The sequence below is a fragment of the Actinacidiphila sp. bgisy160 genome (assembly GCF_057707815.1).
In genome coordinates this window covers 113,161-225,187 of sequence record NZ_JBYIQW010000001.1, presented here as the reverse complement: position 1 = coordinate 225,187, position 112,027 = coordinate 113,161, and the positions used below count along the sequence as shown (strand labels likewise).

Genomic DNA, 112,027 nt, shown 5'->3' with positions numbered 1-112,027 from the left:
CGGGCTCTACGCCCTGCGGGCCGGGGAGCTCGACCCGCAGAAACCGCACGCGCAGGACGAGATCTACCTGGTCGTGAGCGGCCGGGCACTGGTCACCGTGGGGGAGGAGACGACGCACGTCGCGCGCGGCAGCGTGGTCTACGTCCCGGCCGGGGCGCCGCACCGCTTCCACCACGTCACCGAGGACCTGAAGGTCCTGGTGGTCTTCTCGCCCCCCGAGGCGTGAGGGCCTCCGCCCCAGGGTTCCCGTAGGGGGAGGGTCAGGGACGGATGGGGACCGCGAGGCCTCCGCAGGGGGCCGTCGCGGCCCTAGCCTGGGAGCGGAAGGACGACAAGGAGGAGGAAACGGTGAAGCTCTTCGAGGGCCTGCCCTGGTGGGTCAAGTGGGTCGCGGTGCCCGTGATCGCGATCGTGGTCTTCGGCGGCATGATCGCCAGCGCGATCGGGTTCCTGTTCTGGCTGCTGTTCAAGGTGCTGGTCTTCGTGGCGCTGGTCGGCGGCCTGGTGTACGTGGTCAAGAAGTTCACCTCGTCCTCGTCCGACTCCCGCGACAAGTGGTGACCCCGTGGGGCAGGTCCGGGCCCCACGGGAGGTGCGCCGCTCAGTCCCGCAGCCGGACGCGCCCGGGGCTGCGCGGCGCCGCACCGCCCGCCGGGGCGTCGCCGTCGGCGCCGGTCGCGCCGTTCATCCGGGCGACCAGCTGACGGGCCAGGCCCAGGACAGTGGCGCCCACGGTGAGCGCCTCGGCGAGCATCTCCGACAGCCCGTCGGCGCCGTTCAGCAGCATCATGTGACCGACGTCGCCGAAGGCCTCGGCGCCCGTCCGGACGATCTCCGGCCCGACCTCGGCCATCTGCCGGGCGGCGAGCGCCTCCTGGTTCTCCGTCAGGGCCGCGCCACGCGCCTTGATCGTCTCTGCCCGTCCGGGTCACTTGGCGCGACGCCGGTGCCCTCGACCGGTGCCCGCGGGAACCGTGTCGCCGTTGCCGCGGTCCGCCGACACCACGAGTGCGGCCAGCGCCGTCGTCAACGGCACCGCCACCACCAGGCCGATGCTGCCCACCAGGGTCCGCACGATCTCCTCGGCGACCAGCTCGCTGCCCGCCACGGCCAGCACTCCGCGCTCCGCGACGGAGAAGAGCAGCAGCAACGGCAGCGCCGCGCCCGCGTAGGCCAGCACCAGGGTGTTGACGACCGAGGCGATGTGGTCGCGACCGATCCGCATCGCCGCCGAGTACAGCCGGCGCCAGCTCGCCCCCGGGTCCGCCTCCCGCAGCTCCCACACCGCCGAGGTCTGGGTGACCGTCACGTCGTCCAGGACGCCCAGCGAACCGATGATGATGCCGGCCAGCAGCAGACCGCGGATCTCGATGCCCGGGTACAGGGAGTGGATCAGCCCGGTCTCGTCGGAGGTGTTGCCGCTGAGCAGCGCCCAGTCGGTGAAGACCGAGCCCAGGAAGCCGATCAGCAGCAGCGAGCACAGGGTGCCCAGGACCGCCACCGAGGTACGGGCGCTCAGGCCGTGGCACATGTAGAGCGCGATCAGCATGATGGCGCTGCCGCCGATCACCGCGACCAGCAGCGGATTGCCGCCGTGCAGAATCGCCGGGAGGATGAACAGCGTCAGCACCGCGAAGCTGATGATCAGCGCGACCAGCGCCAGGATTCCGCGCAGCCGCCCGACCACGACGACCACCGCGGCGAAGATCCCGGCCAGCAGCCACAGCGGGAAGGCCCGGTCGACGTCGGTCACCGAGTACTGCAGTTCGCGCGGCGCCTGGGGCGCGTACGCCAGCAGCACCTTCTGGCCCTTGGTGTAGTGCCGGGTCTGGGTGGGCTGCACGATCTCGGTGAAGGTGCGGCCCGCGTCCTTGCCCGAGGTGACCTCGATCGTCGCGCGCTCGCAGATGGCCGGACCCGACGGCACCGACGTCGGGCCGGGGGAGGGCGCGGCTCCGGTGCCCGGTTCGGCGTTGACGTCCGAGCACTTGACCTCCTCGACCCTCACCACCCGCCCGGACTGCGTCTGCTGGTCGAAGCCGACGCCGCTGCGCTCGTGCTTCGGCACGCCGCCCGGCCAGAGCACCACCAGGCCGGCCACCACGGCCGCGACGAAGGGGATCAGGACGGCGGCGATGACCTTGCGCAGGTGCCGGGAGGCCGGTGGCACCGGGCCGTGACCGTGGCTGTGACCGGGGGCGTGTGCGTGAGGTTGAGTGGAGTCCACGGCCCGATCATCGCAACACCCTCTGGTGTGCGCCGGCGAGGACCCGCTAGCGTTGAGGCACCTTTGCAAACGCGGGAGCTCGGAGCACCGGGCTGAGAGGGCGCTGACCGGCCGAGGGCCACCAGCTGCGCCGACCGCTGAACCTGTTACCGGGTAATGCCGGCGTAGGGAGTGGGTCTCATGACCATGCAGGATGCACGCGCGCGCGAAATCGGCTGGCACAAGGGCTACGTGACCGGGTCCCGCCCGGACATCCGGGTCCCTGTCCGCCGAGTGCACCTGACCGACGGCCGGGACGTGACGCTGTACGACACGTCCGGCCCGTACACCGACCCCAACATCACCACCGACGTCCGCCGCGGCCTCGCGCCGCTGCGGGAGAACTGGATCGTCGCCCGCGGCGACACCGAGGAGTACCCCGGCCGCCCCGTCCGCCCGGAGGACGACGGCGTCAGACACACCTCACCGCGCGGCGGCCTGCGCAACCTGGACGCCGTCATCCCCGGCCGTCCCCGCCTTCCCCGGCGCGGCGCTCCCGGGCAGCCGGTGACCCAACTGGCGTACGCGCGGCGGGGCGAGATCACCCCGGAGATGGAGTACGTCGCCATCCGCGAGAACGTCTCCCCCGAGGTCGTCCGCGAGGAGATCGCGGCGGGACGCGCCGTCCTGCCGGCGAACGTCAACCACCCGGAGAGCGAGCCGATGATCATCGGCAAGCGGTTCCTGGTGAAGGTCAACGCCAACATCGGCAACTCGGCCGTCACCTCCTCCATCGAGGAGGAGGTCGACAAGATGACCTGGGCCACCCGCTGGGGCGCCGACACGGTCATGGACCTCTCCACCGGCCGCAACATCCACACCACGCGCGAGTGGGTGCTGCGCAACTCCCCCGTCCCCATCGGCACCGTCCCCCTCTACCAGGCCCTGGAGAAGGTCGACGGCAAGGCCGAGGAACTGACCTGGGAGATCTACAAGGACACCGTCATCGAACAGGCCGAGCAGGGCGTCGACTACATGACGGTCCACGCCGGCGTGCTGCTGCGCTACGTCCCGCTGACCGCCCGCCGCAAGACGGGCATCGTCTCCCGCGGCGGGTCGATCATGGCGGCCTGGTGCCTCGCGCACCACAAGGAGAGCTTCCTCTACGAGAACTTCGAGGAGCTCTGCGAGATCCTCTCCGCCTACGACGTCACCTACTCCCTCGGTGACGGCCTGCGTCCCGGCTCCATCGCGGACGCCAACGACGAGGCCCAGTTCGCGGAGCTGCGCACGCTCGGCGAACTCAACACCGTCGCGAAGCGGCACGGCGTACAGACCATGATCGAGGGACCCGGGCACGTCCCCATGCACAAGATCAAGGAGAACATCGACCTCCAGCAGGAGATCTGCGAGGAGGCGCCGTTCTACACCCTCGGCCCGCTCACCACCGACATCGCGCCCGCCTACGACCACATCACCTCCGGCATCGGCGCGGCGATGATCGCCTGGTGGGGCACGGCCATGCTCTGCTACGTCACCCCCAAGGAGCACCTGGGGCTGCCCGACCGCGACGACGTCAAGACCGGCGTCATCACCTACAAGATCGCCGCCCACGCCGCCGACCTCGCCAAGGGCCACCCCGGCGCCCAGGAGTGGGACGACGCCCTGTCCGACGCCCGCTTCGAGTTCCGCTGGGAGGACCAGTTCAACCTGGCCCTCGACCCGGACACGGCAAGGGCGTTCCACGACGAGACGCTCCCGGCGGAGCCGGCCAAGACCGCGCACTTCTGCTCCATGTGCGGGCCGAAGTTCTGCTCGATGAAGATCAGTAGAAGCATCACGGAGCGGTTCGGCGGCGACGCGGAAGCCACCGCGGAGGAGATCGAGGCCGGGATGCTGGCGAAGTCCAAGGAGTTCGCGGCCTCGGGCAACCGGGTCTACCTCCCGCTGGCCGACTGACCCTTTCCCGCCCCGGCGGGCCCGCGACCCCCGAGGGCACCGCGGGCCCGCCAGGACCTCGTGGAACCGCCCCGGGCGCGGGGCGTCAGTCCGGGGTGTGGTCAGGGCCGCCGAAGTCGGGGCTGGAGAAGTCGGGGCTGGAGAAGTCCGGGCTGGTGAAGCGGTCCCCGGGTTCGGGGGAGGACTCGGGGCCGGGGCTGGAGAAGTCGGGACGGGAGTACCCGAGGCGCGGCATCCGGGAGTTGCCGCCCGTGGTCGCGGTGGGGGCGGTGGGCGCGGCGCCGGCGGCCTTGGCGAGGGCCTCGTCGAGGAAGGGCTGCAGCCCCCGTTCCACCAGGGCCCGGCGCCACAGCTCGCGGGCGAGCGCGACGTCCCGGGGCTCGTTGTCGGGAGGGTCGTGGAGGGCGGTCGAGCCGTTGCGCAGCGCGGTGAGCAGCAGCCCGGCCATGCCGATGACGACGCCGCAGGCGGCGACGGCCGCGAAGAGCCAGCCGGCCTGCCGCAATGGCGGGGCGATCGCCGGTTCGGGGTGCCCGAAGCGCAGGGCGTACCCGAGCACGAGGAAGATGAAGGCGGCCGTACCCGCCAGGATCGGGGTGAGCACGGCGACGACGGCGAACAGCCCGGCCCCCGAGCCGTCCGCGGTGACCGGGGCCGCCGCGGCCGCGTAGCCCAGGCCGGGCACGGTGGCGGTGCGTGCCTCTCTGCGCCGCTCCGCGAAGGTCTCGCGGACCTTGACGAACTGCTCGTACTCGGGCGCGGCGCAGGCGGAGATGGACTCGGCCGCGCCCAGCGCCATGGTGCGCAACTGCTCGGCGTTGAGACGGTTCCGCGCGTCGGCGAGGGCGGCCCGCGTGCCCTCCGAGCGCAAAGCCGTGTCGAGGGCACGCTCGAACTCCGGGCGGTCCTCGGTCAGCAGGTGTGGAGCGCTGTTCATGTGCATCCCCCGATGCTCCGTCTCCGGTGCCGCCCGGAGTTCACGAAGGACGAAGGTCCGGACCGGCTGGGCGGAAGCGGAGGAGAAGCTGCCTACGGATATCCCGATGGTAGAGCGCGGAGGTGACGCGGTGACAGAGTGTTTCCGGAAAATGGAGTTTTCCGGGGACTACAACGGCAGCTGCGCGACCAGGAGTTTGCCGTCCATGGTCACGCCGCCGTCCATGGCCACCGCCAGGTCCTCCGCGTACACGTGCGGTCCCTCGACGACAGCGGACCGGTCCGGCTGCTCGGCACCGAGTTCCCCGCCGGGCTCGCCGAGCAGGTACGGGATGGGGCTGTGGCCGTGCACGACGCGGTGGCCGCCGTAGGTGTCCAGCAGTTCCCGGGCGGCCTGTGGCCCCGACTCGCCGCGGAAGGCGAAGCGCCGGGTGAACTTGCGGAACAGCTCCCAGCACTCGTCGGCGTCGCCGCGCTGCAGGATGCCGGTGACGGCGTCGTTCATCGCGTCGATGGTGGTGCCGTACTCCAGGTACGCGGTGGTGTCGGAGTGCAGCAGCAGGTGGCCGTCGGTGAGGGCTGCCGCGTCCAGCCGGGACATCCAGGCGACGTGGTGGTCCTGCAGCCGCTCCATGTCGCTGGTCTGGCCGCCGTTGAGGCGCCAGGCGGCGAGGAAGGAGGCGGTGCCGGCGGCGGAGTTCACCGGGGTGTCGCCGAAGCGGTGGGCGCCGAGCAGCAGCAGCTCGTGGTTGCCCATGAGGGCGCGGGCGTAGCCGCCGGCCGCGGCGGCCTCCGCGGACAGCTGCATGACGAGCTCGATCACGCCGATGCCGTCGGGGCCGCGGTCGGTGAAGTCGCCGAGGAACCACAAGCGGGCGTTGCCGGCCGCCCAGTGGCCCTCGGAGTCGATCAGCCCGGTCGCGTACAGGGCCTCGCACAGCCGGTCCAGGTAGCCGTGGACGTCGCCGACGACGTAGAGCGGGCCCAGTGCCTGGGCGTCGGTCGCGGTGACCACCGGGAGGTCGCGCTGGGTGGGCGTGTACTCCGGGGGCATCATCTGTTCGTCGATCATGGTCGGTTCGTGTCCGGCCGGGTATCCGGGCGGGGCCCCGACGGCATCGGCGGGGTGCGCCGACGGCGTCATGGGCGCAGCGTGCGCCACCGCCTCCGCGGGGTCCTGAGACCAGCCGTACGAGGTACCGGGCATGGGTCCCTGACCTGCCCCCTGAGTCATCGACCCCTCCACCGTCGCGCCACCATCCGCCCATCATAGGAATGACGATGTCGTGGCGTGACACACCTGCTGATAGCGATTTCATCCCGTGCGGACAAATCCGCCCGGGGCGGGCTGTTCTCAACCGGAGGCGACCGTTCCCATTACCCCGCGGGCCCGCGGGGCGGGCTGATGGTGGTGCGTGGCGAGCGCCGCTGGGAGGACGTGCGGACGATCAGGTCGGTCGGCATGACCTGCTGTACCGGGCGGCCCGCGTCCACCCCCTCGATGGCGTCGATGAGCAGCTGGACGACCGCGGTGCCGATCCGCCCCGGTTTGAGGGAGAGCGTGGTGATCGGGGGTTCGGTCGTCGCGTAGACCACGCTCTCGCTGCAGCAGACCAGCAGGAGGTCGTCGGGCACGCGCAGCCCGTAGCGGCGGGCGGCGGCGAGCAGGTCGGTGCCGTTGGGGTCGAAGAGGCCGTAGACCGCGTCGGGGCGGTCGGGCCGGGCGAGCAGGCGGTCGGCGGCGACGGCGCCGGCGCACGGGTCGTGGGCCGGGTAGGCCTCGACGACGGGTTCCTGGCCGATCCGCTCGCACCAGCCGAGGTAGGCGGTGGTGGACAGCCGGGTGTACGTGTCGGTGCTGGTGCCGGTGAGCAGTCCGATCCGGCGGGCCCCCGCCTCGGCGAGGTGCTCCAGGATGCCGAGCACGGCGGCCTCGTGGTCGTTGTCCACCCACGCCCGGACGGGCAGGCTGCCGGCCGGGCGGCCGTCGCTGACCACGGGGATGCCTTGGCGCACCAGCTCCGTGACCATCGGGTCGTGGTCCGAGGGGTCGATCACGACCGTGCCGTCCAGCGCCACGTTGCTCCACACGTCGTGCCGGGAGGAGGCGGGCAGGATGACCAGGGCGTAGCCGCGGGCCAGGGCGGCGGAGGTGGCGGCCCTGGCCATCTCGGCGAAGTACGCGAACTCGGTGAAGGTGAAAGGTTCTTCCCCGTACGTCGTCACCGTCAGCCCGATCAGCCCCGACCTGCCGGTGCGCAGCGTGCGGGCGGCGGCGGAGGGGCGGTAGCCCAGCCGGTCGGCGACCTCACGGACGTGGCGGCGGGTGGCGTCGGGCAGTCTGCCCTTGCCGTTGAGCGCGTCGGAGACAGTGGTGATCGAGACACCGGCCGCGGCGGCGACGTCCCTGATGCCGGCCCGCTCCAGCCGGCGTCCGACGGGCCGGCTCGCCTGGTGGTTCCCTGCTGCTGTCATGGCGTGGTGATAGTAGGGGCCGGGTGGTCCGTTCGCGGGGTGCCGGAGAAGGCGTTGACAGATACGTTTCCCCGCCCGCGGTGCCGGGCGTGGCGGGAAAATCGCAGGTGACGGCGGGTGTCTACCGAGGATCACGGGTCCGTCACGGGGCGCCGCCCGCCCGGCGTCCCGCGGTGTGCGTGACCGTCAACTCACCCCTACGAGGGATGCGCGCCACCGCGCGCGCCACGGGCGCTCAGTGCGTCGCACCGCCTGCCCCGTCCGCCGCGAGCCCCCGTCGCGCGCCCGTGGGCCGCAAGGCCTCCCCCGGCCGGGCGGGCGCTCGTATGGTGTGGGGCATGAGCCCCAAACTGCGCCGCGAACTGGACGGCATCCCCACGTACAAGCCGGGAAGACCCCCGGCCGTGGAAGAGGGAGTGACCGCTTACAAGCTGTCCTCCAACGAGAATCCCTACGCGCCGCTGCCGGGTGTCCTGGAGGCGGCCACCGCCGCCGCGGAGAACTTCAACCGCTACCCGGACATGGCGTGCACGGCCCTCCACGCCGAGCTGGCACACCGCTTCGGCGTGCCGGTGGAGCACATCGCGACGGGCACCGGCTCGGTCGGTGTCGCGCAGCAACTGCTGCAGTCGACCGCGGGACCGGGTGACGAGGTCGTCTACGCCTGGCGGTCCTTCGAGGCCTATCCGATCATCACGCAGATCAGCGGAGCGGCCTCGGTGCCGGTGCCGCTGGACGCGGACGAGACCCACGACCTCGACGCGATGGCCGCGGCGATCACCGACCGGACGCGGCTGGTCTTCGTCTGCAACCCCAACAACCCCACCGGCACGGTGGTCCGCCGGGCCGCGCTGGAGCGCTTCCTGGACCGCGTCCCCTCGGACGTGCTGGTCGTGCTGGACGAGGCGTACAAGGAGTTCATCCGCGACCCCGAGGTCCCGGACGGCGTCGAGGTCTACCGCGACCGCCCCAACGTCGCGGTGCTGCGCACCTTCTCCAAGGCGTACGGGCTCGCCGGGCTGCGCGTGGGGTTCGCGATCGCGCACGAGCCGGTCGCCGCGGCGCTGCGCAAGACGGCCGTCCCTTTCGGCGTGAGCCAGCTCGCCCAGGATGCGGCGGTGGCCTCGCTGCGCGCGGAGGCGGCGCTGCTGGAGCGGGTCGACGCGCTGGTCACCGAGCGGACCCGGGTGTTCGACGGGCTGACCGCGCAGGGCTGGACGGTGCCGGAGACACAGGCCAACTTCGTGTGGCTGCGCCTGGGGGAGCGCACGACCGACTTCGCCGCGGCCTGCGAGCGGGCCGGCGTCACCGTCCGTCCGTTCGCGGGGGAGGGTGTGCGGATCACGGTCGGCGAGGTGGCCGCCAACGACGTCCTGCTCCGTACGGCAGAGGCTTTCCGGAAGGAGTTGTAGCCGTTCCCACGCGGCGTCCCGGGTGCCACGGGGCGTCATAGCATGCCCCCTTTCGCCCCTTCCCACCCCCCGGTGTGAGGGGGCGAAAGCGTGTGCGGCATACTGAGTTTGTGAATGCGTTCACTTTCACAAACGCGGCAAGTTAGGAGGCGTGACGTGGACCTGGCACTGGACTCCGTCGTCGTCGCGCGATGGCAATTCGGCATCACGACCGTCTACCACTACCTCTTCGTCCCCCTCACGATCTCCCTCGCCGCCCTGACCGCCGGCCTGCAAACGGCCTGGGTGCGCACGGGCAAGGAGAAGTACCTCCGGGCGACCAAGTTCTGGGGCAAGCTCTTCCTGATCAACATCGCCATGGGCGTGGCCACCGGCCTGGTCCAGGAGTTCCAGTTCGGCATGAACTGGTCGGACTACTCGCGCTTCGTCGGCGACGTGTTCGGCGCCCCGCTCGCCTTCGAGTCGCTCATCGCCTTCTTCTTCGAGTCCACCTTCATCGGCCTGTGGATCTTCGGCTGGGACAAGCTCCCGCAGAAGCTCCACCTGGCCTGCATCTGGCTGGTCTCGCTGGGCACGATCCTGTCCGCGTACTTCATCCTCGCGGCCAACTCCTGGATGCAGCACCCGGTCGGCTACCGCTACAACAAGGTCACCGGCCGCGCCGAGCTCACCGACTTCTGGGCCGTGATCACCCAGAACACCACCCTCGTCGTGGTCTTCCACACACTGACCGCGGCCTTCCTGACCGGCGCCGCCTTCATGATCGGCATCTCGGCCTACCACCTGGCCCGGCGCAAGCACGTCGCCGTCATGAGGACCTCGCTGCGCCTCGCCCTGGTCACCGCCGTCGTCGCCGGCCTGCTCACCGCGATCAGCGGCGACCGGCTGGGCAAGGTCATGTACGAGCAGCAGCCGATGAAGATGGCCGCCGCCGAGGCCCTGTGGGACGGCGAGTCCCCGGCCCCGTTCTCGATCTTCGCCTACGGCGACGTCGAGAAGGGCCACAACACCGTGGCCGTCGAGGTCCCCGGCCTGCTGTCCTTCCTCGCCCACGACGACTTCAGCTCGTACGTCCCCGGCATCAACGACGTCAACAAGGCCGAGCAGGAGAAGTACGGCCCCGGCGACTACCGGCCCAACATCCCGGTCGCCTACTGGGGCTTCCGCTGGATGATCGGGTTCGGCATGACCTCCTTCGCGGTCGGCCTGGCGGGACTCTGGCTCACCCGCCGCAGGTTCTGGCTCGCCGAGGACCGGCGCACCGCCGACGACGAGCCCCCGCATCTGATGCTCACCAGGAACACCGCCCTCTCCCCGGCCCTGTCCCGCTGGTACTGGCGGATCGGGCTGCTCACCATGGGCTTCCCGCTGATCGCCAACTCCTGGGGCTGGATCTTCACCGAGAACGGCCGCCAGCCGTGGGTGGTGTACGGGCTGCTGCGCACCGAGGACGCGGTCTCCCCCGGCGTCTCCACCGCCGAGATGCTGACCTCGCTGATCGTCCTCACCACGCTCTACGCCGTCCTCGCCGTCGTCGAGGTCAAGCTCCTGGTCAAGTACGCCAAGGCCGGGCCGCCCGAGCTCACCGAGGCCGACCTCGATCCCCCCACGAAGATCGGCGGCGACGCCGACCGCCCGATGGCCTTCTCGTACTAGGGAGAGACGGCATGCAACTCCACGACGTCTGGTTCGTCCTCATCGCGGTCCTGTGGACCGGCTACTTCTTCCTCGAGGGCTTCGACTTCGGTATCGGCGTCCTCACCCGGCTGCTCGCCCGCGACCGCCCCGAGCGGCGGGTGTTGATCAACACCATCGGCCCGGTCTGGGACGGCAACGAGGTCTGGCTGATCACCGCCGGCGGCGCCACCTTCGCCGCCTTCCCCGAGTGGTACGCGACCCTCTTCTCCGGCTTCTACCTGCCGCTCCTGGTGATCCTGCTCTGCCTGATCGTCCGGGTCGTCGCCTTCGAGTACCGGGCCAAGCGCGCCAGTGAACGCTGGCAGACCGCCTGGGAGCAGGCGATCTTCTGGACCTCCCTGGTCCCCGCGTTCCTGTGGGGCGTGGCGTTCGCCAACATCGTGCACGGGGTGGAGATCGACGCCTCCGGTGAGTACACCGGCGGGATTCGCGATCTGCTCGGCCCCTACGCCCTGCTCGGCGGACTCGTCACGCTCAGCCTCTTCACCTTCCACGGCGCGGTCTTCGCGGCGCTGAAGACCCTCGGCGACATCCGCGCCCGCGCCCGCCGGTTCGCCACCCGGGCCGGAGCGGTCACCGCCGTGCTGGCTCTGGCCTTCCTGGCCTGGACGCAGGGCCACGGCGGCGACGCCTGGAGCCTGGCGGCCGCGGTCGTCGCCGTGCTCGCGCTGCTCGCCGCGCTCGGCGCCAACCTGAAGGGCCGCGAGGGCTGGGCGTTCGCCTACTCCGGGGTCACCGTCGTCGCCGCGGTGGCGATGCTCTTCCTGGTGCTCTTCCCGGACGTCATGCCCTCCACGCTGGACCCCGCGTGGAGCCTGACGGTGAAGAACGCCTCCTCGACCCCCTACACGCTGAAGATCATGACCTGGTGCGCCGGGATCGCGGCCCCGCTGGTCGTGCTCTACCAGGCCTGGACGTACTGGGTGTTCCGCAAGCGGATCGGCACTCAGCACATCGCCGAAGCGCACTGAGGAGCTGTTTCACGTGAAACCCGTCGACCCCCGGCTCCTGAGGTACGCCCGCTCGGCCCGTGTGTTCCTCGCCGTCTCCGTCCTGCTCGGTCTCGTCGGCGCGGGCCTGGTCATCGCGCAGGCGATGGTCGTCGCGGAGATCGTCGTCGGGGGTTTCGAGGACGGTCTCGACGCCGGGGCGCTGCGCACCCCGCTGCTGCTGCTCGCCGGTGTCGCGGCCGGCCGGGCGGCCGTCTCCTGGCTCACCGAGCTGTGCGCCCACCGTGCCTCCGCCGCCGTCAAGTCCCAGCTGCGGACACGGCTGCTGGAGCACGTCACCGCGCTGGGCCCGGCGGGGCTGACCGAGCGCCGGACCGGTGAGCTCACCACGCTCGCCACCCGGGGCATCGACGCGCTCGACGGCTACTTCGCCCGCTACCTGCCCCAACTGGGCCTGGCCGTCGTGGTGCCCGCCGCCGTCCTCGCCCGCATCGTCACCGAGGACTGGATCTCGGCGCTCACCATCGCCCTGACCCTCCCTCTCATCCCGGTTTTCATGGTCCTCATCGGCTGGGCCACCCAGGCCCGCATGGACCGTCAGTGGCAGCTGCTCTCCCGGCTGTCCGGCCACTTCCTCGACGTCGTCGCGGGCCTGCCCACCCTCAAGGTCTTCGGCCGGGCCAAGGCGCAGGCCGAGTCCATCCGCGCCATCACCGCAGACCACCGGCGCGCCACCATGCGGACGCTGCGCATCACCTTCCTCTCCTCCTTCGCCCTGGAACTGCTCTCCACCATCTCGGTCGCCCTGGTCGCCGTCGGGGTCGGCATGCGGCTGGTCCACGGCGAACTCGACCTCTACACCGGGCTGGTCATCCTCGTCCTGGCACCCGAGGCGTACCTGCCGCTGCGCCAGGTGGGCGCGCACTACCACGCGGCCGCCGAGGGGCTCTCCGCCGCCGACGAGGTCTTCGCCGTCCTGGAGACCGCACCGCCCCGGCGCGGTACGGCCCCGGCCCCCGACCTGCGGACCGCGGTCGTCGAACTGGACGGGGTCGCCGTGCAGGGCCGCCTCGGGCCCGTCTCCCTGCGGGTCTCCCCCGGTGAGACGATCGCCCTCACCGGCCCCAGCGGGATCGGCAAGAGCACGCTGCTCGGTGTGCTGCTCGGCTTCACCGAGCCGACCTCGGGACGGGTCCTGGCCGACGGCACCGACCTCGCCGACCACGACCCGGCCGGCTGGCACCGGCAGATCGCCTGGGTGCCCCAGCGGCCGCACCTGTTCGCCGGGACCGTCGCCGACAACGTACGGCTGGCCCGGCCGGACGCGAGCCCGGCCGAGGTCCGTGCCGCACTCCGGGACGCCGGCGCCCCGGACCTCGACCCCGCGACGGCCCTCGGGGAGGGCGGCGGGGGGCTCTCCGCCGGACAGCGGCAACGCGTCGCCCTGGCCCGGGCCTTCCTCGCCGACCGGCCGCTGCTGCTGCTCGACGAGCCCACGGCGGCGCTGGACGGGGAGACCGAGGCGGCCGTGGTCGACGCCGTCCGGCGGCTCGCGGCCGGCCGCACGGTGCTGCTCGTGGTGCACCGCCCGGCGCTGCTCGCCGTGGCGGACCGGACGGTGCGGCTCGACGCCCGCCCGCAGGACGCCGTGCCACCCGCGGTGGCGCACCCCGCCCGGGCCGAGGCGGCGGCGACCGCCCCCGAACCCCTCGGCACGGCCCACGCCGTCGCTGCGCCCGCGTCCTCCAGGACCTCCGCGCCGCTGACCCGGGTGCGCCGGATCGCGGCACCGCTACGGCCCCGCTTCGCCCTCGCGCTGCTGCTCGGCGCCCTCGCGTTGCTGAGCGCCGTCGGCCTGATGGCGACCTCGGCCTGGCTGATCTCCCGGGCCTCCCAGCAGCCGCCGGTCCTCTACCTGATGGTCGCGGTCACCGCGACCCGGGCCTTCGGCATCGGCCGGGCGGTGTTCCGCTACGCCGAGCGCCTGGTCTCGCACGACGCCGTCTTCCGCGCCCTGGCCGACCTCAGGGTCACGGTGTACCGCCGGCTGGAGCGGCTCGCGCCGGCCGCGCTGCGTGACACCCGGCGGGGCGACCTGCTCTCCCGCCTCGTCGCCGACGTCGACGGCCTGCAGGACTACTTCCTGCGCTGGCTCCTCCCGGCCGGCGCCGCCGTGCTCACCGGCACCGCCGCGGCCGCGTTCACCGCGTGGCTGCTGCCCGGTGCCGGCGCCGCCCTGGCGGTGGGACTGCTCGCCGCGGGCGTGGCCGTGCCGACCGCCTCCGCGGCGCTCGCCCGGCGCGCCGAACGTGCCCTCGCCCCCGCCCGCGGCGAACTCGCGGCCCAGGTGGTCGAGGTGCTCACCGGCACCGCGGAACTGACCGTCGCCGGGGCCCTGCCCGGGCGCCGCGCAAAGGCGGCCGAGGCGGACCGCGTGCTCACCCGGATCGCCGCGCGTTCCGCGGCCGGCGCGGCGCTCGGGGCCGGGCTCGGCGCCCTGGTCAGCGGACTCACTGTCACCGTCTGCGCCTGGGCGGGCCTGCGGGCGGTGGCCGGCGGCGGACTGTCCGGGGTGGCGCTCGCGGTCGTCGTGCTCACCCCGCTCGCCGCCTTCGAGGCGGTGGCCGCCATGCCGCTCGCGGCACAGTACCGGCAGCGCAGCCGCCAGGCGGCGCAGCGCGTGTACGACGTGCTCGACACCCCCGAGCCCGTACGGGAGCCGGCACACCCCGCGGCCGCGCCCACCGGGCCGCACCCCCTGGTGCTGCGCGGTCTCACCGCCCGCCACCCGGGGCAGCCCCGTCCCGCGCTGGACGGTGTCGGCCTCGAACTGACGCCCGGCCGCCGGATCGCCGTCGTCGGCCCCTCCGGTTCGGGCAAGACGACCCTGGCCCATGTGCTGCTGCGCTTCCTGGACGTCGAGGCGGGCACGTACACCCTCGCCGGCACCGACGCGACGGCCCTCGACGGCGACGCCGTGCGCCGCATGGTCGGTCTGTGCGCCCAGGACGCGCACGCCTTCGACAGCACGGTCCGGGAGAACCTGCGCCTGGCCCGCCCCAACGCGGACGACGCGGAACTGCGGAAGGCGCTCGCCGCGGCCCGGCTCGACCTGGACCTCGACCTCCCGGTCGGCGAGCACGGCACCCGCCTGTCGGGCGGCCAGCGCCAGCGGCTGGCGCTGGCCCGGGCGCTGCTCGCGGACTTCCCCGTCCTGGTGCTCGACGAGCCCGCGGAACACCTCGACCTGGCCACCGCCGACGCCCTGACCGCCGATCTGCTGGCCGCGACCACCGGCCGTACGACCGTGCTGATCACCCACCGCCTCACCGGTCTGGAGGAGGTCGACGAGATCCTCGTCCTCGACGGCGGCCGGGTCGTCCAGCGCGGTACGCACCGTGAGCTCGCCGCCGCCGACAGCCCGTTCCGCCGGGGCCTGGAGCGCGAGCGGGCGGCCGAGGCACTGGGCGCGCCCGAGCCGGAGTCGATCACGGCATAGAACGCGGCACCGTCCTAGGCTCGCCGTATGGCAGAACCACTGGCCAAACTGCTGGACGCCGTCGGCTCGGTCACGTCCGCGCTGCTGGCGGACGAACAACCGGACGAGCAACCGGGCGAGGACGCGCTCGACGTCGTCGCCGAGCAGGCCCGCGCGCTCGTGGGGGCCGACGCCGGCCTGGTTCTGCTGCCGACCGTCGAGGGCGGTCTGGAGGTGGTCGCGGTCTCGGCCCGACAGCCCGCGGGACTGGTCGGCACGGTCCTGGAGGCCGACAGCCCGCCCGTCGCGCCGCTGATGGCGGGCGAGCCGGTGTTCGCGGACGACGCCGCGACCGACGACCGGATGACCATGGCGATCGCCCCGCGCTTCGGCGCCTGCATGATGCTGCCGCTGCAGAGCAGCGGTCATGTGATGGGCGCGCTCGCACTGCCGCGGGCGCACGGCGCGCCGGGCTTCACCGAGGACGAGCGCTTCGTCGCCACCCAGTTCGCGGCACAGGCGGCACTCGCCCTGCTGCTCGCCGACGCCCAGCGCGACCGCAACCGGCTGGCCGTCTACGAGGAGCGCGACCGGATCGCCCGCGACCTGCACGACTTGGTCATCCAGCGGCTCTTCGCGACGGGCCTGATGCTCCAGGGAGCCCGGCGCAAGGCGCTGTCGCCCGAGGCCGAGGAGGGCATCGCGCACGCGGTCGAGGAACTGGACGCCACCATCCAGGAGGTGCGGACGGCGATCTTCGCGCTGCAGCAGGAGCCGCGGGACGACGCGCCGTCGGGACTGCGCGCCCAGGTGCTGCGGGAGACCGGATCCGCCGCGCGGGGCCTGGGCTTCCCGCCCTCCGTACGCTTCGTCGGGCCCGTGGACCACCGGGTCGGCGCGCTCAGCGCCCGCAACCTCGTGGCGGCGCTGCGCGAGGCGCTGTCCAACGTCCAGCGGCACGCGGGCGCCACCTGGGTCGAGGTCGTGCTCGACGCCACCGCCGTGCTCGCCGACGGCCGCGAGGGGGTGCGGCTCATCGTCTCCGACGACGGCATCGGCATCCCCGAGACCGGACGGCGCAGCGGGCTGCGCAACCTCGCCCGCCGCGCTGAGTCGCTGGGCGGCGAGTCGACCTTCGGGCCGGGGCCGGACGGCAAGGGCACCACGCTCGCCTGGGAGGCGCCCCTCTGAGACCGGGTGGCGTCAGCGGGCGGCGAGGATCCGCTCGATGACGCGAGCGACGCCGTCCTCCTCGTTGGCCACCGTGCGGTGCGTCGTGGCGGCCAGCACGTCGGGGTGGGCGTTGGCGACGGCGTACGAGGTGCCCGCCCACGACAGCATGGCGAGGTCGTTGGGCATGTCGCCGAAGGCCACCACCTCCTGTGCGGAGATGCCGAGGTCCGCGCAGCAGCGCGCGAGGGTCGTCGCCTTGCTGACCCCCGTGCCGCTGATCTCCAGCAGCGCCGACGCGCTGGACCGGGTGATCTCGGCGTGCTCCCCGGCCACCGCGCGCGCGGTGTGCAGGAAGGTGTCCGGGTCGATGGACGGGTGCTTGGCGAGCAGCTTCAGCACGGGCTGGCCCTGACGCCCGCCGTCGAGCAGTTCCCCCACCGGGGCGACGACCGCGTCGGGCGCGGGGGCGTACGGCGGGTAGCCCGGCTCGTACGCGAAGCCGCCGGTCAGCTCGACGGCGAAGGCCGTGCCGGGGACGGCGGTGCGCAGGGCCGCGATGACCGCGAGCGCGTCCCGCGGGTCGAGCGGGTAGGCCGCCAGCAGCCGCCTGCCGCGGTGCAGGTCGTAGACGGCGGCGCCGTTGGCGCAGATCGCCATGCCGTGGCCGGCGGTGTGCGCGGCGACGACGTCCATCCACCGGGCGGGCCTGCCCGTGACGAAGAAGACCTCGATGCCCGCGGCCTCCGCGTCCGCCAGCGCGGCGATCGTACGGTCCGAAACGGTCTTGTCGTCGCGCAGGAGTGTGCCGTCCAGGTCGGTGGCGATCAGCCGCGGCGCGGGGGCCGCGAGGGTGGCGTCCGGGGTCCGGGGATGCTGGGTGGCTGAGGTCACCGACCCATGGTCCCCCATGCCGGTGCATATGACAGCAGGCGGGTGCGCAGTGCGAGCACCGCCACACTCTCCGTCGCCGTTGTCAGTCCCGGGTGCCACCATCTCGCCATGGCCCTTCTGCGTTGTGAAGAGCAGCCCGACCGGGAACCGGTGCTCCTGGCCGACGCTCTGCCGACCGTCGTGGACGGCATCCGCCTGGCCGCGCGCACCGCGATACCCGTCACCGATCCGGCGACCGGCGCCGCCACGACCTGCGGCCGGTGCGCCTGCGCGGGGTACCGCCACCGCACCGCCGGCGGTCACTGGATCCTGATCGAGCCCGGCGAGTGGCCCCTGGCCGCCGTACCGGCCGGTCGCCGCTGGCGCGTCGCGGGCGACGGCACGGCGGTCAACCTGCGCGCCGCCGCGCCCTCCGACACCTGCCGGATCAGTCATTTCGACGTCTGCCCCGCGGGCCCGCCGCCCGCGGCGTCGCCCGTGCTGCTCGGCCAGTGGCGGCGCAACGCCCGCCGCCGGCTCAACTGAGCTGGGCCGGTGCCTCGGTCGCGATGCGCTCGAAGACCTTCTCGTCCGCCGCGTAGACGGAGTCGGGCACCGGCCAGTGGAGCACGATCTCCGTGATGCCGGCCTCCGCGTAGCGGCCCGCGAAGTCGACGAAGGCGTCGAGTGACTCCAGGGGGCGCTCGGCCGTCGACCCGGTCAGCAGGACGCGGTCGAGCTCGCCCGGATCGCGCTCGATCTCGGCGCAGGCGATCTCCAGTCGGTCGTACTGGTGCGCGACGACCTCGAGGCACTTGTCCACCGGCACGTCCGCCGGGCCCTTCGGGTCGCCGTAGGTCACCCAGGCCTGGCCGTAGCGCGCCGCCAGCCGCAGGCCGCGCGGGCCCGTCGCCGCCACCGCGAAGGGCACCCGCGGCCGCTGCCGGCAGCCGGGGATGTTCCGCACCTCGTCCGCGGAGTAGAACTCGCCCTCGTGACTGACCACCGGCTCCGTCAGCAGCCGGTCCAGCACGGCGACGAACTCGCCGAAACGGTCGGCCCGTTCCCGCGGTGTCCAGGGCGCCTGGCCCAGCGCGGTCGCGTCGTAGCCCACCCCGCCGGCGCCGATGCCGAGCGTCAGCCGCCCGTCGCTGACGTCGTCGAGGGTGATCAGCTCCTTGGCGAGCGTCACCGGGTGCCGGAAGTTCGGCGAGGTCACGAGCGTGCCCAAACGCATACGCCGCGTTACCGTCGCTGCCGCCGTCAGCGTCGGGATCGCGCCGAACCACGGCCCGTCGCGAAAGCTCCGCCAGGAGAGATGGTCGTAGGTGTACGCGGCGTGGAACCCGAGGCCTTCGGCCCGTCGCCAGATCTTCTGTCCCTCGGACCACCGGTGGATGGGAAGGATCACCGTGCTCAGACGCATGACCCCGACCATACGCGGGCTTCCCGCCGCCACCGGTGTGCCGACCGGCGACACAGATCCCGACAGATAGCGCGCATACCGCAGTATGCCGGTCCCATGGCTGGCACGACCCGCATCACGGTGACTTTGCCCACGGAGCAGGTGGCGGAGCTGAAGAGGCTCACGGACAACGTCTCCGGCTACGTCGCGGAGGCGGTCGCCCGCCAGATCAGGCACCAGCTGCTCGGTGCGGAGCTGCGCCGTTACGAGGAGGAGCACGGCGCGTTCACCGACGGCGCCGCCCGGCCCGAAACAGCCGGGCGATCCGGGCGGTGGCCGCCGTCCGGTGGAATCCGTCGTCGAGCCGGGCCCGCGCGGCCGCTCCCGCCGCACGTCACGGGCGCCTGGTGGCCGCCTCACAGGGCGCGCCGGCCGGAACCCCGCCCGCTACCCCCAGGAGCGGGGAGCCGCAACTCGGGGCGCACCGCGGTGAGAGGTCGTCACCGGAGCGGCCGGCCGGGGCACGGCTGGGCCACCCGGGTGGTGTTGATCGGAATATCGGCACCCTCGGGGTGCGGCACCGAGGATTTCGTGCTCGCTTCCGCATCATCGGATTAGTCGCTCCCGACTCACCGAAGGAAGTGAGAGGTCATGGCTGCCAACACCCATGTCAGGACGTTCTGGGACGTCTTCGTGACGTTCCTGTTCAAGATGGTCGCGTACTTCGGGTTCGCCGTTCCGGCGTCGCGTAGCACGGCTCCGGCCGCGCCGCGACCGGAGACCGTCCCCGGGACCCGCTTCCTGCCGACCGCCGAGGCGGTCCGCCACTGGGCACCGGCACCTCGTACGGAGCCGGCACCACAACCGGTCGCGGTGGACGCCGCCGCGTCCGGTCGGGGGTTCCGTGCCGAACCGGGACTGCGGGCCGAACCGGTGCTCACTGTGGAGCCTGGCGTACGCGCCCCCGAGGTCCCGTCGTGCCGTACGTCGTACCGCAGTGAGCCCGTCGTGCCGGAGCCGTCCGTCCCGTTCGTTCCGGCGCCCTGCCTCGCCGCCGTGGCCGACGCCCAGTCCCTGCCGCCGACGATGAAGCAGCGCATCCGCGCCGAGGCTCACGGCGCCTCGCCCGTGGCCCGCGTGCGCACCCGCCCGATCGGCGACGCCGGCCTCGACCCCGTGCTGAGCGACGTGACCGAGGCCCCGGCCCGTACCCCCCGCCGCGAGTGGGCGCTGTGCGCATGACCGCCGTGGATGTGCGTGACCAGCCGGTACGGCGTGCCGCATGGCTCCCGTTGACGGAACGTCAGGCCGTCCCGGCCCCGGAGGACCGCGTCGAGCGGACCGCCCGAGGGGAAGCGCACCAGCACCACCACGGCGCCGGACACGGCGCCCCGAGCAGGACTGGGCGGACGAGCACGAGCACGAGGATGAGGACGACGATGCCGGAGACGACCCGCACCCCCGAGGCCGTGACGTTCGCCGTCGGACCGACCCGGCCCCACCCGCGGGCCACCGACCGTCAGGTCACCGACTCACCCCCCGCGCACGACGGCGGCCCGTACCACCGCATCCGTGCGTACCGCGGGCCGGCCACAGGCACACACCGCACGCCCGTGGACCGCACGCCCGAGGACCGCACCCCCACGAACCCCCCACGCGAGCGCGGCACACGCACACCCGACCGCCCGCACCCCACGACCCGACGCAGCGCCACGCGGCACCACCGCGGGGTCCGGCTGGTCGGGGGCGACCGGTGGAGCCGACCGAGCTCCCGGAGCACGCCCCGTCACGGCTGAACCGCGTGACCCACGGGAGAAAACCCCGCGAGACGGACGCACCGCACCGCCTCCCCTACGGGGGAGTCAACCCCAAGGACTACGCACAACCGCCCCCCCAGACTGACGACGGGGTGTGGTCCACGCCACTAGATTCGTGGCGTGACTGTGATCGCTACCGAAAGCCTGACGAAGCGGTACCCGAGGGTGACCGCTCTGGACCGGCTCACCGTCGACATCGCACCCGGCGTGACCGGGTTGGTCGGTGCCAACGGAGCCGGCAAGTCGACCCTGATCAAGATCCTCCTCGGGCTGGCGCCCGCCACGGAAGGCCGGGCCGCCGTCCTGGGCATGGATGTGGCGACGCAGGGCGCGGCGATCCGCGCCCATGTGGGCTACATGCCGGAGCACGACTGCCTGCCGCCGGACGTGTCGGCGACGGAGTTCGTCGTCCACATGGCCCGTATCTCAGGGCTGCCGCCGGCCGCCGCGCGCGAGCGCACCGCGGACACGCTCCGCCACGTCGGCCTGTACGAGGAGCGGTACCGCCCCATGGGCGGGTACTCCACGGGCATGAAGCAGCGGGTCAAGCTGGCACAGGCGCTGGTCCACGACCCCCGGCTGGTGCTGCTCGACGAGCCGACGAACGGGCTGGACCCCGTCGGCCGTGACGACATGCTCGGGCTGATCCGCCGCGTCCACACCGAGTTCGGCATCTCCGTGCTGGTGACCTCCCACCTGCTCGGTGAACTGGAGCGCACCAGCGACCACATCGTGGTCATCGACGGTGGCTCCCTCCTGCGCTCCTCCTCGACCAGCGACTTCACCCAGACGACCGCCTCGCTCACCGTCGAGGTCACCGAGCACGAGGACGAACTGGTGGCGAAGCTGACCGCCGCCGGGCTCAACGCGCACTCGGACGGCCGGCTGATCATGGTCGACATCGATGGGGACGAGACGTACGACGCGGTCCGCGACGCGGTCGCGGAACTCGGCACGGGCCTGGTGCGCATGGAGCAGCACCGGCACCGCATCGCCGAGATCTTCCGGGGAGGGGACGAGCATGACGCAGCTTGAGGGCAGGCCGCCCGCCGCCGACGTCATCCACGACATCGGCTACCGGCACTACGACGGCCCGCGCCTGGGCCGCGGCTACGCGCGCAAGTCGCTGTACGTCCAGAGTCTGCGCGGCGCGTACGGACTCGGCCGTTCGGCGAAGTCCAAGGTGCTGCCGATGATCCTGCTGGCCGTGATGTGCGTTCCGGCCGCGATCATGGTCGCGGTGGCGATCGGCACCAAGGCGACCAAGCTGCCGATCGAGTACACCCAGTACGCGATCATCATGCAGGCCGTCATCGGCCTCTACCTGGCGGCGCAGGCCCCGCAGGCCGTCTCGCTCGACCTGCGGTTCAAGACGACCCCGCTGTACTTCTCGCGCCCGATCGAGGCGGTCGACTACGTCGCGTCGAAGTTCGCCGCGCTGACCACGGCGCTGTTCATCCTCACCGCGACGCCGCTGCTGATCATGTACATCGGGGCGCTGCTGGCCAAGTTCGACGTGAGCGACCAGAGCGCGGGCTTCGCCAAGGCGATGCTCGCCGCGTTGCTGCTGTCGATGCTCTTCTCGGGCATCGGCCTGGTCATCGCGGCGCTGACGCCGCGCCGGGGCTTCGGTGTCGCCGCTGTCATCGCGGTGTTCACGCTCTCGTACGGCGCGGTGACCAGCGTCCAGGGCGTCGCCTCGATCAACGGCAACGCCGACGTGATCGGCTGGCTCGGCCTGTTCTCGCCGATCACGCTGATCGACGGAGCGCAGACCTGGTGGCTGGGGGCGACCTCCAGCTTCCCCGAGGGCGCGGGCCCGAAGGACGCGGTCGTCGGCACGGTCTACCTCCTCGTCCTCCTCGCCGTGATCGCCGGCTCCTTCGGCCTGCTGATGCGCCGCTACCGAAAGGCCGTACTGTCGTGACCACCCTGTCCATCGACCACGTGTCCCGCTGGTTCGGCAATGTCGTCGCCGTCAACGACGTGACGATGACGATCGGGCCCGGCGTCACCGGTCTGCTCGGCCCCAACGGCGCGGGCAAGTCCACCCTGATCAACATGATGGGCGGCTTCCTGGCCCCCTCGGCCGGCACCGTGACCCTCGACGGCGCCACGGTGTGGCGCAACGAGCAGGTGTACCGGCACATCGGCATCGTCCCCGAGCGGGAGGCGATGTACGACTTCCTGACGGCCCGCGAGTTCGTGGTCGCCAACGCCGAACTGCACGGGCTGGCGGATCCGGGCGCGGCGGCGCAGCGCGCCCTGGCCACGGTCGAGATGGAGTTCGCCCAGGACCGTCCGGTCTCCACGTACAGCAAGGGCATGCGGCAGCGCGCCAAGATGGCCTCCGCGCTGGTGCACGACCCGTCGGTGCTGCTGCTGGACGAGCCCTTCAACGGCATGGACCCCCGGCAGCGGCTGCACCTGATGGACCTGCTGCGCCGGATGGGTGCCGAGGGCCGCACGGTGCTGTTCTCCTCGCACATCCTGGAGGAGGTCGAGCAGCTGGCGAGCCACATCGAGGTGGTCGTCGCCGGCCGGCACGCCGCGTCGGGCGACTTCCGCAAGATCCGCCGGCTCATGACGGACCGGCCGCACCGCTACCTGGTGCGCTCCAGCGACGACCGGGCGCTCGCCGCCGCGCTGATCGCGGACGGGTCCACGGCCGCCATCGAGCTGGACTGGAAGGAGCGCGCGCTGCGCATCCAGGCGATCGACTTCGCCGGCTTCACCGAGCTGCTGCCGCGTGTCGCGCGGGAGCGGGGCATCCGGCTCTACACGGTCTCGCCGTCCGACGAGTCCCTGGAGAGCGTCTTCTCCTACCTGGTCACGGCGTAGGCACACGGCTGTAAGGAGCTCCGATGTTCAATCCCACCGTGGCGAGGCTGACCTACCGGGGGCTGCTGGGCCGCCGCCGGGCCCTGGTCCTGTTCGCCCTGCCCGCGCTGCTGATCCTGATCTCCGCGGCGGTGCGCGCGCTGGTCGGCGCCGACGACTCCATCGCGAGCTCGGTGCTGGGCGGTTTCGCGCTGGCGACGATGGTGCCGCTGGTCGGCGTGATCGCAGGCACCGGCGCCATCGGGCCGGAGATCGACGACGGCTCGATCATCTACCTGCTGGCCAAGCCGGTGCGGCGGCCGACGATCACCGTCACGAAACTGCTGGTCGCCATCGCGGTGTCGGTGGTCTTCTCGGCGGTGCCGACCCTGATCGCCGGGTTCATCCTCAACGGCAACAGCCAGGGCATCGCGGTCGCGTTCACCGCGGCGGCGGCGGTCGCCTCCGTCACGTACGCGGCGATCTTCCTGCTGCTCGGCGTGGTGACCCGGCAGGCGGTGGTCTTCGGCCTGGTCTACGCGCTGATCTGGGAGTCGCTGATCGGCAGCCTGGTGCCGGGGGCGCGCACGCTGAGCGTGCAGCAGTGGGCCCTGGCACTGGCCCAGAGGATCGCCGGCGAGGGCACGGTGACCTCCGATGTGGGGCTGCCGCTCGCGGTGGTGCTGCTGGTCGGCGTCACCCTTGCCGCGACGGCCTTCGCGGGGCAGCGGATGCGGTCGCTGACGCTGGCCGGCGAGGAGTGATCGTTCCGGGCTAGGCCCTGTCCTCCGGTAAGCCGCCCGGGTGGTCTTCTTCCGCCCGGGCGGCCCTGCTCCCCTGACGTCTACAATCGGATTGTCAGATTTGCGGCGTGATGTCCGAGACTCCGCTGCTCTTCGCCGTGGGCTTGTTCCTGGCCGCCCTCGGCCTGCTCGTCGCGCTGTTCAGCCCGGAGCTGGCCCACCATGTCGACGCGCTCGCCGCGCGTGCCACCGCCGGGTTCCGCCGCCTGTGGTCCCGCACCCGGGACCGCGGGCGCTTCATTCCCGTTCTTCGAAAGTGGGCCACGTCACAGGACTCCTTGAAAATTCAAGGGAATGTCGCTACCGTGAAGGAGGTTGAATCGTAAACCAACACGTCCCCAAGGAGTTCATCATGGGCCTCTTCAACCGTAAGAGCGATGCCACCGCGACCGCCGTCTCCGCCGCGCCGACCGCCGACCTGGCGCACCTGACCGGCGAGTACACGATCGACCCGACCCACAGCGAGGTCGGCTTCGCCGTGCGCCACGCGATGGTCACCACCGTGCGCGGCCAGTTCGCCGAGTACGAGGGCAAGCTGTATCTGGACGGCAGCAAGCCGGCCAACTCCTCCGCCGAGGTCACCATCAAGGTCGTCAGCGTCGACACCAACCAGGCCCAGCGCGACGAGCACCTGCGCACCGGCGACTTCTTCGACGCCGCCACCTACCCGGAGATCACCTTCCGGAGCACCTCCGCCGAGCAGATCGACGACGAGACCTACCGCATGCACGGTGACCTCACGATCAAGGACACCACCAAGCCGGTCTCCATCGACTTCACCTACAACGGCTCCGCCACCGACCCCTACGGCAACCTCCGCGTCGGTTTCGAGGGTTCCACGACCGTCAACCGCGGCGACTGGGGCCTGACCTACAACGCGGCCCTCGAGGGCGGCGGCGTCCTGATCAGCGACAAGGTCAAGCTGACCTTCGACATCTCCGCGCTCAAGGCGGCCTGAACCCGCTGAAGCCGCCGTCCCCTGCCAGACGATGGAGGGGAGGGCAGCGGACGAGACGGCCGGCACCATCGCCGGCACCGGGCGCCGCCGCACCGCACTGCGCGGAGCGGCGGCCCGGGTCGTCGTCCCCGAGGTGCGGACCCGGGCGCGCGACGCCCCCGGGACGTACATCTGGCCGCTGGTCCTCGCCGTGACCAGCGGCATCATGGCGGCCGCCCGGCCGGACCCGCGGTCCTTCCGGCCGCACCACAACAGCACCCACCTGGCGGAGCTGGACTCCAGCCGGTGCGGGCGCTGCCGGCCGGCGCGCTGTGGACCGAGTCCCCTGCGGCCTTCGGGCTGTGCGCGCCCTGCTTCCAGGCCGTGCCCGCCCCCGCCGAGCGCCGGCTGGGCACCCGGCGCCGGCTCCGCGTCGCCGCCCCGGCCCACGTCGGGGCGAGCGTCCTCAGCCGGCAGGCCGTGATGTTCGGCATCCGAGCCGACCGGCTGCCGGCCTCGCTCGCCCACACCGTCGACATCGGCGTCGGCTACGGGCCGGCCGGGGTCATCGGCGTGCTCACCCACCGCGTGCGACGACCGGCCCGGCGGCTGCCCTACCTGCTCGCCGCCACCGGCTTCTTCGCGTATCCCTGGTGGCGCCGGGCCGCACCTGCACCGACCTCGGGCACGTCATCGCCCTCCTCCTCATCGGCCTCGCGTGCCGCGGGCTCACGCCCCGGAGAAAAGCCGCTCCAGGACCAGGGCGATCCCGTCCTCACCGTTGGAGGCCGTGACCTCGTCGGCGGCCGCCTTCAGCAGCGGGTGGGCGTTGCCCATCGCGACGCCGTGGCCCGCCCACTCGAACATCGGCAGGTCGTTGGGCATGTCACCGAAGGCGATGGTCCCGGCTGCCGTCGCCCCCAGCCGGCGGGCGGCCAGCGACAGCCCCCGGGCCTTCGACAGACCCAGCGGCAGCAGCTCCACGATGCCCGTACCCGACATCACGGCGCTGACCAGGCCGCCGGCGGCCACGGTCGCCGCATGGGCGAGCTCGTCGTCCCCCAGTCGCGGGTGCTGGATGTAGAGCTTGCTGATGGGCGACGCCCACAGCCCCTCCACGTCGTCCACCTCGCCGCCCACCGGCAGCTCGGAGTCGAACAACCGGTAGCCGGGGCCGAGCACGATGTCGCCGTCCATGCCGTCGAGCGCCGCCGCCACAGCCAGCCGGCCGGTCTCCGCCTCGATCTTGGCCAGCGCCGCCCTGGCGGTCTGCCGGTCCAGCGTGAACGAGGTGAGCAGCCGCCGCTCGCCCGCGTGGTAGACCTGCGCGCCCTGCATGCAGACGGCCAGGCCCTCGTAGCCGAGGTCGTCCAGGACGTGCACCGTACGGGCCACCGGGCGTCCGGTGACGACGATGTGGTCGGCGCCCGCTGCGGCGGCCGCGACGAGCGCCTTGCGGGACCGTTCGGAGACGGTGTGGTCGGGGCCGAGCAGCGTGCCGTCGAGATCCGTCGCGATCAGACGGTAGGGAAGCGGAGCGGTCACTTGGCGACCGGCTCCAGGACTTCACGGCCGCCCAGGTACGGGCGCAGCGCCTCGGGGACGCGGACCGAGCCGTCGGCCTGCTGGTGGTTCTCCAGGATGGCGACGATGGTGCGCGGGATGGCGCACAGCGTGCCGTTGAGCGTGGCCAGCGGGCGGGTGCCGTTCTCGTCCCGCAGCCGTACCGACAGGCGGCGGGCCTGGAACTCGGTGGTGTTCGAGGTCGAGGTCAGCTCGCGGTACTTGCCCTGGGTGGGGATCCACGCCTCGCAGTCGAACTTGCGCGCCGCCGAGGAGCCAAGGTCGCCCGAGGCCAGCTCGATCACCCGGAACGGCAGCTCGAGCGAGGTCAGCCACTGCTTCTCCCACTCGACCAGCCGCGCGTGCTCGGCCTCGGCGTCCTCGGGGCGGGTGAAGACGAACATCTCCACCTTGTCGAACTGGTGGACGCGGATGATGCCGCGGGTGTCCTTGCCGTACGAACCCGCCTCGCGCCGGTAGCAGGGCGAGAAGCCCGCGTAGCGCAGCGGCAGCCTGGACGCCTCGATGATCTCGTCCATGTGGTACGCGGCGAGCGGGACCTCGGAGGTGCCGACCAGGTACAGGCCGTCCTTCTCCAGGTAGTACACGTCGTCCTCGACCTGGCCGAGGTAGCCGGTGCCGGCCATGGCCTCCGGCTTGACCAGCGTCGGGGTCAGCATCGGGGTGAAGCCGGCCGCGGTGGCCTGCGCGATGGCCGCGTTGACCAGGGCCAGCTCCAGCAGGGCGCCGACGCCGGTCAGGTAGTAGAAGCGCGAGCCGGAGACCTTGGCGCCGCGGTCGACGTCGATGGCGCCGAGCAGCTCGCCGAGGTCGATGTGGTCCTTGGGCTCGAAGCCCTCGGCGGCGAAGTCGCGCGGGTTGCCGATGACCTCCTTGACGACGAAGTCCTCCTCGCCGCCGATGGGGGCGTCCGGGTGGACGATGTTGCCGAGCTGCAGCAGCAGCCGCTGCGCCTCCTCGGCGGCCTCGTGCTGCTCGGCGTCGGCGGCCTTGACGGCGGCCTTGAGCTGCTCGGCCCGCTTCAGCAGTGCCGCGCGCTCCTCGCCCTGGGCCTTGCCGACCAGCTTGCCCAGCGACTTCTGCTCCGCGCGCAGCTCGTCGAAGCGGGTACTGGACGACCTGCGCCGCTCGTCGGCGGAGAGCAGGGCGTCGACGAGCGCGACGTCCTCTCCACGGGCGCGCTGGGAGGCGCGCACACGGTCGGGGTCCTCACGAAGCAGGCGAAGGTCAATCACGGGAACAGGCTACCGGTGTGCCGGGTGCCGACGCGACAACTTAAGTGCTTTATGGGACGTTATGTCCGCTTCGAAAGGAGGGTGCGGGAATTGCCGTGCGACCGATAATGGCGGGTCGGTTACCGTCAACCGAATTCTTCGCGTCCCTCCGGGGAGGGTATGTGGTCTGTGGACAACGGTAGTTGGGGCAGGTCCGGCCCGCAGAGTTATCCACAGGGGGAGGGGTTTCCCACTCGCTTGTCCACAGACGGTGTGGATGGGCTGTGGAAGATGGACTTGATCATTCCGTGGGTGGGTGCGGGGGCATGGATTCCCCGTCCAAACCCTCCTAACGCTCACTTTCGAGTGAGAACTCTTCCCTCTATCGAGTTGTTCGAAGGTATTGAGATGACGCATGATGACCTGTGGGCTTGTGGGGTCGCTTGGCGTGAGTGTGCCGATTTGTCGATCTGGCGGTTCCTTGGGCGACTTGTTCTGTCGACTTATCCCCAGCCCATGGCAGGGGCCTGTGGATAACGCGGTGGACAACCGAAGGCGTCACCGCTTGTTCGCCGAAAGCCCGGGAAGCGGTGCGCGCACGCCTCAGACCCGCCCGTCCAGGGCGCGTCCCAGCCAGTCCGCCGCGGCCGTGAACTCCTCGTCCGTGGTCCCCTTGCGCTGCTGCGGCGGAACCTCGTCCGCCCGCGGGTACGAGCCGAGGAAGCGCACCTGCGGGCAGATCCGCTTCAGGCCCATCAGCGCCTCGCCGACCCGGCGCTCGGTGATGTGCCCCTCACAGTCCACCGAGAAGCAGTACCGGCCGATCCCCTCGCCGGTCGGCCGCGACTCGATGCGGATCAGGTTCACCCCGCGCACCGCGTACTCCTGCAGCAGCTCCAGCAGCGCGCCGGGGTGGTCGTCGCCCAGCCAGAACACCGCCGAGGTCTTGTCGGCCCCGGTCGGCGCGACCGGCCGGGCCGGACGTCCGACCAGGACGAAGCGGGTCTCGGCGTTCGCCGCGTCGTGGATCTGCGTGGCCAGCGGCTCCAGACCGTACGTCGGCGCCGCGAACTCGCCCGCGAACGCCGCGTCGTACCGGCCCTCCGCCACCAGCCGGGCGCCGTCGGCGTTGGAGGCCGCCGACTCCCACGCGGCGTGCGGCAGGTGCGCCGACAGCCACTTGCGGACCTGCACCTGCGCCGCCGGGTGACCGGTCACCGTCTTGACGTCACCGAGCCCCGTGCCCGGGCGCACCAGCAGCGCGAACGCGATGCGCAGCAGCACCTCGCGGTAGATCATCAGCGGGGGGCCCGCCGCCAGCTCGTCCAGGGTCGCGGTGATGCCGCCCTCCATCGAGTTCTCGATGGGCACGAGGGCGGCCGCGGCCTCACCGCTGCGCACCGCGTCGAGCGCGGCCTGCACCGAGACCATCGGCACCAGCTCGCGCGTGGCGGCCTCCGGAAGCGTCCGGAGCGCGGCCTCGGTGAAGGTGCCCTCAGGGCCGAGATAGGTGTAACGGCTCGCCGGCGACATGCCGTCAGCCTAGGCCCTGGCGCCGCAGTCCCTCCCGCGGCTGTCCGCAAGGGGCCCCCACCCCGCGGCGTTGTTCCCGGCCGGCGCCGGGAGGTGCCCCCGGGCACGCACTTGCCCGCCCTTCGGCCGGGAGAGTTGCCGGATCGTCCGGGCCGCCCACGACGAGGACCACGCTCCGCCCTGCTGCGCACCGCACCCGGGGCACCTCCCAGCGGTGGCCGGGGCAGCCACGTCGACGACACGGCCCGGGCCCTGACGCGGCGCCCCTCCTCAGGACTCCAGCAGCCGCTGGCCGACGTATTCGCCCGGTGCCGCGCCGCCCGGCACGGCGAAGAGCCCGCTGGCCTCGTGCCGCAGGAAGCGCGACAGGCCGTCGCCCCGGTCCAGCTTGCGCTGCACCGGCACGAACCCCTTCAGCGGGTCGGCCTGCCAGGCCACGAAGAGCAGCCCCGCGTCCGGCGCGCCGTCCTCGCGGTAACCGTCGTGGTACGAGTACCCGCGCCGCAGCATCGCCGCGCCGCCGTTGGAGGCCGGGGCGGCGACGCGTACGTGCGCGTCGGCGGCGATCGCGAAGGCACGGCCGTCCGGGCCCACCTTGTCCAGGTCGGGCTTGCTGGCCTCGGTGCCGCCGGACAGCGGGGCGCCGTCGGCCTTGCGGCGCCCGATCACCTTCTCCTGGCGCTCCAGGGGGAGGTTGTCCCAGGTGTCCAGCAGCATGCGGATGCGTCGGACGACGGCGTAGGAGCCGCCCGCCATCCACTGCGGGGAGCCGGAGGCGGGCACGAAGACGCGCGCGTCGAAGTCGGGGTCGGACGGCCGGGGGTTGTTGGAGCCGTCGACCTGGCCCATCAGGTTGCGGGCGGTGCGCGGCTGCGCGGTCGTGCCCGGGGTGCGGTTGAAGCCGTTCATCTGCCAGCGCAGGGAGGCGGTGCCCGCGGCCTCCTTCTGCAGCACGCGCAGCGCGTGGAAGGCGACCAGGGCGTCGTCGGAGCCGATCTGGATCCACAGGTCGCCGTCGCTGCGCCGACGGTCGAGAGCGTCGGAGGCGAAGTCCGGCAGCGGGGCGAGCGCCTGCGGCATCCGCCCGGTCAGCTCCGTCCTGGCGAAGAAGCTGCGACCGAAGCCGAAGGTGACCGTGAGCGAGGACGGCCCGGCGTCCAGGGCGATCTGGTTGTCGCCGGAGGGCGCCCGGCCCTCGGTCATCGCCTCGGCCGCCGCCGACCAGCGGCGCAGCAGCGCCGCCGCGCCCTTGCGGCCGGCCCCCGCGGCCAGGTCGAAGGCGACGAGGTGGCCGCGGGCCTGCAGCGGAGTGGTGATTCCGGCCTGGTGGGCGCCGTGGAAGGGGACGGCCGTGGCGCCGACCGCGGTCAGTGCGGTGGCCTCGTCGCGCGTCGCGTGCGCGGTGACGGCGCCCGAGGCGCCGCCCACGAGCAGTCCCGCGGCGCCGGCCGCGCCCGCGGTGCCGAGCAGACGGCGCCGCGAGAGGTCGTGAGGGCGGTCGTTCATGAGTCGATCTTCACTACCTTGGTACGGGTGACCTGGTCGATGTCCGAGGTCCGGACGGTCACGGCGACCGTCCACTCCCCGGGAACCGGGATCTGGACGTTCTCGGCACTCCAGTGACCGGTGTCGATCTTCCCCAGCGTCACCGGGATGGGGCCGATCTTCTTGGACTTCAGGGTGAAGGAGACCTGCACCTCGGGGACGTCGAAGGCCCGGCCGTCGGGGGCGGTGACCAGCAGGTGGAGCTCGTTCTCGGCCACGCCACCCGGGTCCAGGGTCACCTCCGCCTCGCCCTTGCCGTCGGCACCGCCGGTGTCGAACGGGATCCTCACGTCCAGCGGCTCGGGTACCTCGGCGACCGGCGCCGTCGCCTGCCGCGCGGCGCCCTCCTCGGCGGCCCGGCCCGGCTGGGTGCCGGTCAGCAGGGTCGTGACGGCCAGCACCACGACCGCGACGGCCACCTCGGCCAGCACCGACTTGCGCAGGCCCGTGCGCTCGGTGTCGGCGTCGCGTTCCTTGCGGGCGCGCTCCTTGGCCAGCGCCGCCTCCTGCCGGGCCAGTTGCTCGGCGCGCCCGGACGCGTCCTCGCCGCCCCCGCCCTTCCGTCCCGCGGCGACGGGCTGGGCGACGGCGGCCTTGCGGCGTACGGCCGCGTCACCGAGCCGCGCGGTCCAGCGGCGGGACAGCCACGCCAGCTCCACCAGCACGATGACCAGGCCGATCTTGACCAGCAACAGCTGCCCGTAGCCGGTGGAGACCAGCGCGTCCCAGGAGCCGAGCTGGCGCCAGGACTGGTAGACGCCGGTGACGACCAGGGTCACCACCGCCCCGAAGGCGATCCGCGAGAAGCGCTGCACCGTCGCCCGTTCCACGCGCCGCCCGCCCCACAGGGCGACCAGCAGCGCGGTGAGACCGCCGAGCCAGACGGCCATGGCGAGCAGGTGCACGATGTCGACGGGCATCGCCACCGACGCCTGGACGCCGACCGAGGCGTGCTCGGCCATGGCCCACGTCGCGGCCAGGCCCACCGACACGACCGTGCCGCCGATCGCCAGACCCCAGGCCAGGTCCTGGCGTTCGACCGGGTCCTCGCGCTTGGCCCAGCTGCCGAAGAGCACGGCGATGAACACGGCCCCCGCGGCGAGCAGAAGCAGCCGGGACAGCAGCGCCGCGCCGGGCCGGGTGTCCAGGACATCCCGTACGCCGCCGAGGTCGAAGGCGTCCCCGAGGCCGCCCCCGTTGGCGTAGGGGGCGCGCAGCATCAGCAGCAGTATCGTCGCGGCGACCATCGCGGCCCAGCCGATGGCCACCAGCCGCCGCATCGACCGCGTCCGCGCGCCGTCCGGCCAGCACACGCCGATGAAGAACGCGGCGCCGGCCAGCAGCGCGAAGCCGAGGTAGGCGGCGTAGCGGGCGATGTCGTACAGGGCGCCGACGGTGCCGCCGCCCACCTCCTGGGTGGGCAGCGAAACGGAGGTCTTGGAGGGCGCGCCGATGGAGAAGGTGAAGGCGCCCGCCACCGGGTGGCTGTCGGCGGAGACGACCTTCCAGACGACGGTGTACGTGCCGTTGCCGAGCCCCGGGCGCAGGGCGACGGCCGCGGTCGTGTTCCCCCTGCCGCCGTCGTTCGCGTCGCCGGTCTCGGCACGCTCGCCGTCCGGGCCGAGGACGCGGATGGCGTCCTTCGACAGCAGCACACCCTCGGAGAAGCTCAGCCGCACCTGCGCCGGCGCGGTCTTGACGACCGATCCCTGGGCCGGGTCGGAGCCGACCAGCGCGGCGTGCGCGGACGCCGGCGCGGCGGTGCCGAGCAGCAGGCCGAGCACGGCGAGCGGTACCGCCAGCAGGCGCAGCGCGGACTTGGTCATCACCCTCATGGCGCTCTCCTCAGTCCTGCGGGTGGTAGCCCGCGGGCTTGACCGGGACCCGTACGTCGATGGTGTCGGCGTCGTCGAAGTGCAGCCGCAGCGAGACCCGCTCGCCGGCCACGGGCTTGTGCTCCAGGTCCGTCAGCATCAGGTGGTTGCCGCCGAGCGCGAGCGTGAGCCGCCCGCCCGCGGGAACCGTGAAGGAGGTCACCCGGCGCATCCGGTTGTCCTCCGTGCTGTGCAGGGTGATGTCGCCGGACAGGTCGCTGGTGACGGAGGTCAGCCGGGCGTCCCGGTCGCCGGTGTTGGTGACGGTGAAGTAACCGGCCGCCATGTCCGCCAGCGCCGGCTGTGGGATGTAGGCGCCGCTCACCTTCAGTTCGGAGGCGTCAGCCGGCCCGGAGCAGGCCGTGGCGCCGAGCAGTACCAGGGCCGCCGCCGCGGGGATCCGCCGCAGGGAGCGGGTCACGGCGTCCGCCCTGCGATGATCTTCGGCAGGTCTGCGGCGAACTCCTCGGACGTCGTGCCCGACATGTACAGCGCGTGCGCCTTGTCGTCCTTCGGCGAGTACGCGATGACCTGGGCGCCGTGCGTCACGGTGATGCTGCCGTCCTTCTCCTTCACCGGCTTCTCCACGTCCACGCCGAGCGAGCGCGCGCCCGCCTGGATGGTGGCGAAGTCACCGGTCAGGCCCACGAAGGACTTGTCCTGCGCGCCCAGCCACTCGCCGAGCCGCTTCGGGGTGTCGCGCTCGGGGTCGGTGGTCACGAAGACCACGACGAGCTTGCCCTGTTCGGCCGCGGGCAGCTTCGACTTGGCGATGGCGAGGTCGCTCATCGTCGTCGGGCAGACGTCCGGGCAGTGGGTGTAGCCGAAGAAGAGCAGCGTAGGCCGGCCCTTGGTCCGCTCGACGAAGTCGTAGGTCTTGCCGCCGGTGTCCGTGAGGATCATGTCCGGCTTCTCGAACGGCGTGTCGAGGACGGTCGCGGCCTTCGCAGTTGCGTCGATGGAGACGGCCGGCTCGGGGCCGGAGCTGTCCGCCCCGCCGTCCGGGCCGCCGCAGGCGGCGAGGGTCAGGGCGAGCGCGGCGATGGCGGCGGCCGAGGCCGCCGCCCTGAAGGTGGTACGCATCAGGGGTTCCCCAGGAAATCGTTGCGGCGCCGGGGCGGCCGCGGCGCGTGCGCGGCAGCCGCCCCGGCGATGGTGCGTCAGGCGGACGGGGTGCCCACGCCGCGACGACGGCCGGTCAGCACGCCGAAGCCGGCGCCGAGCACGCCCACGACGATGCCGACGATGCCCAGCACCCGGGCCGTGGTGTCGCCGCCGTCGGCGGAGGCGGCGTTCTCGGTGGCCGCGTCGCCGGCCGACGAGACGGGCTCGGCCTTGGCGTCGTCCTTCTCGCCGTCCGCGGTGGAGGCGTCCTGGCCGTGGTCGTCCGCGGCGTCGGAGAGGGCCAGCACGGGCGCGGGGTGCTCCGGCTCGTCCTCACCCTTCTGCTGCTCCTCGATCCAGCGCACGACCTCCTTGTTGTCGTACGTCTGGAGGGTCTTGAAGACCAGCTGACCGGTGTCCTCGGGCAGCGGGCCCAGGGAGACCGGGAACTGCTGGAACTCGCCGGGCTTGATCGTCCCGCCGCTCCAGGTGATCTTCGTGACGGCCTCGGTGAGGTCGCCGTGACCGGTCTTCAGCGGGGTCTTGAGCTTGGCCTTGGTGATCTGCACCGTCCAGCCCGGCACCGGCTGGGTGGAGACGGAGGCGATCGGGTGATCGCTCGGCAGGTTCACCTCCACCTTGATCGTCGAGGCCTTGTCGTCCTCGTTGGGGACCTTGAACGCGACCGTGCTGTAGCCGCCCTTGGCGGCGTTGCCGGGCTGGACGCTCACGTGCGCGAAGGCGGGGACGGCGGTAGCGAGCACGGCCGCCCCGGTGACGGCGGCGAGGGCGGTGGCGCGGCGCATGACGGTGTTCATGATGCGGAGACTCCACGGTGACGGAGGAAAGGTGACGGGTGGCACGCGTGCGGCGCGCGCGACTCCGCCCCCATACGTCGGTGGAGCAGGTCGCGTTCAGGCCGCGAGGGCGCACGCCGGCGGCCCGCGCCGGGCCAGGCTGTGCCGCAGCAGCACGGTGCGCGGCACGCGGTGGGAGCCGTCGATGCGCCCCGCGCCGGGGACGGCGCGGGGCGCGGCAGGGCTCCCGGTCAGCAGCCGGCGTACGAGCGCCACGGCGTGGCGCAGGGCGCCGCCCGACAGCTCGGCCAGCCCGCGGACCGACAGCGCGACCAGCCGCCACAGCGCGGCCTCGCCGCGGCGCAGCAGCCAGCCGGCGGTCACCGCGGCGACCGCGTGACCGAGCAGCATGGGGAGGCTGTAGGAGAGCATCGTGCTCTCGGCGGCCGCGGCGGGCATCCCGGGCATACCCGCCATGTGACCCGTTCCGGTCCCGGTGTGCGCGTGGGAGGTCAGCGCCGCCGTCCGCTCGTCGCAGAGCAGCCGTCCGGCGATCGCGGCCATCCCGCCGCCCGAGCAGATCCCGCCCACGTTGAAGAGCACGTGCAGGACGAGCTGTCCGCCCGCCAGACCGGTCGCGATGGCGGGCATCGAGCGCTCCCGCCCGGCGAGCGGGGCGACGACCGCGAAGACGACGAACCAGCCCGCCACCAGCGTCCAGCCGGGCACCCCGTGCCCCGACGCCAGCATGTGCGCGCCCGCGGACAACACGACGCAGACCGCGGTGAACACCGCGGCCCGCAGCAGTCGCAGATCGGCGCCGGCGCGCACGGGGGAGGACATGACGGGCGTCATCATCTCACCGCGAGCCCGTCTTGCGAACGGCGGGTCCCGCAACACGCCGGTCTGTGCTATGGCGCCCGAAGGCGTCCTACACCCGCCTACGGAGCGACGGCATCCGCCGTATGGCTGGCATCACGTCAACGCCACGCTTACCGACCGTGTTTCGGGGCAATACGTATCGGTATGTCGAGCCGCAGCCAGGAGGCTGAGCATGAGCATCTGGTGGTCCCTCCACTTGCGGCGCGAGGCTGCGAGCGTTCCGCTCGCCCGCCGGCTCCTGCTGGGGACGATGGAGACGGCCGGGGTGGACCCCGACATCTCCTACGACCTGTCCGTCGCTCTCACCGAGGCCTGCGCCAACGCCGTTGAGCACGCCGCCCACGGCGAGTACCGGGTGACTGCCCGCATCGAGGGGGACCGATGCCGCATCGAGGTGGCGGACTCCGGCCCGGGCTTCGCCCCGGACCTGCGCCGTACGCACCACTCCGTGCGCCCGCTGGCGAAGAAGGACCAGCACGCCGAGCACGGCCGCGGGCTCTTCCTGATCGAGGCGCTCGTGGACCACGTCCACTTCCACAACCGTCCCGGGCACGGGGCGGTGGTCAGCTTCGACAAGATCCTCAAGTGGCGGGACGACTCGCTGCTCAAGGTCTCCTGACGTACGCAGGCCGGGGCCGCACGGACCTCCGTGCGGCCCCGGCCGTCGTCCGGGTGGCGGGGGTCAGCCGTTGAGGGCGGCCATCCAGCGCTCGACCTCGTCGGACCGGCGCGGCAGGCCGTCGCTGAGGTTCCGGTTGCCGTCCTCGGTGACGAGGATGTCGTCCTCGATGCGGACGCCGATGCCCCGGTACTCCTCCGGCACGGTCAGGTCGTCGGCCTGGAAGTACAGGCCCGGCTCGACGGTGAGGACCATGCCCGGCTCCAGCGTGCCGTTGACGTAGGTCTCGGTGCGGGCAGCGGCGCAGTCGTGGACGTCCAGACCCAGCATGTGGCCGGTGCCGTGGAGGGTCCAGCGGCGCTGCAGGCCGAGTTCGAGGACGCGCTCGACCGGGCCCTCCACCAGGCCCCACTCGACGAGTTTCTCGGTGAGCACCCGCTGGGCGGCGTCGTGGAAGTCGCGGTACGCGGCGCCGGGGCGGACGGCGGCGATGCCGGCCTCCTGGGCCTCGTACACGGCGTCGTAGATCTTCCGCTGGATGTCGCTGTACGTGCCGTTCACCGGCAGCGTGCGGGTGACGTCGGCGGTGTAGAGGCTGTGGGTCTCCACGCCGGCGTCGAGCAGCAGCAGGTCGCCGGAGCGGACCGGGCCGTCGTTGCGGACCCAGTGCAAGGTGCAGGCGTGCGGGCCGGACGCGCAGATGGAGCCGTAGCCGACGTCGTTGCCCTCGACGCGGGCGCGCAGGAAGAACGTTCCCTCGATGTAGCGCTCGGAGGTCGCCTCGGCCTTGTCCAGCACCCGGACGACGTCCTCGAAGCCGCGGGTGGTGGAGTCGCAGGCCTTCTGCAGCTCGCCGATCTCCCACTCGTCCTTGACCAGCCGCAGCTCGGACAGGAACTCCTTCAGCTCGGCGTCGCGCTCGGCGGTGACCTTGTCGGTCAGCGCGGCCTCGACGCCGGCGTCGTAGCCGCGGACGACCCGCACCGGGCCGGTGGCCTCGCGCAGCACGTCGGCGACCTTGCGGACGTCGGCGCACGGCAGGCCCAGCAGGACCTCGCCCTCGGCCAGGCTGTGCCGGCGGCCGGTCCACAGCTCGCCCTGGCCGTCCAGCCAGAACTCGCCGTTCTCCCGGGAGGAGCGGGGGAGCAGGTAGGCGGTGGCGTCGTGAGATCCCTCACCGTTGGGCTCCAGGACCAGGACGGCGTCCTGGGTCTGGTCGCCGGTGAGGTGCACGTACTCGCTGGCGGCACGGAAGGGGTAGTCCGTGTCGTTGGCGCGGGTGCGCAGGTTGCCGGCCGGGACCACCAGCCGCTCGCCGGGGAATCGCGCGGACAGCGCCGCGCGCCGCTTGGCGGCGTACGGTGCCTGCTCGATCGGCTGCAGGTCGCGAAGCTCGGTGGCGGCCCAGCCGGACTTCATCACCTCGGTGAGCTCGTCGGAGACGGCCGGGTACAGGCCGTTCTTCCGCTGCTTGATGGGCTCGTCGCCTTCCGGGGTCTCCGGAGCGCGGTCCTCGGCCACGTCATGCCTCCTCGCAGTAGACCACCCCATCGTAAGTGGGTGGGCGGCAAGGACCGGCCGCGGTCCCCGTCGGCGCTCAGCCGAAGCGGGCGGCGAGCAGCACGACGTCCTCGGTCGGGTGGGTGTCCTCACGGTCGTCGGGGAGCATGGTGTGCAGGACGTGCTCCACCAGCTGGGCGGGATCGTCCCGGGCGGTGCGCGGGGCGGACGCCGCGGCCGCGTGCAGGCGGGCGAAGGCACGGTCGACGGGGTCGCCGGTGCGGTGCAGCAGGCCGTCGGTGTAGAGCAGCACGGTCTCCCCGGCCAGCGCCCGGAACTCGACGCTGGGCGCCTCCCAGCAGCTGAGCATGCCCAGTGGCGCCGACAACGAGGTCTCCACGTACTCCACCCGGTGCCCGCCGACGATCAGCGGCGGGCAGTGCCCGGCCCCGGCGATCACGACCCTCCGGGAGGCCGGCTCGGCGTACGCGAACAGCGCGGTCGCCGACCGGGCGGGCTCGGTCAGCCGCAGCAGCAGTTCCAGGTCGGAGAGGACCGCGACCGGGTCCTCGCCCTCCATCACCGCGTACGCCCGCAGCGAGGCCCGCAGCCGCCCCATCGCGGCGACCGCGCTCATGCCGCCGCCGCTCACCCCGCCGACCGACAGCCCCAGCGCGCCCTCGGGCAGCGGGAGGGCGTCGTACCAGTCGCCCCCGCCCGCGGCGGCCGGGCGGTGCCGCACGGCCAGGCGGACCCCGGGGACCCGGGGCAGCCGGGTCGGCAGCAGTTCCTGGCGGAGCGCGGCGACGGTGGCGCGGCTGCGGTCCAGTTCGAGCAGCCGGGCGAGGTGCTCGGTGGCGTAGCGGCAGTACAGACCGATGAGGTGGCGCCTGCGCTCGACGGGTTCGGCCGGCTCGTCGAAGAACCACAGGGCCGAGCCCAGCCGGCCGGTGGAGTCCGCGGACAGCCGCAGCGCGTAGCTGGCGCCGAAGCCGAGCCGCAGGGCGATCTCGCGGTGGCGCGGATCGAGCCCGGGCTCGCGGCACAGGTCGGTGTGGATCTCCTCGGCCGGCACCGCCTCGGGTGCCGTGGGCAGGGGGACGGTTTCCAGCGCGCCGAGCTCGGCCGGGCCGAGACCGAGGCCGACGACGGTGGCCGGACCGAGCCGGTCGACGGGGGAGACGGCGGCCAGACCGCGCCGGGCGCCGACCAAGGCGCCGCCGGCGCGCAGCAGTTCGCGCAGCGCGTCCTGCAGGGTCGCGGTCCTGGCCAGCCGCTCGGTGAGCTCGTGCAGGGTGGTCAGGTCGGAGATCCAGGAGGCCAGTCTGTCCTGGGCGGCGGTGAGTTGGCCGACCGGATCCGGCGTCCCGGGGTGTTCGTCCGGGGCCCCAGGATGGGATTGTTGTTCGACCGAGGGGGAGGAAGTGTGCGCCGGTGTCGGAATGGGTGGGTCGATTCCGGCCACTTTCGGTAGGCGCGCGGCACTCATGGCCGCCGGCTTTCACGATCTTTGTCGTGCCGCGGGGACGGCTCCGTAGAGCAGCGCATTTCCGTCAATAGCATCGCAAACCCCCAAGCTCATGCTGCGCCGCTATCAATGGATTCCCTTCTACCGCCTACTCGTGGGTGTGTCCAGGATTGCCCAGGTAGAGGGGCTGGTGTCGGCGAGCCCGAGAGGATGCGGGACTATGGCCGAAAAAGGGCACGGCGTGCCACAATTGGTTGTCGACTGAAGGGGTTCGACAGCGCGTCATATCCGTCGTAGCGGGTACGTACGGGATGGGAGTTGGCGGCCTCAGGAACCCGGCGCCCTGCCAGGGCGTCATGGACGGAGACGGCCGACCCTCCCCCCAGGGCGGGGTGTTGCACAGCCAGCGGGACCGCACACAGCAGCAGACGCAAGCGCACGCAGCAGTTCCCGGCACTCCGCAGGACGAACAAGCGCCAGTGTGCGCCACCCCCCCGCCACGTTCCACGCTCGGCTCGAGACGTGATGCGCTGCCTCGTGAGCGGTGTGTTCCAGATTACTTTGTGTCATGGGCAGATCCCTGAGCGCTAACGGAAAGGAACGAGCGCTGATGCGCGAGATCCTCGGAAAGCGACGCAAGAGCAGTCCGGAGCTGCTGCGTGCGGCGCTCACCTGCGCCGAACGGTGGCAATGGCCCGTGGTACCCGGAGCCGGTACGGACGCACGCGGCGGATGCGCCTGTCTGCGGACCGACTGTCCGGTGCCGGGCGCCCATCCGCACGATCCGGGCCTCCTCGCGGCCACCCGTGATCCACGGATGGTCCGCTGGTGGTGGACGCGGCGGCCGGATCAGCCGCTCGTGCTCGCCACGGGCGACCGGGTCTCGGCGGTGAGCCTGCCGGCCGTCGCGGGGGCGCGGGCGCTGGGCGTCTTCGACAAGCTGGGGGTGCGTACCGGTCCGGTCGTGGCCACCCCCACGCGCTTCGCGCTGATGGTGGAGCCGTACTCCCTGGAGGAACTGGGCGAGTTGCTCGACCGCCATGAATGGGTGCCGACCTCACTGCGGTACCACGGCCAGGGCGGCTACCTCGTCCTGCCGCCCTCCCCGGTCGGGTCCGGCGGCACCGCGGGGGCGCGCTGGGTCCGGCAGCCGGTGGTGGACCAGGGCGAGAGGGCACCGTGGCTGCCCAGCGTGCGGGTGATCGTCGACACCCTGGTGCAGGCCGGGCGCACGGCGCCGGACGGCAGCCGGCTCTCGTACTGACCGGATCCCGCGGTGGTTTCACCGGAGGCGTGTGACGGCTGCCGTCCCCGGCGGTCGTCACTCGTTCGGGTAGGAGCGGGGGCCGTAGCCCGGCGAACGGGCAACGGCCCCCGTTCCATGTCCGTTTCTCCCGCTATGTTCTGGGCATGATGCGTGCGCCGAACCTGCGGATGGCCGCCCTCGCCACGGTCGTGGCGGCGGCCGCGATGCTGCCCCTGACCGGCGCCACCGCCGGGCCCGTCCTCCCCGCCGTGCCCGTGGACGTGACGACGGCGGTCACGGACGACAAGCCCTTGTCAAGCGATTCCAGTATCTTCGACACCCTGCCGAAGCTGGCCGAATCCGAACGCCAGACCGCATCCTGCGGTCCCCAACTCGCCTCCCCTGCAGGCCTGCGGGCGCAGACCTGCACCATCGACGAGGACGGCGACACCTGGGCTCGCACGTACTACACCAACACCACGGGCCGGCCCCTGGACGGCGTGCTGACCCTCATGCGGCCCGACGGCCGGACGGTGCAGGCGCGGTGCGTCATCACCGCGGACGAGGGGAGCGGGAGCTGCGAGACACCGCGCGAGCCGACGGTGGCGGAGGTTACGGAGCCGTACATGGCGGTGGCGGAGATCGCCGAGGAGGGCGGGGAACACCCGCTGCTGCGCAGTGGATCCACGCACTGACCCGCACATGGAAACGTCCGGTCGCTGGCGACGGGGGATGCACCAGCGACCGGACTGTTCAAACGGTAACAAGACTTCGCCTGTACGCAAATCCGGGGTACGGGTTCCGGCCCCGGTTCCGGGCCCGGCCGGCAGCGGCTGTGACCAGGATCACCCGGCGGCGATCATGGCCTGAACTGCGACTACCGGCGCGGGAGACCGGTCAGCTGAGGGTGATCTGCCGGTTGGTGAAGCCGCTGCGCGCCCGCCGCTCCTCCGCCGTGAGCGGGGTCGTCCGCTCCAGCGCCTCGGCCAGCCGCTCGCCGAAGGCCGCAGCCGGCTTCTCGACCTCGTCCGCCGAGACGCCCATCGGCAGGTCCCACACCGGGACGACCAGTCCGTGCGCCCGGAACGAGCCCACCAGCCGCGTGCCCTCGCCCAGCGACGAGGCGCCGGCGGCGTGCAGCCGGGCCAGCGCGTCCAGCAACTGCTCCTCCGGGTGCGGCATGACCCAGCGCAGGTGGTTCTTCTCCGGGGTCTCGCACCAGTACGCGGCGTCGACACCAGCCAGCCGCACGGTCGGGATCACCGCCGCGTTCGCCCGCTCCAGCGAGGCGGCGACCTCGCCGGTGGCGGAATCCGCGTTCTCCAGCCAGAACTCGAAGCCGGTGTGCACCACCGGCTCGAACGCGGCGTCCAGGTCGAGGAGATCCTGCAGCCGGGGACCCTCGGGCGCCGGGCGCTCCCCGCCCACCGGGTTGCCCGGCTCCGCCCGCAGCGCGCGCAGCAGGGTGTCGGCCAGGTCCCGGCTGATGTCCCCGGAAGCGGTGTCGTTCTGCAGGCCCAGCAGCACCGCGCCGGTGTCGCGGCGCAGCCCCGGCCACGCCATCGGCAGCACGGTCGCCAGGGTGACGGACGGCACGCCCTCCGGCAGCGGGTCCCTGAGCGTCAACTCGGCCGTGGCGGCGGGCACCAGCTCACGCAACGCCACCCAGTCGCACTCGCCCGGCAGGCCCTCGAACGGCCGCCGCACCAGCTCCGTCACCGCGTGCGCCGCCTCACGGCCGTGGCAGGCCTTGTAGCGCCGTCCCGAGCCGCACGGGCAGGGCTCCCGGGCCCCGACGGCGGGGATCTCCCCGTCCGTGACCTGCGGGCGGGCGGGGGCCTTCGTCTTCGTCGGGCGCTTCTTCGCCATGGCTCGATCTCTCCCGGTAACGGCGGTGTTCCGGCCGTGAGCCTAGCGCCACGCCGTCCGCCCCCATCGGAGGTCGCGCCCGCGCGGGCCGGGCAACTGCCCCGCGGGGCCTACGGGAGGTCGTCGAAGGGGTCCGCGAAGTCGATCGGGATGTCGAGTTGCGGCGCGAGGTCGTCGCGCCGCGCGTGACGGCCGCGCACCGCGAGCATCGCCCACACCGTGACCTCGCCGGGGGCGTCGCGCACGCCCCAGCGCAGCGACAGGTTCCGTACGATGCCAAGCCCGCGGCCGCCGCGGGCGGTCAGCGAGGGACTGGCCGGAAGTGGTCGGGTCGGCCCGCCGCCGTCGGTGACCTCCACCGTCAGCAGCCCGTCCGCGTCGATCCGCCAGGCGGCCCTGATGCCGATGCCGCTGGGGGCCGGCGTGTCCTCGCCCAGCGGCCGGGCGTGCCGGCAGGAGTTGCTGAGCAGTTCCGACATGATGAGCACCGCGTCGTCGACGACCGGCTCCGCGACCCCGTTCGCGCACAGTTCCTTGCGCAGCCTGCGCCGCGCCTCGCCCACGCCCCCCGGACCATGAGGCAAGGCCATGGTCGAGGACGTCGGCACCTCCTGGGCCACCACCAACGCCACCCCCGAGACCTCCTTCACCCCACGCCACGGGATGGATGCCCTCTCGTTCTGCGCCGGAAACCGGCCAACTGCGATCTCTTGGGGCACACACAACGATCGAACAGGTTCCGAACGCGCCGGTGCACAACGCCCGTGGATCGTGATTCTCCGGATTCCCTTCAGTGGCGCCCGAGTTGGGCCAGAACCTGCCGTGGGCGGTTGGTGATGACGGCGTCGACGCCCAGCCGCACGCAGAGTTCGACGTCCTCCGGTTCGTTCACCGTCCACACGTGGACCCGGTGCCCCGCCTCGTGCAGCCGCTCCACGTACCCGGGGTGGGAACGCAGGATGCGGATGCCGGGCCCGGCGATCCCCACCCCGGCCGGCAGCCGGCCGTCGCGGTGCCGGGGCAGTACGTACTGCATCAGGAAGACGGTCGGCAGGTCGCGCGAGACCATCCGGATCCGGCGCAGCGAACGGGAGGAGAAACTCATCACACGGACCCGCGACGGCTCGCCCGGCTTGGGCCACAGCATCCCGAACCGGTCCAGCAGCTCCACCAGCCGCTCCTCGACCTGGCCCGCCCAGCGGGTGGGGTGTTTGGTCTCGATCGCCAGCTCCACCCGGCGGCCGGTGTCCGCGACCAGCTCCAGCAGCCGCTCCAGGGTCAGGACGCCGCTGAGTTCGTCCTGCCCGCCGTCGAAGCGGTCGGGGGCCTCGGCGTCGGCGTCGAGGAGGGAGCGCAGCTCCGCGGACGGGCGCCGCCGCGTCCCGCCGGCCCGTCCGGTGCCGCCCTGCGCCTTCCAGCTGCCGAAGTCCAGGGTCCTCAGGTCCGCCAGCTCCAGCGCGGAGACCGCGCCGCGCCCGTTGGAGGTGCGGTTCACCCGGCGGTCGTGCACGCAGACCAGCGTGCCGTCGGCGGTGAGGCGCACGTCGCACTCCAGGGCGTCAGCGCCGTCCTCGATCGCCTTGCGGTAGGCGGCGAGCGTGTGCTCCGGGGCGTCCTCGGACGCTCCCCGGTGAGCCACGACCTGGATCGCGCGGAGATCAGTCACCGGGCTATCGTGCCATCCGCCGGGCCGGGAACGGCCGCTGCTTACGGCGGCCTGACATCCGGTGGGAAAAGCTGTGTCCATCAAGACGGTCGTCGTACGTACCGTAGCCGTAACCGTACGCACGGCATACAACGCATATCCGAGGAGAACAGCCGTGAGCACCGAGAACGAGGTCGGCCCGGTCCCGGCGGCGCTGCCGACGCAGCCGCCCGCTGACGCTGGGTCCGCCGCTCCCGCTGCACCTCCCGCGCCCCCCGCCGCCGTGCCGGCCGGTCCCCCGGCCGAGGCACAGGCGTCGTCGCCGGGGCCGGCTGCCGCCCCCGCCGCTGCGGAGGCTCCCGCGGCCCCCACCGCGCCGGCGTCCCCGGCGCCCGCCGCGGCCGAGCCTCCGGCCGGTCCTCCCGCGGGGCCCCCGGCCGCTCCCCCGGCCGCCCCCGCGGCACCGCCCGCCGAGGTGCGCACCGCGCCCCTGCCGCCGGTCGCGCCGCCGCCCACCCAGCCGTACGGCGGTCCCGCCGGGCCCTCCGGTCCCATGGGCCCGGTCTGGGGTACGCCGGTGCCGGCCGCCCCCGCGCCCAAGAAGCGCGGCACCGGCGGCCTGGTCGCCGCCGTGCTGGTCGCCGCACTCGTCGCGGGCGGCATAGGCGGCGGAGTCGGCTTCTGGGCCGCGGACCGCAACGACAGCTCCTCGACCACCGTCTCCTCGGTCGGCAACCCCAAGGACCTCAGCCGCGCCGCGGACTCGGTCGCGGGCATCGCCAAGCAGGCCCTCCCCAGCGTCGTCACGATCGAGGCCACCGGCCGCCAGGAGAGCGGCACCGGCACCGGCTTCGTGTACGACAAGGAAGGCCACATCCTCACCAACAACCACGTCGTCGCCCCCGCCGCCGACGGCGGCAAGCTCACCGCCACGTTCTCCGACGGCAAGAAGTACGAGGCCGAGGTCGTCGGCCGCGCCCAGGGCTACGACGTCGCCGTCATCAAGCTCAAGGGCGTCACCCCCGACAAGCTCACCCCGCTCGCCCTCGGCGACTCCGACAAGGTGGCCGTCGGCGACTCCACCATCGCCATCGGCGCCCCCTTCGGGCTCTCCGGCACCGTCACCACCGGCATCGTCAGCGCCCTGCACCGCCCCATCGCCTCCAGCGACGGGGAGGGTTCCAACGCCTCCTACATGAGCGCCATACAGACCGATGCCTCGATCAACCCGGGCAACTCCGGCGGCCCCCTCCTCAACTCCGAGGGCGCGGTCATCGGCATCAACTCCGCCATCCAGTCCACCGGCAGCAACGACGGCACCTCCCAGGCGGGCAGCGTGGGCCTGGGCTTCGCCATCCCCATCGACCAGGCCCGCCGCGTCGCCGAGGGCCTGATCAAGACCGGCGAGCCGGTCTACGCGGTCATCGGCGTCCACGTCGACTCCAGCTACAGCGGCGAGGGCGCCAAGATCGCCACCGGCGCCGACGCCGTCACCGCCGGCGGCCCCGCCGACCAGGCCGGCCTGCGCTCCGGCGACGTCATCACCAAGTTCGACGACACCGTGGTCGACTCCAGCCCCACCCTCATCGGCGAGATCTGGCAGCACGAGCCCGGCGAGAAGGTCAAGCTCACGTACACCCGTGACGGCCAGACCCACACCGCCACCCTCACCCTCGGCGAACGCAAGGGCGACAGCACCAGCTGAGCCGACCCGTTAGGCTGTCCCCCGCGCCGCCCGGCCCACCAGCCGGACTCCGCGGCGCGGGGAGAGTTGCCCGAGCGGCCTAAGGGAACGGTCTTGAAAACCGTCGTGGCAGCGATGTCACCGTGGGTTCAAATCCCACACTCTCCGCAATGGCCGGCGAAGGCGCTGGACAGAAGGGGTGCCCCAGACACGGGGGCGCCCCTTCTTCGTGCCGTGGCTCAGCCCGTAGGCAGTGCGCCAGGGGTACGTGAAGGTCTCGATGCCGCCGCACCCAACAGCTTCCCGCCGGAGTTCGTCCTCGCCCCGGGTACGGGTGCTGCCGAGCGTGTGCATGCCGTCGTCCTCGGCCCGGCAGGACGCCGCACAGCACCTGGAGGTTGCCGCTGCCACGGGCACCGGTGTGGTGCCACCGCCGAACCGGACGGTCGTCTGCCGGGTGTAGGCACCGTCTCCGGGTGCGGGCCCCCCTTGGACTTCCTGCCGTTCCAGGAGGCCCAGAGGCCGTCGAGACCGCGTTCGGCCCCCACCCGCACGACGGCCACGCGGCGGCCGGTGGTCTCCTGGCCGATGCCCAGTTCCCAGGAGTCCATGGCCGTACCCCATCGCCCGCGCCACTTTGCCGCGGTCGCGGCGTGCCGTGCCGTGCCGGCCGTCGGCCGGGTAGACGCCGGCCGATCGATCAATCGCCCCTGCGTCCTGGTGGGGTTGAACATCCCGGCCGCGGCCGTCGGCCGAACGGGGCGCGGCCCCCCGGGTGGAACCACGGTGTCGGTGACCGGGAGGCGGGGATGGGGCTGGGAGAATACGCTTAACGGTCAAACCGGTCATGGGATCCGCTCGCGTGTTGCCGCGGGTGGGTACCGCGCCGGTCCCGGCCGCCGTCCCGAACGGCAAGGGCTGATCACCATGACGGGTGTCGCGCTCCTGGGTCTGCTGCTGGCCTCGGCCGGTGGCCTGGCCTACGGCCGCCGACGGTTCCCGGTCGCGTTCTGGCTGCTGCTCGGGCTGCCGCTGGCCTGGGGGCGGTTCCTGTCGACCTACGGTTCCACGATGGCGGCGTGCGGGCTGGCCGTACCGCCGTCGCGGGCAAGGGCGTTGGCGGGGTGGGCGGTGGGACGCCGGGAGGTGCGGCCGGTGCCGCCCAGGATCCGGCGGGTGGGCGGCTCGCTGACCGGGATGCGGGTGCGGCTGCGGCTGCCGGGCGGGCTGGAGCCGGCCGATGTGGCCGCCGCGTCCAACCGGTTGCGCCACGCGTGGGGCGTGCACGCGGTGCACGTGGCCGAGCTCGGGCCCGGGCTGGTGGAGCTGCGGATGACCGGCTACGACGTGCTTCGCGAGGTGCGGATGCCGCGCCGCCTGCCGTCCGGCCCGATGGTGGTGCCGGTGGCGCTGCGGGACGACGGGACCGCCTTCGTGCGGAACTACCGGGAGATCCCGCACGCGCTCACCCTCGGGGCGAACCAGTCGGGCAAGTCGACCTACCAGCGCAACCTGATCATGAACCTGGCCAGGCTGCCCGTGGCCCTGGTGGGCATCGACTGCAAGGGCGGGGTGGAGCAGATCCCTTACGCGTCGCGGCTGTCGGCCCTGGCGACCGACCGGGAGCAGGCGGCGGAGCTGTTGGACGCGCTGGTCGGGGAGATGGAGCACCGCTTCGCGCTGCTCAAGGAGTGCCAGCGCACGGCGCTGGACACCCCGGACGAGGAGGTGGCCTCCGACATTTGGGGGCTGCCCGCGTACGTGCGTCCGGTACCCGTCGTGGTGCTGGTCGACGAGGTCGCCGAACTCTTCCTCAGCGCGACGAAGAAGGACGAGGAACGCCGGGACCGCATGGTGGCGAACCTGATCCGGCTGGCCCAACGGGCCCGCGCGGTCGGCATCTACCTGGAGATCTGCGGGCAGCGGTTCGGGGTCGAGCTCGGCAAGGGCGCCGCCACGCTCCGGTCCCAGCTCACCGGTCGCGTCGTCCACCGCGTCAACAAGCAGACCGCTGAGGTGGGCCTGGGCGACATCTCGCCCGAGGCGATGGCCGCCGCGACCGCCATCGCCCGGGACCGGATGGGCGTAGCGGTGGCGGGCGACGCCTCGGGCGGCTGGTCCCACATCCGTACCCCGCTGGTGTCGATCGCCGAGACCGCGGCCGTCTGCCGGGCCCACGCCCACCTGGTGCCCGAGCTGCCGGCCCTGGACCGCCACCGCCCCTCCGCGGCGGGCGAGGAGGACGGACCGGAGGAACCCGGGCCCTTCCCCCGGCCCCGCTCGGGCCCCGAGTGACGCGGGCCGCGGTCCGGCGCGTGAACGGCTAGCCTCGCGGGGGTGGTTCGCCGGTGCGGAGGAGGGGATCGTGATGGCAGCAGCGGGATTTCCGCTGATCGAGCCGTACGCGTCGGGGCTGCTCGACGTCGGGGACGGGCAGCGCGTCTACTGGGAGACCAGCGGGAACCCGGAGGGCAAGCCGGTCCTGTGCGTGCACGGGGGCCCGGGGGCCGGGGGGAAGCGGGGCAGCAGGAAGACCTTCGATCCCCAGGTGTACCGGATCGTGCTGTTCGACCAGCGAGGGAGCGGGCAGAGCCTGCCGCACGCCTCGGACCCGGCGGTGTCGCTCGAGCACAACACGACCGAGCACCTGATCGCCGACATGGAGCGGCTGCGCGAGCACCTGGGCGTCGAGCGGTGGATGCTGTACGGCGGCTCGTGGGGGTCGACGCTGATCCTGGCCTACGCGCAGCGGTACCCGGAGCGGGTGTCGGAGATCGTGATCGTCGGGGTCACCACGACCCGGCGGGAGGAGATCGACTGGCTCTACCGCGGTGTCGCCCGGCTGGTACCCGGGCCGTGGGAGACGTTCCGGGACGGGGTGCCGCCCGGGGAGCGGGAGGGGAACCTCCCGGCCGCGTACGACCGGCTGCTGAACAGCCCGGACCCGGCGGTGCGGGACAAGGCCGTACGCGACTGGGTGACCTGGGAGGACGCGGTCATCGCGCACGAGACCAACGGGAAGCCGGGGGCCTACGGCGACCGGCCCGACGACGACCTCGTCGCCTTCGTGCGGATCTGCGCTCACTACTTCGCCAACGGCGCCTGGCTGGAGGAGGGTCAGTTGCTGCGCGACGCGCACCGTCTCGCCGGGATCCCGGGGGTGCTGATCCACGGGCGGCTTGACCTGGGCAGTCCGCTGACGACCGCGTGGGAGCTGGCGAAGGCGTGGCCCGGTGCGGAGCTCCAGGTGATCGACGACTCCGGCCACACGGGCAGCCCCGCCATGGGCGAGGCGGTCGTGGCGGCGGCGCGGCGCTTCGGCGCGCGCTGACCGCGTGCGGGAGGGGGCGGCACCGTGGGGTGCCGCCGGTCCGTGGCGTGGGGGTGCCCGGACGGGGCGCGTTCCGCGCAGCCGGCGAGTCAGGCCGCGCCGAGGGGCGGTACGGCGACCAGCCGGGTCAGCGGGGATCGGGTACGGGACACCGGGTCACCTCTCTCCCCTGGAGAAGCGGTGCGGCCGGGCGGGGGACGTGCGGGTGCGAGGGCGCGACGGACCGGCGGGGTCCCGTCAGCCGGAGCGTAGGAAACAAACGGCCGCCTTCCGGAGCGCCACGCACCGCGGACGGGCGGCATCCGCTCGAACGGCGGCACGGCGGCGACCCCGGTGGCCGCCGAGGTTGGCCGAAAGTCGTGCCGTAACGATTCCGCGTCCGCGGGGCCCGGGTCGTGGTGCCCGAGATGTGGCCGAGCAGGTCAGTCATGGCGGTTGTGGAGGTTTGTCGACAGATCGTCATGCTTGCGAGCGAAAGGGATCAAGGTCCGGCTTGTCCGCAGCGGCGCTGGGCAACTCTGCTTGCGGCGACGTCGCAGAGCCGGCGGAGCGGTCGGCCGGCCGCACCGCGCACTCGTATCCACTCCTCGGAGGGAAACACATGGCAAGCATCCGTACCGCCCGAGTCATGGCCGCCCTGGCCGCGGTGCCGCTGGCGGCGGCGCTGTTCGCCGGCACGGCGGTGGCCGACAACGGCGCCGTGGCGGGTGGCACCTCCAACGCGACCGTGGTGAGCAACAGCGGCGGCACCGTGGGCCGCGACAACTTCGGGACCGTGACGACCACGCAGCAGGCCGCTACGGGGGCGGGGGCCGCCAACCAGAACAGCACGGCCAGCGTGGTCGGTTCGGCCTTCACCACCATCAACCAGCCATCGCTCGACATCCACTTCGGACCCATGTGGTGAGCGGACCGGCCCGCCGCCGGGGCGGGTCGCGGGACTGAAGGGGCGACTGCGCGACGGCAACCTCACTGCCGTCGCGCAGTCACGTCCGACGTTGTCCACAGCCTGTGGACAACGCCATCCGTCCGGGCGTCTTGACAGCGACGCCGCCCTCTCGCCAATCCGACGGCTCGGTCGGCGCCTGCGCGGCGTGCACGGCATCGTGGAGGCGGTGCGGCAGTCGCGCGGCACCAGTGTCAACCAGATCCCGGGCGCGGCCCATGTCCTGGTAACGGCAGGTACGGCGGTGCCGACCCCGGGGCTGCTGCTGGGCGCGGCGGACTGATCAGGACCCGGTGCCCGGCGGCCCATCCGGGGCCGGGTGTTGCTGCGTACGGCTGACCAGCGGGCGTGGCTTCCTGATGCGCGGGAAGACGCCTGCGTTCACTCGACGCATGTGCGAACACAAGCCGATCATCCGACGCGGGGCGATCGTGGCGATGGTGGTTGCCTGCCTGCTGGCCGGGCCCACCGCGGCCGAGGCCGTCGTGCCGCGGCCCGCCGCCTCGGTCGTCAAGCCGGCCTCGGTGACGGCTACGGCTTCCATGGCGGCCTCGGTGACGGCTTCCGAGGCGGTCTCGGCCCGGACGTACCGGCCGGCCCGGGCGCCCGGTGACGGCGGTGACGACGGCCCGTTCGGCTTCGCCGACACCGGCCTCCTGGACGGCCTCGACCTCCCCTACGGCCTCGGCGGGGACGAGGGCGCCCCCTCCGGAGGCGGCCCGGCCCGTGTCTACCGCGGCTACGGCTTCGACACCTGCCGCACACCACCGCTGTCCACGATGCGGGCCTGGCTGCGCTCCAGATACCGCGCCATCGGCGTCTACTACGGCGGCCGCGCCCGCGCCTGCAGCACCCAGCGGCACCTCAACCGCAACTGGGTGCGTTCGGTGCACCGGATGGGCTGGCGCATCCTGCCCATCTACGTCGGCTCGCAGTCTCCCTGCGTACGCGGCAGACATCTGCGCAACCACCGGATGAGCACCGACGACCCCTGGGGCCAGGGGGCGAGCGAGGGCTGGGACGCCGTGCGCAGGGCCGCTGCCCTCGGCTTCGAGGAGGGCAGCGCGCTCTACCTCGACATGGAGGCATACAACGTCAAGCGGTCCCACTGCGCCGACCACACCCTCGACTTCATCCGGGGCTGGGACCGCGAGGTCGACGACGCCGGCTACCTGCCGGGGCTCTACAGCAGCTCGGAGTCCGGCATCCGGCACATCGAGCGGGCCCGCCGCGAGGGCTACGACGACCTGCCGCGCGCCGTCTGGTTCGCCCGCTGGCAGGGCAAGCCCGCGGTCCGCGACGAACCGGTGCTCGCACGGGAGGCCTGGCATCCGCACGGACGCATCCACCAGTACTCGGGCAGCGTGCGCGAGAAGCACGGCGGCCGGCGCCTGGCGATCGACCGCGACCGCCTGGACGGGCCGGTGGCCGTCGTCGGATGAACCGGCGGGCGGCCGCGGGAACGCCGTCCCTGCGGGGTGACCCGTAGGGGCGGCGGGTCCGGCCTCAGCCCTCCGGAGGTGGGGCGGCCCCCCGCCCTACGACTTCAGGGTGACCCGGCTTCGGCACCTGCGGCGGATCCCCCGCACCCGGACCGGCTCCTAGCGTTGAGCCATGACCACGCCCGTGTGCACAAGCGCCTCCCAGGCCCAGTTCACCCGCTACGTCCGGGCCAAGGGCCCGGCGCTGCTGCGGACCGCGCGCTCGCTCACCGCCAACCCCTGCGACGCCGAGGACCTGCTGCAGACCGCCCTGACCAAGACCTACCTGGCGTGGGACCGGATAGACGACCACCGGGCGCTGGACGGCTACGTGCGCCGCACGCTGGTCAACACCCGCACCTCGCAGTGGCGCAGGCGCCGCGTCGAGGAGTACGCCACCGACGAACTGCCCGAGCCGCACGGCCACGCCGTGACCGGCCCCGACGAGGCCGAGCAGCAGGCCCAGCGGGACGCGCTGCTGCGCGCGATCTCCCGGTTGCCCGCCCGCCAGCGGGCGATGGTCGTCCTCAGGTTCTACGAGGACATGAGCGAGGTCCAGACCGCCGAGGCGCTCGGGGTCTCGGTGGGTACGGTCAAGAGCGCGGTCTCGCGCGCCCTGGGCAAACTCCGCGAGGACCCCGAATTGCGCGTGGGGTAGTGACATACCGCTCGGTATGCCAGCAGAATCTCAGCACCCACCTACTTACGCGTAGCCGCTTCAACGAGGAGGCGCCTGGTGCTGAGCACGATGCAGGACGTTCCCCTGCTGGTGTCCCGGATCCTGACCCACGGCACGACCGTGCACGGCCGGTCCCAGGTCACGACCTGGACCGGCGAAGGCGAGCCGCAGCGCCGCTCGTTCGCCGAGATCGGGACCCGCGCCGCCCGCCTTGCGCACGCGCTGCGCGACGAGCTCGGCGTCCAGCGCGACGACCGCGTCGCGACCCTCATGTGGAACAACGCCGCGCACGTCGAGGCGTACTTCGCGATCCCCTCCATGGGCGCGGTCCTCCACACGCTCAACCTCCGGCTCCCCGCCGAGCAGCTGGTCTTCATCGCCAACCACGCCGCCGACCGCGTGATCCTGGTCAACGGCTCGTTGATACCGCTGCTGGCACCGCTGCTGCCGGCCATGGAGTCGGTCGAGCACGTGGTCGTGGTCGGCCCCGGCGACACCTCGCCGCTGGAGGGCTGCCGCCCCACCCTGCACGCCTACGAGTCCCTCATCGAGGGCCGCCCGGACAGCTACGACTGGCCCGAGCTGGACGAACGTTCCGCCGCCGCCATGTGCTACACCTCCGGCACCACCGGCGATCCCAAGGGCGTGCTGTTCTCGCACCGTTCGATCTACCTGCACTCCCTGCAGGTCAACATGGCCGAGTCGATGGGCCTGACCGACGCCGACACCACCCTGGTCGTCGTGCCGCAGTTCCACGTCAACGCCTGGGGCCTGCCGCACGCCACCTTCATGACCGGCATCAACATGCTGATGCCGGACCGTTTCCTGCAGCCCGGCCCGCTCGCCGAGATGATCGAGAGCGAGCGTCCCACGCACGCCGCCGCGGTCCCGACCATCTGGCAGGGCCTGCTCGCCGAACTCGCCGCCAAGCCGCGCGACATCACCAGCATGCGCCACGTCACCATCGGCGGCTCCGCCTGCCCGCCCTCCCTGATGGAGGCGTACGACAAGCTCGGCGTCCGCCTCCTCCACGCCTGGGGCATGACCGAGACCTCCCCGCTCGGCACCATGGCCCACCCGCCGGCCGGCCTCACCGAGGAGGAGCAGTGGCCGTACCGGATCACCCAGGGCCGCTTCCCCGCCTCCGTGGAGGCCCGGCTGGTCGGCCCGTCCGGCGAGGTGCTGCCCTGGGACGGGGAGTCCGCGGGTGAGCTGGAGGTCCGCGGGCCGTGGATCGCCGCGGCCTACTACGGCGGCGCCGACGCCGAAGCGCTGCGCCCCGAGGACAAGTTCAGCCCCGACGGCTGGCTGCGCACCGGTGACGTCGGCACCATCACCCACGACGGCTACCTGACGCTGACCGACCGCGCCAAGGACGTCATCAAGTCGGGCGGCGAGTGGATCTCCTCCGTCGAGCTGGAGAACGCCATCATGGCCCACCCGGCCGTCGCCGAGGCCGCGGTGGTGGCGGTACCCGACGAGCGCTGGGGCGAGCGGCCGCTGGCCACGGTCGTCCTCAAGGACGGCAACGCCGTCGGCTACGAGGAGCTGCGGGCCTTCCTCGGCGAGAGCATCGCCCGCTGGCAACTGCCCGAGCGCTGGGCCGTCATCCCGGCGGTGCCGAAGACCTCGGTCGGCAAGTTCGACAAAAAGGTGATCCGCCGCCAGTACGCGGCCGGCGAGCTGGACGTCACCAAGCTCGTCTGACGACGCGGTACGCGGCGCGCAGTCGCGGGGCTCCGGGGGCGCGCCCCCGGAGCCCGTGCGGGTCCGGGCCGTGCGTGCGGGTCCTCAGGAGCCGATCTTGCCGAGCATGTCGACGATGCGGCCCTGGACGTCCGCGCTCGTCGAGCGCTCCGCGAGGAAGAGGACGGTCTCGCCGGACACCAGCCGCGGCAGCTCCGCCGGGTCGATGTCGACCGTGGTGTAGACGACCATCGGCGTGCGCTCCAGCCGGCCGTTCGCCCGCAGCCAGTCGACGATGCCCTGTCGCCTGCGGCGGATGAGCATCAGGTCCATCACCACGAGGTTGGGGTGCATCTGCGCGGCGAGCGTCATCGCGTCCGCCTCGGACTGGGCGTGCGCGACGTGCATCCCGCGCCGCTCCAGCGTGGCGGTGAAGGCCTGGGCGATCGGTGTATGGGCCTCGATCAGCAGCACACGCGGCGGGTGCTGTTCGCTGTCGCGCGGGGTCAGCGCCTTGAGGAGCACGGCGGGATCGGCCCCGTACGCGGCCTCGCGGGTCGCCTGCCCGAGGCCGGCCGTGACGAGCACCGGCACCTCGGCCTGCGCCGCCGCCTGACGCAGCGACTGCAGGGCGGTCCGTGTGATGGGTCCGGTGAGCGGGTCGACGAAGAGCGCCGCCGGCGGCTCGGCGACCTGGGCGTCGACCTCCTCGCGTGAGCGGACGATGACCGGCCGGTAGCCGCGGTCCGTCAGTGCCTGGCGGGTGGCGACGTCCGGTTCGGGCCAGACCAGCAGCCGGCGCGGCTCGTCCAGGACGGCGTCGGGCTCCTGGGCGTTCTCCTCCGTGACGTCGACGGCGCCGTTGGGGCCGTCGAGCGGCTCCGGCCCCTCGGTGGCCTCCGTGGGGGCGCCTATGGCGTACGCCCGGCCGGGGGTCTCCGTGCCGTTGACGACCGCGGGCGCGGCGGCCTGCGCGGGCACGGGTTCCGCGGGGGTGGCCAGCCGGCGGCGCCGCCCGGAGCCGCCGGACGGCTGGGCGATCTGCTCGTTGATCTGCTGGGCGAAGGCGACGCCTTGGCCGAGGGTCCGCACGCTGATCGCCCGGCCCTGCGTACCGCCGCCATTCTGCGAGACCTGCGCCTCTGGTTGCGGCTGCGGCTGCGGCTGCTGTGGCGCGGGGGCCGGTGCCTGGGGCGGGACCATGGGCTGCGGCTGGGGAGGTGCCACCGGCTGGGGCGGCGCCATGGGCTGCGGCTCCGGGCTGCGCTGCGTCTGCTCGGGGATCCTCGGCGGCTCGACGGCTGCCGGTTCCGGCCGCGGCGCCGGGGTGGGCGGGGGAAGCCGCCGCGGGTCGACGATCGCCGACGGGCGCGGCGTGCTCTCCACGATGCCGCGCGGACGCCGGGCGGAGCCCTGGGCCTCCGGCCACTCGGTCGCGGGGGTGGCGGTGGTCGCGGGCGCGGGCGCGGCGGGCAGCGCGGGGAGCTCCGGTGTGGCCGGGGCCTCGGTGGCGGCCCGGCGCGCACGGCGGCCGTTGCCCGGTGCGCTCTGTTCCGGCGCGGGAGCCGCCGGCAGTGCGGGCACCAGCCCCGGCTGCGGCTCCTGCGGGGTGCCGCGACGGGCCCGGCGGCCGGTGGGCTGCTCCTGCGTCTCGGCGGGGGCCGGGGGGAGGGCGGGCTGCGCCTGGGCCGGGGCCTGGGGCTGTGGTTCCTCGGGGCGCCGCAGGGCACGGCGCCGTCCGGTCGGGGTCGGTGCGTCGGTGGTCGGCGCGGCGGGCAGCGCGAGCGCGGCGCCGGGGGCCGGCGCCGGGGTCGCCACCGGCACGCCAGGCTGGGGTGGCTGCGGGGCCGGGACGGGCACCGGCACCGGGGACGGCACCTGCGGCAGTGCGGCGGGGGCGGTACCGCGAACCGGCTCGGCCGGCACCGGCATGACGGTCGTCTCCGACTCCCGCCGGGGCTCCTTGACCGCCGTCTTCGCCCCGCCCTTGCCGACCGGCACCTCCATCACGTACGCGCTGCCCTGCCCGGGCACCTCGTGCGTCTGGAGCACGCCGCCGTGCTTCTCGACGATGCCGCGCGCGATCGGCACGTGCACCGGGTTGTCGCCCGCGTGCGGGCCGCGCACCTCGATGCGGACGGAGTCTCCGCGCTGCGCCGCGGCCACCACGATCGTGGAGTCGACGCCGCCGACCACGACCGGCACGTTGCCGGCCGCGTCGACACCCGCCACGTCCGCGATCAGGTGGGACAGCGCCTGGGACATCCGCTCGGCGTCCACGGTCGCCTCGATCGGCGGCGCGTGCACCGCGTACTGGGCCCGGCCGGGACCGATCAGCTCGACCGCCGCCTCGACACCGGAGGCCACGATCTTGTCCATCGAGGTCGTCTCGCGCCGCAGCTTCTCCTCACCGCGGTCGAGCCGCTGGAAGGCCAGGACGCTGTCGATGAGCGTGGTGATCCGCGCGTAGCCCGCGGTGAGGTGGTGCAGGATCTGGTTGGCCTCCGGCCACAGCTGCCCGGCCGGGTCGTTGGCCAGCCCTGCGAGTTCGGCCCGCAGTTCGTCCAGCGGCCCGCGCAGGGCGTCGCCGAGCAGCGACTGCAGGTGCGCGTTGCGCGCGGCGAGCGCGTCGAAGCGCGTGCGGTCGGTGAAGGTCATCACCGCGCCGACGAGCTGGTCGCCCTCCCGCACCGGCGCCGTGATCAGGTCGACCGGCACCGAGCGCCCGTCCTTGCGCCACAGCACCTGGCCGCGGACCCGGTGCTTCAGCCCGGAGCGCAGTGTCTCGGAGAGCGGCGTCTCCTCGGCCGGCAGCGGGGTGCCGTCCGGACGGGAGTGGTGCACCAGCGGGTGCAGCTCCTGCCCGCCGAGGTCGGTGGCCCGGAAGCCCAGGATCTGCGCGGCCGAGGGATTGACCAGGACGATCTTGCCGTCGGTGTCGACGCCGATCACGCCCTCGCTGGCGGCGCGCAGGATCATCTCGGTCTGGCGCTGCTGGCGGGCGAGTTCGGCCTCGGTGTCCAGCGTCCCGGTCAGGTCCCGGACGACCAGCATCAGCAGCTCGTCGCCGGTGTAGCTGTAGGTCTCGGCGAAAGGTGTGCGGGCGTCGTCGAGGTTCGCGCTCGTGACCTCCACCGGAATTTCACTGCCGTCGGTCCGCCGGGCGACCATCCGGGTCGGCTTGGTGCGGCCCACGTCGTCGTCGGGACGGCGCATCGAGCCGGGGATACGACGCGCGTCGAACGCCGGCAAGAGGTCGAGCAGCCCGCGGCCCACGAGGGCGGTGCCCGGCGACTCGAAGGTCTCCAGGGCGATGGAATTGGCGTTGACGACGGTCCCGTTGGCGTTCACCAGCAGCAGCGCGTCGGGGAGAGCGTCGAGTATTGCCGCGAGGCGAGCAGCGCCTCGGGATGGCCTGCTGCTCACGAGACGCGTCCTCCCTGAAAACCGCACTTGCTGCCGCGCCGCCACCCGCGAAGGGGGCTTCCACCGGTGGTGGCCATCTTGCCGCCGACCGGGGGGCATGTCACTAGAGCGAGTGTACGGGCAGCGGTTGGCGGCGAGGCTCCGGATGCCCATGTCCCGTACGCGTGAGTAGTGTTCGTGGTCGAGTCGTGCGGATGTGGTGTCGGTCACCCCGCAGGTCACACACCCCGGCCACCGGATCCGTCGGGGAGCGCGGGTGCGGGCAGCACCGGGGCCATCCGCCGCCAGCGGGCTGTCTCGCAGCCGTTGCTGCGGTCGTAGCGGGCGTCCACGGGCCGGCCGCGCCAGATGCCCCGCACCGTCGCCCGCTGCGGGCCGCTGTAGATCATCGTGCACATCGTCCCCGCGGGCTCCGGCCCCACCGGGCCGCCCAGCCGCTCCAGACGGGCGCACGCCTGTGTTGCCTCGGGATGGGTCCCGCCGACGGGGTCGCAGTGCAGGTCGTACTCGGACAGGTGGCCGCCCCCGTCGTCCACGGTCACCCGCAGCACGTCGGGGGGCTCCACCGGCCCCGGAGGGCAGGCCAGGGCCGGCGCGGCCACCGTCAGCGGCAGGCCGAGCACGAGCGCGGCGGTCATGGGCACACGAGCCAATCGCATGCTCCGTCCCTACCTCCCCGCCCCGGCCCGCGCCTCCCAATCCACCCGATCGTGGGCGCGTCGCCGAAGTGCCCGCCGCAACGCCTTTGCCCTGGCCGCTCACGGCCTAGTAATCTGGTCAGCGATTGGTCCCAGCCCGGTGGGCTGTGCCATCATCTGCACACACCCGCTCGCGCGGGCACATCAGGAGGCGTCGCCTAGTCCGGTCTATGGCGCCGCACTGCTAATGCGGTTTCGGGGTTATTCCTGATCGAGGGTTCAAATCCCTCCGCCTCCGCCCTTCAGAAGCCCCGGCCACCCGGCCGGGGCTTCTGCCGTTCCCGGCAGCCCTGCTGGACCGTCGCCTTGGCGTATCCGCAGGTCAGCCCGGGTGCGGCTAATGGATTTCACCTCACGGCGCGGGTCATGTAATGTTGTTCCCGCAACGCCGACCGGCAAGAAAACGCCGGGAAGCACAAGCACTCGTAGCTCAACGGATAGAGCATCTGACTACGGATCAGAAGGTTGCAGGTTCGAATCCTGCCGAGTGCACAACAGACCAGAGGCCCCCGGGATCACCCGGGGGCCTCTGGCGTTGGGGCGTACAGCAGCGAAGTACAGCAACCGCGTCAGTCGCCGCCCATGGCGTGGGAAAGCTTGCCGAGAGCCGCCCGCACCTCTTCGTCGCTTGCCGCGGCGTAGACCTCCAACGTCATCGCGATCTGTGAGTGCCTCAGGATGCGCTGAGCCACCTTGGGATGGACCCCGAGAGCGACCAGGAGCGAGCTGCACGTGCCGGGTGTTCCGCAGCCGGATCGCCCGGAGGCCGGCGCGGCGGACGCGCAGGGCCGACATCCGGGTCAGGTTGCCCGGCTCGATCGGGGCCCGTGCTTTGTGGTGAAGATCAGCCCACGATCGTCCTGCCAGAGTTCCCCGGCAGCCTTCCGGTCGCCGAGCTGCTGCGCGCGGCGCACGCGAAGCGCGTTACGGCAGAGTTCGGGCAGAGGGAGGAAGTCGTCGGAGTCCTCGGTCTTGGTCTCCTGGTTCAGGATCTGGCGGCCGGCCCGCTGGAGCTGGTGATCCACGTACAGCTCACCCGCCTCGAAGTCCACAGACGACCACGTCAGCCCCAGGACCTCGCCACGGCGCAGCCCGAGGGACAGGACGAGCACCCAGGCCGCGAAGAGGTGGTCATCGCGAGCCGCGGCGTCGGTGAGGAACCGGCTCGCCTCGGAGTCGGACCACGGTTTGATCTTCTGGCGTCGAGGCTTGGTTACCTTCACCAAGGGAGCCACGTTCCTGCCGATCTCCTCCTCTGTCACGGCATGCGTCAGAGCGGCCGGAGAGCGTCACGAGCGGCCTGGATCACCCTGCGGGACGGGTAGACCCCGCAGCAGTCCCCAACCGCGCAGCAGCGGCGCTGGCTCGACTCCCGCTTGGCGTCCTTGCCCTGTGCGCAGCACTGGCAGACGGTCGACAGCTTGGTCAGCCACTCCCGGACGTCCCGCACGGTCAGCTTGTCGAGCCGTTTCGACCCGAGGTGGGGAGCGATGTACAGCCGGACCGCGCCCTCGTACGAGACGTACGACAGCGGGGCGAGGTGGGGCCGCACGATCGACTCAAGCCAGTAAGAGAGGAAGGTGGCCGCAGTGCGATGCCGGGTGGCCACCGGACCCCGCTTCGCCTCGGTGTGCAGGTTGATCCACTTGCCGTGGACCTCGTCCCCGCGCTGGGAACGATATAGGGACGCGGGTGGCTTGATCACTTACACCAGTGGGCGGCGGGCATGTGATCGATGAGTACGTCTGGTGCGCATGTGGCAACGACCCTTTGGCCCGGATTCCGAGGTCAAGGGGTATTGATGGATTCGCGGGCGGCTCCGTTCCCCCCGGTAGCGGTGGCGGTTCTCCTCGGGAGCGCCGATAATCGGAGTTGTGGCCCGATGCCTGACCGGACTCTGATGTTCGTGATCGAGATCGGCGTAGGCGGTGAAATCGGGCGCAGGGGAGCGCCGGCTGTACCTGGGCTGTTCCTCGCCTCCGACAGCATTCCGCAGGTCTAGGCGGTTCGACAGCGTCAACCTCAGACAAGAGGAGGGACGCCGGATTCCGGATCATGCCCCAGGTGCGAGTGGTCCTTAGTACCGCATGTCGGGAGGATGAATCGTGGCAATCACCGAGACGGATCTGCTCAAGATCGGTGATGCAGGCTTGATGGAAATATTCCGTGCCAGTCCGCCCGGTGAAATTCCGAAAGGCCCGACGGAGGGAACGGGCATCGTCCGGTGGGGAGGCAGCTGGGTGGCTCAGCCGCTCGCCTGGCTGGTACGCATGACCCTGTGGCGAGGAAAGGTTTTCGACCCCGAAGGCTACCTGAGCAATCGGATGACTGCATTCGATGTGCTCGCCATCGTCGCTCAGGTCTATGTCGGGCCGAGCCTGATGGATCAGCAGGACTGCATCGTCATCGACTACTCCAAGATCTCACTGGTCGCTCGTGGCGTTCGCGACGAGATACGCGAAGTCGAACCGGGGTTGTTCCTGGGAGTGGTATGGCTTCTGGGGGCCCGGGTCGGCTGGTTCGCACTGAGGGTGCCGGAAGGTGACACTGGAACGACCGAGGCGGAAGAGTTCGCCGCCGGGCAAACCGGTTGATCGGCTGAGCGTGCTCATTCCGGAGCGCCCGAATATTTACCCGCCCACATAAGTGTGGACCAGCCGGATCACCGCGCACCCCCTGTCGCGGCCAGATCAATTCCTCCATCTCTCTTCCCCTCCTGTTCGAAAATACAGAGCAAAGGGGCGGTTGTGAGCATCTCCGGCATGCGCGCTGGTGGATTGCCCGCCTATAAGGGACGCCGACGCGCTCGAAAGTGGACCGGGTCTGTGCGATTGACATCGGCGATCGTCGCTGCGGCATGCGCCGCCTTCGCCCTGCCGACATCAGCGTTCGGTGCCGCGTCGACCTCATTGGAGGGGACCGTCACCGGAGCGGGGAAGCCGCTCCAGCGTTCTCAGGTCGTGCTCATGGCCGGGTCCGGGTCCGGAGTCAAGAAGCTGGGCCAGACCACGACCGACGCGCACGGTTCCTTCCGGATCACCTACACCAAGCCTTCCGACGGTGTGGTGTACGTCGAGGCAGCGTCCGGGCGAGCGCACCGGCTTCGGCTGCGCTCGGTTGTCGGGTTCGGCGCGGGTGGCGGTGTGTCCGAGCGGACCGTGAGCAAGGTGACCGTCAACGAACTGACCACGGTCGCCTCGACGTACGCTCTCGCCCAGTTCAGTGGCCAACGCGGCATCTCAGGTCCCGGTCCGGGGCTGCAGAACGCCGCCGCGACCTCCTTCAACCTCGCCGATCCGACGACCGGAAGCGCCGGAGGGCCCCTCACCGGCGACAAAGCCAACAGCCAAACGCTGGCCACGCAGAACACGCTGGCCAACCTCATCTCCCTCTGCGTCACGGACAACGCACGATGCGACAAGTTGATCCAACTGGCGACACCGCCCGGCGGAACCAGACCGGCCGACACAGTGCAGGCAATCCTCAGTCTGGTCCGCAACCCGACGCAGTCACCGGGGGGTCTGGAGGCTTTGGCGCGTGCCGCGAAAGTCTTCACGCCGGCGCTCAGCGCAGCACCCCAGTCCTGGATACTGGCGGTTCGCTACACCGCTTCCCAGCTCTACGCGGCGGGCCGCATCGCATTCGACGCCAGGGGCAACGTATGGGCGACCAACAACTGGAAGCCCGGAACCCGCGATCCCAACCCCTACGTCACCGTGCTGGATCCGACCGGTCGACCGACCTTGGGCAGTCCCATCAGCGGCGGTGGCATGAAGGCGGGCGCCTGGGGCCTCGCGATTGATCACGACGGATCCGTGTGGGCGCCCAGCTACGGCGGCAACGCGATGTCGAAGTACTCGGCCTCCGGTAAACCGGTGTCCCCCTCCGGCGGGTGGAAAAATGGCGATTTCGTCAAACCGCAGGGCGTTGCTGTCGACCAGCGCGGCAACATATGGATCGCCAACTCCCAAGGCCTGAGGGGCAAGCCCGGTACAGGCAGTGTCGTGGTGTACCCCCACGGTGACCCGAGTAAGGCCATCACCATCACCGACAAGCACCTCAACCACCCCTTCGCCGTCCAGATCGACGGCCAGGGCCGGGCCTGGGTCACCAACAGCCATCTTTCCTTCGAGGAGATCAGGCAATCGAGGCGGCCCAGCAACGTTGGTGGAAGCGTCACTGTCATCGGTCCCGACTTCAAGCCGATCTCCTCCATCACCGACAAATCACTCCAGGCCCCCGTCGGGCTCGCTCTCGATTCCAAGGGCAACGCCTGGGTAGCCAACTTCTTCAGCAGCGCGGTCACTGAGATCCAGCCAAATGGAACGGTCGCGGGCGTGCACCAATTGCCGAAGAAGGTGCTCCCCTGGTCGGTCGCCATCGATGGTCAGGACCGCGTATGGATCGCTGGTTTCGGCGACTCATCTGTGTCACTCCTGTGCGGGGTCAACAGCGCAGCTTGCCCGCCCGGCGCTTCCGCCGGCACCGCCCTGTCTCCCGCACAGGGTTTCCAGAACAAGGCGATCCAGCATCTCACCGCGGTGCAGATCGACTCCTCTGGCAACGCATGGGTTGCCAACAACTGGTCCGAGGTCATCCCGCCCACCGGGGGCGTGGGTCTGGTGGAACTCATCGGCGCCGCCACCCCGGTCTGCACCCCCTTGACCCCTCTGCCGGTGCGTCCGTCGTCAACGGCTGCGAATGCGTGCCCGAAGTAGGCGTGACGGCCCGGCTTTGATCCCGGGTGCAGCGCAGCCAGTGGACCCGTGGGGCCCACCGCTCCCGCGCGAGGCCCAGGCCGGTAGGCCGAAGCAGCCCGCCCCCTCGGCGGGACGCTCAGGCGGTGCCGGCGCTCAGCGGTGACGGCAAAGCCCGACAAGCCCAAGCGCCAAGGCCGCGGCTCACCGGCCGGCGGCGACCGTCGAGGTGGTCTGACCGCTCGCGCACCCACCATCCGGCTGACTGACGTCCGCTGAGGTCGGAGCCCAACGCCGCAAAGGGTGCGGGTACCTCGTCGGCGGCAACCCTGACGGCAACGACGGTCGGTGAGGGTGCCCGGCCCGCTTGGCGCGGCCGGGCCGGTATCCGTTCCGGTCCACCCGCGCCCGGCCGCCGCCGGGGATGTCGCGGCGGCTAGGGTGTGGGCAGTCAGGACCCGGTACAACAAGGAGGGGTGGTCACGATGGCGGACATCGAGGCGGCCAAGAAGGCGTTCAATCGATTCGACGTCGACGGGGACGGGCTCATCACGGCGAGCGAGTACGCGAGCGTGATGGCGCAGCTCGGGGACTTCAACGTGACCGCGAGCATGGCGCAGAGCCTCATCGGGGCCGTCGACGGCAACGGCGACGGCAAGATCTCGTGGGACGAGTTCTGGGCGGCCCAGCAAGGCTGACGCCGGGTTCGAGCGGCCTCGGCTGCGCCGCGGGACCGCGGGGCGCGCCCGGCCGTTCGCGGGCAGCGATGGTGTCGCGGCCCGGCGGGGCCGAGGGGCGCCACAGCCGGGTGCGGGTCGCCCCGGGGTGGCGGGCCGGTGGGGGCCGCGACCGGTCGGCAGTCGTCGCTCACGCCCGGCCCGTGGCGGGGCCGGCGCTGAAAGCCTTCGCGCGGGGCGTGCGTTCCCTTCCGGCGGGTGGTCTGCGCTCCCCTTCGCCGAACCCTCAGTGCCCGGCGGGCTTGAGTGCTGCGGCCAGCCGGCGCCACTGCTCGCGCGGCAGCCCGGACCGGTCCTCACCCGTGGCCAGCACCTGGACGGCGACGTGGTCGGCGCCCGCGTCGAGGAAGGCGTCGATCCGCTGCCGGACCCGCTCCACGTCGCCCCAGCCGAAGAGCGCGTCGACCAGGCGGTCGCTGCCCCCGTCGGCGAGGTCGTCCTCGGTGAAGCCAAGCCGCAGCCAGTTGTCGGTGTAGTTGGGGAGTGTCAGGTAGAAGGCCAGCATCTCCCGCGCGGTCTCGCGGGCCCGCTTCGGGTCCGTCTCCAGGACGACCGTGAACTCCGGTGCCAGCAGGGGCCCTTCGCCCAGCATGGCGCGCGCCTGCGCGGTGTGCTCGACGGTGACCAGATACGGGTGCGCGCCCGCCGAGCGGTCGCGCGCGAGCTCCAGCATCCTCGGGCCGAGCGCGGCCAGCACCCTGCGTCCGGCGGGGACCCCGGAGGTGTCCAGCGCGTCCAGGTAGCGGGTCATCGCCGCGTACGGGCGCTTGTACTGCTCGGCGAGGCGGGCGTGGCTGACGCCCAGCCCCAGCAGGAAACGCCCCGGATGGGCGGCCTCGAGCGAGGCCTGGCGGGCGGCGGTGTCCTCGGCCTCGTACTGCCAGATGCTGAGAATGCCGGTCGCGACGGTGATGGAGGACGTGGCCGCGATCAGGGGTGCCGCGTGCTCCACGCCGCTGCTGCCGCCGAGCCACAGCGCCCCGTACCCCAGTTCCTCCAGCTCGGCCGCGGTCTCGGCGAGTTCGCCCGCGCGGGCCGGGTCGGGGTCGCGCAGCGCGGCGCTCCACAGGCCGTAGCGTCCGATCGCCGGCGTGCGGCTGTCGCTCATGGGTCTTCTCCCGCCGTGAAGTCCGTTTGAAGTCCGACGTCCTTCGTACCAAAATGCGGTCCCGCGGCCCGTGCATTCCCCACCCGGTGGCGCGTCAGGGTGCGCGCCGGAACAACCGACTGGCCCCGCGCCCCTCGCGACAGGCGATTCTCAGAGAAATCACGCCGGGCCCGGCGTGACGCGAACGGCGCGGTGACCGCCGCAGGCTCAGCGCACAGCCCGGCAGCGCGAGGGGTTCGCGGCCGTCGCCTGGACGGCTGTCGTGCGAGCTGACCGACCTGGGCTGATCCCGGGTCGTAGGAGGCGGAGGGGCGGCGGCCACCGGGCCGCCGCCCCTTTCCGGGTCCTTCTCGTACGGAACGCGCCGGGGGCGCCGGAGGAAGGCTAGTCCTTCGGGGCCAGGCGCGCAGGGAAACCGCCCGTGGCGATCGGGCCCCAGCGCTCGGGGGTCACGCGCACCAGGGACTTGCCCTGCCTGACCATGGCGGCGCGGTACTCGTCCCAGTCAGGGTGCTCGCCCGCGATGTTGCGGTAGTACTCGACCAGCGGCTCGACCGAGTCGGGGGAGTCGATGACCTCGGCGCTGCCGTCGACCTGGACCCAGGGGCCGTCCCAATCGTCCGACAGGACGATCACCGAGACCCGCGCGTCACGGCGGGCGTTGCGGGCCTTGGCCCGCTCGGGGTAGGTCGAGACGACCAGGCGCCCCGCGTCGTCCACTCCGCAGGTGACGGGGGAGCCCTGGGGGCGGCCGTCGGCGCGGGTGGTCAGCAGCAGGGCGCGGTGGCGCGGTCGTACGAATTCCAGCAACTGGTCGAGTTGCACGTCGGTGTTGGTCGCGATGTTGGCAGCCATGGACGGCAGCCTATGCGGCCCGCGGCTATGCGGCGGGGAGGGCCGTGCCCTGGACCGCCTGGATGTCGAGGGTGACCCTGAGCGTCGTGCCCATGGTGGCGATGCCGGCCCGGACGACCTGGTTCCAGTTCATCGCGAAGTCCTCACGGCGCAGTTCGGCCGTCGCGCGGAAGGCGGCGCGCACGCCGCCCCAGGGGTCCGGCCCGGTGCCCAGGTAGGCCAGGTCCAGGCTGGCGGGACGGGTGACCCCGTGCATCGTCAGCTCTCCGTGCACGGTCCACCGGTCGCCGGCGGCCGGCTCCATCGAGGTACTGCGGTAGGTGACGGCCGGGTGCTCCCCGGCGTCGAGGAAGTCGGCGGAGCGCAGGTGCTCGTCGCGGGTGCCGTTGCCCGTGTCGATCGACGCGGCGTCGATCACGGCCTCGACGGACGACGCGAGCGGCTGCTCGGCGACGTCGATCCGGCCGGCGAAGGTCTTGAAGCGGCCGTGCACGCTGGACAGGCCCAGGTGCTGGGCGACCGCGCCGACCTCGGAGTGCGCCGGGTCGATCGTCCACGGCCCGGGCGGCGGCAGTTCGAGGCCGCCCGCGCGGGCCAGCAGCAGGGTCCCCAGGTCCGCCGAGCCGGAGGCGGTCACCAGCGCCGTCGCGGCGGCCGGGCGGTAGCCCACGGCGGTCACGATCACGGTGTACGCCCCTGGGGCCAGCGCCGCGGTGCGCACGGCGCCCTCGGCGTCCGCGGTCTCCCGCGCGATCTGCCGCCCGGTCATGTCGGTGACGGTCACCACGGCGTGGGACACCGCCCAACCGTCCTTCGTCCGGATCCGCCCGCGCAGCCCGGCTCCTGCCGTCGTGTTCATGTACCTCGCTCGCCTTCGGTGCGTTCCGCCGGCCGGGTCCGGTCCGGACGGCCACGGCCGTCCCCTGCCCGGCCGTCCGGACCGGACCCGATTTCCCCCGTCCACCGGCCCGTGCGTCTCCGCGGCGCACGGACCGGCCGATGGTTCACCCCTCGGGGTGGTTGAGCTCGACGTCGAAACCGTCCTGGTGGCCGGCCGCGGCGCCGTCGCCGACGGTGACCTGGGTGGCCACCGGCGGGAAGCCGCTGGCGACCAGCGAGTACTCGCCGGCGTCCAGGTCGCCGAAGGCGTACGCCCCGTCGGTGCCGGTGGTGGCGGTCGCCACCACGTTGCCGGCCGCGTCGATCAGCGTGACGCGGGCCTCCGGGAGCGGCGTGCGCCCGGTGCCGCCGAGCACGGTGCCGTGCAGGCGGGCTCCGGCGCGGAGCGGGACCTCGATGTGGGTGGGGCCGTTGCCCGCGACCTCGACCTGCAGTGCGGCCGGCCGGTAGCCGGTGGCGTTGACGGCCAGGGTGAAGTCGCCGGAGGGCAGGTCCTCGAAGCCGAAGGCGCCGTCCTCGCCGGTGCCGCCGCAGGCCAGGACCTCGCCGCGGACGTCGGTCACCACGACCATCGCGCCCGCGACGGGTATGCCGGTCGCCTCGGCGACCACCGTGCCGGTGAGTCCGCTGGTGCCGGCCAGGACCACGTCGTAGGGGACGGGCTCCTCGCCGACCACCACGGTCGAGGCCTGCGGCTGGTGGCCGTCGGCGGCCGCGATGAGCACGTACGAGCCGGCGCCGGGGGCGGTCAGCTCGTAGCGGCCGTCCGCGCGGGTGGCGGCGCGGCCGAGTTGCCGCCCGGTGAGCGAGATCAGGGTGATCGTGGCCCGCTCGACGCCCGTGGCGTCGGAGTTGCGCACCTGGCCGTGGATCGCGGTGCCCTCGGCTTCCAGGGGCGTGACCGGCGCGGCCACGCCGGCCACCTCGGCGACGGTCTCGGCCGGGGAGGCCTGGGCGGGTATGACCGGGGTCTGCTCGGCGTGGCCGGGGACGCCTGCCGCCTGCTGCAGTCCGCTGGTGGTCTTCAGCGGAACTTCCTTGATGAAGAGCACCAGCAGCAGCGCGAGGAACGCCACCGGGGCCGCGACCAGGAAGACGTCGCCTGCGCCGTGGCCGTACGCGCTCTCCACGACGTGGCGGACCGGCGCGGGCAGTGTGGCCAGGTCCGGGATGGCGCCGTCGGACTCGCCGGTGGACTTCGCGCCCAGGGCGGCCAGGCCGTCCTTGACGTAGTGCGTCACCCGGTTGCCGAGCACCGCGCCCAGGGCGGACACGCCGATCGCGCCACCGAGGGTGCGGAAGAAGGTCACGACGGAACTGGCGGCACCGAGGTCGGCGGCGCCCACCTGGTTCTGTACGGCCAGGACCAGGTTCTGCAGCATCATGCCGACGCCGAGGCCCAGCAGCGCCATGAAGAGCGCCAGGTGCCAGTACGTGGTGCCGGACCGCATCGAGCCCAGCAGGGCGAGGCCGCCGGTGAGCAGCACGCCGCCGGAGACCAGGAACGCCTTCCAGCGGCCGGTGCGGGTGATGATCAGGCCGGAGACGGTGGAGGAGAGGAACAGGCCGGCGATCAGCGGGATGGTCATGACGCCGGACATCGTCGGCGACTCGCCGCGGGCCAGCTGGAAGTACTGGCTGAGGAAGACCGTGCTGCCGAACATGCCGGTGCCGACGAACATCGAGGCGACGGAGGTCAGGCTGATGGTCTTGTTGCGGAACAGCCGCAGCGGCATGATCGGCTCGCTCGCGCGGGACTCGACCAGGACGAAGACCAGGGCCAGCAGCACCGCGCCCGCGACCATGGTGTAGGTCTGCCAGGAGATCCAGTCGTACTTGTCGCCCGCGAAGGTGACCCAGACCAGCAGCAGGCTGACGGCGGCGGTGACGAAGAAGGCGCCGGCCCAGTCGACCTTGACCCGGCGCCTCACGACCGGCAGGTGCAGGGTCTTCTGCAGCACGATCAGCGCGATGATCGCGAAGGGCACGCCGACGTAGAAGCACCAGCGCCAGCCGAGCCAGTCGGTGTCGACGATGACGCCGCCGAGCAGGGGGCCGCCGACGGTGCCGAGGGCGAAGGCCGCGCCGAGGTAACCGCTGTACCGGCCGCGCTCCCGCGGGGAGATCATCGCGGCCATGATGACCTGGGTCAGCGCGGTCAGACCGCCGGCGCCGATGCCCTGGACGACACGGCAGGCGATGAGCATGCCCGCGTTCTGCGACAGGCCCGCGACCAGCGAGCCCAGCACGTAGATCACCAGCGCGAGCTGGACCAGCAGCTTCTTGCTGAACAGGTCGGAGAGCTTGCCCCACAACGGGGTGGTGGCGGTGGTGGAGAGCAGGGCGGCGGTGACGACCCAGGTGTAGGCGCTCTGCCCGCCGTGCAGATCGGAGATGATCTTCGGCAGGGCGTTGGAGACGATCGTGGACGACAGGATCGCCACGAACAAGCCGAGGATCAGCCCGGTGAGGGCCTCCATGATCTGCCGGTGCGACATGGGGGCCGCGTGTCCTGCGTGGGCATCGGTCCCCCGCACACCGGTCGGTGGTGCGGTTGTTGCCATCGTCGTCCTCTTCACGTCGTGGAATGCGTACGGGGGCGGCAGTCGGCGGCGAAGTCACTGCGCAGCCGGTCCAGCAGCCGGGAGAACTCGGTGACGTCCTCGTCCGGCCAGTCCCTCAGGTGGTGGGCCAGCGCCTCGGCGACCCTGTCCTGGGCGGCGCGCAGCATGTCCGCGCCGCCGGGGGTCAGGCGCAGCAACCGTGACCGCTTGTCGTGGGGATCGGGCAGCCGGTCGATCCAGCCGCGCTCGGCGAGGTGGGCCACGTGTCTGCTGGTGACGGACATGTCGACCTCCAGCAGCTCGGCCAGCCGGCTCATCCGCATCTCGCCGTGGCGGCTGATCACCGAGAGCACGCCCAGCGATGCCGGCGGGCAATGCGGTGGGCAGGCCCGGCTGAGTTCGCGGGCGACCACCGGGATCGCGCGCAGCTGGCTCGCGAGCTCCGCGAAATGCTCCTGCGTCGCCATGGCGCCTCGCTTCCCGACTCTTGTTGGTTGCCTCAAGCAACCTTAGGAAGTTTGGTTGCTGCAGGCAAATTCTTTCGGGTAAAAACCTCCAAAAGGAGCGACCCGCCTTCGGTCAAGAGGCGGGTCGTCGTATGAAGCCGCAGGTCAGGCAGATGCCTCCGTGAGCCGCTCCAGCTCCGCGGCGGTCAGCTCCAGGCTCACCGAGGCCAGCAGAGCGCTCAACTGCCCGGGCGTACGGGCGCTGGCGATCGGCGCCACGACGGTCGGCCGGGACCGCAGCCAGGCCAGCGCGACACTCGCCGGCGCAGCGCCGTGCGCCGCCGCGACCTCGTCCAGCACGGCCAGCACCCGCGGCCCGCGCTCGGACCGCAGGTAGGCGCCCGCGCCTTCCGCCCGGGGGCTGTCCACCGTGACGCCGGGGCGGTACTTGCCGGTCAGGAAGCCCCGCGCCAGACCGAAGTACGGCACCGAGGCGAGGCCGTGCGCCTCGACGGCCTCGCGCAGCGCGCCCTCGTACTGCTCGCGCTCCACCAGGTTGTAGTGCTGCTGAAGCGCCACGTACTTCGTCAGGCCCTCGCGCTCGGCGAACTCCAGCGAGGCCGTCAGCCGCTCGGGGCTGATGTTGGAGGCCGCGACGTGGCGGACCTTGCCCTCGCGGACCAGTGCGTCCAGGGCGCCGACGATCTCCTCGACCGGGGTCCCGGGGTCGTCGAAGTGCGTGTAGAAGAGGTCGATCCGGTCGGTGCCCAGCCGGCGCAGCGACTCCTCCGCCGCGGCCTTGACGGTCGCGGCCTTCAGGCCCTTGAAGTCGGGGTGGGAGCCGGCCTTCGTCGCGACGAACACGTCGTCGCGGCGGCCGCGCTTGGCGAGCCAGGATCCGATCACGGTCTCGGACTCCCCTCCGGTGTGGCCCGGGACCCACGCGGAGTACACGTCCGCGGTGTCGACGAAGTTGCCGCCCGCGTCCGTGTAGGCGTCCAGCACCTCGAAGGAGGTCGCCTCGTCCGAGGTCCAGCCGAAGACGTTGCCGCCGAGACAGAGGGGGAAGACGTCGAGATCAGAGTTGCCGATGAGTGCCATGTCGTCTTGGACGCGGTGGGCACGGACGGTATTCCCCGGGGGTTCCCCCTCCCAACGACGGGCCGGGGGTGACCTCCGCGACCTGACTTCGCTAGGGTCCTGCCCCATGACTACCCCTGACAACAACTACGACCCGGCCGGCAGCACCCAGATGTTCCGCGCCTTCGTCGACGAGGAGCCCGCCCAGGTACAGGCCGCGGGCGGCAGCAAGACCGGGCTGATCGCCGGCGTCATCGCGGCCGTCGTCGTGATCGCCGCCGTGGTCTGGTTCGCGGTCGCCTGACGGGCGCGCTACCCCACCACGTCCACCGACACCGGACGCCGGCGGTCGCCGGCCGTCCGGCGGTCGTCGTGCGCCCGCGCCCGGCGGCCCCGCCTCGCCCCCGCTCAGCGGAACAGTGACGCCGGCTCGACGCGCGAGCGCACCCCGAGCCGGCTGAAGACGTTCCGCAGGTGGTCCTCGACCGTGCGCGTGCTGAGCGGCAGCAGATCGGCGATCTCGCGGTTGGTGGCGCCCCGCGCCACCAGCTCGGAGATCCTCGTCCGCTGAGCCGTCGGCTCCCGGCGGCCCGGGGTCCCGGTCCACCGGGCTCACCCGGCCCCCGGCGGCGCGCGGTTCGGCCGCGGCCCGGTCGGCCCAGGGGCGGGCGTCGAACTGCCGGAACACCGCCACGGCGTTCCGCAGCCGGGCGGCGGTCGCGGGCGCGAACCACGGCACCACCGATGCCGCAGCCTGCGTGATCCACGCCTCCTGCGTCGAGATGCTCCCGGGCTCGGCCTTCGTCCGCACCATCAGCAGCGGTTACGAGACGCCGGAGCGCACGGCCCACGCGACCTGGTACTCGCCCTGCGACGGGCTCGTCATCCCGTACACCAGCACCCCGCTGAGCGGCGCGAACAACCGCCTGGTGGCGTGCACGGACGCACATCGGGTTCCTCGGCGACACCGCGACCCCCGGCCGGATCCGCTCCTGCCTGGCCGGCTGAGCGCTTCACCACGCCCTCCCCAGGAGGCGGGGGCGCGCGATGTTCAGGAGTCCGCGACGGTGACGTCCCGGGTCTCGACGTGCATGCCCGGCGGCACCCGCCACGCCTCGACGCACACCTCCCAGGTCCCTTTCGCGCCGCCGCCGCCGGGGACGGGCACCGGCGCGGCGCGGGTGCTTTGCACCGTGGCCCAGTCGACGCCCAGCGGGCCGATGACGTGCGTGCCGAAGGTGAGGGTGCCGGTCGTCGCGGTGCGGTCCCCGGTGTTGCCGAGGGTGACGGTGACCTTCTCGCACCAGCGGTCGTTGGCCGCCGCGCGCTCGACCGCGCTCACCACCAGGTGCGCCGGTGCGCCGGGCGCGGGCGCGGGCGCGGAGGGGGAGGACGAGGACGAGGACGAGGGGGACGCCGAACCGCTCGGGTCCGGTCGTCCGGTGGGGCCGCCGGAGGCCGTCGTGGGTGGCGGGGTGGCGTCCTGCCGCGGCGGGGCGCTCGTGGCGCCGGGCCCCTCCGGAGCGTCCGCCGGGGGCGAGGAGCCCGCGCCGCCGATGCCGGCCGGTGCCCCCGGCGCCGTCCGGCCGCGGCCGGAGGGGGAGGCCGTACGGCCGTCCAGCGGCACGAGGATCCCCTTGCCTGAGGGCGGGGCGTTCACCGCGAGGCCGCCCGCGGTGCCCGGGGCGCCGACGGCCACGTAGCCCGCGCCGTTGCCCTCGCAGTCCGGGCCGAGGGCGGCGAAGGCGCCCAGGCAGACGACGGCCGCCGAGGCAGCGGCCAGCGCGCCCCGGCGGCCCCGTGGTATGTGCACCATCCCGCCAGTGTACTGACGAACCATCAGGAGTGAATCGCCAGGTTCTCCGGTCTGCCGGACCTCGTCCTAATGCTCGGAGGTCAGGCCCTCGCGCAGCTGCGCCAGGGTCCGGGTCAGCAGCCGGGAGACGTGCATCTGGGAGATGCCGACCTCCTCGCCGATCTGCGACTGCGTCATGTTGGCGAAGAAGCGGAGCATGATGATCCGCCGCTCCCGCGCGGGCAGCTGGGCGAGCAGCGGCTTGAGCGACTCGCGGTACTCCACGCCCTCCAGCGCGGTGTCCTCGTAGCCCAGCCGGTCGGCCAGCGAGCCCTCGCCGCCGTCGTCCTCCGGGGGCGGGGAGTCCAGGGAGCTGGCGGTGTACGCGTTCCCGACCGCCAGGCCGTCGACCACGTCCTCCTCGGAGACGCCGAGTGCTGCCGCGAGTTCGCAGACGGTGGGCGATCGGTCCAGCCGCTGGGCGAGCTCGTCGCTGGTCTTGGTCAGCGCCAGCCGCAGCTCCTGCAGCCGGCGCGGCACCCGCACCGACCAAGAGGTGTCGCGGAAGAAGCGCTTCACCTCGCCCACGATCGTGGGCATCGCGAAGGTGGGGAACTCCACGCCGCGGTTGCAGTCGAAGCGGTCGATCGCCTTGATCAGCCCGATCGTGCCGACCTGGACGATGTCCTCCATCGGCTCGTTGCGACTGCGGAACCGGGCCGCCGCGTAGCGCACGAGCGGCAGGTTCAGCTCGATGAGTGTGTCCCGTACGTACGCCCGTTCGGGGCTGTCGTCCGGCAGTTCGGCCAGCCGCAGGAAGAGCGAGCGGGAGAGCGTGCGGGTGTCGACGCTCGTGTCGATGGCCTCGATCGTGCTGTCGACGGCGCTGATGTCGGCGACGGCGGTGCCGGCGGTGTCGATGGCGTTGTCGTCAGGAGCATCGTGCGGCGCGTCGGTGTTCAGCACCTTCGGACTGCCCACTTCTACGGACATGCCACCCCCTTGAGGTCGCGGACGGGTGTCGCGGGCGACGGTTCGTTCCTCCACTGGAATACCGGAGGCCGGACCGCGACAAACGCGGTTCCCGCAGAATGTCACATGTCGGCAACGCGCTGTAGCGCCATGTCGACTTATTCCGCAGGGGGTGGGTAGTCCGCAAGGGTTACGATTCGAGCTGATTTGCGGATCGGAGTCGGGCGAAGCTGCGGGACAGCAGCCGGGAGACGTGCATCTGCGAAACCCCGAGTTCGGCACTGATCTGCGATTGCGTCAGATTGCCGAAGTAGCGCAGCAGCAGGATCCGCCGTTCCCGCTCGGGGAGCTGCACCAGCAGGTGCCGCACCAGGTCCCGGTGCTCCACGCCGGTCAGGGCCGGGTCCTCGTAGCCGAGCCGGTCCAGCAGCCCGGGCGCCCCGTCGCCGCCCTCCTGGGCCGCCTCCAGGGACGTGGCGTGGTACGCCCGCCCGGCCTCCAGGCAGGCCAGCACCTCGTCCTCGGAGAGCTTCAGCCGGTCGGCGATCTCCGCGGTGGTGGGGGTGCGCCCGTGGGCCACCGTCAGGTCCTCGATGGCGCCGCTGACCTGGACCCACAGCTCGTGCAGCCGGCGCGGGACGTGGACGGTGCGGACGTTGTCCCTGAAGTAACGTTTGATCTCGCCGACGACGGTCGGCATCGCGAAGGTCGGGAACTGCACCCCGCGTTCCGGGTCGAAGCGGTCGATGGCGTTGATCAGCCCGATCGTGCCGACCTGGACGACGTCCTCCATGGGCTCGTTGCGGCTGCGGAAGCGTGCGGCCGCGTACCGCACCAGCGGCAGGTTCACCTCGATGAGGGCGGCCCTGACCCGGGAGTGCTCCGGGGTGCCCGGTTCCAGCCCCGACAGCTCGTCGAACAGCACCTGCGTCAGCGCCCGCGCCTCCACCGCGTTGCTGTTGGTGCTTCCGCGGGTGCCCCCGCCGGTGGTCGTGCCGGTGGTCGTGCCGGTCCCGTCGCCGTCTCCGGAGGTCGATGGTGACGCGGGTCGGGCCGACACGGACATGCCACTCCTCATCGGTCCACTCATCCGGCAAAAGCGGTCATAGCATCACAATTCATGTGGACTGTGTGCAAGTGAGGCGCGGCCCTCAGAGAAAAAGCCCTCCGCCCGGCGGGCGGAGGGCTGTGCGTCAGGAGCGGGGCCCGACGGGCCGCCGCGGGGCGTCACTCGAACACGTAGTCGGCGACCACCCAGGTGGCGAACTCGCGCCACAGTGCCACCCCGGCCTGGTGCGCCGGGTGCTCCAGGTAGGCCTTGAGCGCGTCGGCGTCCGCCACCGAGGAGTTGATCGCGAAGTCGTGCGCGATCGGACGGTCCGAGATGTTCCAGCCCAGTTCCCAGGAGGCCAGCTCGGGGATCTGCCCGCCGAGCCGCTCGAAGGCGTCGACGCCGGCCGCGACCCGCGGGTCGTCGCGCTCCACGCCCTCGTTGAGCTTGAAAAGGACCAGGTGGCGTATCACGGTGCTGTGCTCCTCGCCGGCTCCCGGCGGTCAGTTGACCAGCGCGGTCATGAACTCTCCGACGCCCTTGGCGGCGTCCGATATGCCCTGGAAGCCTATCTGCACGAGATCGGCTGCGCGGGCCGGCGACGTCACGATCGTATAGAGCACGAAAGCCACGATGACGTACATGGTGATTTTCTTCGCCTGCGCCATGGCTGGAGTGTATCCACCGGATGGCCCCATCAGACCGGGTGACGGAAGGCCTCCTTGCGGGTGATCCGCGGCCCCGTCCCGCTCCCCCTGTGACACCCGCCGCAGCGCGGTCCGGACGGCCGGAAACGGCGAGGCGCCCGGTCCGAAGGGACCGGGCGCCTCACCTTTGTCACTCGCAGCGGTAGCGGTGGGATTTGAACCCACGGAGGAGTTGCCCCCTCACACGCTTTCGAGGCGTGCTCCTTAGGCCGCTCGGACACGCTACCGAGAGAGAGCTTAGCGGACGTCCGGGTGTGCTCCGAAATCCTTTGATCGGAAGAAGTGGGTGAGCAGCTCACCGCACTCCTCGGCGAGCACGCCGTGGATCACTTCCGGGCGGTGGTTGAGCCGGCGGTCGCGGACGAGGTCCCACAGGGAGCCCGCCGCCCCGGCCTTCTCGTCCAGCGCGCCGTAGACCACGCGTTCGAGGCGGGCGGCGACGACGGCCCCCGCGCACATCGTGCAGGGCTCCAGGGTCACCACGAGCGTGCAGCCGGTCAGCCGCCACTCCCCGAGCGCCTTCGCGGCCTCGCGGATGGCGATCACCTCCGCGTGGGCGGTCGGGTCGCCGACCGCCTCGCGTTCGTTGCGGCCGCGGCCGATGACCGTGCCCTGCGGGGACAGTACGACCGCGCCCACCGGCACGTCGCCGGTGCGCGGGGCGAGGCGGGCCTCCTCGAGGGCGAGCCGCATCGGGGAGACCCAGGGGTCGCGCAGTGGGTCCGGACCGGTCAGCGGACCGCCTCCAGCACATCGGCGCAGCCCAGCGAGTCGGCGATCTCGCCGAGCGCCTCCCCGGTCAGCGCGCCGTCGCCACTGAGGGCCAGCAGTTCCTTGGCGCTCATGCCGAAGTCCGCGAGGAGCTCGGCGTCCCCGAGCGGTCCCACGGGGACGTGCACCTCCGTCGGGCCGGGCACCACGTCGTCGTCGAGGTCGTCGGCGTCACCTTCCTCGGTGCCGTCGAGGTCGACGATCTCGTCCAGGTCCTCGGGGTCGCGGCCCAGCAGTTCGTCGGTGAGCAGGATCTCCCCGTACGAGCTGCGCGCGGCGGTGGCGGCGTCGGACACGTAGATCCGCGGGTCCTCCTCACCGTCGACACGGACGACGCCGAACCAGGCGTCCTCCTGTTCGATGAAGACCAGGACCGTATCCTCCCCGGCTGAAGCCGCCCGGGCCAGGTCGGTCAGGTCGCCAAGGGTTTCCACATCGTCGAGATCGGTCTCGCGCGCTTCCCAACCGTCCTCGGTGCGCGCGAGCAGTGCGGCGAAGTACACCGTGACTCTCCCACAGGTCTCAGGCCGTCCGGACTTTCGGGCGGGAGCCGAATGATCTGGCGCAGGTCCCCGCCCACACTCGGCATCGTGGCAGAAACCTCGGCTTTGCGAAGGGTCTTCCGCGCTGCGTCGTGAGAGGCCTTCCGGCTTTTTTCCGTGCGGCGGCCTGCGCGGACCCCCTCGGCGCCCGCCAGGCGGGGCATTGTGCCGACCTGGGGACTACCAGCGGAACGTCCGCATCCGCATCTGCTGGCGCGCGCGTGCCGCGCGCGCCCGGCGTGGCTGGACGCGGTCACGGAGTTGCTTGGCCTCGTTCAGCTCGCGCAGGAACATGGCGCGGCGCCGTCTGCGTTCGGCGTCGCGCTCCCGCTGCGTACCAGCGTCGCCCGTGTCGTCCGCGCCGGCGCCGTCGCTGCCGCGCTCCGCCATGGGGCACCACCCCTAGAGATCCACGTGCCCGGCCGGGACAGTCCGGGAGTAAGTGCACGCATTCCCCCTCCCGGGTGGTTCGAAGCCTGGCCGGCCGCACGGACCGGGCGGGCCGGGCCGCGAGCCGAACGTTAAAGTCGTGGACATGCGGATCCACGTCGTCGACCACCCCCTGGTGGCGCACAAACTCACCACCCTGCGCGACGAGCGCACCGACTCGCCGACCTTCCGTCGGCTGGCCGACGAGCTGGTCACCCTGCTCGCCTACGAGGCGACCCGTGACGTGCGGACCGAGCAGGTGGACATCAGCACCCCCGTCGCGGACACCACGGGTGTGCGCCTGTCCCACCCGCGTCCGCTGGTGGTGCCGATCCTGCGGGCCGGCCTCGGGATGCTGGAGGGCCTGGTGCGCCTCCTGCCGACCGCGGAGGTCGGCTTCCTCGGCATGATCCGCGACGAGGAGACCCTGGAGGCCAAGACCTACGCCACCCGCATGCCGGAGGACCTGTCCGGGCGACAGGTTTACGTCCTCGACCCGATGCTGGCCACCGGAGGCACGCTGATCGCCGCGATCGACCTGCTGATCGAGCGGGGCGCCGACGACGTGACGGCCGTGGTGCTGCTGGCCTCCCCGGAGGGTGTCGAGGCGATGGAGCGCGCGCTGGCCGGCAAGCCGGTCACCGTGGTCACCGCGGCGGTCGACGACCGCCTCAACGAGCAGGGCTACATCGTCCCCGGCCTGGGCGACGCGGGCGACCGCCTGTACGGCACGGCCGGCTGACGCCGGCCGTCCCACGACGCACGCAACCGGCCGCCGGGGCCTGACGCCCCGGCGGCCGGTTCCGTCGTGGGACGTGGCCTAGCAGGTGCCGGCGCTCGGCGCCGCGCTCGGGCGGGCCAGGGCGGCAAGGGCCTTCTCGACGGCCTTGTCGCCGGAGAGCTTGGTGAAGCCCGTGCCGAGCATGACGTCCACCGTGCCGGTCGGGCGCTTGGAGCCGGCGGCCGCGGGCTTCAACGTGGTCGTGCCCTTGATCTGGGCGCTGACCAGCTTCATCGCGGCTTCGGCCTTGGGGCCGTGGCCCCCGATCAGCAGCGCGGCCACCTTCACCTTGCGGTCGTACTCGGGGTCGGCGTTGCCGAAGGTGCCCACCTTGAAGCCGCGTGCGGCGAACTCGTCCGCGGTGTCCTTGGCCAGGCCGCCCTTGGCGGTGGCGTTGTAGACGTTGATCGTGAGCTCCCCGGGCTCCGGGAAGGCGGTCGGGGCCGCCCCGGCCGAGCCCGGTGCGGCCGCGGCCTTGCAGGTGCGCTCCTTGGCGGCGTTCTCCGCCTTGGCGGCCGTGTTCTTCGCGGGTGTGGACTTGCCGCCGAAGACGTCGACCAGTTGGAGCGTGCCCCAGCCGGCCACGCCGACCACGGCAACGGCCGCCACGACGACCGCCACGATGCGCACCCTGCTCCGGGGGCGGCGCATCCGCGGGTACTGGTTCCCGGTCACCCGGTACTTCCCGCCCATGCCGGGGGGCGTCAGCATGCTCATGTGCGCAGCGTAGTGCGATTGGGCGTCCGGGCCTACTAAATGATCAACCAATCGGGGCCAACGGGGGGCACTTGAACCCGAAAGGGCGAAGGAGACCCCTGGCGGAGGCGGGCCCGTGAAGCGGTCCGGGGCTCAGTCCATCTCCAGCACCCGGGCGTGCAGCACCTGGCGCTGCTGCAGCGCCGCGCGCACGGCCCGGTGGAGCCCGTCCTCCAGGTAGAGGTCGCCCTGCCATTTCACGACGTGCGCGAACAGGTCCCCGTAGAAGGTCGAGTCCTCGGCGAGGAGGGTCTCCAGGTCGAGTTGCCCCTTGGTGGTGACCAACTGGTCGAGGCGTACCGGACGTGGGGCGACGTCCGCCCATTCACGGGTGCTTTTCCGGCCGTGGTCGGGGTACGGCCGCCCGTTTCCGATGCGCTTGAAGATCACACGGAAAGCCTACCGGGCAAGGGCGTACGGGCGCAGCAACGGCGCAGGAGTGCGATGGTGGGCAAATACTGTGATAGCGGGAGCAGCGGAGCAGCCCATGACCACGCCGAGCCCGTCCGGCGCCGCCCGGGCCATCGCCGAGGGGTACGCCTTCACCGGACCGGCCCTCGAACTCGGCGCCCTGCTGTGGGAGGACCGCGCGCTGCCCGAGGCACCCGTCCGCGTCCCGCTGGCGGTGCTCAACCGGCACGGGCTCGTCGCCGGTGCCACCGGCACCGGCAAGACCAAGACGCTGCAACTCGTCGCGGAACAGCTCTCCGCGCACGGCGTGCCGGTCTTCCTGGCCGACGTCAAGGGCGACGTCTCCGGCATCTGTGCCCCGGGCGTGCCCGGCGACCGCGTCGCCCGGCGGGCCGCCGAGGTGGGCCAGGAATGGCGCCCGGCCGGCTGCCCCGCCGAGTTCTACGCTCTCGGCGGCATCGGCCGGGGCATCCCGCTGCGGGCCACGGTGACGAGCTTCGGTCCGGTGCTGCTGTCCAAGGTGCTGGGGCTCAACACCACGCAGGAGCAGTCGCTCGGCCTGATCTTCCACTACGCCGACACCAAGGGCCTGGAACTGCTGGACCTGAAGGACCTGCGGGCCGTGGTCACCTTCCTCACCTCCGACGAGGGCAAGCCGGAACTGAAGGGGATCGGCGGGGTATCGCCGGCGACGGCCGGGGTGATCCTGCGGTCGCTGACGACCTTCGAGGCACAGGGCGCGGGGGCCTTCTTCGGCGAGCCGGAGTTCGACACCGCCGAGCTGCTGCGCACGGACGGCGAGGGGCGGGGCGTCGTCTCCGTACTGGAACTGCCCGCCGTGCGGGACCGGCCGCAGTTGTTCTCCACCTTCCTCATGTGGCTGCTGGCCGACCTCTTCGAGGATCTTCCGGAGGTCGGCGACCCGGACCGGCCCAAGCTGGTCTTCTTCTTCGACGAGGCGCACCTGCTCTTCACCGGGGCGAGCAAGGCCTTCCTGGAGGCCATCACGCAGACCGTGCGGCTGATCCGCTCCAAGGGCGTCGGTATCTTCTTCGTGACACAGACCCCGAAGGACGTGCCCTCCGAGGTGCTCGGCCAGCTCGGCAACCGGGTGCAGCACGCGCTGCGCGCCTTCACCCCGGAGGACGCCAAGGCGCTGAAGGCGACGGTGCGCACCTTTCCCACCTCGCCGTACGACCTGGAGGAACTGCTCACCGGGCTCGGCACCGGCGAGGCCGTGGTCACCGTCCTCGACGAGGACGGCTCCCCCACCCCGGTCGCCGCGGTGCGGCTGCGGGCGCCGCGGTCGCTGATGGGTCCCGCCGACCCGGCGGCGATGGACGCGGCGGTCGGGAATTCGCCGCTCTACGGGCGCTACGCGCAGGCGGTGGACCGGGAGTCGGCGTACGAGCGGCTGGTGGGGCGGTCCGCGGCGGGCCCTGGCGGCTGCGGACGCCGGGAGCGCCCGCAGGAGGAGACGGGAGTGGTGGAGCAGGTGATGGGCAGCGGGGTCTTCCAGTCGCTGGCCCGCTCCATCGGCACCCAGATCGGGCGCGAGATCACCCGGTCCCTCTTCGGTACGTCCAAGCGCCGCCGTCGCTAGGGTCAGGACTCCTTCGCGGTCTTCGCCTCCTTGGCGGCCCGCTTCTGCTCCTGCTTGAAGGCGCGCACCTTGTCCAGCGACTCGGGGCCGGTGATGTCGGCGGCCGACCGGTGCGAGCCCCGCTCCCCATAGGCGCCCGCCGCCTCGCGCCACCCCTCGGGCGTCACGCCGAGCTGCTTGCCCAGCAGCGCCAGGAAGATCTGCGCCTTCTGCCTCCCGAAGCCGGGGAGCTCGTTGAGCCTGGCCAGCAGCGCGCGGCCGTCGGTGACATCGCGCCAGACCCCTTCCGCGTCACCGCCGTAGTGCTCCACGAGGTACTGGCACAGCTGCTGGACCCGCTTGGCCATCGACCCCGGGTAGCGGTGGACGGCGGGCTTCTGCGCGAGCAGTTCGGAGAAGGCCTCGGGGTCGTAGGCCGCGATCTCGCCGGCGTCGAGGTCGTCGCGGCCCATGCGCTGCGCGATGGTCCAGGGGCCGGAGAAGGCCCATTCCATGGGGATCTGCTGGTCGAGCAGCATGCCGACCAGGGCCGCCAGCGGACTGCGGGAGAGCAGGGCGTCGGCCTCGGGCTGCTGCGCGAGGTGGAGTGTGGTTGCCATGCACCGATGATCTCGCCTGCCGGGGTTTGCCGCCCGCGGGTCACCCGGACGGCGGAGCGCGGATGGCCGTACCCACCGGCCGGGCGGACCGTGTGGAGTGTCCGGGCAGTGAGCCCGGGCGGCAAGGGACGGGAGCCATCTCATGAGCCAGCAGACACAGCCGGTCGCCGAGCGTCCGCACTCGGGGTTGGCGACGGGCGGCACCACCTTCGCCGGGGTCCTGCTCATCGTCTCCGGTGTCGTGATGATCCTCGAGGGCATCTCGGCCATCGCCAAGGACGACATCTGGGTGCGGCTCGGCGACTACGTCTTCAAGTTCAACCTGACGGCGTGGGGCTGGATCCACCTCGTGCTCGGCGTGCTGGTCGTCGTGGTCGGCACCGCCCTGCTCCAGAACGCCCCCGACTGGGCCCGGGTCGCCGGTGTCGCCCTGGCGGCGTTCAACATCATCGTGAACTTCGCGTGGATGCCGTACACCCCGGTGTGGGCGATCATCGTCATCGCCATCGACGTCTTCGTCATCTGGGCGCTGTGCAGGAGCTGGGGGGAGCACCCGAAGCGGGCCTGACCCCGGGTGCCCGTAAACGGCCGGGACCGGCCCGCTGTGCGCGGGCCGGTCCCGATGCGTCCAGTGGTCTCGCGGGGTCTCAGGCGCCCTCGGGGCCGCCGGGTTCGGTGCTCTGCGCTTCCGTTCCCCCGTCACCCCCTCCGGCCCCTCCTCCGGCCCCGCCGCGGGACCTGCCGCTCCGGCCGGCGAAGAGCAGCCGGGCGAAGAGGAGGACGTCGCGGCGGACCGCGGGCTTCTTGCGTGAGAACCATTCGAGCAGGACAAGCTTGAGCAGGACGCTGACCGTCAGTACCACGGCCGTGGCGATACCGGCGTTCTGCCAGGGGATTGCGGCGAGCAGGGACTGGGACATCAGGACCTCCGGTGAGGGATGCGACGAGGCGGCGATCCGGACCGCCGACGGGGTTTCTCACCCCGTGTCGTCCAGACTGGAGACGGGCGCTGAGGCCGTCCTCCACCCCTTCGCTGAATGCCAACCGAGCCCCCGCGCAAGCAATTTGGGTGGAAACTCAGCTGACTTGCCCTCCGGCGTTATCGTGATGTCATGGGGGCAGGAGGTACACAGGGCAAGCCGCTGGTCTCTGCCTTGGGGGAAGTGGTCATCGAGAGCCCGGGGTCCAGGGACACGCTCACAGGGACGTCCGCGGCCGTGCTTCTGCGCTTGGTCTTCGCCAAGGGCAGACCCATCAAGGCCGAATCCCTGAAAGGCATGCTGCCACGCAGTCGTGAGGACAACTCCGTGGAACAGGCTGTTCGGCAGGCACGTGCCGTGCTCCAGCGCCACGGGGTGACCTTGCCCAAGCAGAACGGCGGGTCGTACCGCCTGGAGCAGGGTACGGTCCGGCTGGACGCTCTGGAGTTTCCGGACCAGGTCGAGGCACTGCCCGCTGACCCCGAAGCCGAGCAGGTCAGCGCCCTCCTGAGGCTATGGCGGGGGGATCCTCGCTCCCTCCACGCCCTCGACAAGCGGCACTGGAGCGAGGCGTACCGGGCGCGGGACCGCTTGATTGGCGAGGTCGAGCGGTTGTTCCACGAAGGGGTCGAAGTCGACGGCTGGCTGGACTTCGCCGGCAACTTCCCCTCTGACCCGGAGATCATGCGGGTGGATGCTTTGGATCCGGCTCGCGTTCCGGTCAGGCGGCGGCGGCTCCTCATCGTCGAGGACAACGAGATCATGGGCCCGGAACTGGTCAGGCTGTTCGAGGAGAAGGGCTACGAGGCGAGACTCGTCACAAGCACGGCCGGTTACCACTCGGAGATCCGGCAGAACACTTTCGACGGGGCGCTCGTGGACCGCCACCTCACACCAGACAACGATGACAGCGATGGCTTCCTGGTCCTGGACGACCTCCGTGTCCGGGGAGTACCCCGGGTACTGCTCACCGCCTTCTTGCCGCCGGGCAACATCAAGGAGCGGATCAAGGAGCTGACCGAGGAGTACGGCCTGTCGGGTATCTGCTTCAAGGACGACCCCCGCCAGGTGAGGGGGCACTTTCGGCGCGACACCCTGCGGGTCGTGGACCAGATGATCCGCCCCGTGTGAAGAGGCCGTCAGCGCATGGAGCCCCGCGAGCCCGTCACCGGAAGTTCGATCCTGGCCAGGGCGCCCGCTTCACCCGCAGGAGAGGGGAGGAAACGCAGCGTGCCCCCGTGTCGCGCGATGTGGTCCCGCGCGTAGCGCACGCCCTGCCCCGAGCCCAGCGGCTGCAGTCCGTCCCCGTCCACCCGGCGGCGCTCGCCGTTGAGGACGGGCAACCACCTGGCGTCGACGCCGGGACCATTGTCCTGGATGTCGATTCGTGCCAGAGCCTGCCCGGAGCCACCGGGACCACGATGGCGAACCTCCAGCGTGACCGTCACCACGCCCTCGCGTCCCTGGCTGGCGACGGCGCGCAGCGCGTTCTGCAGCAGGCTGTCGAAAGCCAGCTTCAGCAGTTGCCTGCTGCCCCAGACCACCACCGGGGTCTCACCATCCGTCGGCAGTAGGGTGACCTGTGCCTTGCTCGAACTGTTGATCCGATTGTCCCGGCACCGGCGGCCGAGTTCGATGCGCAGGTCGATCTCCGACTGCGCGTTCAGGTCCTCCTGGAGTGCTTCGGGATCCTGCACGCGGCGGACCGAGGCCCGGGCCTTCTCGACCGCCTGCCTCGCTCCCTCGATGTCACCCCTGTCGAGGCGCTCCAGTGCCCCTCGCAGGTCGACGGTCACATGATGGCCGTAGGACTGCATGATGGTGATCTCGCCGCGTGTGGCACTGTCCTGGCTGCGGTCGAGCAGCTCGGTGAGTTCCACCAGGTCTGCGTTGAGCCGGTTCTCCAGGACAGTGGGGCCCACTCCCGCCAACAGGGCGGCTAGGCCCGCGCCCGCCCACTCGTACCGCACTCCGGCATCGTCCCGTGCCCTCAGGAAACCGGCGGTCGCGACCCTCGACAGGGCGGCTTCCACGGAGACCGGCAGTGGGCCGGGGTGCACGGCGCTCAGGACATCGGTGACCTCCGCCGTGGAAAGCTGTCGTGCCGGATCGACGTGCCGGACGTACAGGAGCGCTCGCAGAACAACCGCAGCCTGTACATCAGAGCCGAAGGATTCACGCATCACGCGGTCGTGAAAGCGTTCCTGTCGCCCCCGGTCCGAGCGCCAGGCGTCCAGCGCGTCCAGGGTGAGTTCCTCGACTGCCGAGCGCTCCCTGTACAGCCCGTCCGGTATCAGCTCGGCAAGAGCGGCGCGGAGCACCACGGGGTGGCCTTCGGTGTCGTAGAGGAGTGCGTCCGCGACAGACCCTGTGCGGGGGACGCCCAGCAGGTCCAGCCACCACTCCAGGTCCTCGCGTGCCTCATAGGGGTGACCGCCGGGTGCGGCCTCCTCATCCGGCGCCGGCTCCGCCCCGATCACATGGGAGACCCGCAGCCGGCGGCAGACGGCTCGGAGCAGGTTGATGCGGCGGGAGGTCACCGAGGCGCCTTGGGCGCTCGGTGCCGCCAGCTCGAGGATGGTGGAGGCGTCGACGGGTGCAATGCCGTGCTCCGTGACTGTGAGGTCCTCCTCTTCGAGTTGCGTGCGGAGGACCAGCCACACGGCGGGTCCGTCCCAGTCGTCGGCGGGTACCCAGTCGTCCGGCCCCACGTACAGGGGAAGCTGCAGCGGGAGGCCCAAACGGGCGATGCGCCGGTGGTCGGTCACCCCGGACAGCCAGGTCACGAAGCCGTCGCCCGCGGGCAGGACCCGGTGCCGGACGCCTTCTGCGCCGAGCCGGTCGTCGAGCGCGGTGGCGAATCGCCTCACGCGGTCCGCGGTGGGGCCCTTGCGCAGGTCGGCCAGCGCCTCGATCAGGGCCCGGTCCAATGGTTCGGACGAGCGCCACATGGAATTGAACTCCGGGCCCATCGCCACCGTACCGCGGTACCAGCTCAGCACTTCGTCCAAGGTGTGGTCCGGCCACGGCCAGCGTGTCCACCGGCGCACGGTCAGATGCCCGGTCGGCGCGTCGGGCGAAGGGCCGGCGACGATCAGTCTCTCCGCGGCAGCAAGTTCGCCATCGGCGAGGCAGTCCCGCACGGCTTCCTCCCAGCCTGAGCTGGGCCGCCCCCCATGAGAGGAGTCCTCGGACGGCGGGAGTGCATCGAGTACGTCGAGCAGTCTGTCCTCCAGCACCTCCGCCTTGCGCTGGGAGCGCTCCTCGATGTCCCGTTGCCAGCCATCCAGAGCCGCCTCGTAGTCCGCAGTGCGGTCGTCCGCCATGGCCCCGAGTCCGGGTGGACGGTTCTCCGGCAGTCCCGCGCGTCGGGCCAGCCTGACGAGGCTCTCCGCTCTGCGGGCCATCGCTTCCCGTGCCGTGGCGACGGCGGCGTCGACGTCCACGGCCTCGCCGCCGGGAACCAGCCGGGCCGCGCGGAATTCTCCTTGGACCACAAGATGGTGTGCTGCGTCCTCGGGGGAGGTGACGGGTTCGGCCAGCCCGTTCAGGATCGCCGTTGCCGCTGCCGCCGTGTCCCATCCGCCCTCGGGCCGGCTCAGCAGTCTCATCAGGTCCGGGTAGCGCCACCGCTCGGTCCAGGTCGGCACCAGTTGCTGGAGCGCTGGATGAGTGAAGCCGTCCCGGGGCTCGTCATTCACCATGTCCGTCCTCACGACCCGCCCATGCCGCGGGCTCGGCCAGTTCACGCAGCAGTCGGCCGACGAGACTGCGCTCGGGGCCGTCGGTCCCGTCGGCCGCAGCCGACATCTGTGCCATGAGTCCTGCAAGGGCCCTCGCTGTCGGCAAATGGGACGCCAGCCCTTCGGCGTGCGCCGATCCGCCGGCGTCCAGGAGCCGCACGACGTCCTCGGCGGCCTCGACCACCTCGGACAACCGGGCAACGAAGTTTCGTCGCTGTCCGCGTTCGAGAACGTGCAGTTGGTAACTGGACTCCAATGAGCGTGTGGTGTCGTCCAGCAACTGGTCGATCCCGCTGACCGGGTGCTCGGACACCCACCGCCTCACGGCCTCCGTGTCCCGCGAGCGTACGGGAGCCCGGAGGCGGCCGAACTCGCCCGCAGAGTGGAAGAGTGCGGCATGGGTACGGATGCCGGACACGAAACGGAAGGTGACGGCGGCCGTGCGTTCCAGCCGGCGGTCCAGCAACTCCCAGGCCGCGTCCAGTTCGCTTTGGTGACGGGCGGAGTCACGCTCCGCCCGGATCTGGGGCATAGGCAGCGGGCCGAGTCCTGTCGCATGGTGTTCCAGGGCCAGCTCGGACAACTGCTGCCAGGGCGAACCGAGGTTTGGATGCAGAAGTTCCAGGACGCCGGCGGCGGCGGTTCCGCGTCTGCCGAGCAGGATCTCGTTCACGCACAGGGTGGACAGCGCGGCTGCCTCGGCGCGTGCACCCGGGAGGCCTTGGGTGAGTGCCTCGTCCGTCCCGAGGGCCGCGTACTCCACTGCGGCGTCAAGCCCCTCGCCACCCCGGAGCAGCACCGCCAGCGCCAGCCTGAGTCGAGGCCGGGTCTCTTCGGCGGGCATGGCAGCGCGCAGGAGCGCGGCCTCCATGTACGCGCCTGAGTCCCAGCGATCACGCATGAGCCACCGCTGCCACCGACGATGTGTGCTGTCTCCGTCGAAGTGCCGGATCGCATGGGCCGCCGCCACCCTCAGCACCGGGAAGTGGTCCGGGTGGCCTTTCAAGGTGTCGAGGAGCGACCATACGGCTGCCGGACCGTCCTCCTTGGCCAGTTCTTCGACGGCGCTCCGAATCCTGGATGCCGTGGCGGCGGCGTCGGCGGCGTCGGGGGCCGAGGCGAGCGCGTTGAGCAACCGCTGTGCCGAGGTCGCAGCCCTCGGCCGCTCCGGAACGGGCACCGCGAGCGGTTCCTCCTCGGCGGGCTCCTCGGGGCCGCTCTCGCCTGTGGCCGCACCGCGAACTGCGGCCGTCAGTTGCCCCGCCACGGTTCCGTCGACGATCCGCACCCCGATCTCCGTCGGCCGTCTGTACGGCGATCCTGCCGAATGAGTGCCGACGGAGAGCAGATCGAAGCTGCCGACGACGCAGTCGTCGTCTGCGACGAGGATCCTGGCGTTGGTCGCCTGGGTGAGCACGCTCAGCCCACGGCCCTGGAATTCCTTACGCAGTTCGCCCAGCAACCTGCGAGGACCCTCGGCCGTGCCCGTAGTCTCGCTCTGCCGTCCGTGTGCGAGGGTGACCTCAGCGCCGCTCCAGAGGCGTCCCTTGACTGCGTCGGCCACTCTGGAGTCGAACGCGTCCGGGCCGATGAGCGCCGATGACACCAGCAGCCGGGAACGGGCGTGCCGCAGGGCCTGCCACAACAGGTCGCGGTGGTCCCCGTCGATGAGCGCTGCTGCCCACGGCCGGGTGCGGGCCTCCAGCTCACGACGGAGTGCGGCGGCGTACTCGGTCCAGGCACGATGCCAGAGATCGACGGAGCCCGCTGAGGGGGCGCCGCCTTCCGTTGCCGCGGACGGAGCCGCGGGTAACTCGGGGAGGTCGGGCTGCCATGGTGCCGGAAGCGGCTCGGACGACGTCGGGGCGGGCCGCAGCTCGCTGTGCCGGGTGCGAAGGCGGCGTCCCTCCATGTAGTCCGGAACCGCTGTCCTGGCCCAGCGCAACAGCGCCTCGACCGGCTCGCAGGGCCCGGACGAGGGGGCCTCGATCAAGCTGCCGATCTGCCGTGCACGGTTCTGCGGACTCCTGCTCGCCCGGCCGTGTCGCGGTGGTGGCGGCCCCAGAAACGGGTATCCGGTCACCAGCGCGTGACGGTCGTCGGCCACAGCCAGGCAGGCGTGCGTACGACTGGGACGTCGCGACCAGATGAGCCGGTTCTTCGCCCCGACGCGCAACTCCATCAACAGGTTGAACACGGGGGGTGGCAAGGTGCTGCGGTGACTGTCGCCCCACAGGATGACCACCCGCACACCGTTGGCGAGCGCTCGCTCCAGAGGCTCGAGCAACTCGTGGAGGGCTTCGTAACCGATCGAAGGGCAGCTGATCACCAGCTGTTGTGAGGCCTTGCTGATGACCTCGAGCAGCGCCTTCCGGTGCTCTTCCCGATCGACCAGAACCCGTGCACCGACTTCGGAGGCGACTCTGAGCCGCAGTAGGTCGTTGAGACGGCGCGCCTGGTCGGCCAGCTCCAGGTGACGGTCGTGGTACGTGCCCGCAGGTGCCCGGGTCAGCGATTCGACCGCCTCGTCGAATCTTTGAAGGGCTGCCTCCAAGGGCAGTGGCTCCGTGTACCCGACGTCGGCGGCGGCGCGGATGGCGCGTGCGAACGGGTCGTCCGGAGCGGTCTCCAGCCGGGAGGCGATCTTCTCCAGCACGCGCAGCCGGCTCTCGATGGGAAGAGCGGTGTCCGTGGATGACAGGCGGATACGATCCGAGTCGCGGTCCAGACCCACGTTGACGGTGAGCGCCAGCCAGCGGTGTGATGCCTGCGGGCGCAGTTGAGGCGGCACGATCTGCGCCGTCAGTACCTGCTGCTCCCGGCCCATCTCCTTCTCTTGGAGATTGTGCCGTTCCCTGCGGTCACGGCGTTCGCGGCGGAGCGTCTCGTGCAGGGCGTCCACCAGCTCCGACTGGGTGAAGGTCTGTTCGTCCTCTCGCGAACCCGTCACAGGCACCTGGAGGTTGCCCTCCCTCGGCCGCTCCTCGCCGCCGACCGGGAGAAGAGTTCCGGAGAGTTCGTCCACCATGAGCGAGAACGTGGCGGCGTGCTGTTCTGCGCCGTCCAGGTGGTTCAGCGTGCCCTCGCGGGAGTGTCGGCGGACCGCCGCGGTGGCCTTCACTTGGCCGTGTGCGAGGTCCACGGTGACGTAACCCTTGTGCCAGAGGTCTGAGACCACGTCCAGGGTCAGCCGGCGCCCGAGGCCCAACATGTCTGCGAGTTGGTCGGCACCGTAAGCCGTCGCCTCCTGCAGCTCGTCGTGCTCGTCGAGGGTGAGGGCCTTCAACACGATCAACTCGATCGGCGAGACGTAACGGCCGTAACCCACAGTCGCCCTGACGGGCACGACCGCGCACCGCAGGCTGATTGTCACAACTCCCATCGGCTCCCCCTCACCGGTCGAATACGTGTCCGGCCGGGCGTACGGCCCTGTGTTCCGAGAAGATGGCGCACAAGTCCTCCCAGAAGGGGACCCCGCTGTTGGCAAAGTGGCCGTGGTCTCCGACCAGCACCAGCAGCCTGCGTGCCCGGGAGCACATCACGTTCACCAGGTCCGGCTGGACCAGGTGGCCGAGGCTTTTCCACGGCTGCTCGACCGGGCCGCGGATCTTGTCTCGGACGAGGGAGGTCACGACCGTGTCCGCCTCGCGTCCCTGGAAGGCGTGCACGGTGTGCACAAATGGCGCCAGTTGGCCGCGCCCCCGGAGCAATTCGGTCTGCTGACGGTAAGGCGTGAGTACGGCGAGCGGGGCATGGCCCGATCCGGTGGCTTGCACGGGGCTGATCCCGAGCCGGCTGACGAATCGGTCCACGACGTCCACCTCGCCGACGTTCTTCCAGGCCGGCTGGTCCGCGCACATGGTCAGGGCGGCTGTGTCCAGCCAGAGGAGCGAGGAACCACCAAGCCACTCCGGTGAGGCGAAGCCGTGCGGCTCGTCCTTCTTGCCGGTGGTGATACGCAAGGTGCCCCGCGGCATGTTCGGCCCGGCCGGGTAGAAGACCTTGCTTACCAGGTCGCCGATCTCGCGATTCATCCGGAACTGTTCGTCGAGCGTGCGGACGGGAGCGCTCATCGGCGCCTGCCCGGTGCCGTCCGCCGGCGTCTGTTCCGTGTCGGGGCGCGCGGGCTGTTTCTGGTCCTGGCCGTCGAAGAGGCTTCCGAAGAGGTTGAACACGCGGAGGTACTGCTTGCTGCGGGTGCCGTGCAGGGCCAGGTTGGGATCCGGGTGGACAGCGGTGGACTGGAGGAAGCGTTCGACTTCCTGACGTCGGTGGGCGGGCAACTGATGGTGGTCGCCGATCAGTGTCCAACGCAGGCCCTGGGCGAGGGGGATGGCTATCTCGGTCGGCCAGGCCTTCGCGGCCTCCTCGATCAGCACCCAGTCGAATGGCTCGTCGTTGCGGATGCCGGACATGTGCTCGGGGTCCGCTGACGAGCACGTTGCGAAAACGAGGTTGGCCGAGCGCCGGATCCTGTCGGTCAGTTCCGGCACCGAGGAAGCAGCGACACGCTCCCACTCGGTGAGCAGCGCCCGTAGCCGCTTCTCTGTCCCCTCACGCCGTTTCACCGCGTGGCTCTGCAGCAGCCGGACGCGCTCCTCCGCCAGCCTTGACGGACGGAAACGTTTGAGGCGCTCGTCGATCCGGTCGGCCGTCGAACGCGTGGTGACCCGCAGAGCGATGACGTCCCCCTTGGCGAGGGGGTCCGGTCCGACCTCGCCGACGGGCAGCCGTTCGAGGATGCGCACGGCCAGGTTGTCCAGGGCCCAGTTGGACTGGGCCGAAACCAGGACCCTGGCGCCTGGCTCCTCCCGCAGGTACGCGGCCACCGCCCGAGCGGTCATCTCGGTCTTGCCCGTTCCGGGCGGCCCCTGCAGGGCGTAGAAGGGCTGTGAGACCAGCATGTCGGTGACGACTTCCTGGCCTATCCCTTCAGCCGCCTTCTCCCACCGGCCAGGCAGGCCTTTGATGGTCATCGGATGCTGGAGTTGTTTGACCAGGACCTTGTTCTCCAACAGACGCCAACGGGCGTGGAGCTGTCGGCGAAGCGCGACCGCGCTGCCGAGATCTCCTCCCGGCCGAATCCAGCCCCGTGAAGGCAGCGAGCGCAGATCCCTGCTGCTGATCCGGACACGGATCGCCTCGTCGCCCAGCTGATCGACCAGACTCACCAGGAGCCGCCGGTCGCGGGGGTAGTGGGGCATGCCCTTGCGGTCCCGCAGGACTTCGATCTCCCCGCCTTCCTCCGAACTGTTGAACGCGGCGAAGAAGTCTCCCAGCGAGGGGCGGAGCTGGGGGTCGGAGTAGTAGCTGGTCGACATGGCGTCGTGGTGCTTTCGCCGGTCGTCCCGTTCGCTGTCGAGGCGCAATGTGACCAGGCGGCCGCTGCTCCCTTCCTGGTCGATCTCGTATGCGTACTCCCGGGCGCGTAATTCGATTCCCTGGAACTTGAGCAGCCAGTCGAAGGCCTGTTCATAGACCAGGTCCTCCGGCGATGCGTCGGAAGCCCGTGTGATCGCGTCGATGAGCACGGTCCAGCTCGGCCGGTTGCGACGTTGGCCCGCGAATTCGGCCGGGTGGATGTCGTAAGGGATGACGTCCACCGACGGGATGATCCGATGAAGCGGACTCCGTCTCGCGTCTTCCTGCAGGGTCCGTCCGAGCGGCCGGTCCAGCGGCACCGGGTATTTGATCACCAGGGTGTTGTCCTCCGGCGGGCCGAGACTTGTACCCAGGACGTTGTACGGGCGGAACCGCTCGCAGAACCAGGCCGCGCGGGCGCCGATCAGAAGCTGGCGAGCGGCGCGCTTCGTCTCGGTCGGACCGTCCACGACGTAGGGATCGGCGCCGTGCTCGGCATGGAGGAGGCGCGCACCCTTCAGGTCGTCACGGATGAACTGCGCCAGTTCCTCACGGCCTTCGGGCGTCTCGGGGTCGAGTGACAACCAGCCCCAGGTGTAGAGCGTGCGCCGGAACTCGGCGGGGAGGAAGGCGATGAGGTAGGGGAGCTGACTCCCCTTCTCCTCGTCCCAATAGCCTGATATCTCCTCGTATTCTGCGCTGATCCGATTGACGACCGCCTCGGAGTTGGGCCTCGCCTCGGGATCGGGGTGCAGCATGTCGGCGAGCAGGGACTTGAGCGCGACGGGGAGCGAGCCGCAGTCGTTCAGGGCGCGGCGCAGCTTCTCGTGGCGCTCAAGTGCCCAGGCTCTCAGGGCTTGACCCGCCGTCCCGCTGGGTGGGGTCGGCTGGCCGGGATCCGTGGGTAGGAACCACTCGGCCACCGTGGCGCCCAGGCTGAACACGTCCGACCCCGTCTGGTCGGCGGGTTGGGTGTCCGCGTCAGGAAAGAGGTAGGCGAGACGTTCCGGTGCGCAATAGGCCAGAGCCCGGGAATCCTGACCGAGGAGGATCCTGACCGCCTGTTCGGCGGTGTTCTCGCCGTCGCTCTCGGCGGCCCTCAGCAGGTTGCCCACCAGGGCGCTCATCTCGAAACGGGAAAGTTTCAACTGCAGTCGCTCGGGTCCGGGCGGCATCGACTCGTCCTGATGTACGTCGATGGTTCCCGGCCACAGGTTCCGGTGCACGATCTTCTGTCTGTGCAGGACCGAGAGGGCGTCGGCGAGGAAGAAGAACTGGCGTACGGCCAGCGACGGATTGGTCCGGAGTCCCTCGAGCAGACCCGGTTCATTGGGCAGGCTGTGGACGGCTCCCTTGGTGACGACGTACGCGAAACCCCGGACGTCGATCCCGGCTGACGCTGTGTCGCCGCCGTCTCGGTAGCCACCGGTCTCGATGACCGGCAGTGCGGGGTGGCGCAGTGCCGCGGCCCGCAGGAGGACACGCACCTCCTGCTCCCACAGTTGCCCGGCCACCTCGGAAAGGCCGCGGTAGAGCTGGACGGTTACCGGGTACCCCTCCAGGTCGACCAGGTCGTAACGGTAGAGGGCGCCGGGGATCAGTTCGTAGCCGCTGTCCGCCACGGCCTTGCCCGACGAGGGGCGGTAGCTGCGGTTCTGGTTGCGCAGCGCGGAGGTCGGACCGCACAGAAAGCGCTCGATCAATCGGTGCATCTGCTCGAACGGCTCCACGGTACCCCCCGGTCGGCGCAAGCTCGCGTGTCGATTCCACCCGTTTCATTGATACCCCAGAGCTTCGTCGACTGGGTGGGGATCGGCGGCACTCGATGGAGGGGGCAGGGTGGATGTGCTGTGCCGAGTGCCGCGAGGGGCGTTTTCACCCGTTCGTATGGGTTGTCCGCCATATCGGATAGCGCCTGTGGCCCCGGGTAGCGCTGATCGAGTGACGCAGCCATTTGAACTGCCCGACTTCTACCTGCCGTACCCGGCCCGCCTGAATCCCCACGTGGAGCAGGCCCGGGAGCACTCCCGCGGGTGGGCACGGGACATGGGGATGCTCGAGGGCTCGGGCATCTGGGACACCCACGACCTCGACTCGCACGACTACGCACTGCTGTGCGCGTACACGCACCCGGACTGCTCCGGACCGGCGCTGTCCCTGGTGACGGACTGGTACGTGTGGGTCTTCTTCTTCGACGACCACTTCCTGGAGGCGTTCAAGCGCACGCAGGACCGCGAGGGCGGCAAGGCGTACCTGGACCGGCTGCCGGCCTTCATGCCGATGGACCCGGCGCAGGGCATGCCGGAACCGCGGAACCCGGTGGAGGCCGGCCTCGCCGACCTGTGGGCGCGCACGGTGCCGGCGATGTCCATGGACTGGCGCGGGCGTTTCGCCGAGAGCACCGAGCACCTGCTGCGCGAGTCCCTGTGGGAGCTTTCCAACATCAACGCGGGCCGGGTGCCCAACCCGGTGGAGTACATCGAGATGCGCCGCAAGGTCGGCGGCGCACCCTGGTCGGCGGGGCTGGTGGAGTACGCCGCCGGGGCCGAGGTGCCGGCCGCCGTCGCCGGTGCGCGGCCGCTGCTCGTGCTGCGCGACGCCTTCTCCGACGCGGTGCACCTGCGCAACGACCTCTTCTCGTACCAGCGGGAGACGGAGGAGGAGGGCGAGCTCAGCAACGGGGTGCTGGTCCTGGAGACCTTCCTCGGCTGCTCGACGCAGGAGGCCGCGGAGTCGGTCAACGACCTGCTGACCTCACGGCTGCAGCAGTTCGAGAACACCGTGCTCACCGAACTGCCGCCGCTCTTCGCCGAGCACGCGCTCGACCCGGGGGAGCGCGCGCGGGTGCTGGCGTACGTCAAGGGCCTGCAGGACTGGCAGTCCGGCGGCCACGAGTGGCACATGCGTTCCAGCCGCTACATGAACGGCGGCGGGGCGGGGGCCGGCTCCGGCGGAGGCTGGTCGCCCTTCGCGCTGCCCGGCGGGCTCGGGGTGTCGGCCGGCACCGTGCGGACCACCGGCCGCGCCGAGGCCGCCCGCTTCCGCGGCTTCACCCATGTGCCGCGGCGCACTGGGCCGACCCCGCTGCCCGACTTCCTCATGCCCTTCCCGGCCAGGCTCAGCCCGCACCTGGACGCCGCCCGGCGCCATGTCGTCGAGTGGGCGCACCGGACGGGCCTGCTGCTGCCGCAGCCCGGAGTGCCGCACTCCCACGTGTGGGACGAGCACAAGCTGGTCGCCTTCGACTTCCCGCTGTGCGCCGCCGGCATCCACCCCGACGCGAGCCTTGCGGGGCTGGACCTCACCTCGGGCTGGCTCACCTGGGGCACGTACGCCGACGACTACTTCCCCGCCGTGTTCGGCCGCACCCGTGACCTGGCCGGCGCCCGCGCGGCCAACGAGCGGCTGTCGGCCTTCATGCCGGTCGACGGCTCGGCCGCCCCGGCCCCGGCCACCGCCCTGGAGCGCGGTCTGGCCGACCTGTGGGCGCGGACGGCCGGGCCGATGGAGCCGCAGGCGCGGCGTCGCTTCCGCACCGCGGTGGAGAACATGACGGCCAGTTGGCTGTGGGAGCTCGCCAACCAGGCGCAGAACCGCATCCCGGACCCCGTCGACTACCTGGAGATGCGCCGCCACACCTTCGGCTCCGACCTCACGATGAGTCTGTGCCGACTGGGCCACGGCAGGCGGGTGCCGGAGGAGGTCTACCGCAGCGGGCCGATGCGGTCGCTGGAGAACGCCGCCGCCGACTACGCCTGTCTGATGAACGACGCCTTCTCGTACCAGAAGGAGATCGAGTACGAGGGCGAGATCCACAACGCCCTGCTGGTGGTGCGGAACTTCTTCGACTGCGACGAGCAGGCCTCGCTCGCCGTCGTCCACGACCTGATGAGCGGGCGCATGCGGCAGTTCCAGCATGTCGCGGCGAACGAACTCCCTGTCCTGTACGACGACTTCAGGCTCGGAACGGAGGCGCGGGCGGTGCTGGAGGGCTATGTGCGCGAGCTGGAGAACTGGCTCGCGGGCATCCTGACCTGGCACCGCGGCTGCCGCCGCTATGACGAGGACGAACTGCGCCGCCCGGTGGGGGGAGTGGTCCGCCTGCCCGTCGGCCCGACCGGCCTGGGCACGTCCGCGGCCCGCCTGGCGGTCCCGGGCGCGCGCTGACCTCCGCAACGGGGACGCGGGCGCTGCGGCTGTCGGCGACGGCCGCGGTCCGCCGGCCACCGCCGAGGCGCGGGTGACCGGCGTGGCCGGCCAGAAGCTCACGCCCACGGCACGACGACCTGCGCGGTCCTCCGAGCCGGCTGATCCCTCAGCCGGCCGCCCGCACCGCGCCCTCGGCGACCGCCAGGGCCAGCGCCATGATGCTGAGCTGCGGGTTCACCTCGGGGCAGCTGGGCAGCGCCGAGGCGTCGGCGATCAGTACCCCGTGCACGCCGCGCAGCCGGCCCGCGGGGTCGGCGGGCGCCACCTGCGGGTCCGCGCCGAGGGCGACGGTGCCCGTGGGGTGGAAGGCCGACAGGTGCAGCTGCCGTGCCGTCACCCGCTCCAGGACCGCCGCGAACTCCCGCGGTGTACGGGCCCGCGGGGCGGCGGGGACGCCGGTGAGGACCTCCTCGGCCCCGGCGGCGAAGAGCAGGTCGCCCATCGCGCGGACGGCGCGCAGTAGCCGGCGGCCGTCGCGGGGGTCGAGGTCGTAGCGGAGCAGGGCGCCCTCACGGCCGAGGACGCGTCCGCCGGGCCGGTCCGCGATCATCGCGCCGAAGGTGGCCAGCCGTCCCGAGTCCTCCAGCTCCGCGCGCAGTTCCCGGCCGACGCCCGGCAGCACGAACGAGCCCATGCCGGGCGGCGGGGCGGTCGCCTCGACGAGGATGCCGTCCTCGTGCAGCTCCTCCACGCCGACGCTCTGCAGGACCGCCGGGCCGCCGTCCGCGACCGGCTCGGCGAACCGCCCGGCGACACTGGTGGCGGGGTGCACGGCGAGGTTGCGGCCGGTCCGCGGGTGCCCGCCGAGGCCGGAACGGCGCAGCAGCGGGGGAGTGCGCAGCGCGCCGGCGGCCACCACGACCAGCGGGCTGAGGATCTCCAGTTCGCTGCCGTCCGGCCGCCGCACCGCCACCCCGCAGGCGCGCGGGCCGCCGGGCCGGCCGGGCTCGGTCAGCACGCGCCGCACGTGGGCCCCGGTGACGATCCGGGCCCCGGCCGCGCATGCCTGCGGCAGCACCGACAGCTGGACGCTCTGCTTCGCCCCGGACGGGCAGCCCACCACGCACTGGCACGAGCCCCGGCACCCGGGGGCGTTGCGCCGCAGGGGCGCGGCCCGCCAGCCGAGCCCGCCCGCGCCGAGCAGGGCGAGGGCGCCGTTGCGGCCCAGCACGTCCTGGGGCTGGCGGCCCACCCGCAGGGTGCGCTCCACCTCGTCCAGGTACGCGCCGAAGGCCACCGGGTCGGCGAGGTCCCCGAGCCCGTACTCCTCGCGCCACCGGCCCAGCACGCGGTCCGGAGTGCGGTAGCACGTACCGGAGTTGACGACCGTCGTGCCGCCGACGGCGCGCCCGGTCGGCACGATCAGCGGGGGGTTCCCGAGGGCGACGGTGGCGCCGCCGTCCCGGTACAGCTCGGCGAACCGGTCGAGCGGGGCCCGCCGTCCGAACTCCGCCGTGGTGTGCCGCCTGCCCTCCTCCAGTACGACCACCCGCAGTCCCGCCCGCGCCAGGGTGCGTGCCGCCATCGCCCCGCCGGCACCCGAGCCGACGATGACGGCGTCCGCGCGGGAGCGGTCCGGCCACTGGCCGGCGGGCACGCAGTCCAGGGGCGGGTCCTGCGGGGCCGGGAGCGCCGCGGCGCGAGGCGGCTCCGCCAGCAGCCGTTCGGTGCCCGCCGCCAGCAGCACCGGCACCTTCACCACGTCGAGCAGGGGCAGCAGCGCGGGCCGCGCGGCGAGTCCGGCCAGCACCCGCTCCCGCTCCGCCGGGCCCATCCGGTCCAGCCGCCGCCCGGTGCGCGCCGCCGCGTAGGCGTCCACCGCGGCCGCCGCGGCGCGGAAACCGTGCCGGGTCCGCGCGGGCATCGCCGCCAGCAGGCCGTCCAGCCGGCCCGGCACGCCCGCGGGCCAGCCGCCGTCGCCGGCGTCGGCGAGCAGCGCGGCGACCAGGCCGCGGACGGCGGCGCTCACCGGTCGCCCACTTCGGCGTGGGCGGTGCCGGCGAGCGTCCACTGCGCCTCGGTTCGCCAGCCGCCGCGGCCCCGGCGCTCCAGCAGGACGTGGGCGTCGGCGGTCTCGCTGTTGCGGCACACGGCGGGCGAGCCGTCGGGGTCGGCGTAGTCGAGGGCGAGGGTGCGCTCCGGCGGCTGGTCGACCCTTACGGTGATCCGCCGCCCGCCCGCGCGGCCGGTCACCGTCCAGCGCGGCAGGCCGATGTCGGCGGTGAAGCGGCCGAGTCCGGCGCGCCCCAGGGCCGGGCGCAGACCGCCGCGCGGCCAGTCGCGGCCGTCCTTGCGCAGCCGCAGGAACACCAGCGGCGGCAGGCGGTCCAGGCCCGGGCGGGTGGAGACGGCGGCGACGACCTCCAGCACGTCCCCGTCGCCGAGGTCGGCGTGCAGCCAGGCCCAGCGCCGGGCGTTGCCGTGGCCGTAGATGCGGGCCGAGGCCCCGGGTGCGGCGCGCAGGGCGAGTTCGGACCCGCCGTGGCGGACGGAGCCCGTGTACCGGGCGCGGGGCGAGGGCACGATCTGCGCGGCGGGCAGCAGCGGATGCCGCCACGACCAGCGGGGGAAGGTGTACAGCGGCCGCTCGGTGCCCGCGTCCTCGACGAGGTCCCAGGCGAGGGATCCGGCCGTGCCGCGCAGCCGGCCGGGGACGGCCTCGACGCCGTCCGCGGTGAAGCCCCCGGCGCCCGTCGAGGGAGGCCAGGGCAGCGGGCCGAAGCGGGCGTGCTCCACCGGGCCCTTGCCGTCCGGGGGGAAGACGGCGGCCCAGCCGTGGGCGAAGGCGGGGGAACCGTCGGCGGGGGCCACGAGTTCGTGGTGCAGCCACAGGCCGGTGCCCGTCGCCGGGTCGGTGACCGTGGTGTACCAGACCTCGGTGCGGCCCGCGGCGCCGTTCCAGCGCGGCGCCCACTGCGCCCGGGGGTCGTCCCGGCGGGGGAAGCGGAAGCTCGCCAGGAACGGCACGAGCGAGGTCGCCGTGCGGAAGCGCAGGGTGCCCGTGCCGGCCGGCTCCGGGTCGTCGCCGGCGGTGAGGGTGAAGGGCAGGGTGGTCAGCGAGGCCAGCGGCCGCCTCGGGGTGACGGACTTCCAGCCCTCCAGGAGGCAGCGGGCGCCGTCGAGTTCGAACTCCAGCCGGTAGTGGATGCGCCGCCGGGCCAGCGGCGAGACCTCCAGCGTGCCGTTGGCGGCGGCGTCGGCGCGACCCGCGACGCGCAGCCGTCCGGTGACACGGGCCGCGGTCGTGCGGTGCGGGAGCAGCAGGTCGTCACTGCGTGCCGTCAGCTCCAGCCGCACCGGCCGCTCGCGGTCCTCGCCCCGCAGCCGTACGGTCCCCGTCATGGTCTCGGCGAAGACCGTCCCCCGGGCCCCGCTCACCGGGACCTCAGCCCCTCGCGCATGATCTCCTCGGTCGCCGTCAGATACGCCTCCGCCGCCGCGCGGGCGGCCGCGCCGTCGCCCTCCTCCACCGCGGCGACCACCGGCGCCAGCCGCTCGTACGCCTCCTCCGCGTCCTGGAAGGGGCCCGCGAGGTGACGGCGCATCGGGAGGTAGGCGTTGAAAAGGGTGTTGGTGAGGAGTACGTAGACGCGGTTGCCGGTGGCGCGGGCCAGTGCCCGGTGCACCTCTGCGTCCGCCAGCTGCACCGCGTCCGGGTCCCCGGCCGCGCGCACGGCTTCCACCAGCTCCCGCAGCCGGGTCCGCGCGGCGCCGCTCGCCCGGGTCGCCGCCGCGTCGGCGATCAGGGCGCCCACGCCGCGCCGCACCTCGAAGATCTCCGAGAGCCAGCGCGCGTCGTGCCGGACGAGCATGGGCAGCAGGTCGGCGCCGCCGAGGCGTTCGTAGTCCCGGACCCGGGTTCCGACGCCGTGCCGGGTCTCCAGCAGCCCGGCCTGCACCAGCCGCCCGAAGGCGTGCTTGAGGGTGGTGCGGGTGACGCCGTACCCCTCGGCCAGCGTGCGCTCGGGCGGCAGCAGGCTCCCCGCGGGGCGGCGGCCGGTGAGGATCTCCTCGCGGATCCGGTCCTCCAGGACGTCCACGATCGACGTGCGCGGCAGCGCTTCCATCACTCCTCCAAGGGGTCAGTGGATGAGCCACTCAACCAATGAGCCGACGCACCGTCAAGACCCGTTCCCGCGAAGGCCGTCACCCGTCCGGCCGCGCGGCGCCCGCCGCCCGGTCGCCGCGCCGCGGTCGGCGGCTTACCTTCACGATGGCGTGCCCTCGCCCCGTCCCGTCCCCACGGCCGAAAGGCACTGACATGACGCACCCGTGCGCCCGTCCGCCCAGGCTCCGCAGCGCCGTGCGAAGGGCCGTCGCGACGGCCCTCGCCGCCGTCGCGCTCCCCACGGCCCTGGCGTGCGGCGGGCCCGCGGACACCACCCGCTCCCCCGAGGGCACCCGGGCGGCGAGGTCCGCGCCGGCCACGCCGCTCGCACGGGCCGAGGCGCAGGACCGGACGGCGGCCCCGGCGTCCGCCTCCCCCGCCTCCGCCTCACCCGCGCAGGTCTCGCCCAGCGGTTCACCGGACGCCGCCGGGGACTTCCCGGCGCTCTCGGGCGATGTCGTCAGTAAGCTCGACGGCGCCCTGAAGGACACCCTGCGGAAGACCGGCGTGCCCGGCGCGGTCGTGGGTCTGTGGGCCCCCGGCAAGGGCTCCTACGTACGCGCCCTCGGTGTGGCCGACAAGAAGTCGAGGGCGCGCATGTCGCCCGACCTCTCCATGCGGATCGGCAGCGTGACCAAGACCTTCACCGTGACAGCGCTGCTCACCCTCGTCGACCGGAAGAAGGCCGGGCTCGACGACCCCGTCGCCCGGTACGTGGACGGCGTGCCCGGCGGCGACCGCATCACCCTGCGGCAGCTCGCCGAGATGCGCAGCGGGCTCTACAACTACACGGACGACCCGAACTTCCAGAAGGCCCTCAAGGCCGACCCGAACCGGGAGTTCGTCCCCGCCGAGCTGCTCGCCTACGCCTTTCAGCACCCCGCGCAGGCCGGCCCCGGCTCCCGCTTCCAGTACTCCAACACCAACACCGTCCTGCTGGGCCTGGTGATCGAGAAGGCGAGCGGCATGCCGCTCGGCGACTACCTGCGGCGCGACGTGCTCGGCCCGGCCAAGCTGAAGCACACCGTCTTCCCCACCGGGCGCGCCTTCCCGAACCCGCACGCCCGCGGCTACACCCGGCAGACCAAGGACGGGAAGGAAGCCGACGCCACCAACTGGAACCCCTCCTGGGCCTGGGCCGCCGGCGCCATGGTCTCCGACCACCAGGACCTGCGGGCCTGGGCCCGCGTCGTGGCCGACGGCACCCTGCTCAGCAAGGCGACCCAGGCACAGCGCACGGCCTTCCTCCCCACCTCGTACCCGGGCATCGGCTACGGCCTCGGCCTCTTCGACAACCACGGCTGGATCGGGCACAACGGCTCGCTGCCCGGCTACCAGAGCACCGCCGTGTACCTGCCCGGCGCCAAGGCGACCATGGTCGTGCTGCTCAACACCGACACCGCCGTGGGCGGCAACGAGCCCAGCAGCCTCTTCGCCGAGGCGATGACCAAGATCGTCACCCCGGACCACGTCTACGCGTTCCCGCCCACCAACGGCACCGGCACCAGCCCGAGCAGCAGCTGAGCGCCGGCCGCGGTACAGCGCGATGGCCGCCGCCGACCGGGCGGGCGGCAGCCCGCACGCGCGCATGAAGCGCAGGCTGACCGCTCTCGCCCCGATCCCCGCGGGCAGCAGGTGGTTCGCGGCGCCCGCGGCGAACTGCGCCGTCGGCAGCCGTCCCGCCGGCAGCCGTTCCAGGACCGTGCCCTGCCGCATGAAGGACACCCATACGGGTGCGGGAGGCGACGGCCCCGCACTCCGGGTTCAGGTGCGCAGCCCGATCCCGGACGAGGGCGTGACGAGGGTGCCCATGTTGCGCTCCATCATGCGCAGCGCGGCGTCCGCGAGATCCCGGTGGATGTGCGCGACCGCGTCCGGCGCGACCACGGTGAGCACGTGGCGGATGTGCGCGTCCAGCGCGGAGTAGAGCACGCACTGCTCGGTGACCTGTCCGCACAGCACCAGGCGGCCCACGCCCAACTGCCCCAGCAGGTACTCCAGCGGGGTCTGGAAGAAGATCGAGTGCCGGGCCTTCACGACGAACAGCGACTCCGCGTCGGGCCGCACGGGCTCCACCAGGTCGGCGTGCGGACCGGAGAGTGCGATGTCGAGGATCTCGTCGTGGTGCGAGCGCCAGCGGCCGAAGTTGTCGTTGACATAGATGACGTCCACGCCCTCCTCCCGGGCCCGGGAGATCAGCCGGCACACCCCGGGCAGCGCCTCGCGCACCGCCGGCAGCAGAAGTTCGGCGTCCTCGTGCTCATAGGCGTTGATCATGTCGATGACCACAAGCGCGGTGGCGTCGCCGGTGTCGTGCATGCCTGGACGTCCTCGGGTTCGGGAGGGGCACCGGGCAGCGTACGCACGTTCCCGGCGCCGGACGTGGAGCCCACGCCGGGACGGCGCCGAGGTCAGGCGGGCGGGGGCGCGTCGGCGGGGCGCGTTGGGCCGCTCGGGCGGCATGGGCGGCTCGCGCGGCGTCGCGGGCCCGGCGCCCAGGGCCTCGCTGGTAGCTTCGCCAGCCTCGCGGGTCCGCCGAGTGCCGTGCCCCGCGCGTCATTCTTCCCGGGGACGGAGACCTGCGTGAGGAAACCGGTGGACGACCAGGACAACGAGCACGGGACCGCCGTCACCGCGCCACCGGCACTCGACCGCCGGGGCTTCGTCAAGTCGGCCGCTGCGGCCGCCGTCAGCCCCGCCGTCCTCGGCACCGCCGCCAACGCGGCCCCGCTCGCGGCGTCGTTGCCGGTGACGGTCCAGGCCGCGGCAGCGGCCGCGGCGGCCCCGGCGGTCGCCCCCGCCGTCGCGGCGGCGGCCGCCCACGGCGTGGTCGCCCGTCTGCTGGCCGTCCCGGCGCCCTCCCGCGACACCGACTGGCTGCGGCGGGCCCTGCAGGTGGCCGTGGAGCTGGAACTAGCCACCATCCCGCCGTACCTGTGCGCCTGGTGGTCGGTGCGGGACCGGTCCGCCACCGTCGCCAACCTGATCCGCGGCATCGTCACCGACGAGATGTTCCACATGGGCCTGGCCTGCAACATGCTCGTCGCCGTGGGCGGCCGGCCGCGGATCGTCGGCGTCACTCCGGACTACCCCGCCCGCCTGCCCGGCGGTGTGCGCGGCGAGCTGACGGTGTACCTCTCCGGGCTGACACGCGCGTACGTACGGGACGTCCTCATGGCCATCGAGACCCCGGAGTCCCCGCTCCCCGAGCCGTCCGCCGGGCCGCCGACCATCGGCGAGTTCTACGACGGGGTCGTCACCGCCTTCCTCGACCACCGCCCCGAGCTCAGCGTCCGCGGCCAGATCGGCCAGCGCATCGGCCCCGACGAACTGCGGCCGATGCGGACCCTGGACGACGTCCTGGCCGCCGTGGAGATCATCAAGGAGCAGGGCGAGGGCAGCTCGACCTCCCCCGAGGCGCCGTCCGGCGAGGCCACGGGGGGCAACCGCGCGCTGGCCCACTACTACGCCTTCGCCGAGATCTACCACGGTCGCACCCTGGAGGAGGACGACGGCCTGTGGGCGTTCAGCGGCCCGCCCATCCCCTTCCCGGACGTCCACCCCATGGGCGTGGTCCCCCGGGGCGGCTGGCCCCACCCGCCCCGCGAGGCCGCGGCCCTGCTGCGCCGCTTCGACACCGCCTACGGCGAGCTGCTGCGCGACCTGGAGGCCGCCTGGCAGTCCGCGGACCACGGCGCGCTCAACCGTGCGATCAAGGCGATGGAGGAACTGGAGGAGCCCGCCCTCGCCCTCATGGAGATCCCGCTCGGCGACGGGCGCCACACCTACGGCCCCCAGTTCCGCCCGGGCGAGAGCGCGGCGCCCCGCCCGTAGCCTGCGCACCCCCACGCGGGCGCCGCACACCACGACGACAAGGGCCCTGCGCCCGGCCCGGTCCGAGTGTCCGCGTGAGTGCGACCCGCACAGGGGGGCTCGGCGCCGACCGCACGCCTTCCCCGGGCCACCGGCATCCAGGTGCCCGGGATGCCCTCCCGCCGCCGGGTCACCCGAGGGCTCGCGATCGCGGCGGTCGCGCTGGTCGCGGTCGTGCCGCTGCCGGGCCTGCTCGCGTGGCCGGCCGGACCGGTCCGCCGACCGCGGCCGTCACCTCCCGGCCAGGGCCAGATTGGCGCCGACTCTGAGGTCGGGGAAACCCTGTGCGATGACCGCGGCCGGCTCGAGGCAGGCCTTCCGGGCGTCCGCCGCGGCGGGACCCTGCGCGCAGCCGAGCCGCCCGTACGTGTCCGCGGCCGTACGGATTTTCCGTGCGACAGAGCCGAGCGTCGCGAAGCCGTCCCTCCCGTCGATCTCGGCGAGCGCCAGGTCCGCGGCGGCGGCGGTCGCGTCGGCCGCCTCCTGGCAGTCCGCGGTGAACATCCGGGCCGACGAGGTCGCACAGGGGGAGTTCACACCCGTGCCGAATCGCTGCTCTCCCACCGCGAGGCGTTCCTCCAGACGCGCCTTGACCTCCTCCGCGGCCGAGACCTTCGCCGGCACGGAGGCCGTGGGCGAGGGCCGCGGGGGCGCCGCGTCCTTCTTTGGACCGTCGTCGCACCCCGCGACCAGGACCGCTGCCAGGCACAACAGCGCCGCCCCCGTGCCGTACCGTCTCGTCCTCATCCCGTCGGGTCCCTTCCCGCGTGCGCCTGCCCGTCGGCGGACGCTGACGATACAAGATCCGGATCGACGGTGTCCCAGCACGACGAGAGCCCCGGCCTCATCGGAGCCCGGGGCCCTCGTGCCGCCCGGGAGCGGCCGCGAAGCGCGGTGGATCAGTTCATGACGGGCTTCCCGCCGATCTCGCAGGCCTGGCAGGGCGGCCTGCCGCAGGTGCACTGGGTGATCGCCTCGAGCACGCCGCGGTCGTGGTAGAGGCACTCGTCACGGCAGGTGTGGCGGGGGATGAACCCGGCCTGGATCTCGCCGGGCCAGGGCTCGTGGCCCTCGCGGCAGCGGGCGAAGCGCTCGGGGTCGCTCGCGTGCAGCTCGTGCATCGCGGAGCGGGCCTCGTCCTCCAGTTCCCGTACCCGGGTGACCAGGGCCTTGAGCTCGGCGGCGAGGCCCTCGTAGCGCTCGGCGCCCGTCCGCACGTGGGCGGCCCGCAGGGCCATGGCTGCGTTGCCCAGGAACCTGCCGGCGTCCTGGAGGTCGGTGACGTGATGCATCTGAAGGCCGCTCACGCCACGGACCCACACGGCGTCCATGCTCACTTCTCCACCTCTCCGGCGTTCGCCTTGTTCCGCGAAGCGTTGTGTGCCGTCCGATGAGCGCGGTGCCATTGCCACTGCATTCACGGAAAAGGCCGATGTATATGAACGCTAAAGGCGCGACTGGTGTCCGTCCAGGAAAAGCACAGTGAACCGCCTCACAGCGGTCATACCGGCCGGGTCGGGCATCCCGCGCCCAGGATTCGGCGGGGCGGCGCCCCGCCCGGCCCTCGTCCGGCCCTCGTCCGGCCCTCGTCCGGCCCTCGCCCGGCCCTCGTCCGGGCGGTCAGGTGGGCGGGCGGGCGGCGGTCCGGGAAGGCTTCCGGGCGTTCCCCCGGGGGCCCGGAATGCGCTCGCGCCCCCGGAGACGTATATACGCCGACCGGGCAGGGACGAGGATCGGTGCATGGAATCGGATGTTTCCGGAGCGCCGTAAAGGGAACTCCGGAACTCCCTTCCGGCGTACTCCGGGCGCCTCCCGGCGACCTTGACAACTGTCTTGCCGTGGCGTCTCCTTGATATAGGGATTGTTCCCCCGGCGTGCGCTCAACGGGGTGTGTCGCAGACGTCGAGGTTGACCTGGGTGCGCCGATGACCGGAGGCAACTTCATGGCGACCTATGAATACCTTTGCAGCAACTGCGGGCCTTTCGACGTCAAACTCGCGATAGGTTCCGCACCTGCCGTCCACGACTGCCCCGTCTGCGCGGGCGAGTCCAGGCGCGTGTTCTCCTCGCCCTCCCTCGCCGTCATGCCGCACGGGCTCCTCGCCTCCCGCGAACGGGAGGAGAAGTCCCGTGAGGCGCCGGACGTCGTGTCCGCCCCGCCGCCGCGCGAGCGGTCGGCGCCGCGGCCCCATCCGGCGCTGTCCCGGCTGCCCAAGCCCTAGTCCAAGGGCGGTGATTGGCGAGTTATAGCTGTTCAGGGGGGCCGACACCGGAGCGCGGACGCTGCTCCCGCCGAGGCGGGATCCGGTGGCGCGCCGGTATCAAACCGTCCCCACGCGGACTTAGGAGGTGCGTCCCCGTGGCAAACGTGGGACTGCTCTTCGTCGGTGCGGTGCTGTTCCTGAACGGCCTCCTGCTGCTGCAGAAGGTCGACCCCAAGTCGGCGGCGGTGTTCAACCTTTTCGTGGGTGCGCTGCAGGTGCTGACCCCGACGTACCTCATCTTCACGGCCAACGGTGACCCGAACAAAATCCTGGCGGCATCAGGGCTTTACCTCTTCGGATTCACCTACCTCTACGTGGGTATCGTCCTTCTCGCGGAGATCGAGGGTGTCGGCGTCGGCTGGTACTCCCTGTTCGTGGCGATAGCCGCCCTCGGGTACTCGTTCGTCAATTTCCATCTCTTCAAGGACTACCCGTTCGGTGTCATCTGGCTGTACTGGGCGTTCCTGTGGGCTCTCTTCTTCCTGGTGCTCGGTCTCGGGAAAGCGGAGCTGGGCGCTTATACCGGCTGGGTGACGGCGATCGAGGGCTGGGTCACCGGCGTGATCCCCGCGGCGCTGCTGCTGTCCGGCTACTGGAAGCACACCACGGAGATCGCCATCGCCCTGGGTGCCTTCGGCGTGGTCGTGTTCGCGGCGCTGTGGCCGCTCACCAGGAAATCGCGAGAACAGGCCCGGGCCGCCGCGTCGTCCGGGTCGCCGGGTTAGGCGCCCCGCCCGGCCGGCAGTCCGGCGGCGCGGGCGCACCGTCCTGACCGGATCAGAAAAGAGAGGCTGTCATGCCCGAAGTAGTTTTCAGCGTGGACCAGACCAAGTCGATGCGCGATCAGGACACCCCGGGACACAACAGGTGGCACCCTGACATACCCGTAGCCGCCATGGTGAAGCCCGGAGCCGAGTTCCGGATGGAGTGCCGGGACTGGACCGACTGCCAGGTCGGCAACAACGACTCCGCCAACGACGTCCGCGACATCGACCTCACCATCCCCCACATGCTCAGCGGCCCGATCGGCGTGGAGGGAGCCGAGCCCGGCGACCTGCTCGTCGTCGACATCCTCGACCTCGGCCCCGTCCCCCAGCAGACTGGGGACGCCGCGGGCCAGGGCTGGGGCTATACCGGCATCTTCGCCAAGGCCAACGGCGGAGGTTTCCTGACCGACTACTTCCCGGACGCCTACAAGGCGGTGTGGGACTTCCACGGCCAGCAGGCGGTCTCCCGGCACCTGCCCGGGATCCGCTTCACCGGCATCACCCACCCGGGACTGTTCGGGACCGCGCCGTCCGCCGAACTGCTGGGCCGGTGGAACGCACGCGAGAAGGCGCTCATCGACACCGACCCCGACCGCGTCCCGCCGCTCGCCGTCCCACCGGACTCCTCCCACGCGCTCGCCGGCACGGCGACCGGCGACCTCGCCACGCGCATCTGCGCGGAGGGCGCCCGCACGGTGCCGGCCCGTGAGAACGGAGGCAACCACGACATCAAGAACTTCACGCGTGGTTCCCGGGTCTTCTACCCGGTGCTCGTGAAGGACGCCAAGCTCTCCGGCGGCGACCTGCACTTCAGCCAGGGCGACGGGGAGATCACCTTCTGCGGCGCCATCGAGATGGGCGGGTTCATCGACTTCCACGTCGACCTGATCAAGGGAGGCATGGAGAAGTACGGCATCTCCACCAACCCGGTGTTCATGCCCGGCAACGTCGAACCGCGTTACTCGGACTTCCTCACCTTCATCGGGATCTCCGTCGACCACGACACGGACACGAACTACTACCTCGACGCGACGCTCGCCTACCGCCGCGCGTGCCTCAACGCCGTCGAGTACCTCAAGAGGTTCGGCTACAGTGGCGAGCAGGCCTACCTGCTGCTCGGCTCCGCCCCCATCGAGGGACGCATCAGCGGCATCGTGGACATCCCCAACGCGTGCTGCTCCCTGTACCTGCCGACCGCCATGTTCGACTTCGACGTGCGGCCGTCGGCCGCCGGACCGACGCGGGCGGACCGCGGCCAGGCGGCGCTGACCTCCTGACCTCCCGACCGCCCCGCACACCCGGGTCCCGGCCTTCCCTCGGGCCGGGACCCGTCCGCGCCCGTACCCGCGAGGGATCAGGGGGTGTAGAGCGACTGGAGCCTGACCACCTCACCGTTCAGGTCGAAACTGACGTCGTAGCCCAGCGATCCCCGGTACGAGGCCGGCTGAGCCCAGTAGCGGCTGATGAACTGCGCCTGGGAGTAGGCGTGGGGGGCGGAGTCGTCGCCCAGCGGGACCGACAGCAGGACCCGGCCCCCCGGGGCCATGCGCACCGTGGTGTAGGGACCCTTGCCCGGGAGTATGTTCCACGCCTCGATCCGTCCCGTCACGGGCACCTTCCGGGCGGGGCGCACCGAGAGGTAGGTGCGCCCGTCCTTGATCCACGCGTTGTCGACCTGCACGAACTGCTTGCTCCCGGCCCAGCGCGCGGGGACCTGGGCGGAGTGTGAGGGGGAGGGCACGTCGGAGCGCTTCGGCGAGGGCGGTGCCGACGGCGAGGCGGGGGCCGAAGTCGGCGCCGGGGCAGGGGAGGAGGCGGCCACGTCGGTACGGCCGGTGTCCCCGCCGCCCTCCACCTCCCCGGAACAGGCGCTGAGAGCGAGGGTGGTGAGGACGAGGGCGGCGAGCCCGGCGGCGGCGCGGCGCGGGGAGGACGAGGAAGACACAGTGGGGTCCCATCGGGTCGGGTACGGGCGGCGTGCACAGGCTCTACGCACCGGCCCGCCACGCGGGTTACACCGGGAATGTCATGGACCGGTAACAACTCCCCGTCGCGCTAACCGGTCTCCCGTAGGGACGCCACCCGCCCTTCCTCGTCGTAGTCGATCTCGAACGTCCACCGCGGACCGCCGGCCAGCCGTCCCACCAGCTGGCCCAGTTGCCGGTCCGCGGGGTGCCCGCCCGACAGCCGGAGCGTCTCGACCAGCGTCGTGCTCGGCAGGGTCAGCGTGTGCACCACGCCGGTGGGCGTCGGCGTTCCCCCCGCGGCCGCCCGGAGCTGCCGTACGGTGACCCGCACGCTGTCGCCCTGGGCCACCGCGCCGTGGACGTAGCCCAGTTCGCTGGCGTACTCCTCGCCCGGCGCGGGTGTCGGGCGGACGAAGAGGGAGGGCGGCGGCGACGGGGTGACCGCCGGCGGCTCCGGCACCCGGGCGGCCCCGGCCAGCGCGAGGCCGCCTCCCAGCAGCACGCAGGCGAGCACCGCCACGACGGAGGTCCGTACCGTCCGCGCGCGGCGGCGGCGCCGTTCGCCGCGGGCCCGCACCTGGTGCGCGGCCGCCGGCACGGCCCGCCCCCGGCCGGACTCGGCGAGTTCGGTGAGGAGCCTGCCCAGCTCGCTGCCGTCAGCCATGCTTCCCCTCCGGAAGTCGGCCCGCCTCGGGGTCCAGTTCCGTGTGTGCCAGCAGCCGCGCGAGCGTCGCCCGCCCGCGGCTGAGGTGCACCTTGACGGTGCCGACCGGGGAGCCCGTCTCGGCCGCCACCTGTTCCACCGGCAGATCGCACAGATGGTGCAGGACCACGGCCCGCCGCTGCGCCTCCGGGAGTCGCCGCAACGCCTCGACCAGCACCACGTGGTGCGGTTCCGGCGGCGGTACGACCGGGGGCGGACCCTGCCGGCGGGCCAGCGCCAGCGCGGTGCGCACACGTCGCCACCGGCTGACGGCCAGGCGCCAGGCCACGGTGCGCACCCAGGCCTCGGGCGCGCCGTGCAGATCGAGTTCGGCCCGGTGCTCCCAGGCCCGGGCGAACGCCTCCTGCACCACGTCCTGCGACTCCGCGAGGTCGCCCGTCATCGCGTACAGCTGTCCGATGAGGCGGCGGACACTCCTGCTGTAGAACGCGTCGAACTCACGCTCCCCCATCACGCGCCCCGGAGGGTCCTCGGGCAGTCCCATACCTCATCCCCCGCCGGACACCGTGCGCCCCGGCACGCACGTGATCAACGCTGCGGGACCATTCTGTTGCCCGGCGCGACCACGCTCAAGCGGCCGGCTACGGCGTCGTGGCGGCGGGCTCGGCGCCCGTGGCGTGGCGGTCCACGTTGGCCGTCAGCCGGCGCAGCAGGTCCTGGGCCGTCCCGATCTCCTCCCGGGTCAGCCCCATGGCCTCCCCGATCGCCAGGGGCACTGCGCGGATCCGCTCCCGCAGTGCGGTCCCCTCCGGAGTCAGCGCCACCTCGACCACCCGCTCGTCGTCCGCCCGGCGCTGCCGCCTGAGCAGGCCGTGCGCCTCCAGGCGCTTGATCAGCGGTGTGAGCGTCCCGTAGTCCAGGTGAAGCGCGGCCACCAGGTCCTTGACGGTCACGGTGCGGTGCTCCCAGAGCACGACCATGACCAGGTACTGGGGATAGGTCAGGCCCACCGCGTCCAGCAGGGGCCGGTAGACGCCGGTGACCGCGCGCGAGGCGGCGTACAGCGTGAAGCAGAAATGGTCGTCCAACAGTAGCGAGGGCTCCGCGGTGTCGCCGTTCCCGGGTGCGCGGGTGTCGTCGTTCACGATTCCCTCCCCTCCTTGGTCGTCGGTCGGGTGCTCCGGCGGACATTGTCGCACCTTCCGCGCGAGCTATGAACTCGTACTCGATTAACTTGCGCACAAGATAAACGGACGCTAGGTTTCTCTGCATCGCCCGGAGCGGACGCCCCGGGACGGACCACCTGTCCGGCGCTGCCGGGTCCCGTACGCCAAGGAGCCACCGTGAACCTCAAGACCGTCCTCCGCCCCACCCGCAAGAGCGTCGCCGTCCTGGGCGCCGCCGCCGGTGTCGCGGCCCTCACGCTGACGGCCACGGCCCCGGCGAACGCCGCCAAGGCCGCGCACCGCCCGCAGGAGAAGAAGCCCACGGTCGTCCTGGTGCACGGCGCGTTCGCGGACTCCTCCAGCTGGAACGGCGTGGTGACCCGCCTGAAGCACGCGGGCTATCCCGTCGTGGCCCCGGCCAACCCGTTGCGCGGCCTGGCGAGCGACTCGGCGTACGTCCACAGCTTCCTGAAGAGCGTGCGGGGCCCGGTCGTGCTCGTCGGCCACTCCTACGGCGGCTCGGTGATCAGCGAGGCCGCCGCCGACTCCCCCAACGTCAAGGCGCTCGTCTACATAGCCGCCTTCGCCCCGGACAAGGGCGAGACCGTCACGCAGATCTCCGGCAAGTTCCCCGGCGGCACCCTCGGCGAGACCCTCAACCCCGTGCCCTTCCCGCTCCCCGGCGGCGGCACCGGCACCGACCTCTACATCAAGACCGACAAGTTCCGGGCCCAGTTCGCGGCCGACGTACCGAAGACCGTCGCTGAGCAGATGGCCGCCACCCAGCGCCCCGTGGCCGCCTCGGTCTTCGACGAGAAGGCCGTCAACGCCGCCTGGCGAAGCATCCCCTCCTGGGACCTGGTCACCACCCAGGACAAGAACATCACCCCCGCCGCCCAGCGCTTCATGGCCGAGCGGGCCCACGCCCACACCGTCGAGATCAAGGCCTCCCACGCCGTCTCGGTCTCCCACCCCGGCGCGGTGACCCGCATCATCGAGCAGGCCGCCCGCTCCACCGTCCGCTGACCCCGCTCACGACCTGAAGGGGCCGCGGCCGGATCCCGGCCGGGGCCCCTTCGTGCCGTCCCCCGGGGCGTCGCTCAGCCGCCCCGGACGGAGATCTGCTTCTTCTCCATGGGATCGGCGTCGGCGACGCGCACCAGGTCGAGGAAACGCCGGTCGCGCGCCACCGCAAGCAGTTGCCCCGCGGTCACCGGGGCGGAGACCTTCGCGTCCTGGTCGGGGTAGACGGCGAGTTCCACGTCGCTGTGGCCGTAGGCGAAGCGGACCCGGGTGTACATCGTGTCCGGAGAGCCGTCGACCAAGCGGTACGCCGCCGCCTTGATGCCGCCCGGCAGCGTTCCTTGCTCGCAGCTGCCGCCCTTGAGGGAGCCGGGCTCCCCGGGGCAGGTGGCCCCGTGCCGGGTCGTTCCAGGGGCGCTGCCGGCGGGCCTTACCGACAGGGCGACGGTGAACACCTCCCCCTTCGGGGTCTCGCCCTGGTAGCGCCACACCGCGAGGTCGACCGGCCGTACCAGCCCGACCGCGTCCGGCAGGAGTTCGTCGAGGAGCACCGCCGCCTGCTGCTGGAACGCCTCCTGCCGCTCGCGCTCGGCAGGCGGCAGATCGGCCATGGACTCCTCGGTGTCACTGGTGGGTTCGATGTGGACCGGCGTCCGGTACGGCGCCGGCTCCTCGGACGTACGCGGCGAGGGCGTGGTGTTGGCGGCGGGCCGGACCGTCCTGCCCCCGCCGTCCCCGCCCGGCAGCGACACGGAACCGAAGACCACGGCCCCGAACGCGCAGGCGACCGCGGCGGCGACGGCCATCCGGGCCCGCGCCCTGCGGCGCCGGCCCTGGACCACCGCGGCCGGCACCAGGTCGTGGACCGGTGGCAGCTCCGCCACCGCGTGCTCCATGACCTCCCTCACCAGCAGGGCGCTTCCGTCCTCTGCCTCACGCATGTTGTCTCCCATGGCTTTCCTCAGCTTCCCGTGGCGTAGATGTGGGCCTCACCCAACTGGGCGCGCAGCTTGGCCAGGGAGCGCGAGCACTGGCTCTTGACGGTGGACTCGCTGCACTTCAGCAGCGTGGCGACGGACTCGACGCTCTGGTCCTCCCAGTAGCGCAGCACGACCATGGCCCGCGCCCTGGGCGGCAGTCCGGCGAGCGCCGACAACAACGTCACCCGCAGGTCGGCGTGGTCGGGCACCGGCCCGGGACCTGGGCGGGAGTGCGCCAGCAGGTCCCGCAGCCGCCGCCTGCGCTCGGCCAGGTAGGTACGGGTCAGCACGGTCCGTGCGTACGCGTCTATGTGGTCGGCGGCGCTCGCCCGCCGCCAGTGCTGGAACAGCTTGGCGAGCGTGGTCTG

97 protein-coding genes, 4 tRNA genes and 6 pseudogenes (2 of these 107 running past the window's edge) are annotated in these 112,027 nt (G+C 72.1%); 47 read left to right on the top strand and 60 right to left on the bottom strand.

Going from position 1 to position 112,027, the window contains the following annotated elements:
- Positions 1-226, top strand: the 3' portion of a protein-coding gene (locus tag AC3EUJ_RS01075; protein WP_431958931.1) for a cupin domain-containing protein. 92 nt of this gene lie to the left of the window's left edge; only the last 226 of its 318 coding nucleotides appear in the window; its start codon lies off the left edge, out of view; it ends in the stop codon at positions 224-226.
- 122 nt (positions 227-348) lie between these two features.
- A complete protein-coding gene (locus AC3EUJ_RS01070; protein WP_018558186.1) occupies positions 349-561 on the top strand; it encodes a DUF5326 family protein in 213 nt (70 codons plus the stop codon).
- Positions 562-601: 40 nt separating this feature from the next.
- Here the strand turns inward: AC3EUJ_RS01070 and AC3EUJ_RS01065 are convergent, their stop codons facing one another.
- Together AC3EUJ_RS01065 and AC3EUJ_RS01060 are read right to left on the bottom strand one after the other, a co-directional pair.
- Entirely contained in the window at positions 602-853 is a 252-nt protein-coding gene (locus AC3EUJ_RS01065) for a hypothetical protein (protein ID WP_431958930.1), read from the bottom strand.
- A gap of 75 nt (positions 854-928) precedes the next feature.
- Positions 929-2,227: a YibE/F family protein gene (locus tag AC3EUJ_RS01060; RefSeq protein WP_431958929.1), complete on the bottom strand. Its 1,299-nt coding sequence runs from the start codon at positions 2,225-2,227 to the stop codon at positions 929-931.
- Between the two features lie 180 nt (positions 2,228-2,407).
- On the opposite strand from AC3EUJ_RS01060, the gene thiC reads away from it, so the two are divergent.
- Positions 2,408-4,165: a phosphomethylpyrimidine synthase ThiC gene (gene thiC / locus AC3EUJ_RS01055; protein ID WP_431958928.1), complete on the top strand. Its 1,758-nt coding sequence runs from the start codon at positions 2,408-2,410 to the stop codon at positions 4,163-4,165.
- A gap of 85 nt (positions 4,166-4,250) precedes the next feature.
- Here thiC and AC3EUJ_RS01050 read toward each other — a convergent pair whose 3' ends face one another.
- From AC3EUJ_RS01050 to AC3EUJ_RS01040, 3 genes are all read right to left on the bottom strand, one after another.
- Positions 4,251-5,108 carry a hypothetical protein gene (locus AC3EUJ_RS01050; RefSeq protein WP_431958927.1) on the bottom strand — a complete coding sequence of 286 codons (858 nt, stop codon included), beginning with the start codon at positions 5,106-5,108 and terminating at the stop codon, positions 4,251-4,253.
- A 162-nt stretch (positions 5,109-5,270) separates the two neighbouring features.
- Positions 5,271-6,308 (bottom strand): metallophosphoesterase, encoded by a 1,038-nt coding sequence (locus AC3EUJ_RS01045; protein WP_431958926.1) that lies wholly within the window; start codon positions 6,306-6,308, stop codon positions 5,271-5,273.
- A 170-nt stretch (positions 6,309-6,478) separates the two neighbouring features.
- Positions 6,479-7,576 (bottom strand): LacI family DNA-binding transcriptional regulator, encoded by a 1,098-nt coding sequence (locus tag AC3EUJ_RS01040; RefSeq protein WP_431958925.1) that lies wholly within the window; start codon positions 7,574-7,576, stop codon positions 6,479-6,481.
- Positions 7,577-7,914: 338 nt separating this feature from the next.
- On the opposite strand from AC3EUJ_RS01040, the gene hisC reads away from it, so the two are divergent.
- From hisC to AC3EUJ_RS01015, 5 genes and pseudogenes are all read left to right on the top strand, one after another.
- Positions 7,915-8,988 (top strand): histidinol-phosphate transaminase, encoded by a 1,074-nt coding sequence (gene hisC, locus AC3EUJ_RS01035; protein WP_431958924.1) that lies wholly within the window; start codon positions 7,915-7,917, stop codon positions 8,986-8,988.
- A gap of 156 nt (positions 8,989-9,144) precedes the next feature.
- Positions 9,145-10,644 (top strand): cytochrome ubiquinol oxidase subunit I, encoded by a 1,500-nt coding sequence (locus AC3EUJ_RS01030; RefSeq protein ID WP_431958923.1) that lies wholly within the window; start codon positions 9,145-9,147, stop codon positions 10,642-10,644.
- Between the two features lie 11 nt (positions 10,645-10,655).
- Positions 10,656-11,657 (top strand): cytochrome d ubiquinol oxidase subunit II, encoded by a 1,002-nt coding sequence (gene cydB / locus AC3EUJ_RS01025; RefSeq protein ID WP_431958922.1) that lies wholly within the window; start codon positions 10,656-10,658, stop codon positions 11,655-11,657.
- A gap of 13 nt (positions 11,658-11,670) precedes the next feature.
- Complete coding sequence (gene cydD, locus AC3EUJ_RS01020) at positions 11,671-15,135, top strand: thiol reductant ABC exporter subunit CydD (RefSeq protein WP_431958921.1); 3,465 nt, start codon at positions 11,671-11,673, stop codon at positions 15,133-15,135.
- Between the two features lie 51 nt (positions 15,136-15,186).
- A pseudogene (locus AC3EUJ_RS01015) lies at positions 15,187-16,305 on the top strand (GAF domain-containing sensor histidine kinase); the annotation flags it as partial.
- Positions 16,306-16,317: 12 nt separating this feature from the next.
- On the opposite strand, the gene AC3EUJ_RS01010 reads toward AC3EUJ_RS01015, so the two are convergent.
- Positions 16,318-17,178, bottom strand: coding sequence for an HAD family hydrolase (locus AC3EUJ_RS01010; RefSeq protein WP_431958920.1), 861 nt, complete (start codon positions 17,176-17,178; stop codon positions 16,318-16,320).
- Between the two features lie 108 nt (positions 17,179-17,286).
- Here AC3EUJ_RS01010 and AC3EUJ_RS01005 point away from each other — a divergent pair, with 108 nt between their 5' ends.
- The gene (locus AC3EUJ_RS01005) at positions 17,287-17,703 is read left to right on the top strand and encodes a DUF6083 domain-containing protein (RefSeq protein ID WP_431958919.1); all 417 of its coding nucleotides are present in this window, start codon (positions 17,287-17,289) and stop codon (positions 17,701-17,703) included.
- Here the strand turns inward: AC3EUJ_RS01005 and AC3EUJ_RS01000 are convergent.
- Positions 17,696-18,583, bottom strand: a complete 888-nt coding sequence (locus tag AC3EUJ_RS01000) for an LLM class flavin-dependent oxidoreductase (protein WP_431958918.1) — start codon at positions 18,581-18,583, stop codon at positions 17,696-17,698. The genes AC3EUJ_RS01005 and AC3EUJ_RS01000 overlap by 8 nt on opposite strands.
- Before the next feature lie 96 nt (positions 18,584-18,679).
- On the opposite strand from AC3EUJ_RS01000, the pseudogene AC3EUJ_RS00995 reads away from it, so the two are divergent.
- From AC3EUJ_RS00995 to AC3EUJ_RS00955, 9 genes and pseudogenes are all read left to right on the top strand, one after another.
- Positions 18,680-18,892 (top strand): annotated as a pseudogene (locus AC3EUJ_RS00995) (type II toxin-antitoxin system CcdA family antitoxin); the annotation flags it as partial.
- 321 nt (positions 18,893-19,213) lie between these two features.
- Positions 19,214-19,804, top strand: a complete 591-nt coding sequence (locus AC3EUJ_RS00990) for a DUF6344 domain-containing protein (protein ID WP_431958917.1) — start codon at positions 19,214-19,216, stop codon at positions 19,802-19,804.
- A 695-nt stretch (positions 19,805-20,499) separates the two neighbouring features.
- The gene (locus tag AC3EUJ_RS00985) at positions 20,500-21,414 is read left to right on the top strand and encodes an ABC transporter ATP-binding protein (protein ID WP_431958916.1); all 915 of its coding nucleotides are present in this window, start codon (positions 20,500-20,502) and stop codon (positions 21,412-21,414) included.
- Positions 21,401-22,306 carry an ABC transporter permease gene (locus tag AC3EUJ_RS00980; protein WP_431958915.1) on the top strand — a complete coding sequence of 302 codons (906 nt, stop codon included), beginning with the start codon at positions 21,401-21,403 and terminating at the stop codon, positions 22,304-22,306. The genes AC3EUJ_RS00985 and AC3EUJ_RS00980 overlap by 14 nt, the downstream gene beginning before the upstream one ends.
- Positions 22,303-23,220 carry an ABC transporter ATP-binding protein gene (locus AC3EUJ_RS00975; RefSeq protein WP_431958914.1) on the top strand — a complete coding sequence of 306 codons (918 nt, stop codon included), beginning with the start codon at positions 22,303-22,305 and terminating at the stop codon, positions 23,218-23,220. The genes AC3EUJ_RS00980 and AC3EUJ_RS00975 overlap by 4 nt, the downstream gene beginning before the upstream one ends.
- A 23-nt stretch (positions 23,221-23,243) precedes the next feature.
- A complete protein-coding gene (locus AC3EUJ_RS00970; RefSeq protein WP_431958913.1) occupies positions 23,244-23,963 on the top strand; it encodes an ABC transporter permease subunit in 720 nt (239 codons plus the stop codon).
- A gap of 107 nt (positions 23,964-24,070) precedes the next feature.
- Positions 24,071-24,328, top strand: coding sequence for a hypothetical protein (locus AC3EUJ_RS00965; protein WP_431958912.1), 258 nt, complete (start codon positions 24,071-24,073; stop codon positions 24,326-24,328).
- A gap of 26 nt (positions 24,329-24,354) precedes the next feature.
- Positions 24,355-24,960, top strand: coding sequence for a YceI family protein (locus AC3EUJ_RS00960; RefSeq protein WP_431958911.1), 606 nt, complete (start codon positions 24,355-24,357; stop codon positions 24,958-24,960).
- A gap of 285 nt (positions 24,961-25,245) precedes the next feature.
- Positions 25,246-25,578, top strand: a pseudogene (locus tag AC3EUJ_RS00955) (rhomboid-like protein); the annotation flags it as partial.
- Positions 25,579-25,668: 90 nt separating this feature from the next.
- Here AC3EUJ_RS00955 and AC3EUJ_RS00950 read toward each other — a convergent pair.
- From AC3EUJ_RS00950 to AC3EUJ_RS00910, 9 genes are all read right to left on the bottom strand, one after another.
- On the bottom strand, positions 25,669-26,484 hold the full coding sequence (locus tag AC3EUJ_RS00950) for a Cof-type HAD-IIB family hydrolase (RefSeq protein WP_431958910.1): 816 nt from the start codon (positions 26,482-26,484) through the stop codon (positions 25,669-25,671).
- The gene (gene serS, locus AC3EUJ_RS00945; RefSeq protein ID WP_431958909.1) at positions 26,481-27,758 is read right to left on the bottom strand and encodes a serine--tRNA ligase; all 1,278 of its coding nucleotides are present in this window, start codon (positions 27,756-27,758) and stop codon (positions 26,481-26,483) included. The genes AC3EUJ_RS00950 and serS overlap by 4 nt, the downstream gene beginning before the upstream one ends.
- Positions 27,759-28,340: 582 nt before the next feature.
- Positions 28,341-29,270 (bottom strand): prephenate dehydratase, encoded by a 930-nt coding sequence (pheA, locus tag AC3EUJ_RS00940; protein WP_431958908.1) that lies wholly within the window; start codon positions 29,268-29,270, stop codon positions 28,341-28,343.
- Positions 29,271-29,540: 270 nt separating this feature from the next.
- Positions 29,541-30,776 carry an iron uptake transporter deferrochelatase/peroxidase subunit gene (gene efeB / locus AC3EUJ_RS00935; RefSeq protein WP_431958907.1) on the bottom strand — a complete coding sequence of 412 codons (1,236 nt, stop codon included), beginning with the start codon at positions 30,774-30,776 and terminating at the stop codon, positions 29,541-29,543.
- Positions 30,773-32,650, bottom strand: a complete 1,878-nt coding sequence (locus AC3EUJ_RS00930; RefSeq protein WP_431958906.1) for a copper resistance CopC/CopD family protein — start codon at positions 32,648-32,650, stop codon at positions 30,773-30,775. The genes efeB and AC3EUJ_RS00930 overlap by 4 nt, the downstream gene beginning before the upstream one ends.
- 10 nt (positions 32,651-32,660) lie before the next feature.
- Positions 32,661-33,110, bottom strand: a complete 450-nt coding sequence (locus AC3EUJ_RS00925; RefSeq protein ID WP_431958905.1) for a copper chaperone PCu(A)C — start codon at positions 33,108-33,110, stop codon at positions 32,661-32,663.
- Positions 33,107-33,772 (bottom strand): SCO family protein, encoded by a 666-nt coding sequence (locus AC3EUJ_RS00920; protein WP_431958904.1) that lies wholly within the window; start codon positions 33,770-33,772, stop codon positions 33,107-33,109. Before AC3EUJ_RS00920 ends, AC3EUJ_RS00925 begins: the two co-directional genes overlap by 4 nt.
- Before the next feature lie 77 nt (positions 33,773-33,849).
- Complete coding sequence (locus AC3EUJ_RS00915) at positions 33,850-34,611, bottom strand: YcnI family copper-binding membrane protein (protein WP_431958903.1); 762 nt, start codon at positions 34,609-34,611, stop codon at positions 33,850-33,852.
- A gap of 96 nt (positions 34,612-34,707) precedes the next feature.
- Positions 34,708-35,433 carry a hypothetical protein gene (locus tag AC3EUJ_RS00910; RefSeq protein ID WP_431958902.1) on the bottom strand — a complete coding sequence of 242 codons (726 nt, stop codon included), beginning with the start codon at positions 35,431-35,433 and terminating at the stop codon, positions 34,708-34,710.
- Positions 35,434-35,644: 211 nt separating this feature from the next.
- Between AC3EUJ_RS00910 and AC3EUJ_RS00905 the strand changes: the two genes are divergently transcribed.
- Positions 35,645-36,091 (top strand): ATP-binding protein, encoded by a 447-nt coding sequence (locus tag AC3EUJ_RS00905; protein WP_018558220.1) that lies wholly within the window; start codon positions 35,645-35,647, stop codon positions 36,089-36,091.
- Positions 36,092-36,154: 63 nt separating this feature from the next.
- Here the strand turns inward: AC3EUJ_RS00905 and AC3EUJ_RS00900 are convergent, their stop codons facing one another.
- Both AC3EUJ_RS00900 and AC3EUJ_RS00895 read right to left on the bottom strand, forming a co-directional pair.
- The gene (locus AC3EUJ_RS00900) at positions 36,155-37,642 is read right to left on the bottom strand and encodes an aminopeptidase P family protein (protein WP_431958901.1); all 1,488 of its coding nucleotides are present in this window, start codon (positions 37,640-37,642) and stop codon (positions 36,155-36,157) included.
- Positions 37,643-37,688: 46 nt separating this feature from the next.
- Positions 37,689-39,080, bottom strand: a complete 1,392-nt coding sequence (locus AC3EUJ_RS00895; RefSeq protein ID WP_431958900.1) for a PP2C family protein-serine/threonine phosphatase — start codon at positions 39,078-39,080, stop codon at positions 37,689-37,691.
- A 589-nt stretch (positions 39,081-39,669) separates the two neighbouring features.
- Between AC3EUJ_RS00895 and AC3EUJ_RS00890 the strand changes: the two genes are divergently transcribed.
- Both AC3EUJ_RS00890 and AC3EUJ_RS00885 read left to right on the top strand, forming a co-directional pair.
- Positions 39,670-40,323 carry a bifunctional DNA primase/polymerase gene (locus AC3EUJ_RS00890; RefSeq protein ID WP_431958899.1) on the top strand — a complete coding sequence of 218 codons (654 nt, stop codon included), beginning with the start codon at positions 39,670-39,672 and terminating at the stop codon, positions 40,321-40,323.
- Between the two features lie 146 nt (positions 40,324-40,469).
- Positions 40,470-41,000: a hypothetical protein gene (locus tag AC3EUJ_RS00885; protein ID WP_431958898.1), complete on the top strand. Its 531-nt coding sequence runs from the start codon at positions 40,470-40,472 to the stop codon at positions 40,998-41,000.
- A gap of 202 nt (positions 41,001-41,202) precedes the next feature.
- Here the strand turns inward: AC3EUJ_RS00885 and AC3EUJ_RS00880 are convergent, their stop codons facing one another.
- The 3 genes from AC3EUJ_RS00880 to AC3EUJ_RS00870 all read right to left on the bottom strand — a co-directional run bounded on the left by AC3EUJ_RS00880 (position 41,203) and on the right by AC3EUJ_RS00870 (position 43,840).
- On the bottom strand, positions 41,203-42,174 hold the full coding sequence (locus tag AC3EUJ_RS00880; RefSeq protein ID WP_431958897.1) for a DUF5926 family protein: 972 nt from the start codon (positions 42,172-42,174) through the stop codon (positions 41,203-41,205).
- A gap of 110 nt (positions 42,175-42,284) precedes the next feature.
- Positions 42,285-42,806, bottom strand: coding sequence for an ATP-binding protein (locus AC3EUJ_RS00875; protein ID WP_431958896.1), 522 nt, complete (start codon positions 42,804-42,806; stop codon positions 42,285-42,287).
- 158 nt (positions 42,807-42,964) lie between these two features.
- Positions 42,965-43,840 (bottom strand): glycerophosphodiester phosphodiesterase, encoded by an 876-nt coding sequence (locus AC3EUJ_RS00870; protein WP_431958895.1) that lies wholly within the window; start codon positions 43,838-43,840, stop codon positions 42,965-42,967.
- Positions 43,841-43,994: 154 nt separating this feature from the next.
- Between AC3EUJ_RS00870 and AC3EUJ_RS00865 the strand changes: the two genes are divergently transcribed.
- The 9 genes and pseudogenes from AC3EUJ_RS00865 (at position 43,995) to AC3EUJ_RS00825 (ending at position 53,647) form a co-directional block, all read left to right on the top strand.
- The gene (locus tag AC3EUJ_RS00865) at positions 43,995-45,524 is read left to right on the top strand and encodes a S1C family serine protease (protein WP_431958894.1); all 1,530 of its coding nucleotides are present in this window, start codon (positions 43,995-43,997) and stop codon (positions 45,522-45,524) included.
- Between the two features lie 60 nt (positions 45,525-45,584).
- Positions 45,585-45,671 (top strand) — tRNA-Ser (locus AC3EUJ_RS00860).
- A gap of 759 nt (positions 45,672-46,430) precedes the next feature.
- Positions 46,431-47,798 carry an FtsK/SpoIIIE domain-containing protein gene (locus AC3EUJ_RS00855; protein WP_431958893.1) on the top strand — a complete coding sequence of 456 codons (1,368 nt, stop codon included), beginning with the start codon at positions 46,431-46,433 and terminating at the stop codon, positions 47,796-47,798.
- 73 nt (positions 47,799-47,871) lie between these two features.
- On the top strand, positions 47,872-48,834 hold the full coding sequence (gene pip, locus AC3EUJ_RS00850; RefSeq protein WP_431958892.1) for a prolyl aminopeptidase: 963 nt from the start codon (positions 47,872-47,874) through the stop codon (positions 48,832-48,834).
- A 601-nt stretch (positions 48,835-49,435) separates the two neighbouring features.
- Positions 49,436-49,741: a hypothetical protein gene (locus AC3EUJ_RS00845; protein ID WP_431958891.1), complete on the top strand. Its 306-nt coding sequence runs from the start codon at positions 49,436-49,438 to the stop codon at positions 49,739-49,741.
- A gap of 178 nt (positions 49,742-49,919) precedes the next feature.
- Positions 49,920-50,063: pseudogene (locus tag AC3EUJ_RS00840) on the top strand (lipid-transfer protein); the annotation flags it as partial.
- A 109-nt stretch (positions 50,064-50,172) separates the two neighbouring features.
- Positions 50,173-51,222, top strand: coding sequence for a DUF1906 domain-containing protein (locus AC3EUJ_RS00835; RefSeq protein WP_431958890.1), 1,050 nt, complete (start codon positions 50,173-50,175; stop codon positions 51,220-51,222).
- 172 nt (positions 51,223-51,394) lie between these two features.
- Positions 51,395-51,919: a SigE family RNA polymerase sigma factor gene (locus AC3EUJ_RS00830; RefSeq protein ID WP_431958889.1), complete on the top strand. Its 525-nt coding sequence runs from the start codon at positions 51,395-51,397 to the stop codon at positions 51,917-51,919.
- A 78-nt stretch (positions 51,920-51,997) separates the two neighbouring features.
- Positions 51,998-53,647, top strand: coding sequence for a long-chain fatty acid--CoA ligase (locus AC3EUJ_RS00825; protein ID WP_431958888.1), 1,650 nt, complete (start codon positions 51,998-52,000; stop codon positions 53,645-53,647).
- Between the two features lie 84 nt (positions 53,648-53,731).
- On the opposite strand, the gene AC3EUJ_RS00820 is transcribed toward AC3EUJ_RS00825, so the two are convergent.
- Together AC3EUJ_RS00820 and AC3EUJ_RS00815 are read right to left on the bottom strand one after the other, a co-directional pair.
- Entirely contained in the window at positions 53,732-57,052 is a 3,321-nt protein-coding gene (locus AC3EUJ_RS00820) for a response regulator (protein WP_431958887.1), read from the bottom strand.
- 218 nt (positions 57,053-57,270) lie between these two features.
- The gene (locus AC3EUJ_RS00815) at positions 57,271-57,711 is read right to left on the bottom strand and encodes an SSI family serine proteinase inhibitor (RefSeq protein ID WP_431958886.1); all 441 of its coding nucleotides are present in this window, start codon (positions 57,709-57,711) and stop codon (positions 57,271-57,273) included.
- A gap of 186 nt (positions 57,712-57,897) precedes the next feature.
- Here AC3EUJ_RS00815 and AC3EUJ_RS00810 point away from each other — a divergent pair.
- Together AC3EUJ_RS00810 and AC3EUJ_RS00805 are read left to right on the top strand one after the other, a co-directional pair.
- A tRNA-Ser gene (locus tag AC3EUJ_RS00810) sits at positions 57,898-57,988 on the top strand.
- A 181-nt stretch (positions 57,989-58,169) separates the two neighbouring features.
- A tRNA-Arg gene (locus AC3EUJ_RS00805) sits at positions 58,170-58,242 on the top strand.
- A 77-nt stretch (positions 58,243-58,319) separates the two neighbouring features.
- Here AC3EUJ_RS00805 and AC3EUJ_RS00800 read toward each other — a convergent pair.
- Positions 58,320-59,413, bottom strand: a pseudogene (locus AC3EUJ_RS00800) (tyrosine-type recombinase/integrase); the annotation flags it as partial.
- Between the two features lie 442 nt (positions 59,414-59,855).
- On the opposite strand from AC3EUJ_RS00800, the gene AC3EUJ_RS00795 reads away from it, so the two are divergent.
- The 3 genes from AC3EUJ_RS00795 to AC3EUJ_RS00785 all read left to right on the top strand — a co-directional run bounded on the left by AC3EUJ_RS00795 (position 59,856) and on the right by AC3EUJ_RS00785 (position 63,145).
- Complete coding sequence (locus AC3EUJ_RS00795) at positions 59,856-60,344, top strand: hypothetical protein (protein ID WP_431958885.1); 489 nt, start codon at positions 59,856-59,858, stop codon at positions 60,342-60,344.
- Between the two features lie 153 nt (positions 60,345-60,497).
- Positions 60,498-62,468 (top strand): NHL repeat-containing protein, encoded by a 1,971-nt coding sequence (locus tag AC3EUJ_RS00790; protein ID WP_431958884.1) that lies wholly within the window; start codon positions 60,498-60,500, stop codon positions 62,466-62,468.
- A 464-nt stretch (positions 62,469-62,932) separates the two neighbouring features.
- On the top strand, positions 62,933-63,145 hold the full coding sequence (locus AC3EUJ_RS00785; protein ID WP_431958883.1) for an EF-hand domain-containing protein: 213 nt from the start codon (positions 62,933-62,935) through the stop codon (positions 63,143-63,145).
- A 265-nt stretch (positions 63,146-63,410) separates the two neighbouring features.
- Here the strand turns inward: AC3EUJ_RS00785 and AC3EUJ_RS00780 are convergent, their stop codons facing one another.
- From AC3EUJ_RS00780 to AC3EUJ_RS00755, 6 genes are all read right to left on the bottom strand, one after another.
- A complete protein-coding gene (locus tag AC3EUJ_RS00780; RefSeq protein ID WP_431958882.1) occupies positions 63,411-64,292 on the bottom strand; it encodes an LLM class F420-dependent oxidoreductase in 882 nt (293 codons plus the stop codon).
- Positions 64,293-64,676: 384 nt separating this feature from the next.
- Positions 64,677-65,147, bottom strand: a complete 471-nt coding sequence (locus tag AC3EUJ_RS00775) for a PPOX class F420-dependent oxidoreductase (protein ID WP_431958881.1) — start codon at positions 65,145-65,147, stop codon at positions 64,677-64,679.
- A gap of 25 nt (positions 65,148-65,172) precedes the next feature.
- Entirely contained in the window at positions 65,173-66,006 is an 834-nt protein-coding gene (locus AC3EUJ_RS00770; RefSeq protein WP_431958880.1) for a YceI family protein, read from the bottom strand.
- Positions 66,007-66,151: 145 nt separating this feature from the next.
- A complete protein-coding gene (locus tag AC3EUJ_RS00765; protein WP_488180931.1) occupies positions 66,152-68,545 on the bottom strand; it encodes an MFS transporter in 2,394 nt (797 codons plus the stop codon).
- Positions 68,546-68,622: 77 nt separating this feature from the next.
- Positions 68,623-69,078, bottom strand: a complete 456-nt coding sequence (locus AC3EUJ_RS00760) for a MarR family winged helix-turn-helix transcriptional regulator (RefSeq protein ID WP_431958878.1) — start codon at positions 69,076-69,078, stop codon at positions 68,623-68,625.
- Positions 69,079-69,222: 144 nt separating this feature from the next.
- Positions 69,223-70,158 carry an aldo/keto reductase gene (locus tag AC3EUJ_RS00755; protein WP_431958877.1) on the bottom strand — a complete coding sequence of 312 codons (936 nt, stop codon included), beginning with the start codon at positions 70,156-70,158 and terminating at the stop codon, positions 69,223-69,225.
- Positions 70,159-70,264: 106 nt separating this feature from the next.
- Here AC3EUJ_RS00755 and AC3EUJ_RS00750 point away from each other — a divergent pair, with 106 nt between their 5' ends.
- Positions 70,265-70,441, top strand: a complete 177-nt coding sequence (locus AC3EUJ_RS00750; RefSeq protein WP_431958876.1) for a hypothetical protein — start codon at positions 70,265-70,267, stop codon at positions 70,439-70,441.
- A 104-nt stretch (positions 70,442-70,545) separates the two neighbouring features.
- On the opposite strand, the gene AC3EUJ_RS00745 is transcribed toward AC3EUJ_RS00750, so the two are convergent.
- The 10 genes from AC3EUJ_RS00745 to AC3EUJ_RS00700 all read right to left on the bottom strand — a co-directional run bounded on the left by AC3EUJ_RS00745 (position 70,546) and on the right by AC3EUJ_RS00700 (position 76,365).
- On the bottom strand, positions 70,546-70,683 hold the full coding sequence (locus AC3EUJ_RS00745; RefSeq protein ID WP_431958875.1) for a response regulator transcription factor: 138 nt from the start codon (positions 70,681-70,683) through the stop codon (positions 70,546-70,548).
- A gap of 505 nt (positions 70,684-71,188) precedes the next feature.
- Entirely contained in the window at positions 71,189-71,953 is a 765-nt protein-coding gene (locus AC3EUJ_RS00740; protein ID WP_431958874.1) for a hypothetical protein, read from the bottom strand.
- Between the two features lie 66 nt (positions 71,954-72,019).
- Entirely contained in the window at positions 72,020-72,925 is a 906-nt protein-coding gene (locus AC3EUJ_RS00735) for an RNA polymerase sigma factor SigF (RefSeq protein WP_431958873.1), read from the bottom strand.
- A 169-nt stretch (positions 72,926-73,094) separates the two neighbouring features.
- Entirely contained in the window at positions 73,095-73,970 is an 876-nt protein-coding gene (locus tag AC3EUJ_RS00730) for an RNA polymerase sigma factor SigF (RefSeq protein WP_431958872.1), read from the bottom strand.
- A 161-nt stretch (positions 73,971-74,131) separates the two neighbouring features.
- On the bottom strand, positions 74,132-74,428 hold the full coding sequence (locus AC3EUJ_RS00725; RefSeq protein ID WP_431958871.1) for a Dabb family protein: 297 nt from the start codon (positions 74,426-74,428) through the stop codon (positions 74,132-74,134).
- Between the two features lie 30 nt (positions 74,429-74,458).
- Positions 74,459-74,623 (bottom strand): hypothetical protein, encoded by a 165-nt coding sequence (locus tag AC3EUJ_RS00720; RefSeq protein WP_018558266.1) that lies wholly within the window; start codon positions 74,621-74,623, stop codon positions 74,459-74,461.
- A gap of 179 nt (positions 74,624-74,802) precedes the next feature.
- Positions 74,803-74,889, bottom strand: a tRNA-Ser gene (locus AC3EUJ_RS00715).
- A gap of 10 nt (positions 74,890-74,899) precedes the next feature.
- A complete protein-coding gene (gene tadA, locus AC3EUJ_RS00710; RefSeq protein WP_431958870.1) occupies positions 74,900-75,355 on the bottom strand; it encodes a tRNA adenosine(34) deaminase TadA in 456 nt (151 codons plus the stop codon).
- Between the two features lie 38 nt (positions 75,356-75,393).
- A complete protein-coding gene (locus AC3EUJ_RS00705) occupies positions 75,394-75,936 on the bottom strand; it encodes a tRNA adenosine deaminase-associated protein (RefSeq protein ID WP_431958869.1) in 543 nt (180 codons plus the stop codon).
- 219 nt (positions 75,937-76,155) lie between these two features.
- Complete coding sequence (locus AC3EUJ_RS00700) at positions 76,156-76,365, bottom strand: hypothetical protein (protein WP_431958868.1); 210 nt, start codon at positions 76,363-76,365, stop codon at positions 76,156-76,158.
- 145 nt (positions 76,366-76,510) lie between these two features.
- Between AC3EUJ_RS00700 and upp the strand changes: the two genes are divergently transcribed.
- Positions 76,511-77,146, top strand: coding sequence for a uracil phosphoribosyltransferase (gene upp / locus AC3EUJ_RS00695; RefSeq protein WP_431958867.1), 636 nt, complete (start codon positions 76,511-76,513; stop codon positions 77,144-77,146).
- Positions 77,147-77,224: 78 nt separating this feature from the next.
- Here the strand turns inward: upp and AC3EUJ_RS00690 are convergent, their stop codons facing one another.
- Both AC3EUJ_RS00690 and AC3EUJ_RS00685 read right to left on the bottom strand, forming a co-directional pair.
- A complete protein-coding gene (locus tag AC3EUJ_RS00690; protein ID WP_431958866.1) occupies positions 77,225-77,902 on the bottom strand; it encodes a LytR C-terminal domain-containing protein in 678 nt (225 codons plus the stop codon).
- 132 nt (positions 77,903-78,034) lie between these two features.
- Positions 78,035-78,331 (bottom strand): type II toxin-antitoxin system VapB family antitoxin, encoded by a 297-nt coding sequence (locus AC3EUJ_RS00685; RefSeq protein ID WP_319134963.1) that lies wholly within the window; start codon positions 78,329-78,331, stop codon positions 78,035-78,037.
- Positions 78,332-78,428: 97 nt separating this feature from the next.
- Between AC3EUJ_RS00685 and AC3EUJ_RS00680 the strand changes: the two genes are divergently transcribed.
- A complete protein-coding gene (locus AC3EUJ_RS00680) occupies positions 78,429-79,955 on the top strand; it encodes a helicase HerA-like domain-containing protein (RefSeq protein WP_431958865.1) in 1,527 nt (508 codons plus the stop codon).
- Between the two features lie 2 nt (positions 79,956-79,957).
- Here the strand turns inward: AC3EUJ_RS00680 and AC3EUJ_RS00675 are convergent, their stop codons facing one another.
- Positions 79,958-80,554 (bottom strand): HhH-GPD-type base excision DNA repair protein, encoded by a 597-nt coding sequence (locus tag AC3EUJ_RS00675; protein WP_431958864.1) that lies wholly within the window; start codon positions 80,552-80,554, stop codon positions 79,958-79,960.
- A gap of 142 nt (positions 80,555-80,696) precedes the next feature.
- Here AC3EUJ_RS00675 and AC3EUJ_RS00670 point away from each other — a divergent pair, with 142 nt between their 5' ends.
- Positions 80,697-81,122: a DUF7144 family membrane protein gene (locus AC3EUJ_RS00670; protein WP_431958863.1), complete on the top strand. Its 426-nt coding sequence runs from the start codon at positions 80,697-80,699 to the stop codon at positions 81,120-81,122.
- Positions 81,123-81,201: 79 nt separating this feature from the next.
- Here the strand turns inward: AC3EUJ_RS00670 and AC3EUJ_RS00665 are convergent, their stop codons facing one another.
- On the bottom strand, positions 81,202-81,474 hold the full coding sequence (locus AC3EUJ_RS00665) for a hypothetical protein (RefSeq protein ID WP_431958862.1): 273 nt from the start codon (positions 81,472-81,474) through the stop codon (positions 81,202-81,204).
- A gap of 297 nt (positions 81,475-81,771) precedes the next feature.
- Here AC3EUJ_RS00665 and AC3EUJ_RS00660 point away from each other — a divergent pair, with 297 nt between their 5' ends.
- Positions 81,772-82,665, top strand: coding sequence for a hypothetical protein (locus AC3EUJ_RS00660; protein WP_431958861.1), 894 nt, complete (start codon positions 81,772-81,774; stop codon positions 82,663-82,665).
- Between the two features lie 8 nt (positions 82,666-82,673).
- On the opposite strand, the gene AC3EUJ_RS00655 is transcribed toward AC3EUJ_RS00660, so the two are convergent.
- From AC3EUJ_RS00655 to AC3EUJ_RS00645, 3 genes are read right to left on the bottom strand one after another with little or no spacing between them, the layout of a single operon-like run.
- Entirely contained in the window at positions 82,674-85,238 is a 2,565-nt protein-coding gene (locus AC3EUJ_RS00655; RefSeq protein ID WP_431958860.1) for an ATP-binding protein, read from the bottom strand.
- Complete coding sequence (locus AC3EUJ_RS00650; RefSeq protein ID WP_431958859.1) at positions 85,228-88,659, bottom strand: hypothetical protein; 3,432 nt, start codon at positions 88,657-88,659, stop codon at positions 85,228-85,230. Before AC3EUJ_RS00650 ends, AC3EUJ_RS00655 begins: the two co-directional genes overlap by 11 nt.
- Before the next feature lie 10 nt (positions 88,660-88,669).
- Positions 88,670-92,368 (bottom strand): AAA domain-containing protein, encoded by a 3,699-nt coding sequence (locus AC3EUJ_RS00645; protein WP_431958858.1) that lies wholly within the window; start codon positions 92,366-92,368, stop codon positions 88,670-88,672.
- A 211-nt stretch (positions 92,369-92,579) separates the two neighbouring features.
- On the opposite strand from AC3EUJ_RS00645, the gene AC3EUJ_RS00640 reads away from it, so the two are divergent.
- Positions 92,580-94,805, top strand: a complete 2,226-nt coding sequence (locus AC3EUJ_RS00640) for a family 2 encapsulin nanocompartment cargo protein terpene cyclase (RefSeq protein ID WP_431958857.1) — start codon at positions 92,580-92,582, stop codon at positions 94,803-94,805.
- A 148-nt stretch (positions 94,806-94,953) separates the two neighbouring features.
- On the opposite strand, the gene AC3EUJ_RS00635 is transcribed toward AC3EUJ_RS00640, so the two are convergent.
- The 3 genes from AC3EUJ_RS00635 to AC3EUJ_RS00625 are packed head-to-tail and all read right to left on the bottom strand — an operon-like array spanning position 94,954 to position 98,914.
- Entirely contained in the window at positions 94,954-96,816 is a 1,863-nt protein-coding gene (locus tag AC3EUJ_RS00635) for a GMC family oxidoreductase (protein ID WP_431958856.1), read from the bottom strand.
- The gene (locus AC3EUJ_RS00630) at positions 96,813-98,225 is read right to left on the bottom strand and encodes a tocopherol cyclase family protein (protein ID WP_431958855.1); all 1,413 of its coding nucleotides are present in this window, start codon (positions 98,223-98,225) and stop codon (positions 96,813-96,815) included. The genes AC3EUJ_RS00635 and AC3EUJ_RS00630 overlap by 4 nt, the downstream gene beginning before the upstream one ends.
- Positions 98,222-98,914 (bottom strand): FadR/GntR family transcriptional regulator, encoded by a 693-nt coding sequence (locus AC3EUJ_RS00625; RefSeq protein WP_431958854.1) that lies wholly within the window; start codon positions 98,912-98,914, stop codon positions 98,222-98,224. The genes AC3EUJ_RS00630 and AC3EUJ_RS00625 overlap by 4 nt, the downstream gene beginning before the upstream one ends.
- Positions 98,915-99,150: 236 nt before the next feature.
- On the opposite strand from AC3EUJ_RS00625, the gene AC3EUJ_RS00620 reads away from it, so the two are divergent.
- The gene (locus tag AC3EUJ_RS00620) at positions 99,151-100,479 is read left to right on the top strand and encodes a serine hydrolase domain-containing protein (RefSeq protein ID WP_488180930.1); all 1,329 of its coding nucleotides are present in this window, start codon (positions 99,151-99,153) and stop codon (positions 100,477-100,479) included.
- A 12-nt stretch (positions 100,480-100,491) separates the two neighbouring features.
- Here AC3EUJ_RS00620 and AC3EUJ_RS00615 read toward each other — a convergent pair.
- Both AC3EUJ_RS00615 and AC3EUJ_RS00610 read right to left on the bottom strand, forming a co-directional pair.
- Positions 100,492-100,671 (bottom strand): annotated as a pseudogene (locus AC3EUJ_RS00615) (TIGR00374 family protein); the annotation flags it as partial.
- A 48-nt stretch (positions 100,672-100,719) separates the two neighbouring features.
- Entirely contained in the window at positions 100,720-101,274 is a 555-nt protein-coding gene (locus AC3EUJ_RS00610; protein WP_431958852.1) for a cysteine hydrolase family protein, read from the bottom strand.
- A gap of 264 nt (positions 101,275-101,538) precedes the next feature.
- Here AC3EUJ_RS00610 and AC3EUJ_RS00605 point away from each other — a divergent pair, with 264 nt between their 5' ends.
- Positions 101,539-102,789: a ferritin-like domain-containing protein gene (locus AC3EUJ_RS00605; RefSeq protein WP_431958851.1), complete on the top strand. Its 1,251-nt coding sequence runs from the start codon at positions 101,539-101,541 to the stop codon at positions 102,787-102,789.
- Positions 102,790-103,059: 270 nt separating this feature from the next.
- On the opposite strand, the gene AC3EUJ_RS00600 is transcribed toward AC3EUJ_RS00605, so the two are convergent.
- Both AC3EUJ_RS00600 and AC3EUJ_RS00595 read right to left on the bottom strand, forming a co-directional pair.
- On the bottom strand, positions 103,060-103,575 hold the full coding sequence (locus tag AC3EUJ_RS00600) for a hypothetical protein (protein ID WP_431958850.1): 516 nt from the start codon (positions 103,573-103,575) through the stop codon (positions 103,060-103,062).
- Between the two features lie 152 nt (positions 103,576-103,727).
- The gene (locus AC3EUJ_RS00595) at positions 103,728-104,159 is read right to left on the bottom strand and encodes a hypothetical protein (RefSeq protein WP_431959218.1); all 432 of its coding nucleotides are present in this window, start codon (positions 104,157-104,159) and stop codon (positions 103,728-103,730) included.
- A gap of 612 nt (positions 104,160-104,771) precedes the next feature.
- On the opposite strand from AC3EUJ_RS00595, the gene AC3EUJ_RS00590 reads away from it, so the two are divergent.
- The 3 genes from AC3EUJ_RS00590 to fmdA all read left to right on the top strand — a co-directional run bounded on the left by AC3EUJ_RS00590 (position 104,772) and on the right by fmdA (position 107,136).
- Positions 104,772-105,050 (top strand): FmdB family zinc ribbon protein, encoded by a 279-nt coding sequence (locus AC3EUJ_RS00590; protein WP_431958849.1) that lies wholly within the window; start codon positions 104,772-104,774, stop codon positions 105,048-105,050.
- 137 nt (positions 105,051-105,187) lie between these two features.
- On the top strand, positions 105,188-105,817 hold the full coding sequence (locus AC3EUJ_RS00585) for an AmiS/UreI family transporter (RefSeq protein WP_431958848.1): 630 nt from the start codon (positions 105,188-105,190) through the stop codon (positions 105,815-105,817).
- Positions 105,818-105,888: 71 nt separating this feature from the next.
- The gene (gene fmdA, locus AC3EUJ_RS00580) at positions 105,889-107,136 is read left to right on the top strand and encodes a formamidase (protein WP_431958847.1); all 1,248 of its coding nucleotides are present in this window, start codon (positions 105,889-105,891) and stop codon (positions 107,134-107,136) included.
- Between the two features lie 77 nt (positions 107,137-107,213).
- Here the strand turns inward: fmdA and AC3EUJ_RS00575 are convergent, their stop codons facing one another.
- The 4 genes from AC3EUJ_RS00575 to AC3EUJ_RS00560 all read right to left on the bottom strand — a co-directional run bounded on the left by AC3EUJ_RS00575 (position 107,214) and on the right by AC3EUJ_RS00560 (position 109,635).
- Positions 107,214-107,804 carry a hypothetical protein gene (locus AC3EUJ_RS00575; RefSeq protein WP_431958846.1) on the bottom strand — a complete coding sequence of 197 codons (591 nt, stop codon included), beginning with the start codon at positions 107,802-107,804 and terminating at the stop codon, positions 107,214-107,216.
- Positions 107,805-107,914: 110 nt separating this feature from the next.
- Positions 107,915-108,490 carry a hypothetical protein gene (locus tag AC3EUJ_RS00570; protein ID WP_431958845.1) on the bottom strand — a complete coding sequence of 192 codons (576 nt, stop codon included), beginning with the start codon at positions 108,488-108,490 and terminating at the stop codon, positions 107,915-107,917.
- Complete coding sequence (locus AC3EUJ_RS00565; RefSeq protein WP_431958844.1) at positions 108,483-109,034, bottom strand: SigE family RNA polymerase sigma factor; 552 nt, start codon at positions 109,032-109,034, stop codon at positions 108,483-108,485. Before AC3EUJ_RS00565 ends, AC3EUJ_RS00570 begins: the two co-directional genes overlap by 8 nt.
- Positions 109,035-109,131: 97 nt before the next feature.
- Positions 109,132-109,635, bottom strand: a complete 504-nt coding sequence (locus AC3EUJ_RS00560; RefSeq protein WP_431958843.1) for a MarR family winged helix-turn-helix transcriptional regulator — start codon at positions 109,633-109,635, stop codon at positions 109,132-109,134.
- 198 nt (positions 109,636-109,833) lie between these two features.
- On the opposite strand from AC3EUJ_RS00560, the gene AC3EUJ_RS00555 reads away from it, so the two are divergent.
- Positions 109,834-110,682, top strand: a complete 849-nt coding sequence (locus AC3EUJ_RS00555) for an alpha/beta fold hydrolase (protein ID WP_431958842.1) — start codon at positions 109,834-109,836, stop codon at positions 110,680-110,682.
- 74 nt (positions 110,683-110,756) lie between these two features.
- On the opposite strand, the gene AC3EUJ_RS00550 is transcribed toward AC3EUJ_RS00555, so the two are convergent.
- Together AC3EUJ_RS00550 and AC3EUJ_RS00545 are read right to left on the bottom strand one after the other, a co-directional pair.
- Positions 110,757-111,620, bottom strand: coding sequence for a hypothetical protein (locus AC3EUJ_RS00550; RefSeq protein WP_431958841.1), 864 nt, complete (start codon positions 111,618-111,620; stop codon positions 110,757-110,759).
- Positions 111,621-111,640: 20 nt separating this feature from the next.
- A protein-coding gene (locus tag AC3EUJ_RS00545; RefSeq protein ID WP_431958840.1) for a SigE family RNA polymerase sigma factor crosses the window boundary here: on the bottom strand, positions 111,641-112,027 show its 3' portion. The gene runs 147 nt beyond the window's last position; the window shows 387 of its 534 coding nt (coding positions 148-534); its start codon lies off the right edge, out of view; the stop codon is at positions 111,641-111,643.

Excerpts from the sequence above, each read along its gene's own strand:
- AC3EUJ_RS01065 (WP_431958930.1), bottom strand. The coding sequence starts at position 853 with ATGGCCGAGGTCGGGCCGGAGATCGTCCGGACGGGCGCCGAGGCCTTC.
- thiC (WP_431958928.1), top strand. The coding sequence starts at position 2,408 with ATGACCATGCAGGATGCACGCGCGCGCGAAATCGGCTGGCACAAGGGC.
- AC3EUJ_RS01050 (WP_431958927.1), bottom strand. The coding sequence starts at position 5,108 with ATGCACATGAACAGCGCTCCACACCTGCTGACCGAGGACCGCCCGGAG.
- AC3EUJ_RS01045 (WP_431958926.1), bottom strand. The coding sequence starts at position 6,308 with ATGCCCGGTACCTCGTACGGCTGGTCTCAGGACCCCGCGGAGGCGGTG.
- AC3EUJ_RS01040 (WP_431958925.1), bottom strand. The coding sequence starts at position 7,576 with ATGACAGCAGCAGGGAACCACCAGGCGAGCCGGCCCGTCGGACGCCGG.
- hisC (WP_431958924.1), top strand. The coding sequence starts at position 7,915 with ATGAGCCCCAAACTGCGCCGCGAACTGGACGGCATCCCCACGTACAAG.
- cydB (WP_431958922.1), top strand. The coding sequence starts at position 10,656 with ATGCAACTCCACGACGTCTGGTTCGTCCTCATCGCGGTCCTGTGGACC.
- AC3EUJ_RS01005 (WP_431958919.1), top strand. The coding sequence starts at position 17,287 with ATGGCCCTTCTGCGTTGTGAAGAGCAGCCCGACCGGGAACCGGTGCTC.
- AC3EUJ_RS01000 (WP_431958918.1), bottom strand. The coding sequence starts at position 18,583 with ATGCGTCTGAGCACGGTGATCCTTCCCATCCACCGGTGGTCCGAGGGA.
- AC3EUJ_RS00990 (WP_431958917.1), top strand. The coding sequence starts at position 19,214 with ATGGCTGCCAACACCCATGTCAGGACGTTCTGGGACGTCTTCGTGACG.
- AC3EUJ_RS00980 (WP_431958915.1), top strand. The coding sequence starts at position 21,401 with ATGACGCAGCTTGAGGGCAGGCCGCCCGCCGCCGACGTCATCCACGAC.
- AC3EUJ_RS00970 (WP_431958913.1), top strand. The coding sequence starts at position 23,244 with ATGTTCAATCCCACCGTGGCGAGGCTGACCTACCGGGGGCTGCTGGGC.
- AC3EUJ_RS00960 (WP_431958911.1), top strand. The coding sequence starts at position 24,355 with ATGGGCCTCTTCAACCGTAAGAGCGATGCCACCGCGACCGCCGTCTCC.
- pheA (WP_431958908.1), bottom strand. The coding sequence starts at position 29,270 with ATGTCGCCGGCGAGCCGTTACACCTATCTCGGCCCTGAGGGCACCTTC.
- efeB (WP_431958907.1), bottom strand. The coding sequence starts at position 30,776 with ATGAACGACCGCCCTCACGACCTCTCGCGGCGCCGTCTGCTCGGCACC.
- AC3EUJ_RS00930 (WP_431958906.1), bottom strand. The coding sequence starts at position 32,650 with ATGAGGGTGATGACCAAGTCCGCGCTGCGCCTGCTGGCGGTACCGCTC.
- AC3EUJ_RS00920 (WP_431958904.1), bottom strand. The coding sequence starts at position 33,772 with ATGCGTACCACCTTCAGGGCGGCGGCCTCGGCCGCCGCCATCGCCGCG.
- AC3EUJ_RS00915 (WP_431958903.1), bottom strand. The coding sequence starts at position 34,611 with ATGAACACCGTCATGCGCCGCGCCACCGCCCTCGCCGCCGTCACCGGG.
- AC3EUJ_RS00910 (WP_431958902.1), bottom strand. The coding sequence starts at position 35,433 with ATGTCCTCCCCCGTGCGCGCCGGCGCCGATCTGCGACTGCTGCGGGCC.
- AC3EUJ_RS00905 (WP_018558220.1), top strand. The coding sequence starts at position 35,645 with ATGAGCATCTGGTGGTCCCTCCACTTGCGGCGCGAGGCTGCGAGCGTT.
- AC3EUJ_RS00900 (WP_431958901.1), bottom strand. The coding sequence starts at position 37,642 with ATGGGGTGGTCTACTGCGAGGAGGCATGACGTGGCCGAGGACCGCGCT.
- AC3EUJ_RS00895 (WP_431958900.1), bottom strand. The coding sequence starts at position 39,080 with ATGAGTGCCGCGCGCCTACCGAAAGTGGCCGGAATCGACCCACCCATT.
- AC3EUJ_RS00890 (WP_431958899.1), top strand. The coding sequence starts at position 39,670 with ATGCGCGAGATCCTCGGAAAGCGACGCAAGAGCAGTCCGGAGCTGCTG.
- AC3EUJ_RS00885 (WP_431958898.1), top strand. The coding sequence starts at position 40,470 with ATGATGCGTGCGCCGAACCTGCGGATGGCCGCCCTCGCCACGGTCGTG.
- AC3EUJ_RS00880 (WP_431958897.1), bottom strand. The coding sequence starts at position 42,174 with ATGGCGAAGAAGCGCCCGACGAAGACGAAGGCCCCCGCCCGCCCGCAG.
- AC3EUJ_RS00855 (WP_431958893.1), top strand. The coding sequence starts at position 46,431 with ATGACGGGTGTCGCGCTCCTGGGTCTGCTGCTGGCCTCGGCCGGTGGC.
- pip (WP_431958892.1), top strand. The coding sequence starts at position 47,872 with ATGGCAGCAGCGGGATTTCCGCTGATCGAGCCGTACGCGTCGGGGCTG.
- AC3EUJ_RS00845 (WP_431958891.1), top strand. The coding sequence starts at position 49,436 with ATGGCAAGCATCCGTACCGCCCGAGTCATGGCCGCCCTGGCCGCGGTG.
- AC3EUJ_RS00835 (WP_431958890.1), top strand. The coding sequence starts at position 50,173 with ATGTGCGAACACAAGCCGATCATCCGACGCGGGGCGATCGTGGCGATG.
- AC3EUJ_RS00830 (WP_431958889.1), top strand. The coding sequence starts at position 51,395 with ATGACCACGCCCGTGTGCACAAGCGCCTCCCAGGCCCAGTTCACCCGC.
- AC3EUJ_RS00815 (WP_431958886.1), bottom strand. The coding sequence starts at position 57,711 with ATGCGATTGGCTCGTGTGCCCATGACCGCCGCGCTCGTGCTCGGCCTG.
- AC3EUJ_RS00785 (WP_431958883.1), top strand. The coding sequence starts at position 62,933 with ATGGCGGACATCGAGGCGGCCAAGAAGGCGTTCAATCGATTCGACGTC.
- AC3EUJ_RS00780 (WP_431958882.1), bottom strand. The coding sequence starts at position 64,292 with ATGAGCGACAGCCGCACGCCGGCGATCGGACGCTACGGCCTGTGGAGC.
- AC3EUJ_RS00775 (WP_431958881.1), bottom strand. The coding sequence starts at position 65,147 with ATGGCTGCCAACATCGCGACCAACACCGACGTGCAACTCGACCAGTTG.
- AC3EUJ_RS00770 (WP_431958880.1), bottom strand. The coding sequence starts at position 66,006 with ATGAACACGACGGCAGGAGCCGGGCTGCGCGGGCGGATCCGGACGAAG.
- AC3EUJ_RS00765 (WP_488180931.1), bottom strand. The coding sequence starts at position 68,545 with ATGTCGCACCGGCAGATCATGGAGGCCCTCACCGGGCTGATCCTCGGC.
- AC3EUJ_RS00760 (WP_431958878.1), bottom strand. The coding sequence starts at position 69,078 with ATGGCGACGCAGGAGCATTTCGCGGAGCTCGCGAGCCAGCTGCGCGCG.
- AC3EUJ_RS00755 (WP_431958877.1), bottom strand. The coding sequence starts at position 70,158 with ATGGCACTCATCGGCAACTCTGATCTCGACGTCTTCCCCCTCTGTCTC.
- AC3EUJ_RS00750 (WP_431958876.1), top strand. The coding sequence starts at position 70,265 with ATGACTACCCCTGACAACAACTACGACCCGGCCGGCAGCACCCAGATG.
- AC3EUJ_RS00740 (WP_431958874.1), bottom strand. The coding sequence starts at position 71,953 with ATGGTGCACATACCACGGGGCCGCCGGGGCGCGCTGGCCGCTGCCTCG.
- AC3EUJ_RS00735 (WP_431958873.1), bottom strand. The coding sequence starts at position 72,925 with ATGTCCGTAGAAGTGGGCAGTCCGAAGGTGCTGAACACCGACGCGCCG.
- AC3EUJ_RS00730 (WP_431958872.1), bottom strand. The coding sequence starts at position 73,970 with ATGTCCGTGTCGGCCCGACCCGCGTCACCATCGACCTCCGGAGACGGC.
- AC3EUJ_RS00720 (WP_018558266.1), bottom strand. The coding sequence starts at position 74,623 with ATGGCGCAGGCGAAGAAAATCACCATGTACGTCATCGTGGCTTTCGTG.
- tadA (WP_431958870.1), bottom strand. The coding sequence starts at position 75,355 with ATGCGGCTCGCCCTCGAGGAGGCCCGCCTCGCCCCGCGCACCGGCGAC.
- AC3EUJ_RS00700 (WP_431958868.1), bottom strand. The coding sequence starts at position 76,365 with ATGGCGGAGCGCGGCAGCGACGGCGCCGGCGCGGACGACACGGGCGAC.
- upp (WP_431958867.1), top strand. The coding sequence starts at position 76,511 with ATGCGGATCCACGTCGTCGACCACCCCCTGGTGGCGCACAAACTCACC.
- AC3EUJ_RS00690 (WP_431958866.1), bottom strand. The coding sequence starts at position 77,902 with ATGAGCATGCTGACGCCCCCCGGCATGGGCGGGAAGTACCGGGTGACC.
- AC3EUJ_RS00680 (WP_431958865.1), top strand. The coding sequence starts at position 78,429 with ATGACCACGCCGAGCCCGTCCGGCGCCGCCCGGGCCATCGCCGAGGGG.
- AC3EUJ_RS00675 (WP_431958864.1), bottom strand. The coding sequence starts at position 80,554 with ATGGCAACCACACTCCACCTCGCGCAGCAGCCCGAGGCCGACGCCCTG.
- AC3EUJ_RS00670 (WP_431958863.1), top strand. The coding sequence starts at position 80,697 with ATGAGCCAGCAGACACAGCCGGTCGCCGAGCGTCCGCACTCGGGGTTG.
- AC3EUJ_RS00665 (WP_431958862.1), bottom strand. The coding sequence starts at position 81,474 with ATGTCCCAGTCCCTGCTCGCCGCAATCCCCTGGCAGAACGCCGGTATC.
- AC3EUJ_RS00655 (WP_431958860.1), bottom strand. The coding sequence starts at position 85,238 with ATGGTGAATGACGAGCCCCGGGACGGCTTCACTCATCCAGCGCTCCAG.
- AC3EUJ_RS00650 (WP_431958859.1), bottom strand. The coding sequence starts at position 88,659 with ATGGGAGTTGTGACAATCAGCCTGCGGTGCGCGGTCGTGCCCGTCAGG.
- AC3EUJ_RS00625 (WP_431958854.1), bottom strand. The coding sequence starts at position 98,914 with ATGGAAGCGCTGCCGCGCACGTCGATCGTGGACGTCCTGGAGGACCGG.
- AC3EUJ_RS00610 (WP_431958852.1), bottom strand. The coding sequence starts at position 101,274 with ATGCACGACACCGGCGACGCCACCGCGCTTGTGGTCATCGACATGATC.
- AC3EUJ_RS00600 (WP_431958850.1), bottom strand. The coding sequence starts at position 103,575 with ATGAGGACGAGACGGTACGGCACGGGGGCGGCGCTGTTGTGCCTGGCA.
- AC3EUJ_RS00595 (WP_431959218.1), bottom strand. The coding sequence starts at position 104,159 with ATGGACGCCGTGTGGGTCCGTGGCGTGAGCGGCCTTCAGATGCATCAC.
- AC3EUJ_RS00590 (WP_431958849.1), top strand. The coding sequence starts at position 104,772 with ATGGCGACCTATGAATACCTTTGCAGCAACTGCGGGCCTTTCGACGTC.
- fmdA (WP_431958847.1), top strand. The coding sequence starts at position 105,889 with ATGCCCGAAGTAGTTTTCAGCGTGGACCAGACCAAGTCGATGCGCGAT.
- AC3EUJ_RS00570 (WP_431958845.1), bottom strand. The coding sequence starts at position 108,490 with ATGGCTGACGGCAGCGAGCTGGGCAGGCTCCTCACCGAACTCGCCGAG.
- AC3EUJ_RS00565 (WP_431958844.1), bottom strand. The coding sequence starts at position 109,034 with ATGGGACTGCCCGAGGACCCTCCGGGGCGCGTGATGGGGGAGCGTGAG.
- AC3EUJ_RS00550 (WP_431958841.1), bottom strand. The coding sequence starts at position 111,620 with ATGCGTGAGGCAGAGGACGGAAGCGCCCTGCTGGTGAGGGAGGTCATG.